Here is a 110,147-nt window from a genome sequence, read left to right as displayed (position 1 = left end):
ATCTTCGGCGGCTTCCTTGTCACGCGGCGCATGCTCGCCATGTTCCAGAAATCGTAAGGGAGAGAGATTATGGACTACGGATTTACCACTGCGGCCTATGTGGTCGCTGCCGTTCTCTTCATTCTCGCGCTCGGCGGTCTCTCGGGACAGGAAAGTGCGAAACGCGCCGTCTGGTACGGCATTGTCGGCATGGCTCTGGCCGTGTTCGCGACCCTGATCGGGCCGGGTGCCGGCCTTTGGGTGCTCTCCGCGATCCTGATCGCGGCGGGGGGCGTCATCGGTTGGTACGTGGCGAAAAAGGTCGAGATGACCGAGATGCCGCAGCTTGTTGCCGCGATGCACTCCCTTGTGGGGCTCGCTGCCGTCTTCGTGGGGTTCAACACCCATATCGAAGCCGCGCGCATCGCCGCGATGACCGCCGATCAAAAGCATCTGCTCGAAGGCTTTGCCGCAGTTGTGGCGCATAAGACGCCGGTGGAGCTGAACATCCTCAAGGTCGAACTGTTCCTTGGCGTGTTCATCGGGGCGGTGACCTTCACCGGCTCCGTGGTGGCCTTTGGCAAGCTTGCGGGCAAGCTGACCTCGAAAGCCACCAAACTGCCGGGAGGTCATGCGCTGAACGCAGGTGCTGCGATCCTCTCCGTCATCCTGCTGCTTCTCTACATGAACGGTGCGGGCGGCTGGACGCTGGTTCTGATGACGCTTCTGGCCTTCTTCATCGGCTACCACCTGATCATGGGCATCGGCGGCGCGGACATGCCGGTCGTGGTCTCCATGCTCAACTCCTACTCGGGCTGGGCCGCGGCGGCGATCGGTTTCTCGCTGGGCAACGATCTTCTGATCGTGGTCGGCGCGCTGGTCGGGTCTTCGGGTGCGATCCTGTCTTACATCATGTGTAAGGCGATGAACCGCAGCTTCATCTCGGTCATTCTGGGCGGCTTCGGCGGCACCACGGGTCCGGCGATGGAGGTCGAGGGCGAACAGGTCGCGATCGACGTCGACGGCGTGGCGGCGGCTCTGAACGAGGCCGACAGCATCATCATCGTGCCGGGCTACGGCATGGCGGTGGCGCAGGCGCAGCAGAACGTGGCCGAACTGACCCGCAAGCTGCGGGCGCAGGGCAAGAACGTCCGCTTCGCCATTCACCCGGTGGCGGGTCGTCTTCCGGGGCACATGAACGTACTTCTGGCCGAGGCGAAAGTGCCCTACGACATCGTGCTTGAGATGGACGAGATCAACGAGGACTTCCCGGACACCGACGTGGTGATCGTGATCGGCTCGAACGACATCGTGAACCCGGCGGCACAGGAAGATCCGAACTCCCCCATCGCGGGAATGCCGGTTCTCGAAGTGTGGAAGGCGAAACAGGTTTTCGTGTCGAAACGCGGTCAGGGCACCGGCTACTCGGGCATCGAGAACCCGCTGTTCTACAAGGACAACACGCGGATGTATTACGGCGATGCGAAACACTCCATCGGCGAGTTGCTTCCGAAGATCGACTGATCGGGACAGACAGAAGACAGAGAGGGCGGCCCAAGGGTCGCCCTTTTTCTTTTGAGTATTTGGGGCACAAAGGAAACGCACAGCGCGGTTGCGGCAATGCGTAGGGGAAAGCGCTTGAGCTGGAGTATGCTCCAGCCCCTAGGCTCTGTTTTGACCTTGAATGCATGAGGGCAAGATGAAGATTTCTGCGGTCTCGAAGGCCACCGGGCTGAGCATTGATACGCTCAGGTTCTATGAGAAGATCGGTCTGATCGACCCGCCGCCGCGCGACGGGGCGGGGCGGCGCGATTACCCGGAGGAGGTGATCGGATGGATCGCCTTTCTCGGCCAACTGAACGCCACCGGCATGCCGCAGGCGGAGCGGGTACGTTACGCCGAACGCAGACGGCAGGGGGCGGCGACCTATACGGCGCGGCGCGAGATGTTGGCGGCGCATCGCGAGGTGGTCCGCGCAAAGCTGGCGCTGATGCAGGACACGCTTGCCCTCATGGATCGCAAGGTCGCGATTTACGAACAGCTTGAAGCAGAGGAAAGCACCGATGTCTGACGCATTGCAAAAGGGCCGCGAGGTCATCAAGACACTGAACCCCGATCTGGAGACCATCCTGTCGGAGCGCTACGACGGGATCGTGCCCGACATGGCGGAAACGCTGATCGAATGGGCTTACGGGCGGCAATATGCCCGCGAAGGGGTGGATTTGAAGACCCGCCAGTTGTGCACGGTGGCCGCCCTGACCGCCTTGGGCGGCGGCACCGCGCCGCAGCTCAAGATCAACATCGAACACGCCATGGCGGCGGGGGCGAGCGAGGTGGAGATCGCGGAAGTGATCTGGCAAATGGCGCTTTATGCCGGGATGCCCGCCGCGATCAACGGGCTGAACGCGGCGCAGGAGGTGTTTGCCGCCTGAGACTAAAAGGGCTTGCGGCGGGGCTTTTCATCCGCGCCGCAAGTTGCCATGCTCGGGCCAAAGGAGCCCCCAGCATGAAACATACGACCCCCGAAGAGATTGCCGCGGATACCGCGTTCATCGAGAAGATGACCGCGATCCGGCGCGATATTCACGCCCATCCGGAGACCTCTTTCGAAGAGGTGCGGACTTCCGCGATTGTGGCGGAGTTTCTCGAAGGGCTGGGGATCGAGGTGCATCGGGGGCTTGGCAAGACCGGCGTCGTGGGGACGCTCAAGGGCAAGCGTCCGGGGCAAAAGGCGATTGCGCTCAGGGCCGATATGGACGCGCTCCATATCACCGAGGACACGGGCGTGCCTCACAGTTCGCAAGTGCCGGGCAAGATGCATGCCTGTGGCCATGACGGGCATACGACCATGCTTTTGGCCGCTGCGGAAAAACTCGCCGCCGACCCGGATTTCGCGGGCACGGTGCGCTTCGTGTTTCAGCCGGCCGAAGAGGGCGGCGGTGGGGCCAATGAGATGATCAAGGACGGCTTGTTCGAGCTGTTTCCGACCGATGCGATCTACGGGGGCCACAACGGGCCGATGGACCCGCTGGGGCGGATGACCACGCGGGTCGGGCCCTACACGTCGGCCTGCGACGATTGGGAGGTGACGTTCGAGGGCACTGGGGGGCATGGCGCTTCGCCGCACAAAGGGACGGACCCGACCGTGGCGGCGGGGCAGTTCATGGCTGCTGTCGGCAATATTGTCTCGCGCAAGGTGGACCTGACGGATTGGGCGGTGATCTCCATCGGTCATGTCGCGGGGGGAGAACGGCAAAGTCCGAATATCATCCCGGCGAAGGTGCTTGTGGCTGGCACGGCGCGGAGCTACCGCCCCGAGGTGCGTGAGGCGCTGATGACGGAACTCACGCGGTTGGCCGAGGGATGTGCCATGGCCAATAATGTGACGGCGAAGGTGGAGATCGACCGGGGCTATCCTCCGCTTGTGAACAGCGCGGACGAGGTGGCGGTGGCCGGGCGTGCCCATACGGCGGGGGCCGGGGTGGCACTGACCGACACCAAAGCCTCCGCGATCGGGGCCAGCGAGGATTTCGCCTATTATCTGGAAAAGATTCCCGGCGCTTACGTGTCGATCGGCAATGGCGACGGACCAGGGGCGGCTTTTGTCCATACGCCGAAATTCGATTTCAACGACGATCTCATTCCCATCGGTGTGGCCTTCTGGATGAATGTCGTGGCCGAGGAACTTGGATGAGATCGGCTGCGGTATACCATCGCATCCATATAAGTGACTGATAAGGAATGAATTTTTAATTTGCCTCGGGTGGGGCGGGCAGGCTATAGGCGAGAGACATAATATTTCTCAGAGACTGCCATGGCCCCTTTGCAAGATCACCCGCGCCGCTATGAACTGGCCAATGAACTGCACGCCCGTCCTTTCCCCGAAGTGACGACCAATGCGCGTGCCGCCTATCTGGCGATCCGGGCTGCGGGCGATGCGGCGCGGCGGGATCGGGATCTCGACCGGGCGCATTTGCTGGCGCTTCTGGATCGCTACGGGGCGGCGCATCCGGCGCCGGGGGCGACGCATTACATCGGGCCGCTGGGCAAATATCGTCTGAAATGGGAAAGCCACACGGAATTCGTGACCTACACGATTTTCGCCGAGGGGGTGGCAGAGCGGGCCTTTGACAAGAACACCTTCGATCTTTTCCCGGAAGACTGGCTCGATGCCGCGCCGGGGCAGCGGATCACCTCGGCGTTGATCCGGGTCGAAACGGTGGAAGAGGATCAGGCCATTGTCGAGCGGGTCAACGCGTGGTTCGAGCGCGAAAGCCTGGCCGTCGCCCGCGTCCTTGACGGGGCGATGGTGGTTGCGGGGGATTTCCGCATCGACGAGGCGGGGCATATGCGCTTTGCCATTTTCCCGGTCGGGGATTGCGGACAACGCCGGATCGGACGGGTGCTGCAGCGGCTTTGCGAGATCGAGACCTACAAGGCGATGTCGATGCTGGGTCTGGTGCAGGCGCGCAAAGTGGTGCGGGAACTGGCGGACATCGAAAAGGAACTTGCGGAGCTGATGGCGACGCTGACCTCCAAGGGCGATGTGCCCGCCGAGGAGATGCTTGAGGATATTCTCGGGCTGTCGACCCGGATCGAGGGCATCGTGACGCGCACCAATTTCCGCTTTGGCGCGACCGGGGCCTATGAGGCGATCGTCAACCAGAGGATCGAAGTGCTGCGCGAGAGCCGCTTCCAAGCGCGTCAATTGTTCAGCGAATTCATGATGCGGCGGTACGATCCGGCGATGCGCACGGTGGCGGCGGCGAAGACGCAGCTTGAGAACCTTGCCGAACGGACGGCGCGGGCGGCGAACCTGCTCAGAACCAAGGTGGATGTGAGCCGTCAGGCGCAGAACCAGAAATTGCTGGCAAGCATGGACAAGCGTGCCGATCTTCAGCTCCGCCTGCAAGAGACGGTGGAGGGGCTGTCGGTGGTGGCGATCAGCTATTATGCGGTGAGCCTTGCGGGCTATCTGATCTATCCGGTGCTCGAACCGCTGGGGCTGTCCAAGGAGCTGGCGCTGGCGCTGCTCACGCCGCTGGTTGTCCTTGCGGTCTGGCTTGGCCTGCGGCGGATAAAGAAGCATCATCTCGGATGAGCCGGGCGGCGAGCGTGCCGCCCAGAGCGATGGACACGAGGGCCAGCGTTGCGGCCAGCGACAGGCTCGGTACACCGGCAAGACCTGCGCCGACGGTGCAACCGCCCGCGAGCACACCGCCCACGCCCATGAGCGCGGCACCTGCCATGTAACGCCCGGTTTGACGGGGGCTCTCGAAACTCTGCCAGCGGAAGCGGTCAGACAACAGCGACGAGGCGAGAGCCCCCAGAATGACACCGCCGATGAGGCCGGTGCCAAACCCTGCGGGAATGGAGGAGGCCGCGACGGACCAGAACAGGGTCTCGGCTGCGGGCGAGGTGAAGGACAGGCTCTCCATCGCGATTGGATCGAAATCGTCGAACAGGACGAAGCCGGTGCCGACCCATGCGGCGGGGACCAGAAGGCCGATCAGCGCGCCGAGGATCAGATCGCGCCCGGAGGCGGCATATTTCCATGCGACAAGGGCGGCGGTGCCGGCGATCAGGGCCGTCCAGAGGAGGGCCGGGCCGGGGAGGGCGGCGTTGCCAAGGGATAGCGTGACGCTGCCGAACGCGGTGCGGAGAGGGGCCAGAACGCCTTTGAGCGTCGCATGCGCCACCACGGCGAAGACCACGAGCACGAGCGCCGCGCGGAGGTTGCCGGAGCCGGAAAGCACGGTAAGGCGGGAGACACAGCCGCGAGTCAGGACCATGCCCGCGCCGAACATCTGACCGCCGGTGAGGACGGCAAGCCAGGGCAGATCGGGGGCGAGGAAGCGGTGATCGGCAAAGGAGATCAGCCCCTTGGCCACGGCGATTTGGGTGCCGATCACGGCGGTCGCGAGGGCGGCGAGCCAGACGCCTGCGGCGGCGCCACGCTCAGAGCGCGGACCGGCGACGGCGCGGCGGAAACAGAAGCGCGAGACCTCGGCCAGCGCGCCGAAGAGCACACCGATTATAAGGCCAAGGATCACCGAGGCCTGACGCGGGGAGAGGTCAATTCCGAGGGACTCATACATGTCGCTTCTTTCTGAGAAGTGGAATTTCGTTCTGAATAGGATGCAGATGAGGCAGAATGCAATCTTTTGAAGGCGGGTAAATAGGCCGTCTGATGGAAGAATATTCTTCGATGGCGGGCGCGCTTGGAACTCTGTCGAGGGAGAGGCGCAGGATGGGCAAACAAAGGAAAACGCGCCGGGGGAGCGGCGCGTTTGTTGTTTTTATTTTGCGGTGTGGCGTATCGGCGTTGATTACCGACCGCGAATGCGCGGGTCCAAGGCGTCGCGTAGCCCGTCGCCGATGTAATTCACGGCGAGAACGGTGAGCGAGATCGCCAGACCCGGCCAGATGACGCGTTCGGGATATTGCTGAATCATGTCCTTGGCATCGAACAGCAGCCGCCCCCAGGTTGGGTAATCCGGCGGGAATCCGAGACCCAGAAAGGAGAGCGCGCTCTCGGTGATGATCGCATTGGCAATGCCCAGAGTGGCGGAAACCATGATCGGGGACATGATGTTCGGTAGGATGTGGCGCAGCACCACGCGGCGCGAGGGCGTGCCGATCGAGCGGGCGGCCAGAACATATTCGCGTTCCTTGAGCGCCAAGACATCGCCGCGCACGATCCGCGCGGTCTGCATCCAGCTTGTGATGCCGATGACGAAGACGATCAGCGCGAAAATCCCGGCCTCAAGCCCAAGTAGCGCCCGCAGCGGATCGCGGAACAGCATGATGATCACCATCAGAAGTGGCAGCAGAGGCAGGGCGAGGAACAGGTCGGTGAGACGCATCAGAAGGCCGTCGAGCCGCTTCCAGTAGCCTGCCAGAACACCGACGAAGGTGCCGAGCACCAGCGACAGGATCATGGCGGTGAGGCCGACGGAGATCGACACCTGTCCGCCCGCCAGCATCCGGGAGAGGATGTCACGCCCGAGCTGGTCGGCGCCGAAAGGATGCGCCAGAGAGGGGCCCTGATTGCGGGCGCGGAAGTCGATATAGGTCGGGTCGACGGTCCACACGAGCGGACCGAGATAGACGGCGGCGACGATGAAGACGAAGAAGATCAGCCCCGCCATGGCGCCCTTGTGGGTCTTGAACTGGTCCCAGACGTCCCACCATTGATTGCGGGGGGCTTTGGGTTTCACGGTGGTGGTCACGGTTGCGTCGGTCATGATCAACCTCCCTTAATCGTAGCGGATGCGCGGATCGAGAATGCCGTAGAGGATGTCCGCGATGAGGTTGAAGAGAACGATGAGCACGGCGAAGATGAAGGTCAGTGTCTGGACCATCGGCGCGTCGGAGGCGTAGATCGCGGTGATCAGCATCTGGCCGAGGCCGTTCACCTGAAACACCTGCTCGGTGATGATCGCGCCGCCGAAGATGGACGGCACGCCGAGCGCGATCACGGTGACCACCGGGATCATCGAATTGCGCAGCACATGCAGCAGGACGACGACTTTCTCTGACATGCCCTTGGCGCGGGCGGTGCGGACGTAATCCTGATTGAGGTTGTCGAGCATGGAGGCGCGCATGAAGCGGCTGACCTGCGCGGCATTATAGAGCGTGAGGACGAAGACCGGCATGGCCATCTGTTTGATCTGGAAGAGGAAAGAGGGCCAGTCGGTGACCTTGTGGGTGGTGTCGTAGATCGAGGGGAACCAGCCCAGCGTGACGGAGAAGATCACGATCAGAAGCACACCGGAGAAGAAGGTGGGGATGGAGAAGCCGATCATCGACACGAAGGTGCCGAGTTGGTCGAACCAGGAATATTGCCGATAGGCGGAGACGATCCCGATCGGCACGGCGATGAGCGTGGCGAAGACATAGGAGAGGCCCACGACCCAAAGCGTCTGCGGCATGCGTTCGGCGACGACACTCATCACAGGCGAGCGGGACTGGAAGGAGATGATGCGCTGTTTGCCCTCGGAAAAATCCGTGCCGAAGATGTGGTCCCAGGCGACCTGCGGCTCGACGATGAAGAACTGGTAGAGCCAGTTCAGGAAGCGGATATGCACCGGTTCGCCAAGCCCCAGCGCCTCGCGCATGCGCTCCTTGACCTCAGGCGGCACGGTGAGGGGGATGGAGGCCATCGGATCGCCGGGGGCGAGATCCAAGAGCAGGAAGATCACCAGAGAGATGAACAGAAGCGTCGGGATGGCGAGAAGTAAACGACGGATCGTGTAGTGGAGCATGGGCGACGCCTCGGTTCAGGTCTTTGTCGTGTCGGAAAGAAGGGCGCCCCGCCACGCGGGGAGGGGAGCCCGAAGAGAGATCACTCTTTGATGCGATACCAGTCGGCGGCATTCCAGAGTTCGGAATCCCATGCGTTGATTTCGACCCCGCCCAACGTATTGGAGGCGGCGGAGACACGACCGCGATAGACCAGCGGGATGACCGCATAGTCCTGCATCAGCATGTCGTTCATGGCTTTCGCCAGCTCGGCACGTTTGGTCAGATCGCCGGTCTTGGCCATTTCGGCCACGAGGGCGTCATATTCCTCGGTGCAATAGCGCGGCATGTTGTTGCCCTGCCATTGGGTTTCCGGGCGCGGCGCCTGTTTGCATTCCCAGTTGGCCATATAGGCTTCCGGGTCGGTGCCGTCGAAGTTGTTGGCGTACATTTCCACGTCCGCAAAGAACTTCTGGAAGGTGTCCGGGGAACCCGCGTCGCCACCGAAGAACACGGAGCTGTCGATGTTGCGCAGTTCGACTTCGACGCCGATCTCGTTCCACCATTGCTTGATGATCGCCTGGAAATCCTGACGCACGGCGTTGGTCGAGCTTTGGAACAGCAGCGACAGTTTCTTGCCGTCCTTCTCGCGGATGCCGTCGGAGCCCATGATCCAGCCATCGGCTTCGAGCAGTGCCTTCGCGCCTTCGATGTCCTGCACCATGCAGGCGTCATTGGCGGTGGAGGCGTAGATCGCGGGGGCCGGCAGCACGTTGCAGGTCACCTTGCCCGCCGCACCGTAGCCGATTTCCACCAGAAGCTCGCGGTCGATCGCCATGGACAGCGCCTGACGCACGGCTTTGTCCGACAGGATCGGGTGCGGATGCGCCGCGGTGGCGCGCTCGTCACCGAGTGCCGGATCGGGATCGGTGTAGTTCACCATGATGCGCTCGACGAGGGTGCCGAAGGCGGAGACGAGCTTGCCCTTGCCCTTGCTTTCCATGTCGGCCAGCACTTCGGGGGAGAGTTGCAGGTTCCAGGCGTAATCGAATTCGCCGGTCTCGAGCACGGAACGCCCCGCCGCCGCCGCATCGCCGCCGCCCTTGACGGTCGCGGTCGCGAAGGCCGGTTTGTTCGGGTCGCGGTAGTTCGGGTTGGCGGACATGGAAACCACGTCGTTGGTCTTGAATTCGTCCACCACGAAGGGGCCGGTGCCGATCGGTGCAAAGTTCTGATCGGTGCAGGACGCCATGGCTTCACCGGTACAGTCGGCGAATTGCGCCTTCTGGATGATCGGGGCCTGGTTGCCGACGAAGGGCCCGTAGGGGAAGGGCTTGGGCACGCTGAAATGCACGATCACGGTCAGATCGTCGACGATTTCCACGTCGGCGACATCATTGTATTTCTCGGACTGGGAACAGCCACCGCCCTCGGAGGTGCAGTATTCCCAGGTAAAGCGCACATCCTCGGAGGTCAGAGGCTTGCCATCGGACCAGAGCAGGCCGGGCTTGAGTTTCCAGGTGACATTCATCAGATCCTCGGAGACACCACCGTTTTCCACGGTCGGCACGGTTTCGGCGAGGAAGGGCACCATATTGCCCTCGGCATCGTAACGCGCCAGCGGTTCGAGCACGAGGGAACCGACTTCGAGCTCCTTGGTGCCGCCCGACAGATAGGGGTTCATGGTCGAGGGCGCTTGCCAGTAGATGATGTTCACATGGCCGTCGGCGCCACGTTCCGCGAACGCGGCCGGGGCCATGGCGAGCCCGGTGACGGCCCCCAGAACGGTGCCCTTCAGGGCAGTCTTGATCTTCATTGTAACCTCTCCTTGTTGGATGCTCTTGGCCTCGAAACCGGCGCCTTAGGCGGCGCTCTCTTCGGTGTCCTTGTACAGGTGGCAGGCCACCTGATGACCGGGGGCGATCTCCTGACCCAGCGGGTCGATCTCGCGGCAGATCTCCATGACCTGCGGGCAGCGGGTGCAGAAATTGCAGCCCTTCGGCGGGTTCGACGGCGAAGGAACGTCGCCCTCAAGCAGAATGCGCTCCACCTTTTCCTCAAGCCAGGGATCGGGCTCGGGCACGGCGGACAGAAGCGCCTGCGTATAGGGATGTTTCGGATCGGCGAACAGCGTCTCGCGGCTGGCCAGTTCGACGATCCGCCCGAGATACATGACGGCCACACGGTCCGCGATATGGCGCACCATCGACAGGTCGTGGGAGATGAACAGGTAGGTCAGGCCGAATTCTTCCTGCAAATCCTCCAGCAGGTTCACCACCTGCGCCTGAATCGACACATCGAGTGCCGCGATCGGTTCGTCGCAGACGATGAATTTCGGATTGAGCGCCAGCGCCCGGGCGATGCCGATCCTCTGGCGCTGACCGCCGGAGAATTCATGCGGATAGCGGTTGGCGAAATCGCGGTTCAGCCCCACGGCATCCATCAGGGACAGCACCTTTTCGCGCTTCTCTGCCTTGCCGAGTTTGGTGTGTTCGTCCAGAGGCTCGCCGATGATCGCCGCCACCGACATGCGCGGATTGAGCGAGGCCTGCGGGTCCTGAAACACCATCTGCATGGTCGGGCGCATCTTGCGCAACTCGGGCTGCGGCGTTGCGCCGATCTCATGGCCGTCGATTTTGATCGACCCTTCGGTGATGTCGTAGAGCCGCAGGATCGCGCGCCCGGCGGTGGATTTGCCACAGCCGCTCTCGCCCACAAGCCCGAGCGTCTCGCCCTCGTAAATGTCGAAGCCGATGCCATCGACGGCCTTGACCTCGCCCACGCGCTTTTTCAACACGCCGGCATGGATCGGGAAATGCATTTTCAGATCCCGGACCTCGACCAGAATCTTGTCTGATTTTGTGTCATCCAGCATGGATCGCTCCCTCGGTGACGGAGGTGGCCTGCACGGAGGCCCGTGGCGCGCCGCTCTCGAAATCGTAGAAGCAGGCGGCGTCATGGCCGGGGCTGATGTCAAAGCGCGGCGGATTTTCCGCAAGACAGCGTTCGAAGGCAAAGGGGCAGCGCGCGGCAAAGGAACAGCTCGACGGTTCCGCGCGCAGGATCGGGGGTTGGCCCTCGATCACCTCAAGCCGCTCCGCTCGCTCGCCGCGCACCGAGGGCACGGTTTTCAGGAGCGCGCGGGTGTAAGGATGGCGCGGATGTTTGAACAGCTCGCGCACGGGGGCGTGTTCGACGATCTGCCCGCCATACATCACCAGAACCCTATCCGCGATCCCGGCGATCACGCCCAGATCGTGGGTGATCCAGATCACCGCCATGCCGAGCTTGGCGCGCAGCTCATGCATCAGCTCAAGAATTTGCGCCTGAATGGTCACGTCGAGCGCCGTGGTCGGTTCGTCCGCGATCAGCACTTCCGGGTCACAGGCCAGCGCGATGGCGATCATCACCCGTTGCCGCATGCCACCGGAAAACTGGTGCGGGTAATCGCTCAGGCGGCGCTCGGCGTCCGGAATGCCGACCAGTTCCAGAAGCTCCTTGGCCCGAACCCGGGCCTGCGCCTTGGACATGTTCATATGTTTGCGCAGCGGTTCCATGATCTGGTAGCCGACCGTGAACACAGGATTGAGCGAGGTCATCGGGTCCTGAAACACAAAGCCGATGCGCGCACCGCGAATGGCGCGCAGCTCGGTCTCGGAGGCTTGCAAAAGGTCGATGCCGCCAAAATCTATGCCTCCCCCTGAGACCTCAGCGGGGGGCGAGGGGATCAGGCCGATCAGCGACATCATGGTCACGGACTTGCCGGAGCCGGATTCGCCGACAACGCCCAATAATTCACCGGGGTTGAGCGAAAAGGAAACGGAATTGACGGCATGAACGGACCCTGACCGCGTTTTGAAAACGGTTTTCAGGTCCCGGACATTGAGTACGGGTGTGGCCCCATCGGCCATGCGGTGACCCCCAAGCTGTTGGTTTTATTTTTTATTATATTTCCGCCCCGGTTTGTCCGAAGTCGGTACGATCAAAACGGTATCACCTCTTTTCGAGGGCGCAAGGGGCAAGGTGCCCGAATGTGCAAGTTTTTTTACCAATGGATAAATTGTAAGGCACATCTGCTTGACCTCTGTGCAAAGCGCGATCACGCTTGGGGCCAGCCCCGCGATATGGGGCGCGATCAGGGGGGTGTGCCAAAACGCACCTTGCCTCGTTTGCGCCCAAGGCGTCGGGTGACGAGAGCCAGAGATCTGGTACTTATGACGACCACCCTCATCCCACTCCGCCGGAGACCGACATGCCGATCAAGAACCGCCTCGCCGAATTGCTGCCCGAAATCACCGCATGGCGACGAGACATCCACGAGAATCCCGAACTGCAATTCGATCTGCCGCGCACCTCGAAGAAAGTGGCGGATCTGCTGCGCGAATTCGGCTGTGACGAGGTGGTCGAAGGCATGGCACAAACCGGCGTCGTGGGCGTGATCAAGGGCAAGACGGACAGCAAAGGCCGAACCGTGGGTCTGCGGGCCGATATGGATGCGCTGCCGATCCTCGAGGAGACCGGGGCCGAATATGCGTCGAAAACCCCGGGTGTGATGCATGCCTGTGGCCATGACGGGCACACGGCGATGCTTTTGGGTGCGGCAAAATACCTTTGCGAAACCCGGAATTTCGACGGTACGGCCGTGGTCATTTTCCAGCCTGCCGAAGAGGGTGGCGGCGGTGGCCGGGTGATGTGCGAAGAGGGGTTGATGGAGCGGTTCGGCATCGACGAGGTTTATGGCATGCACAACTGGCCGAACCTGCCGGCTGGGACCTTCGCGATCCGTCCGGGGCCGTTCTTTGCCGCCGCCGACGAGTTCGAGATCTATGTGAAGGGCAAGGGCGGGCATGCCGCGAAACCGCATGAGACAGTGGACAGCACGGTGACGGCGGCGCATCTGGTGATTGCGCTCCAGACCATCGCCTCGCGCAATGTGGACCCGACGAAACAGGTGGTGGTCTCCGTCTGCACCGTCGAGTCGTCGTCCAAGGCGCATAACGTTCTGCCCGCGCAGGTTATGCTGAAAGGCACGGTGCGGACACTGGACGGTGAAGTGCGCAAGCAGGCGGAGGATCGTCTGAAAGAGATTTGTGCCGGTGTCGGTGCCACTTACGGGGCGGATGTGGTGGTCGATTATCACCTCGGTTATCCGGTCATGGTGAACCACGATCGGGAAACCGAATATGCCATCGAGGCGGCGACCAAGGTGGCGGGCGGCTGTGAGGAATATCCGCTGGTGATGGGCGGTGAGGATTTTGCCTATATGCTCGAGGAACGTCCGGGCGCCTATATCATCGTCGGCAACGGTCCGGGCGCGCCGGTGCACCATCCGAAATACATGTTCAACGACGAGGCGCTGCCTGCGGGTTGTTCGTGGTACGCGGAAATGGTGGAAAGCCGTCTGCCTGCGGCGTGATCTGAGTATTTGGATCAGCAAAGGAAACAGGCGCTCCCGGTTGGGGGCGCCTTTCGTTTCTTTTGTCTGAAAATATCCCGGGGGTGAGCCGCAGGCGAGGGGGCAGAGCCCCTTAAATTCGGCCTGAGAGGGCGCGCCTTACCCGCCCGTGTGCGACATATGTCGCGACACCTGACCGTCGGGCTTTTGTCGCGAATAGTCGAAATCATGGCCTTCGGGTTTGCGGGCAATCGCGGCCTCGATGGCGCGGATCAGCGGCGCGTCGTCTTCGGGATGAGCGCGCATGATGTCGCGCAGCGAGGCGTTGTCTTCCTGCCCTAAACACATGAACAGATCGCCGGTGCAGGTCATCCGCACACGGTTGCAGCTTTCGCAGAAATTATGGGTCAGCGGCGTGATGAAGCCGATCTTCTGTCCGGTCTCGTTGAGCCGCACATAGCGCGCTGGGCCTCCGGTGCGCTCGGCCAGATCGGTGAGCGTGTAGCGGGTCGCCAGATCGGCGCGCAGATCGTCGAGCGACCAATATTGCCCGACGCGGTCCTCATTGCCCAGGTCGCCCATCGGCATGACCTCGATGAAGGTCAGGTCCATATCCTCGCGGGCGCACCACTCCGTCAGGGCGAACAACTCGTCCTCGTTGAAGCCCTTGAGGGCGACCGTGTTGATCTTGACCCGGAGGCCAGCATTGCGCGCGGCGTTGATGCCGCTCAGCACCTGCTCCAGGCGGCCCCAGCGTGTCACGCGTTGGAATTTTGCCGCATCCAGGGTGTCGAGCGAGACATTGATCCGGCGCACGCCGGCGGCATAGAGATCGGAGGCAAAACGGTCGAGTTGCGAGCCGTTGGTGGTGACCGTCAGCTCCTTCAGAGCGCCGCTGTCGAGGTGTCGCGACATGGCGTCAAAGAACGTCATGATCCCGCGCCGCACGAGGGGTTCGCCGCCGGTGATCCGCAGTTTCTCGACGCCGAGTCCGATGAAGGTGGAACACATGCGGTCCAACTCTTCGAGCGTCAGCAATTCCTTTTTCGGCAGAAATGTCATGTGCTCCGCCATGCAATAGACACAGCGGAAATCGCAACGATCCGTCACAGACACCCGAAGATAGGTAATCGCACGGGCAAACGGGTCGATGAGGCGGGGTGCATTGGACATGACGGGTAATCTAGGGCGCATAGGCAGGGCTGCCAAGCGATTCAGTCGCTGGTCGTGCGGGACTGGACGACGCGCCGGACCATGCCCGCACGTTTGCGGTCATGTTTGCCGAGGCTCTTGAGCCAACTGTCGGCCATGCGCGAGACGTCCTTGTCCGGGTCCTGAAGTGCATAGGTCAGCCAATATAGCACATCGTCGATGGCGCCGAGCTCTTCCTCTGTCGGATGCGCCAGCTTCGCGAGGGGCAAGGACAGGCCGAGGGCCGCGCGACGGTCGAGCGCACGCTCTGATTTGGCCAGATCATGGACGGTGCCCATCCGCGTGAGATCGGTGACGATCCGACGCGCGCCGGCCCCCGCAAGCGCATCCAGCTCGGCCCAGCTCTCGGCCTCTGAAATCCAGGCGCAAATCTGATCCCAGATGGCGGCATCTTCGGCAATCCGGGCCTGGGTGAGCAGTTTCGCGGCCATCAGGCGGGCTTCGAAGACCGGTTGGCCCCAAAGTGCGCGCGCCAGTTCGAGCCGCTCGGGGAAGGGCGTGTCCTGCCGCCAGGTCCGGGCCAAATCCTCGAGCGTCTGAGGCGGGACGCCCAAGGCGTCCGACGTGCCGGAACGGCTGTTGAGGACCGATGCCTTGTCGGGGTCGGCGGACAGACGCAGGGTTTCCATGGCCATTTCTGCGGTGATCGACATTTTTTTGCCCTTATGTTGTCGTAACGCTACCTCAGCCAAAATCACAAGTGAGCCACAGGAACAATGAAAAACCTCGTCAAGCTTCTGCTGACCGCCTCCGCTTTCGCCTATGCACTGCCCGTCGTGACCTCCGATTTTACGGGGCTGAACACCGCAGAGGCGCGCAGTGCCAATGCCAATGGTGGAAATTCCGGAAACGGTGGGAACTCCGGCAATTCGGGCAATCGCGGCAACTCCTCGAACGCTGGCAATGCCGGGGGGAATTCGGCCAATGCGGCTGCGGCCGGCACGCGCGGCAATTCCGCCAACGCCGGGAATCCGGGAGGCAAACCGCTTGCTGCGGCGCTTAAGTCGTTGAATTCGCTCGGGCGCAACCCGAATGGTATCATGAATTCTTCCGATCCGAAAATGGCGCCGATCAAGGATTTCCTGGGTGCGGTTGCGGCCTATGACGACGCACAGGGCGCCGCAGAAGCGGCTGGATCGGCCTATGCCGACAGTTATGACGATCTGGCGGCCTCTGCGGCGGCGCTGGGCCTGTCCTCCGATCCGGCTGGTTGGGCGTCGGAAATCGACCAGTTGAGCGCCGATCTGGCGGCGAATCCGGTGGCGGAAGGCGAGCCGGGGTATCAGGACTATCTCGATCAGCTCGCGGCTGTCGAAAAGGCCAAGGCCGAGTTGGATCAGGCGCTGGCGGACAAGGCCGTCCTCGATGCGGCGGTCGACGATCTGGCGGAGGCCGAAGCGGCTGTCTCGGACGATGCTCTGGTCGATGCGATCGTGTCTGCGGCCAATGCCACGGGCAATGCTCCGATCACCGCGGATGACGTCACGCCCGAGATGCTCGACTACGCCAAGGCGAAACTCGGCGTCTGATCGCCGCTCTCAGGCACTTTCTATGGAATCCACGTCGAAACCGCCCCGAACGGGGCGGTTTCTTTATAGGGTCATTCCACCGTCACGGATTTCGCCAGGTTGCGCGGCTGGTCCACATCCGTGCCCTTGGCGACCGCCGTGTGATAGGCGATGAGCTGGGCCGGGACGGCGTAGAGGATCGGGGCGAACAGGTCCGGGACTTCGGGCATCTGCACCGTCTGCCAGACGCCTTCGGAGGCGACGTCCAGCCCTTTGCGGTCGGAGACCAGAAGCACCTTGCCGCCGCGCGCCATGACCTCCTGCATGTTCGATACGGTCTTGTCGAACAGCGCGTCATGCGGCGCGAAGACGATCACCGGCGTGTGGCTGTCGATGAGGGCGATGGGGCCGTGTTTCAACTCGCCGGACGCATAGCCTTCGGCATGTATGTAACTGATTTCCTTGAGTTTCAACGCGCCTTCGAGGGCCAGAGGATACATCGCGCCACGCCCCAGGAACAACACGTCGCGGGCTTCGGAGAGGTCGTTCGAGACGATGTTCAGCGCCTCGTCGAGATCGAGCGCACGGGTGAGAAGCCCGGGCAGGAGGCGCAGAGTTTCCATGTGTTTCGCAAGTTCCGCTTCGCTCATGTGCCCGCGATCACGGGCCGCCTTGAGCGCAAGGGTCGCGAGCACGAGAAGCTGGCAGGTGAAGGCCTTGGTCGAGGCCACGCCGACTTCGACGCCCGCGAGGATCGGCAGGGCAATGTCGCTTTCGCGCGCGATGGAGGAGGTCGGCACGTTCACCACGGCGATGGTTTTCGCCACCTTTTCATCGCAATAGCGCAGGGCGGCCAGTGTGTCGGCGGTCTCGCCGGACTGGCTGACGAAGATCGCGTAGCTGTCAGTCGGCAGCGGCGGTTCGCGGTAACGGAACTCCGAGGCGACGTCGATTTCGACTGGCAGGCGGGCGAGGCTCTCGAACCAGTATTTCGCCACGGAGCAGGCGTAGAAAGCCGTGCCACAGGCCACGAGCGTGAGACGCGAAATGTTCGAAAAGTCCAACTCCGACGGCAGATTCAGCCCGTCTGTGGTAAGATAATGTCGCAAAGCATCAGCAAGAACCACAGGCTGTTCGGCGATTTCCTTGGCCATGAAATGCTTGTAGCCGCCTTTTTCCACCTGAGTAGCGCCGAGGTCGATGCGTTGCTCGTCGCGGTTCGCGCGCCGTCCCTCGGCGTCGAAAATCTCCGCACCTGCGCGGGTGATGAAGGCATAATCGCCTTGTTCCAGATAGGTGATGCGGTCGGTCATTGGCGCCAGCGCAATGGCGTCAGAACCCGCGAACATTTCGCCTTTGCCATGGCCGATCGCGAGCGGCGCACCTTTGCGCGCGGCGATGATCAGATCGTCCTCACCATCGAAGAGCCACAACAGGGCAAAGGCCCCGTCGAGCTTTTTGAGCGTCGCCACGGCGGCTTCGCGGGGGGGGAGCCCCCGATCCATATACATATGCGTCATCAGCGCCACGGTTTCGGAATCGGTCTGGGTGACCGGATGGATGCCCGCCTCGGCCAGTTCGGCGCGCAATTCGCGGTAGTTCTCGATGATGCCGTTGTGCACCACGGCGACGGGGCCGGAGCGATGCGGGTGGGCATTGCCGGTGGTCGCCGCGCCATGGGTCGCCCAGCGGATGTGACCGATCCCGGTCTTGCCGGCCAGCGGTTCATGCACCAGAAGATCGGACAGGTTGACGAGCTTGCCGACCGCACGGCGCCGGTCGAGCTTGCCCTGCACGACCGTGGCGATCCCGGCACTGTCATAACCGCGGTATTCCAGCTTTTTCAGCGACTCGACAAGGATCGGAGCCGCTTCATGATTTCCCAAAATCCCGACAATACCACACATTTTACTGCCCTTTTTGCTTCTTAGCTTTGAGAGACTTTAACTTTTCGAACATCCGCACGGCGAGCATGGGTTTGTTTACCTGTTTCGCGCGACCTATGGCCAAGGCCCCTGCCTCGACATTGGAGGTGATCACCGACCCGCTCGCGGTCATCGCCTCGTCGCCCACGGTCACCGGTGCGACGAGCATGGTGTTCGATCCGATGAAGGCGTTGCGGCCCACCACGGTGCGATGTTTGAACACGCCGTCATAATTGCAGGTGATCGTGCCCGCGCCCACGTTGGTGCCGTCGCCGATGTCTGCATCGCCGATGTAGGTGAGGTGGTTCACCTTGGTGCCTTCGCCGATCAGGGCGTTTTTCACCTCGACGAAATTGCCGATATGGGCGTTATTCGCCAGCTCCGCTCCGGGGCGCAGACGGGCAAACGGGCCGACGGTCGCGCCCATCGAGACGTGACAGCCTTCGAAATGGGAAAACGCCCTGAGACGCGCGCCGGATTCGACGGTGACGCCGGGGCCGAAGATGACGTTGGGCTCCACCACCGTGTCGCGCCCGATATAGGTGTCGAGCGAGAAGAACACGGTTTCAGGGGCCAGCAGCGTGACGCCATTGTCGAGCGCTTCCGCCCGCTTGGCGGATTGAAAAATCGCTTCGGCGCGGGCGAGTTCCGTGCGGGTATTCACACCCAAAGTCTCGGATTCGTCACAGGCCACGGCGGTTGCCGTGCGCCCGGTTTTCCATGCGATTTCAACGATGTCCGGGAGGTAGTATTCTCCGGCGGCATTATCGTTGCCGACCTGATCCAGCAGATCAAAGAGCACGGATGCATCGGCGGCGATAAGACCGGAGTTGCAGAAGGTGATCGCGCGCTGGGCCTCGGTGGCGTCTTTGTATTCGACGATGCGGGTGAGCCGGTCGCCCTCCATCACCAGACGCCCGTAGCGCGCCGGATCGGCGGCTTCGAACCCCAGAACCACCACATCGGCGGATTTGCGGGCCTCGGCCATGCGCAGGATCGTGTCTTCGGAAATGAACGGTGTGTCGCCGTACAACACGATGGCATCGCCTTCGAAGGCCGCAAGCGCGTCTTTCGCCTGTAAAACCGCATGCGCCGTGCCGAGTTGTTCTTCCTGGCGGGCGATGACGATGTTCTCGTCGATCATGGCCGCTTCCGCCGCCACGAGATCGCCGCCATGGCCGACGACGAGCACGGTGCGCTGCGGTTCCAAAGCGCTGCCCGAGGCCAGCGCATGGGCGAACATGGGGGCGTTGCCGATCGGGTGCAGCACCTTGGGCAGGTCGGAATTCATCCGTGTGCCTTGCCCGGCGGCCAAGAGAATGAGGGCTGTTGCCATGGTTTTCGTCCCGATCTGCTCTTTTCTTTGTCTCCTTGCCGTTTTACCCATGACGCGGAGCGCCGCAAGGCCCGGAAGGTCAGGGGGGCTTCACTTATTCTGACGCCAGATTACAGGTTGCAGCGGGAGTTTGCCCAAAACGGACCGCCGCAGCCGCAAAAGGACCGGACATGCGCACAGTGATTTTCGATCTCGACGGCACGCTGGCGGACACTTCCGCCGATCTGATCGCGGCGGCGAATGCCTGTTTCCGGGGGCTAGGCTACGGCGATGTGTTGGACCCCGTGGCCGATGCACATACGGCGTTTCGCGGCGGGCGGGCGATGTTGACGCTCGGGTTTTCTCGGGTAAAGCCGGGGTTCGGAGACGCTGAGGTGATGGAACAATATCCCGTCCTGCTGGACGTTTATGCCGAGCATATCGACACACATACACGGCTCTACGACGGGGCGGCGGAGGCGGTCGAGGCGCTGCGTCGCGATGGCTATGCGGTGGGGGTCTGCACCAACAAGCCCGAGGATCTGGCGGATCGGCTGCTGACGCGTCTGGGCGTGCGCGATCTGTTCGGCTCGATGATCGGGGCCAAGACCGTGGGCGTGTCGAAACCCGATCCGAAGCCTTATGTCGCGGCGGTCGAAGAGGCGGGCGGCGTTCTGGCGCAATCTTTCCTCGTGGGCGATACGGAAACCGACCGCGCCACGGCGAAGGCGGCGGGGGTGCCCTCTGTCCTGGTGACCTTCGGGCCGGATGGGGACGGGGTCAAACGGCTGGAGCCGGAGGCGTTGCTCACCCATTATAATGAGCTCTCGCGGCTGACGAAGGAGCTGATCGGATGACGGGCGAGGTCTTTAAAGGCAATTTCACTCAGCAGGAGCCGATCCCGGAGGAGGCGATCGAGGCCGCCGTGGCGGTGATGCGCTCGGGGCGGTTGCATCGGTATAACACGCTTCCCGGGGAGAAAGGCGAGGTGGCGCTGCTCGAAGAGGAGTTCGCGGCCTACACCGGGGCGAAATATTGTCTGGCGGTGGCCTCAGGCGGCTATGCGCTTGGCTGTGCTCTGCGGGCGCTTGAGGTCAAGCCCGGCGAGTCGGTTCTGACCAACGCGTTTACGCTGGCGCCCGTGCCCGGTGCGATTGCCTCCGTGGGAGCGAAGCCGGTGTTCGTGGGGGTGACCGAGGGGCTCGTGATCGACCTTGATGATCTTCAGGTGAAAATTTCTGAGACGGGTGCAAAGGTTCTGATGCTGTCGCATATGCGCGGGCATCTCGTCGATATGGATGCGCTCATGTATATCTGCAACGGGGCAGGGGTCGCAGTCATTGAGGATTGTGCGCATACCATGGGGGCGCATTGGAACGGGGTGCCATCGGGGCGGCACGGGGTGATTGGCTGCTATTCCACCCAGACCTACAAACATATCAACTCGGGGGAGGGCGGATTCCTCATCACTGATGACGAGGAGAGCGCGGCGCGCGCCATCATGTTGTCGGGATCGTACATGTTATACGGCAAGCATACCGCCGGTCCGACCCCGGATGTGTTTGAAAAGATCAAATATGAGACTCCGAATGTGTCGGGCCGGATGGATCATCTGCGCGCGGCGATCCTGCGGGTGCAACTGCGTAGCCTCGATGTTCAGGTGGAAAACTGGAACGCGCGCTACCGTATGGTTGAAGCGGGGCTGCGGGGCACAAAGGGTCTCATGCTGATCGAGCGGCCCGAGCCGGAGCATTATGTCGGCTCCTCCATTCAGTTCCTGCTGTTGGACTGGCCGGACGCCAAGATCGAGGCGCTGGTGGCGGCCTGTCTCAAGCGCGGCGTGGAGTTGAAATGGTTCGGAGCGCCGGAGCCGGTGGCCTTCACTTCGCGCTATGAAAGCTGGCGCTATGCCGAGGCGCAGAGCCTGCCGGACAGTGACCGGGTGCTGCGTGCGATCATGGACATGCGCTTGCCGCTGACCTTCAGCCTCGAAGACTGCGAAATAGTGTCGCGGATCATTCGGGAGGAGGTTCTGCGGGTGGGATGAGCTGGCAGGTTGCCCGGATCGCTTCGGATAAGGTTCGGGAAATATTCGTCTTTCGATATGCGTTCTGAAATCGGCGAATTGGTGTGCAAATGCATACAATTTTGTAAATTCTGACAAAAACTATAAGGAAAAGCCTCTCGAATCGCGATATTCGATGAAATCCGCCGCAGCGCCGCAAAACGAGATCACGCGTGCAAAAAAACTTGTCATGACCCTTGAAACCTTGGCCTTTCTCGCCGCGCGTTTGGTTGACCATATTGTCGCAGGGGGCTAAACCACAGCAAGCTAGCAAAGCAGCGCGCCCGAGGTTGCTCGACAATTGAGTCTCCCCGAGAGTGCGCAAACCAAGGAGCCGCTCGTGGAAGACTTGCTTCGGGAATATCTCCCCATCGTCATTTTCATCGGCCTCGCCATTGCGCTGGGCCTGGTGTTCATCTTCGCAGCCCTCATCCTCGCCGTTCGCAATCCCGACCCGGAAAAAGTGTCGGCCTATGAATGCGGGTTCAACGCGTTCGACGACGCGCGGATGAAATTCGACGTGCGGTTCTACCTCGTGTCGATCCTGTTCATCATTTTCGATCTCGAAATCGCTTTCCTCTTCCCCTGGGCCGTCGCGTTCAAGGATCTGAGCATGACGGGCTTCTGGTCGATGATGGTGTTCCTCGGCGTGCTGACCGTGGGCTTTGCCTATGAATGGAAGAAAGGGGCGCTGGAATGGGCGTGATGACCTCTGCCAACACCGCCGGGGCCGACAAGGACGTCGCGACTCAGGCTCTGAACAAGGAATTGCAGGACAAAGGCTTCCTGCTGACCTCGACGGAGGACATCATCAACTGGGCGCGCACCGGGTCGCTGCACTGGATGACCTTTGGTCTCGCCTGCTGCGCCGTCGAGATGATGCAGACCTCCATGCCGCGTTACGACCTCGAACGCTACGGCACCGCGCCGCGCGCCTCCCCGCGTCAGTCCGACCTGATGATCGTCGCGGGCACGCTGACCAACAAAATGGCCCCCGCTCTGCGCAAGGTCTATGACCAGATGCCGGAGCCGCGTTATGTGATCTCCATGGGCTCCTGTGCCAATGGCGGCGGCTATTACCACTACAGCTATTCGGTGGTGCGCGGTTGCGACCGCATCGTGCCAGTGGACGTTTATGTCCCCGGCTGCCCGCCGACCGCAGAAGCGCTGATGTACGGGTTGTTGCAATTGCAGCGCAAAATCCGTCGCACCGGCACGATTGCCCGCTAAGGAGAGATCTGATGAGCGAAGAAGCCCTCAAGGAACTCGGTGCGCATATCGAGCTGAAACGTCCGGACGACGTGCTGAAGACGGAAGTGGCCTTTGGCGAGCTGAACGTCACCGTGACCGCCGCCGGGATCGTGGATTTCGTCGATTTCCTGAAAACCGACGGCACCTGCAAATTCTCCTCGCTGGTGGACATCACGGCGGTCGATCACCCGGAGCGCGAACAGCGGTTCGACGTGGTCTATCACTTCCTGTCGATGTACCAGAACCACCGCATCCGTGTGATCGCTGCGCTGCGCGAAGAAGAGACGATCCCCTCGATCATTTCCGTGCACCCGTCCGCTGGCTGGTTCGAACGTGAAACCTTCGACATGTTCGGCATCATCTTCTCCGGCCACCCGGACCTGCGTCGTCTGCTGACCGATTACGGGTTCCGCGGTCACCCGCTGCGCAAGGACTTCCCGGCCACGGGTTACACCGAAGTGCGCTATGACGAAGAGCTGAAACGCGTCGTTTACGAACCGGTGAGCCTCGTTCAGGAATACCGTCAGTTCGACAACCTTTCCCCGTGGGAAGGCGCGAAGTACATCCTTCCCGGCGACGAGAAGGGGGCCTGAGGTTTGAACGGCAATCCGGCCATCATGATCTGCGTCGGCGCGACGAAAGCGGGCACCAGCTCGCTTTATCGCTATTTGCACGATCATCCGGATTGCCACATGCGGTCGATCAAAGAGATCCACTATTTCGATACGGTGGATTTCGACGATTACGAGCACCAGTTCGACGTTTACGCCCGTCTGCGCGCCGATCTGATCGGGCGTCAGAGCACGGCGCGCATGAATTCCAATCTCTGGAAGGTCGACAATCTTCAGCGCCAGATCGACGATGTGGACGAGATCGTGCGCATCCTCAAACTGGGGCGAGAGGGCGTATCAGATTACCTGTTCTATCTGCTGGACGGGATCGGCGACAAGAAGATCGCGGGCGACATCACGCCGGGTTACGGCCTTTTGACCGAAGAACGGCTGCGCGAGATGGCGCATATGGCCCCCGACGTGCGGTTTGTCTTCCTGATGCGCGACCCGGTGGACCGTCTTTGGTCGCATGTGCGGATGCAGGCGACGCGCCAGCGTCAGCCCGGTGAAGAGGTTGCGATCAAGGCCCGGCGGATCATGAACCGCACGATGAAAAAGGGCATGGAAACCCATATCCCCGAACGCGGCGACTATGCCGGGATCGTGGAGAAACTCAAACGGGCGGTGCCCGAGGACAAGCTTTTCGTCGGGTTCACCGAGGATGTGCTTTCGGGCGAGGGGCTTTCGAGCCTGTGCGCTTTCCTCGGGATTTCCGAGAAGCCCGTGGACGAAGAACCGCATGCGCATGAAGGTGTGCATCTGAAACTAACCGACAAGCAGCGGCATGAGGCGGCGCAATTTCTTGCCCCGCAATATGCCTATGTGGAAAAGAGCTTTGGCCCGCTGCCCGCGCGGTGGCAGGCGAATATGGCGAGGATCTGAGAATGGACGTCGATATCCGGCAAAACACCTACGATGACGGTTCGCACGACGCGACCGACACCGAACAGAAGATCCGGAACTTCAACATCAACTTCGGGCCTCAGCACCCTGCGGCCCACGGTGTGTTGCGGATGGTTCTGGAGCTGGACGGTGAGATCGTGGAACGTGCCGACCCGCATATCGGGCTGTTGCACCGCGGCACCGAAAAGCTGATGGAGAACCGGACCTATCTCCAGAACCTGCCCTATCTCGACCGTCTCGATTACGTGGCGCCGATGAACCAGGAGCATGCCTGGTGTCTGGCCATCGAACGTCTGGCGGGTGTCGAGATTCCGCGTCGCGCGTCCCTGATCCGTGTGCTCTATTCCGAGATCGGCCGGGTGCTGAACCACCTGCTGAACACCACCACGGGTGCGATGGACGTCGGCGCGTTGACGCCGCCGCTCTGGGGCTTCGAAGAGCGTGAAAAGCTCATGATCTTCTACGAACGGGCTTGTGGTGCGCGTCTGCACTCCGCCTATTTCCGCCCGGGTGGCGTCCATCAGGACCTGCCGCCGGAGTTGATCGACGATATCGAGGCTTGGGCCGATCATTTCCCGAAAGTGCTCGACGACATTCACTATCTGCTGTCCGACAACCGCATCTTCAAACAGCGGACCGTCGACATCGGCGTGGTCAACGAAGAAGAAGTGCTCGACTGGGGCTTCTCCGGCGTGATGGTGCGCGGTTCCGGCCTCGCCTGGGACCTGCGTCGCAGCCAGCCCTATGAATGCTACAACGAATTCGACTTCCAGATCCCGGTGGGCACCAGCGGCGACTGCTACGACCGCTATATGTGCCGCATGCTGGAAATGGCCGAGTCGACCAAGATCATCAAACAGGCCTGCGCGATGCTGCGGATGCCGGAAAACCAGGGCGATGTGCTGGCCCGTGGCAAGCTCACTCCGCCGAAACGCAGTGATATGAAGACCTCTATGGAGGCTCTCATCCATCACTTCAAACTTTACACCGAAGGGTTCAAACTGCCGCAGGGCGAGGTTTACGCCGCCGTCGAGGCGCCGAAGGGCGAGTTCGGCGTGTTCCTCGTTTCCGACGGGACGAACAAACCCTACCGCGCGAAACTCCGCGCGCCGGGCTACCTTCACTTGCAGGCGATGGATCACATGGCCAAGGGCCACCAGCTCGCGGATGTGTCCGCCATCATCGCCACCATGGACATCGTTTTCGGGGAGGTCGACCGCTAATGCTGCGCCGTCTTTATTCTGAACAACCCGCCTCTTTCGAATACACCCCGGCGAACCTCGCCTGGGCCGAGGGGCAGATCGCCAAATACCCGGAAGGCCGCGCGCAATCCGCGATCATTCCGCTGTTGTGGCGGGCGCAGGAACAGCAGGGCTGGCTCACCAAACCCGCGATCGAATATGTCGCGGATATGCTGGGCATGCCCTATATCCGTGCGCTCGAAGTGGCGACCTTCTACTTCATGTTCCAACTGCAACCGGTTGGTTCCGTGGCCCATATTCAGGTCTGCGGCACCACGACCTGCATGATCTGCGGCTCGGGCGACATCATCGAGGTCTGCAAACGCCGCATCGCCGCGAAGCCGCACACGCTGTCTGCCGACGGCAAGTTCAGCTGGGAAGAGGTCGAATGCCTTGGCGCCTGCGCCAACGCGCCGATGGCCCAGATCGGCAAGGACTATTACGAAGACCTGACCGCCGAGAATTTCGAGAAGCTGCTCGATCAGATGGAAGCGGGCAATGTCCCGCTGCCGGGCTCGCAAGCCGGGCGTTATTCGTCCGAACCCGCCGGTGGTCCGGTGGTTCTGGCCGAGTACAAGGGTACGGGCGCCGCGCATAACGGTTCCGTGCAGCGCGCAGTCGACATCGGCGACACGATCAAGCGCATCGACGGCACCGAAGTGCCGCTTCTGACGCCGTGGATTTCCAAGGGCGCCGGTCACGGTTCCGTGCCGAAAGCCCCGGCTGCGGCCAAATCCGCCGTGCAGCAGGCAGCCGACGCCAAGGAAGCCGAGCCGAAACCGGCAGCCGGTGTGGCGGTCAGCGAGAACGGTGCGACGAAACAGGAGGCGGAGGCGGTTTCGACCGGAACGCCGGATGCTGTGGACGAAAAACAGCCGGAACTGCTCACCGCAGCGCGCGAGGGCGGGGCGGATGACCTGAAGAAACTCAAGGGCGTCGGGCCGAAGCTCGAAGAAACGCTGAACGAGTTGGGTTTCTACCATTACGATCAGGTCGCGAACTGGACTCCGGCGGAGATCGCATGGGTCGACAGCCGACTGAAATTCAAGGGCCGGATCGAACGTGACGGCTGGATCGAACAGGCTAAAATTCTCGCAGAGGGCGGAGAAACCGAATTCTCCAAACGGGCGAAATACTGAGACGAGACGGCCAAAGGGCCACTGACAGGACACGGTAAAGGAAGACAGGAATGAGCGAGGCGACGACCAAAACACCCAGGATCTGGCTGATTTCAGCCATCTCTGGCGTCTTGGCCTTCCTAGCCCTGTTGTGGATCGCAGGTTATGCGACCGTCGACTCGATCATCGTCGGTGTTCTGGTGACCTTTCTTGTGGCGATCCTGTTGTGGATCGGCTGGCACGAAGAAGAGATCACGCCGGTCGAGGGGCATCCCGAGGCCGATGTGAGCACCGCCGGTCTCATGGCGACGGCCTCCATCGGCGATGAGCCGATCTCCGTGGCCGGGGAAATCGCGCCGGAACCGCATGCCGCCGACACGCGGGAAGTGCGTTCCGCTGCGGCTGCAGCGACGCCTGAGGCCGATCCGGTTGCAGAGGAGCCCGAGGAGAAGACGGCGAAGCCGACGCTCCTCAAGGCGCCGCTCGAAGGCGGGGCCGACGATCTGAAACAGATCAAGGGCGTGGGACCGAAACTTGAGGTGCTCCTGCATTCCATGGGGGTCTACCACTTCGGTCAGATCGCCGGATGGTCTGCGGCGGAAGTGGCCTGGATGGATGAGAACCTGCAAGGGTTCAAAGGCCGGGTGACCCGGGACGACTGGGTTGGTCAGGCGAAAGCCCTCTCTGAGGGCGAGGAAACGGAATTCTCGAAACGCGTCAAGGATGGCGACGTGTACTGAGGAGTGAAGACAATGGTTCCCGACAAGGACCGGCATCTGGCGAAAAAGGCGCGAACGGTCGCGCTGGTGATCGCTTTGACGATGTCGATCTGGCTCGGGGCCCAGTGGCTGGGTGGGAAACTCGGAATGCCTGTGCGTTACGTGTTCCTGCTCGACCTCATGGCGCTGGCCGGCTTTGTGTGGGTCTTCGTGGTGATTTATCAGATCTGGCGCGACACGCGTCAGCAGGACTGAAGGGACAAGAGCGATGCTCAAGGATCAGGATCGGATCTTTACCAACCTCTACGGGATGAATGACCGTAGCCTCAAAGGTGCCATGGCGCGCGGCCATTGGGACGGTACGGCGGGCATTCTCGCCAACGGGCGCGACTGGATCATTGATCAGGTCAAGGCCTCTGGCCTGCGTGGCCGCGGCGGTGCGGGTTTCCCAACCGGTCTCAAATGGTCCTTCATGCCGAAGGAAAGCGACGGTCGCCCGTCCTATCTGGTGATCAACGCCGACGAATCCGAGCCCGCGACCTGCAAGGACCGCGAAATCATGCGCCACGATCCGCATACGCTGGTCGAAGGCGCGCTGATTGCCGGGTTCGCCATGGGCGCGGTGGCGGCCTATATCTACATTCGCGGCGAATATATCCGCGAGAAAGAGGCGCTTCAGGCCGCGATCGACGAGGCTTACGACGCTGGTCTGATCGGCAAGAACGCCTGCAAATCCGGCTACAATTTCGACGTCTACCTGCACCACGGGGCAGGGGCCTATATCTGTGGCGAGGAAACCGCCCTCATCGAGTCTCTCGAAGGCAAAAAAGGCATGCCCCGGATGAAACCGCCGTTCCCGGCGGGCGCGGGTCTTTATGGCTGCCCGACCACGGTGAACAACGTCGAATCCATCGCCGTCGTGCCGACGATCCTGCGGCGTGGCGCGGATTGGTTCTCGTCTTTCGGACGTCCGAACAACGCGGGCACGAAACTCATGGCGCTCACCGGCCACGTCAACACGCCCTGCGTGTTCGAGGAAGAAATGTCGATGTCCGTGCGCGAGATCATCGAGAAACACGGCGGCGGCATTCGCGGCGGCTGGGACAATCTCAAAGCGATCATCCCCGGCGGCGCGTCCTGTCCGGTGCTGCCGAAAGAGGCGCTTGAGGATGCGATTTTCGACTTCGACTGGATGCGCGAAAACAAGTCCTCCTTCGGCACCGGCTGTATGATCGTGATGGACAATTCCGTCGATGTGGTGAAAGCCGTTTGGCGCCTGTCGGCGTTTTTCAAACACGAAAGCTGCGGCCAGTGTACGCCGTGCCGCGAAGGCACCGGCTGGATGATGCGTGTGATGGACCGTCTGGTGACCGGCGATGCGGAGATCGAAGAGATCGACATGCTTTTGGATGTGACGAAACAGGTCGAGGGCCACACCATCTGTGCGCTTGGCGATGCGGCGGCCTGGCCGATCCAGGGCCTGATCCGTCACTTCCGTGATGACATCGAAGAGCGCATCAAGATCAAGAAAACCGGCCGCGTCACCGCAGCCTTTGCGGCGGAGTAAGGCGCGCTTATGAAACCCGCCCTCGCCATATTGCCGATCACGCTCTTGTCCGCCTGTCAGGTGGACGAGGCGAATGAGGCTATGCGTGGCATGTCGCTCGATCGCATGACGGTCGCCCGGGCGGCGTTTCGCGATATGGGCAAGGATGAGCTGGCGGGGATGCTGTTGCTGTCGAAGGACATCGCGGAGAGCTGTGACCGGATCGAGATCAGCACACAGGTGCACAATCTCCTGTCGTCGCGTGTCGAACGCTTGCCGTTCTCCGATCCGGCGCTCAACGCGCAGCGGCTTGAAAATGCCCGTTCGGGCTTCGTGGCGCAGCACGGTGCGGCGGATGACAAAGCGTTTTGCGCGGCGGCGCGGGACGAAATGAAACAGATGACGCCTCTGGGCGCAACTTTGGTGGAAGGACCGGCACGCTGATGCAACCTGTCGGCACATATCTCGCGGAGCTGAACATCGGACGCCTTGTCGCGCCGACGGACGATCCGCGCGTGGCCGAGTTCATGGGCGCGCTGGACCGGATCAACGGCATGGGCAAACGCATGCCGGGGTTCGTCTGGATGATGGAAGGCTCGGGTGAGCCGGGCACCGGGAACACCGAGAACAACATCGGCGACGATCCGCAATTCGTCGCCAATCTTACCGTTTGGGAAGACGTGCAAAGCCTTGAGCATTTCGTCTTCAACACGGTGCACAAACAATTTTACGACCGCCGCGCGGAATGGTTCGAGCTGATGGCCGACCAGCATTTCGTGATGTGGTTTGTGGGAGAGGGGCACAAGCCCACGCTGGCAGAGGCGATGGAACGCCTCGCCTACAAGCAAAAACATGGGGACAGCGATCAGGCCTTTGGCTGGTCGTACATCAAAGAGGCCACGCTTTTCCGCGAGAAAAGCTGTCGCCCGATTGCTGCGGAGTAACCCATGACACAGCTCAAACATCTCACCCTTGCTCTTGCCCTTACAGTGGGCGCTGCTGCGGCGGCGGAACTGCCGCCTTTGCGGGAGGTCAAAGAGATCGACCAGAACATGCTCTGGGCCGGTCTGGCCGTCGAGGTGGCGGATGAATGTCCGACGCTCGAAGTCAAGAAAATCAAGGGCCTGTCCTTCCTCTGGGGGCTGAAGAACAAGGCCTCTTCCATGGGCTACTCGGATGACGAGATTCGCGCCTATGTCGAAAGCGACAGCGAAGAGGCCCGTATTCGTCGCCTCGGCGAAGACTATGTACGCCACGCCGGTTTCGATCCGAAAACGCCGCAGGGGCTTTGCGGCTTCGGCGAATCGGAGATCGCCAAGGGCACGCTGATCGGCTCTTTCCTGAGGAGCACGAAATGATCCGGGGGCTGGCATATCCCGCTGTTCTGGCGCTTTGGGCCGTTCCGGCTCTGGCGCAGATGGCAATCACGGAGGACCCGGACATTCGCGGCCCTCTGGTGGACAATATGATTGTCACGGAACTGACGACCATTTGTCCGAAACTGGCCGCGCGCCCCGCGCGGGTGAACGCGCAGGCCAAGACGATGATGGAAACCATCGTCGCCAAGGGCTATGGCGCGGACGACATTCAAACCCTTCAGGACCCGGCCTTTCTGGCGGTTCTGGCGGATGAATCGACAAGCTTCTTTGCCGCTCAGGGCATTGAGAAACGAGACACGGAGGCGATGTGCGCCTTCGGCAAAGCGCAGATTGCAAAGCGGACCCCGCTCGGCAAGCTGATGAAGAACAGGTGATGTGACCATGGCAGATACGCGCAAAATCATCATTGACGGGACCGAGGTCGAAGTTGACCCGGCCATGACGATCCTTCAGGCCTGTGAAGTGGCCGGGATCGAAGTGCCGCGGTTCTGCTATCACGAACGGCTCTCCATTGCGGGCAACTGCCGCATGTGTCTGGTCGAGGTCGTGGGCGGCCCGCCGAAACCGGCGGCGTCTTGCGCCATGCAGGTGCGTGACCTGCGCCCGGGGCCGGAAGGCGCGCCGCCGGTGGTGAAAACCAATTCGCCGATGGTCAAGAAGGCCCGCGAGGGTGTGATGGAATTCCTCCTGATCAACCACCCGCTCGATTGCCCGATCTGCGACCAAGGCGGCGAATGCGATCTTCAGGACCAGGCGATGGCTTACGGCGTGGATTTCTCCCGCTACCGCGAACCGAAGCGCGCCTCCGAGGATCTGAACCTCGGTCCGCTCGTCGCGACCACCATGACGCGCTGCATCTCCTGCACCCGCTGCGTGCGCTTCACGACCGAGGTCGCGGGCATCACTCAGATGGGTCAAACCGGCCGTGGCGAAGACAGCGAGATCACCAGCTATCTCAACGAAACGCTGGCCTCGAACCTTCAGGGCAACATCATTGACCTGTGCCCGGTTGGCGCGCTGACCTCCAAACCCTACGCGTTCACCGCTCGTCCGTGGGAGCTGACCAAGACCGAGACCATCGACGTGATGGACGCGCTTGGTTCGAACATCCGCGTCGACACCAAGGGTCGCGAAGTGATGCGCATTCTGCCGCGCAACCATGACGACGTGAACGAGGAGTGGATTTCCGACAAAACCCGCTTCATCTGGGACGGTCTGAAACGCCAGCGCATCGACACGCCCTACATCCGCAAGAACGGTAAGCTGACCAAGGCCACCTGGGCCGAGGCTCTGTCGGTGGCTGCGGCTGCGATGAAAGGCAAGAAGGTTGCCGCGCTCGTCGGCGATCTGGCGCCGGTCGAGGCGATCTATGCGCTCAAAGGTCTGGTCGAAGGGCTGGGCGGCAACATCGAATGCCGCGTCGATGGCGCGAAGCTGCCGATCGGCAACCGTGGCGTTTACGCCGGGACCGCGACCATCGCCGATATCGACAATGCGAAATACATTCAGTTGATCGGCACCAACCCGCGCGACGAAGCGCCGGTGCTGAACGCGCGTATCCGCAAGGCCTGGGCGAAAGGCGCCAAGGTCGGTCTCGTCGGCCAGCCCGTCGATCTGACCTATGATTACGCCCATGTCGGCACCGACCGTGCGGCGCTCGAAAGCCTTCTGGGGCATGCGTATGGCGACGTGCTCGATCAGCCGTCCCTCGTCATCGTGGGCGCAGGCGCGATCAACGAGGCCGATGGCGAAGCGGTTCTGGCCACGGCGCAGAAACTCTGCGAGGCCACCGGCTCGAAACTCATGGTGCTGCACACCGCCGCTTCCCGCGTGGGCGCGATGGATGTGAACGCCGTGACCGAAGGCGGGTTGGACGCGGCCACCAACGGGGCAGAGGTGATCTACAACCTCGGCGCCGACGAGGTCGAAATTGCTGACGGTCCGTTCGTGATCTATCAGGGCTCGCATGGCGATCTCGGCGCGCACCGCGCCGATGTGATTCTGCCAGGGGCCGCCTATACCGAAGAAAACGGTCTCTTCGTGAACCTCGAAGGCCGTCCGCAGCTTGCGCTGCGCGCCGCTTTCCCGCCGGGTGAGGCGAAAGAGAACTGGGCGATCCTGCGGGCTCTGTCCGCCGAGCTCGGTGCGACGCTGCCCTACGATTCGCTGGCGCAACTGCGCAACGCGCTGATCAAGGACGTGCCGCATCTCGCGATGATCGACACGGTGCCGGAAAACGCGGTTGTCGCCCTGCCGGAGAAATCTCTCGGGAAGGCCACATTCCGCAACGCGGTGAAGGATTTCTACCTCACCAACCCGATCGCACGCGCCTCCGTGCTGATGGCGGAGCTGTCCGCCATGGCCAAAGCGCGTGCCGAGACGCCGGTGGCGGCCGAGTAATGGCGCTTCGCGCCGCACATATGGCCGGTTTCGGGCTGATGCTGCTGGGATTGTCCGCGTGCGACAAGACCTGTTGCGCGGCCCCGGTGCCGGACGTATCGCGCGCGGCGCAAGCGACCGAGTTTCTCGGTGTGGAGACCCGTCTTCTCGACGGCGATCTGGTGAATTTTATCGTCTCCGCACAAGGAGATGGGGCAAAAGACAGCGTGGTGGCCTATGCAGATTGTGCCGCCGCGCAATACGCGTTGATCCGGGGTTTCGGATTTGCGCGTCATGTGCGCACAAATGTCGCACATGAGGGTGGAATTTGGCGGGCAGATGCTGTTTACACCATCTCGCCGGCACTCCCCGACGGTTTGCGCCAGATCGACGCTGAAGTCGTCGTCGCAAACTGCCGGGACAACGGAATACCGATGGTGTGAAAGGCTAGGACGACAATGGTCGAATATTTCACGACAACAAATCTGGGGATCTTCCTGCTCACCCTTGGGCAGATTTTGCTGGTCCTCGTGCCGCTCTTCGTGGCGCTCGCCTTTTTGATGTATGGCGACCGGAAAATCTGGGCGGCTGTCCAGATGCGCAAAGGTCCCAACATCGTGGGCATCTTCGGCCTGTTGCAGTCCTTTGCGGACTTCATCAAATACCTCGTGAAAGAGGTGGTCGTACCGGCAGGGGCGGACAAGTTCGTCTTCTACCTTGCGCCGATGATCACTTTCATCACGGCGGCCATCGCCTGGGCGGTGATCCCGTGGAACGACGGCTGGGTGATCTCCGACATCAACGTCGCGATCCTCTACATCTTCGCGATCTCTTCGCTCGAAGTGTACGGCGTGATCATGGGCGGCTGGGCGTCGAACTCGAAATACCCGTTCTTGGGCTCGCTGCGCTCGGCGGCTCAGATGATCTCCTACGAGGTCTCGATCGGCCTGATCATCATCGGTGTGATCATCTCCACCGGCTCGATGAACTTCGGCGACATCGTCGCGGCTCAGGACGGGGCAGGGATCTTCTCGTGGTACTGGCTGCCGCACTTCCCGATGGTCTTCCTGTTCTTCGTCTCGGCTCTGGCGGAAACCAACCGCCCGCCGTTCGATTTGCCGGAAGCGGAATCGGAACTCGTTGCCGGTTATCAGGTGGAATACTCCTCCACGCCGTTCCTGTTGTTCATGATGGGCGAGTTGATGGCCGTGGTGCTGATGTGCGCGCTGATCTCGCTTCTGTTCTTCGGCGGCTGGAACTCCCCGGTTGAATTCCTGCCGGACGGCATCCTGTGGCTCGTCGGCAAGATGCTGTTCTTCTTCTTCATCTTCTCGATGGTGAAAGCCATCGTGCCGCGCTACCGCTACGACCAGCTGATGCGCATCGGTTGGAAAGTCTTCCTGCCGCTGTCGCTGGGCTGGGTCGTTCTGGTCGCGTTCCTTGCCAAATACGAAGTCTTCGGCGCGTTCTGGGCGCGCTGGACGATTGGAGGCTGATCCATGGCTCTCGATTACACCCGCGCCGCCAAGTATTTCCTGATGATGGACATCTGGGCCGGCTTCAAAATCGGTCTGCGGTATTTCTTCTCGCCCAAGGCGACGATCAACTACCCGCACGAAAAAGGCCCGCTTTCTCCGCGTTTCCGGGGCGAGCACGCGCTGCGCCGCTATCCGAACGGCGAAGAGCGCTGCATCGCCTGTAAGCTTTGCGAAGCGATCTGCCCGGCGCAGGCCATCACGATTGATGCCGAACCGCGTGAAGATGGCTCGCGTCGCACCACGCGCTACGACATCGACATGACGAAATGCATCTACTGCGGCTTCTGCCAAGAGGCCTGCCCGGTGGACGCCATCGTTGAAGGCCCGAACTTCGAATTCTCCACCGAGACGCGTGAGGAACTGTTCTACGACAAGGAAAAACTCCTTGAGAACGGCGCGCGCTGGGAGGCGGAGATCGCCCGCAACCTCGAACTGGACGCGCCCTACCGCTAAGAGCCACCCCGCTAAGGAAGCCACCCGTTGAACGATTTCGCCAAAATGTTCGGAGAGATGATCGCGCAGAGCCAGAAAATGGCTTCTGCGTTCAATCCGGCGCTGGAGAATTTCCAGGTGCCGGCCTTCGACAAGCTGTTCCCGACCATGGGGAAAGAGCAGATGGAAATGCTCTGGGGCAACACGTTCAACAAGGACGGGCTCGACAGCAAGACGCGCCTTCTGGTGATCCTCGCCGGTCTGACCGCGCAGGGGGCACAGGCCGAGGTGCCGTTCAAACTGACCGTCCGCCACGCGCTCGAGGCGGGGGCCACACAAAAAGAGATCGCGGAAGTGATCTATCAAATGTCAATGCTGGGCGGTGTTCCGGCGATGTCAAAAGCACTGGAGTTGGCGCAGGCCGTCTTCTCCGAGACGCAGGAGGACAGTGAATGACTGTCGCGGATTTCGCATTCTATTGTTTCGCCATCCTGATGCTGGTGGCCGGGGCCTTTACCGTGGTCTCGAAAAACCCGGTGCACTCTGTGCTCTGGCTCATTCTCACCTTCCTCTCCGCGGCGGGGCTGTTCGTCCTTCTGGGGGCGGAATTCGTCGCGATGCTGCTGATCATCGTCTATGTCGGCGCGGTGATGGTGCTCTTCCTCTTCGTCGTCATGATGCTCGATGTCGATTTCGCGGCACTCAAGGCGGGGGCGGCGAAATACCTGCCCTTCGGTCTGTTGATCGGTGTGGTGCTGATCCTGCAACTGTTCCTCGCCTTCGGCGAATGGCACAGCGCGCCGGGCGCCGAGGCGCTGCGCCGCACGGTGACGCCGGATGCGGTCGAGATCCACAACACCCAGGCCATCGGCATGGTGATGTACGACCAGTATCTCATGCTGTTCCAGCTCGCGGGTCTTGTGCTTCTGGTCTCGATGATCGGTGCGATCACCCTGACGCTGCGCCACCGCTCGGACGTGAAACGCCAGAACGTGCTGCACCAGATGTATCGCAAACCGGAAGACTCCTTCGAGATGAAGGACGTGAAACCGGGGCAGGGGCTTTAAGCCTCAGATGAATGACCGGGGCGAGTGTTGCCCGCCCCGTACGTAAGGCCGCAAACGGCGGCGAGAGAGAAAGAACTGAGGGACGACATGGTCGGACTTGAACATTACCTGACAGTGGCCGCGGCGCTGTTTGTCATCGGCATCTTCGGGCTCTTTTTGAACCGGAAGAACATCATCATCATCCTGATGTCGATCGAGATGATCCTGCTGTCGGTCAATATCAACCTTGTCGCCTTCTCCTCCTTCATGGGGGATCTGACGGGACAGATTTTCACGATGCTGGTCTTGACCGTGGCCGCCGCCGAGGCCGCCATCGGGCTTGCCATCCTCGTGAGCTTCTTCCGCAACCGCGGCACGATCGACGTCGAAGACGTCAACGTGATGAAAGGATAAGGGACCATGGAATCGATTGTCCTCTTTGCGCCGCTGGTCGGTGCCATCGTCGCCGGCTTCGGCTGGCGCGTGATCGGGGAGAAGGGCGCGCAGTATCTGACGACGGGCCTTCTCTTTCTCGCCGCGATCCTGTCCTGGGTTCTCTTTCTCACCCATGACGGCCAGACCCATCACGTCACGATCCTGCGCTGGATCGACAGCGGTTCGCTTTCGGTCGACTGGGGCATCCGCCTCGACCGTCTGACGACGATCATGCTGATCGTGGTTAACACGGTGTCGGCGCTGGTGCACCTCTACTCGCTGGGCTACATGGCGCATGACGAGAACTTCAACGACGACGAGCCCTACCGGGCGCGCTTCTTCGCCTATCTCTCGTTCTTCACCTTCACCATGCTGATGCTGGTGACTGCCGACAACCTGTTGCAGATGTTCTTCGGCTGGGAAGGCGTGGGCCTTGCCTCCTACCTGCTGATCGGTTTCTACATCAAGAAACCTTCGGCCGGGGCCGCCTCGATGAAAGCCTTCATCGTCAACCGTGTCGGTGACTTCGGTTTCATCCTCGGCATGGCCGGTCTGTTCTTCATGACCGACAGCATCCGTCTCGACGATGTCTTCGCGCAGGGGCCGGCGCTTGCGGGCACCACGCTGCACTTCCTCTGGAATGACTGGAACGCGGCGAACCTTCTGGCCTTCCTTCTGTTCATCGGCGCGATGGGCAAATCGGCGCAGCTCTTCCTGCACACCTGGTTGCCGGATGCGATGGAAGGGCCGACGCCTGTGTCCGCGCTCATTCACGCCGCCACCATGGTGACCGCCGGTGTCTTCCTCGTCACCCGCATGTCGCCGATCTTCGAATATGCGCCGCAAGCCCAGATGTTCATCGTCTACATCGGTGCGACCACGGCCTTCTTCGCGGCCACGGTGGGCCTGGTGCAGAACGACATCAAACGCGTCATCGCCTATTCGACCTGTTCGCAGCTCGGCTACATGTTCGTGGCCGCTGGTGTCGGCGCCTACGGTCCTGCGATGTTCCACCTGCTGACCCATGCCTTCTTCAAGGCGATGCTCTTCCTCTCCGCTGGCTCCGTCATCACGGCGATGCACCACGAGCAGGACATGCGGAACTACGGTGGTCTGCGTAAAAAGATCCCCTTCACCTTCTGGATGATGATCATCGGCACGCTGGCGATCACCGGTGTGGGCATCCCGTTCTCGGGCGAAATGTTCGGTGTGCCGATCGGTTTCGCGGGCTTCCTGTCGAAAGACTCGATCATCGAGAGCGCCTATGCCTCCGGTATCGGCTATGCCTTCTGGATGCTGGTCATCGCGGCGCTGTTCACGTCGTTCTACTCCTGGCGCCTCATCTTCTTGACCTTCTTCGGCAAGGAACGTGGCGATCATCACGCGCATGAGCATGCCCATGAAAGCCCGCTCGTCATGCTGGTGCCGATCGGGGTGCTGTCGCTGGGCGCGATCTTCGGCGGGATGCTGTGGTATAACAGCTTCTTCGGCGATCACACGAAATTCACCGAGTTCTTCGGCCTGCCGCATCACGCGGAAGTCGAGATGGTGGACGGTCATGGTGAGGCGGTCGTCGTCGCCGAGGGCGAAGAGATGCACGCCGAAGCGCATGCCGAAGGCATGGCACCCCAAGGCGCGATCTTCGTCGCCGCGGACAACACCATCCTCGACGATGCGCACCACGCACCGACCTGGGTGAAAGTGTCGCCGTTCATCGCGATGCTCATCGGTCTGGTGATGGCGATGTGGTTCTACATCTGGAGTCCGTCGCTGCCGAAAAAACTGGCCGAGAGCCAGCCGGTGGCCTACCGCTTCCTGCTCAACAAATGGTACTTCGACGAGATCTACGATGCGCTCATCGTGCGTCCCGTGCTCGCCCTCGGTCGCTTCTTCTGGAAACGCGGCGATGAAGGCACCATCGACGGCGCGATCAACGGTCTCGCCATGGGCATCGTGCCCTTCTTCACCCGGCTTGCGGGCCGGGCGCAGACGGGCTTCATCTTCACATATGCATTCAGCATGGTTCTGGGGATTGTACTCTTGATTACCTGGATGACGATTGGCGGGGGGGCACAGTAATGGATAACGTGCTTTCCATCGTCACCTTCCTTCCGGCTCTGGCCGCCCTCATGCTCGCGCTGTTCCTGCGTGGCGAAGATGCGGTGGCGCAGAAAAATGCCAAGGTCGTGGCCCTGTTCGCGACCGTGATCACCTTCGTGATCTCGCTCTTCATCCTGTTCGGCTTCGATCCCGAAGACACCGGTTTCCAGATGGTCGAAGAGGCCGACTGGATCATGGGGCTGAAATACAAGATGGGCGTGGACGGGATTTCTGTTCTGTTCGTCATGCTCACCACCGCGCTCATGCCGCTCGCCATCTGGTCGGCCTGGGACGTGAAGGTGCGCGTGAAGGAATACATGATCGCCTTCCTGCTTCTTGAAACGCTCATGCTCGGCGTGTTCACCGCGCTCGATCTGGTGCTGTTCTACCTGTTTTTCGAAGCGGGCCTCATTCCGATGTTCCTGATCATCGGTATCTGGGGCGGGCCGAACCGGATTTACGCCGCGTTCAAGTTCTTCCTTTACACTTTCCTCGGCTCCGTGCTGATGCTGATCGCGATGATCGCCATGTATGTCGACGCGGGCACCACCGACATCGTCACGCTGCTCGGCCACGAGTTCTCGCATGACACGATCACGGTGCTGGGCTTCCACATCGTTGGCGGGTTCCAGACTCTGGCCTTCCTCGCCTTCTTCGCTTCCTTCGCGGTGAAGATGCCGATGTGGCCGGTGCACACCTGGTTGCCGGACGCCCATGTGCAGGCGCCGACGGCGGGCTCGGTCATCCTGGCCGCGATCTTGCTGAAGATGGGCGGCTACGGCTTCCTGCGCTTCTCGCTGCCGATGTTCCCCTATGCCTCCGAACTTCTGTCGAACTTCGTGCTCTGGCTCTCGGTGATCGCTATCGTCTACGCCTCGCTCGTCGCTCTGGTGCAGGAAGACATGAAGAAACTCATCGCCTACAGCTCGGTCGCCCACATGGGCTACGTGACGGCGGGGATTTTCTCCTTCAACCAACAAGGCCTCGACGGTGCGATCTTCCAGATGATCTCGCACGGGTTCGTCTCCGGCGCGCTCTTCCTCTGCGTCGGCGTGATTTACGACCGGATGCACACCCGTCAGATCGACGCCTTCGGCGGTCTGGTGAAAAACATGCCGGCCTATGCGCTCGTGTTCATGTTCTTCACCATGGCGAACGTCGGCCTGCCGGGCACCTCGGGCTTCGTCGGCGAATTCCTGACCATCATCGGCATGTTCCAGGCCAACACCTGGGTCGCCCTCGTGGCCGCCACCGGTGTGATCTTCTCCGCCTCCTATGCGCTCTGGCTCTACCGCCGGGTCGTGCTGGGCGATCTGATCAAGGAAAGCCTGAAGACCATCAAGGACATGAACGCGCGCGAGAAATGGATTTTCGCTCCGCTCGTGGCGATGACCCTGGTCCTCGGTGTCTACCCGTCGCTGGTGACGGATCTCATCGGGCCGTCGGTTACGGCGCTGCTTGACAACTACCATGCCGCTCTGCCGATGATCGCAGACGCCGCAACGCACTAAGGGACACGGAGATATGACCTCTACAGACTTTTCCATCGTCCTGCCGGAAGTACTTCTTGCCATCTACGGCATGGCGGCGCTCGTCTTCGCCGTCTACACCGGCAAGGACAAACTCTCCGGCCTCGTCACCTGGCTCACCGCGGCGGTCTTCGTGATCGTGGCGCTGTGGATCGGGCTCGGCGGGCAGGGCAGCCGCGCAGCCTTCGGCGGCCTGTTCATCGACGACGCTTTCTCGCGCTTCGGCAAGGTCGGCGTGTTGCTCGCGGGGGCGGCGGTCCTCGTGATGTCGCACGACTTCCTCGAAAAACGCGGTTTCGCGAAGTTCGAATATCCGATCCTCGTGCTGTTCTCCACGATCGGCATGATGGTCATGGTTTCGGCGGGCGATCTCATGTCGCTCTACCTCGGCCTCGAACTGATGTCGCTGTCGCTCTACGTCATCGCGTCCTTCCGCCGCGACAGCGTGAAATCGACCGAAGCGGGCCTCAAATATTTCGTGCTCGGCTCGCTCTCTTCGGGTCTGCTGCTCTATGGCTCCTCGCTGATCTACGGTTTCTCCGGCACCACCTCTTTCGCCGGCATCGTCACCGTGGTGCAGGGCAACGTGCCGCTGGGCGTGCTGTTCGGCCTGATCTTCGTGATGACCGGTCTGGCGTTCAAGGTGTCCGCCGTTCCGTTCCACATGTGGACCCCGGACGTTTATGAAGGCGCGCCGACGCCGACCACCGCTTTCTTCGCCACCGCGCCGAAGCTTGCGGCCATGGGGCTCTTTGCCCGCGTGCTGTTCGATGCGTTCGGCGGCGTGCCGGGTGACTGGCAACAGGTGCTCGCCGTGATCGCCGTCGCCTCCATGTTCTGGGGTGCCTTTGCCGGGATCGGTCAGACCAACATCAAACGTCTGATGGCTTATTCCTCCATCACCCACATGGGCTTTGCGCTCATGGGACTGGCGGCGGCCAATGCCGAGGGTGTGCAATCCGCGATGGTCTATATGGCGATCTATGTCGCGATGAACATCGGTGCCTTCGCCTTCATCATGACGATGGAACGCGACGGCAAGCCGGTCACCGATCTGTCCGCGCTGAACCTCTACTGGCGCGTTTCGCCGACCAAGGCGCTCGCGGTGCTGGTGCTGTTCTTCTCGCTCGCCGGTGTGCCGCCGATGCTCGGCTTCTTCGCCAAGTTCTCCGTGCTCATGGCAGCCTGGAACGCCGGTCTCACCTGGCTAGCGATCTTTGGTGTGATCGCCTCGGTGATTGCGGCCTTCTACTACCTGCGTGTCGTCTACTACATCTATTTCGGTAGCGAAGTGGAGCCGCTCGACAACACGAAGAGCCCGGTGGCCTTTGCGCTTCTGGCCGTCTCCGCGCTGATCATGCTCGTCGGTATCGTGAACATGTTCGGCGTCGACGGTATGGCGGCGATCGCGGCGGATGCGCTTGTCAAGTAATCGCCATACATGGCCCGAGGGGGTGGGGCGCACCGTCCTGCCCTCTGTGGACAGCACCATGTCGGAGGCCGCGCGTGTCGCGGCCTCTTCCGCGTTTCCGCAATGGATCATGGCGCTCTCTCAAACCGGTGCTCATGGCCGACGCGGGCGCCCGTGGTCCATGCCGGAGGGCAATTTCGCCGCCACGTTGCTGATGTTCCCGACCGAACCGCCGGCACTTGTCGCGCTGCGCAGTTTCGTGGCCTCTCTGGCGCTTTACGACGCCTTTGTCGCTGTCACCGGACGCGCCGATCCCTTTGCGCTCAAATGGCCGAATGACGTGCTGCTGAACGGCGGCAAGGTTGCGGGCATCCTGTTGGAGCGTGGGCCTTCGCATCTCGCCATCGGCATTGGCATCAACCTGGTCGAAGCGCCCGGCGCGGATCAGGTTGACGCGGGCGCGACACCGCCCGTGTCGCTCGCGCATGAGACCGGAGCCTTGATTGCGCCAGAGGAATTCCTCGACCATCTGGCCCCGAGTTTCGCCTATTGGGAAAGCCAGTTCACCACCTACGGGTTCGGCCCGGTGCGCGAGGCGTGGCTGGCCCGCGCGGCGCGTCTCGGCACCGAAATCCGCGCCCGCACCATGCGTGAAACGCATCATGGCATTTTCGAGACCGTGGATGCCTTCGGCAATCTCGTGCTCGACACGCACGCGGGCAAACTTACCATCCCAGCCGCAGAGGTCTATTTCTGATGCTTCTCTGTATCGACACCGGCAACACCAACACCGTCTTCTCCATCTGGAACGGTCGCGAGATCGTCGCCACATGGCGCACCTCGACCGAACATCAGCGCACGGCGGATCAGTATTACGTCTGGCTCTCGACGCTGATGAATTTCCAGAAGATCGAGGCGGATATTTCCGAGGTGATCATCTCCTCGACCGTGCCCCGCGTGGTGTTCAACCTGCGAGTGCTGGCGAACCGCTATTTCGATTGTCGGCCTTTGGTGGTCGGCAAGCCAGAATGCCTCCTGCCGCATATGCCGCGGGTGGACGAGGGCACGACCGTTGGGCCCGACCGGCTTGTGAACTCCGCAGGCGCCTTCGATCTTTACGGCGGTGATCTGATCGTGGTGGATTTCGGCACCGCGACCACCTTCGACGTGGTGGCGGAGGACGGCGCCTATGTCGGTGGTGTGATCTCTCCCGGGGTCAACGCCTCGCTCGAAAGCCTTCACCACGCCGCTGCCGCCCTGCCGCATGTCGATGTGACCATGCCGCAAAAGGTCATCGGGACCAACACCGTCGCCTGTATGCAATCCGGTGTGTTCTGGGGCTATATCGGGTTGGTGCGTGAGACCTGCAACCGGATCAAGGACGAATATGGCCGCCCGATGCGCGTGATCGCGACCGGGGGGCTTGCGCCGCTGTTCAATCAGGGCCACAAACTCTTTGACCATTTCGATGAATTCCTGACGATCCACGGCCTTGTCGTGATCCATAATTATAATAAGGACATGGGCAACTGATGAGCGAACGTCTTCTCTATCTTCCCTTGGGCGGCGCCGGCGAGATCGGCATGAACTGTTACGTCTACGGCTACGGGCCGGAGGGCGACGAGCGCTATATCGTGGTCGATCTCGGTGTCACCTTCCCCTCGATGGACGGCACGCCGGGCGTCGATCTGATCTTCGCTGACATCGCCTGGCTCGAGGAGCGCAAGGACCGGATCGAGGCGATCTTCATCACCCATGCGCACGAAGACCACGTCGGTGCGGTCGGTCACCTCTGGCCCCGTCTCGACGCGCCGGTCTATGCCCGCGCCTTCACCGCCCATATTGCGCGGCTCAAATTCGAAGAGCACGGCCATGACGAGTTGCAGATCAAGACCGTCTCCAAATGGCCGGAAACCATCCAATGTGGGCCGTTCACCGTCGGCTTCCTGCCGGTGTCGCACTCGATTCCGGAATCTTCGGCGCTGGTGATCGACACGCCCGCGGGCCGCGTGATCCATACCGGCGATTTCAAACTCGATGAAAATCCGGTGGTGGGCGAGCCCTTCGACCGGGAGCTTTGGGAAAGCGTGGCGTCCTCGGGTGTCAAGGCGCTGGTGTGCGACTCGACCAACGTGTTCTCGCCCAAACCGGGCCGTTCCGAATCCGAGGTGGTCGAACCGATCACCAAGCTCGTCGCCTCGCTCGATGGCATGGTCGCCGCCACCACCTTTGCCTCCAACATCGCACGGGTCAAAACCCTTGCCGAAGCAGGCTCCAAAGCCGGGCGTTCCGTCGTGCTTCTGGGCCGCGCCATGCGCCGCATGATCACCGCTGCGATCGAGACCGGCATCATCGCCGATTTCCCGAAAACCGTTTCGCCGGAAAACGCGGGCGATATTCCGCGCGAAAACCTCATGCTGCTGACCACCGGCTCGCAGGGCGAACATCGCGCCGCCACCGCGCAGCTTTCGCGCGGTAAATACCTCGGCCTCAAGATGACCGAGGGCGACACGGTGATTTTCTCCTCGAAAACCATTCCGGGCAATGAGGTCTCCGTCGGGCGCATCCTCAACAGCTTCTCGGAAATGGGCGTTGAAACCATCTCGGGCCGTGATGAATACCACGTCTCCGGCCATGCCAATGGGCCGGATTTGGCGCTTTTGCACGAAATCGTCAAACCGCAGATCGTGATCCCGATGCACGGCGAACATCGCCACCTGCGCGAACATGCCAAAATGGCCGAGAGCAACGGGTTTCAGGCCATCGTCGCCCCCAATGGCGTCGGCGTCGACCTTTCCGGTAATACGCCGCGTGTGTCTGAATATGTCGAGACTGGGCGCACCTATCTCGACGGCTCCGTCCAGATCGGCGCGCTCGACGGTATCGTCCGCGACCGTATCCGTATCGCGATGAACGGGCTGGTGGTCGCCACCGTGATCGTCGAGGATGATGAGCCGCTGGGCGATTGCTGGTGCGAGCTGCGTGGCCTGCCCGAAGTCGGGCTGTCGCGCGCGCCTCTGGTCGATGTCCTCGAAGAAGATGTGAATCAGTTCCTGATGCGCGCCAAGCCTAAGACGCTGTCGGATGACGACGCGCTGGAAGAGGAAATGCGCCGGATCATCCGCAAAACGACGCTGGAAGAGGTGGGCAAGAAACCTGAGGTTCAGATTGTGATCTCTCGCCTGTCGAGCTGATCGACGGGGGCGCCAGTTTCCTTTGCTGCCCTAAATACTCAAAACAAAACCCGCGCTTTCGGCGCGGGTTTTTTATGTCCGGAAAGGGTAGGGGGCTTAGCCAGCCTGACGTTCCTCAAAGCTGAGCGCGATGAAGGAGGGCAGGTGATCTCCAAGGCCCACGACCTTGTTGTCGTCTTCCTTGCGGCCCCGGCGCGCGCGATTGTCAGAGCGCGGTTCGGACCTCGGAGCCTCTTCGCGCGGGGCGTCTTCGGCCTGTGCTTCGACGGGAGCTTCGGCTTTGGGCGCATCAGTCTTGGGGGCATCCTCGGGTTTGCGTTTGCGCGACCGGGTGCGTTTCGGTTTCTCACCGCGCTGCTCCGTCTCTTCTTCTGCGGGTGCGGCATTCCCGAGCGGATTGTCCATCCGGGGGATTTCCTTGGTCAGAAGCGTCTCGACATCAGCGAAATTCTTTTCGTCGCGCGGCTCGACCAGCGTGATCGCCTTGCCATCGCGGCCCGCGCGACCGGTCCGGCCGATGCGGTGAACGTAATCCTCGGCATGGCCCGGCACGTCGAAGTTGAACACATGGGTTACGGAGGGCACATCGAGACCACGGGCGGCAACGTCGGAGGCTACGAGGATCTTGATCTTGCCGGCCCGGAAGCCGTCGAGCGTGGCGTTGCGCTGGCTCTGGTCCAGATCGCCGTGGATCGGGGCCGCGTCATAGCCGTATTTCTTGAGCGACTTCGAGACGATATCCACATCCGTCTTGCGGTTGCAGAAGATCACCGCGTTCTGAAGCGTCGCACCTTCCTGGTCGATCAGGGCGCGCAGCACGGCGCGTTTCTCGCTTGCGGCACGGTCGCGGCGGGAGCCTTTGAACATCACCGCGTGCTGTTCGATCCGTTCGGAGGCGGTCGCCTGACGCGCCACTTCGATCTTCGCAGGCGCAGAGAGGAAGGTGTTGGTGATGCGTTCGATCTCGGGGGCCATGGTGGCGGAGAAGAACAGTGTCTGGCGGGTGAAGGGCGTCAGACCGAAGATGCGCTCGATGTCCGGGATAAAGCCCATGTCGAGCATCCGATCGGCCTCGTCCACCACCATGACTTTCACATCGGACAGGATCAGCTTGCCGCGCTCGAAATGGTCCAAAAGACGACCGGGCGTGGCGATCAGAACGTCGACGCCCTTGTCGATCAGCGCGTCCTGTTCCTTGAAGCTCACACCGCCGATCAGCAGCGCTTTGGTGAGCTTCATGTATTTCGTGTACTGATCGAAGTTCTCGGCAACCTGCGCGGCCAGTTCCCGCGTCGGGCAGAGGACCAGAGAGCGCGGCATGCGCGCGCGCGCCCGGCCACGGGCCAGCATGGTGATCATCGGCAACACGAAAGACGCGGTTTTACCGGTCCCGGTCTGGGCGATGCCCAGGACGTCACGGCCCTCAAGCGCGGGCGGAATCGCTCCGGCCTGAATCGGCGTGGGTGTCTCGTAGCCGACATCTTCGATGGCTTTGAGAACTTTCGGAGCGAGATTGAGATCGGTGAACTTGGTCAAACTGTGCCTTTCGCGATGGTGCGGCTGTGAAAATGGCCGCAAAACCCCGCGCGGCCCGCCCGGCCATATTGCCGGAACGCTTTGGCGCGTCTTCTACGCTTCAATCACAAAAAGGTCAAGGAAAGGCCGATCTGTCGGGCTCAGCCGCCGACAACCTCTGCATTTTCCAGAATTGCCGCCTGCCATGTCTCCGGGTCGAGCACCGGTTTCATGTTGCCCTTGAGCGTGATCCGCGCGCCTTCCTCGAGCCCCTGGATCGGGGTGTTGAGGCTGACCTGAACCGAAGCGCCATGGTCGGCACTGCCGCAGAACGGGCAAAGCCCCATGTCGGAGACGAGGATCAGATCGGTGACATCCGCGCCGGGCGTCAGCGGAACGGCATAGCCGGTCAGCTCCATTCCTTCGATGCCGTTCTTGAGCCGCTCCGGGAAGCCCTTCTTCACCTCGTAGCTGCTGTCAGTCACGATCTCTTCGATGGTGATCCCCTTGAGCAGGTCCCAGCCGGAGGTCTCGGCAAGGGCTGGCAAGCCCAGCGTCGAGACGGCGGTGGCGGAGAGGCCGGCGGTAAGGGCGAGGCGGCTGACGGACATGAAGGCTCCTGAATGATGAGGGTGTTCTTGGCAGTTTAGCCGATCCGTGCCGGGAGGGAATCCCCTTTTGGCACGGATCGGCAGAATGCCGCGCTCAGCCGTCTGGTCAGATCATCATTTCCTTGGTCGCCGACAGTTTCAGCTCCGGATAATCCCGCTCGATCCGGTCGATGTCCCATTGCAGACGCGTCAGGAACACCGGATCGCCATCGTGATCGTAGGAAATATGCTGTTTGTTCGCGTTGATAAACTTGTCCATTTCCAACTTCGGACCGCTCACCCAGCGCGCAGATGTGAACTGTGATGCGTCAAATCGAACAGGCAGGCCATATTCCAACTCAATGCGCGAGGCCAGCACTTCGAATTGAAGCGCGCCGACAACGCCGACGATAAAGCCAGAGCCAATCGCCGGTTTGAACACCTTCGCCGCGCCTTCCTCGGCGAATTGCATCAACGCTTTCTCGAGGTGCTTGGCCTTCATCGGATCGCCCGCGCGGACGCCTTGCAACAATTCCGGAGCAAAGCTCGGAATGCCGGTCACACGAATGTCCTCGCCCTCGGTCAGCGTGTCGCCGATGCGCAATTGCCCGTGGTTCGGAATGCCGATGATGTCCCCGGCCCAGGCCTCTTCCGCCAATTCGCGGTCGGAGGCCAGAAACAGCACCGGGTTCGAGATCGCCATCGGCTTTTTCGACCGCACATGCATCAGCTTCATGCCACGTTTGAAATGCCCGGAGGCCAGCCGCACAAAAGCCACCCGGTCGCGGTGTTTCGGGTCCATATTGGCCTGAACCTTGAAAACAAAGCCCATGACCTTGTTCTCTTCCGGCCCGATGGCGCGCGGTTCGGCCGATTGCGGCTGCGGCACGGGGCCGTATTTGCCGATCCCGTCCATCAGCTCCTTGACGCCGAAGGAATTGATCGCGGAGCCGAACCAGATCGGTGTCAGGGTGCCATCCAGGAAGGCCTGGCGGTCGAACGGCGGCAACAGCTCGCGCGCCATCTCGAGCTCTTCCTTGAGCTGCTCCAACAGATGCGCGGGAACGTGGTCGGCGAGTTTCGGATCGTCCAGCCCCTCGATCTTGATGCTCTCGGCCACCTTGTTGCGGTCGGCGCGGTCCATCAGTTCGAGACGGTCATTGAGCACGTCATAGCAGCCAAGGAAATCCCGTCCGACGCCAATCGGCCAGGAGGCGGGTGTCACGTCAATCGCAAGGTTTTCCTGGATTTCGTCAATGATCTCAAGCGTGTCCCGGCTTTCGCGGTCCATCTTGTTACAAAAGGTCAGGATCGGCAGATCGCGCAGACGGCAGACCTCGAACAGCTTCTGCGTCTGGCTTTCAACGCCCTTCGCCCCGTCGATCACCATGATCGCGGCATCCACAGCGGTGAGCGTGCGGTAGGTGTCCTCGGAAAAGTCCGAGTGGCCGGGCGTGTCGACAAGGTTGAACCGATAGCCCGAAAAATCGAACGACATCGCCGAGGCCGACACGGAAATCCCGCGGTCCTTTTCCATCTGCATGAAGTCCGAGCGCGTGCGTCGCGCTTCGCCTTTCGCGCGCACCTGACCGGCCATCTGGATCGCGCCGCCGTACAACAGGAACTTCTCCGTCAACGTCGTCTTACCGGCGTCCGGGTGCGAGATGATGGCGAAGGTCCGGCGACGTGCAATCTCCGGCGGCAATTCGGGGGCGTTATGGCTGCGATCCAACATGCGCGTTCATATACGCGCGGGTATGCGCCCCGGCAATGGGCCAGAACACTCTGCACACAACAAAAACGCGCCCTGATGCGCGCTTTTCCGTTTCCTTTGCTGCTCCAAATACTCAGCTTCCGGAGGCCGACCGCAGCACGTCGGCGGCCACCGAAGGCTCCAGCATCCCGTCGCGCAGCTCGAAGGCCCGCGGGGTTTCTGCATGGGCGTGTTCTGAGGCGATCCGCGCCTGCACATCCTCGGGCAGGAACGGTTTCACACGCCCGTCGACGAACATGCTCTCGGCAGCGATACCCTCGGCATAGATGATCTCATGGGTGTCGAACAAAAGCTGGAAATAGTCGACAAACCCGCCCTCGGACTGGATCACATTCTGGCCGTTGACCAGAAGCTTCGCCTTGACCAGAACTTCCGCCCGACCGGCGTGCACCGCATCGCGGCGCTGGTAGATGAAGATCCGGTGGTTTGGCGACACGATCAGGTCATGGGCGTTGTTCAGCGCGCCTTCCTTGATCACAATGGGGGCGAAGGCCCCGGTCGCTCGCACGGTCTGACACCCGATCCAGCGGACCTCCTGCGGGCCGTGGTCGCGGGTTAATACGCGATCCCCGACCGTGAGTTCTTCAATGGGTTTCTGCATGCCGTTGGCCAGAGTGATCCGTGTGCCGCGGGTAAAGGCGACACAGGCGACATCGGAAAGCCGTGTGCGCACGGTGTTCTCGTCCAGTTTCACGAGCACATATTCCACATCCGGCTGCATCGCAGCAAAGGGCAGGAAATAGGTGCCTTCGATCAGGCCGCCCGCGTCGGTTTCGACGAGCAGCAGAACCTCGATGGTATTGCCGGAGCCGGCCATGAAGGTCGCGACGCAGTCGAGGTGCAGATCGTGCCCGGGCGCGCCAAGCTCGGACCCTTCGGCCACGCGCAACTTGTCACCATCGACGTTGACGGTGAGCCGCTCGCGTATGGCCTGTTTGCGCAATTCATAGACATCGGCCAACTCAAGCTCAGCGGCATTCGCAAGCGGTTCGCCCAGGTTCACCCCATTGGTGACCCGCAACGCGCTTGCGCGATAGACTGCAAGGCTCTGCACCGGCAGGCCGGTCTGGCCGTCCATCCGAGCCTGCATGTGATGATCCCTGCTGACTGCCGTCATGCCTTTCCCCAACACTGTCCCAAATCCCCTTTCCCCCGAAAAGGTCCATTGTCAGGAACGGCATTTGGCGGAACCGTTCCGAATGCCGGAGGCGATCCGGCACTCAGGTCCGCACGCAAACCGGAGCGCGATCCTGCCCGTGACAACGGAGGTTCCATTATGCCGGGACTCGGTGTCATTGTACATAGAAGTACATAGAAACGCCTCTTCGCCGGGTGAGCGGGGTATACTTGGTAAAACACTCCCATTGTGATCGGAAACAATGGCGGGATTTGGGCGAGAGTGGTTCTTTCTCCGTCGCAAACCCCGGTTTATCCGCTCCGGGCGAGTCGCACCGGGGTGCGCAGTTGGCGGATGACAAGCCGGGGTGCGGGTTCTACATATCGGACAAGAGTGTATCGGAAGGAGAATGCGATGGATCTCGGGATCAAGGGCAAACGGGCGCTGGTGTGCGCCTCCTCGAAAGGGCTGGGGCTGGGCTGTGCCCGGGCGCTGGCGGAGGCCGGGGTCGATCTGGTGATGAACGCCCGCGGCGCAGAGGCGCTCGAAGCCGCCGCCGCCGAAATCCGTACTGAGTTCGGCGTCACGGTCGACACGGTTGCCGCCGATGTGACCACGGAAGAAGGCCGCAGGGCCGTGTTGGACAAGGCGCAAGGCATCGACATTCTCGTCACCAATGCCGGTGGCCCGCCGCCGGGGATGTGGACGGATTGGGAGCGCGAGGATTTCATCAAGGCGCTCGACGCCAACATGCTGGCTCCCATTGCGCTGATCAAGGCGCTGGTGCCGGGGATGATGGAGCGCGGCTGGGGGCGTGTCGTCAACATCACCTCCGTCTCCGTGAAGGCGCCGATCGGCGTTCTGGGGCTGTCGAATTCGGCGCGTGCGGGGCTTACGGGCTATGTCGCGGGCACCTCGCGCCAGGTCGCGGGCGCGGGCGTGGTGATGAACAACCTTCTGCCCGGTTTCCACGCCACCGACCGCATGGTCGGGATGGACGGGGCACTGGCCGAACAGGGTGGAACCACGCCCGATGCGGTTCGTGCCGAACGGTGCAAGACCATTCCTGCCGGGCGCTACGGCACGCCCGAGGAGTTCGGCGCCACCTGTGCCTTCATGTGCTCGCAATTCGCGGGATTCATGATCGGCCAGAACGTCCTTCTGGACGGTGGTCAGACCAACAGCACGATGTAAGACACAGCATAAAACATAAGGGAGCGCGCCATGAGCCACGCCGAGGTGCAGGACTATTACGGCAAGGTGTTGCAGGGATCGCAGGATCTCAAGACCAACGCCTGCTGTTCGCCGGATGCGATGTCGGACGGGTTGAAACGCGCGCTTTCCAACATTCATGACGAGGTGCTGTCGCGCTACTATGGCTGCGGGCTGATCGCGCCTGCGGCACTGAAGGGCGCGCGGGTGCTCGATCTAGGCTCCGGGTCCGGGCGGGACGTTTACGCGCTATCGCAATTCGTGGGCGAGGACGGCTCTGTCGTCGGTGTCGACATGACCGAGGAACAGCTTGCCGTTGCCCGCCGCCATCAGGACTGGCATGCGGAGCGCTTCGGTTATGCGCAATCCAATGTGGAATTTCATCAGGGCTATATCGAGAAGCTCGACGCGTTGCCACTCGAAGAGGGCAGTTTCGACGTTATCGTCTCGAACTGTGTTCTGAATCTCGCCATGGACAAGCCCGCCGTGCTGCGCGAGGCCTATCGTCTTCTGAAACCCGGCGGGGAGATGTATTTTTCCGATGTCTACGCCGATCGCCGTGTGCCGGAGGCGCTGCGTGCCGATCCGGTGCTCTACGGCGAATGCCTCTCCGGCGCGCTCTATTGGAACGATTTCGAATATATGGCCCGTGCCGCCGGGTTTGCCGATCCGCGTCTTGTGACCCATCGGGCGCTCACGGTCGAAAATCCTGCGCTGGAGGCCAGGGTCGCCCCGATCCGGTTCATCTCCGCCACCTATCGTCTGTTCAAACTCGATCTCGAACCGGAATGCGAGGATTACGGCCAGGCGGTGATCTACAAGGGCACCGTGCCGGAGATGCCGCATGTGTTCGACCTCGATGCCGGGCATCAGATTGAGACGGGCAAGGTCTTTCCGGTCTGTGGCAACACGTTCAAGATGCTCGCCGACACGCGCTTTGCACCGCATTTCGAGTTCATCGGCGATTTCTCCACCCATTACGGCATTTTGGCAGGCTGTGGCGGCACCAGCCCCTTCGACAGTCTCACCGAGACCGGCGCCCCCGCCTCGGGCGGCTGTTGCTAAGGCCGTTGCCGCCTGATAGGGAAGTTGAGACTTTTCGTCAGACAAAGACCGCACCTTTGACCGAGCCCGTGACCGATCCCCGTTTGGAAATCCGCAACATCCGCCGCCGCTTTCAAGGCCGTGAGGTGGTCTCTTACGTATCGCTCAAGGTCATGCCGGGGCAGGTGACCTGCCTGCTTGGGCCGTCGGGCTGTGGCAAATCCACGACGCTGCGCATCATCGCGGGCGTCGATATGCAGGATGAAGGCGAGATCTACGTCGACGGCCAACTGGTCTGCGATACGGTATTTCGCGTGCCGCCGGAACAGCGTTCTATCGGGCTGATGTTTCAGGATTTTGCACTTTTCCCACATTTGTCGGTCTCCGAAAACGTGGGTTTCGGCCTAAAAGGCCACAAATCCGACAAGAAGCCCCGGATCGAAGACCTGCTCGACAAGGTCGGGCTGCTGTCGGCCTATGACAAATATCCGCATGAGCTGTCGGGCGGCGAACAACAACGCATCGCGCTGGCCCGTGCGCTTGCGCCGCGCCCCTCGATCATGTTGATGGACGAACCCTTCTCCGGCCTCGACGAGCGGTTGAAGGACGATATTCGCGACAGCACGCTCGACGTGCTCAAGGCGGAGAACACCGCTGTTCTGCTGGTGACTCACGAGCCGCACGAAGCGATGCGCATGGCCGACGAGATCGCGCTGATGCGGGACGGGCGCATCGTCCAGCAGGGTGCGCCCTATAATATCTATAACGCGCCGACGGATCGCAAGGCGGCGGCCTTTTTCAGCGACATCAACGTGATCCATGGCACGGTTCAGAACCTTGCCGTCACCACGGCCTTCGGGGAATTCTTTGTCCCCGGTCAGCCGGACGGTACGGAGGTGGAAATCGTCATCCGGCCACAGCACTTGCGCATCGACTTCGACCGCGCCGGGCGTGGCCCGAACCCGACGCCGCAGGACGGCACGCCCGCGCGTGGCGTGGTGCAACGGGCGCGGTTCATGGGCCGCGAGAGCCTTGTGGAATTCAAAATGGATTTCGACGGTTCGGTGCTCAAGGCGACGGTTCCCTCGGTCTTCCTGCCGAAACCGGGTACGCCGATGTGGCTGATGATGCGCCGGGACCGGTGTTTCGTCTTCCCTGTGAATACGTAACCGACGCTACCGGGCCTCGAAAACCTTGGACGCTTTCTGAATCGCGAGGAATTCAGCCAGCGTTTTCCCTGGCTCGTCGCGAAACTGCGCGCCGGTGTCGATGGTGCTTTCGATCCGGTCGACGCGAAAGGTGCGAAAATCGTCACGGGTTTCGCACCAGGCGGACATGGTCCAGACCCGGCCCCAGTAATCGAGCTGCAAGGGCCGCACCAGTCGGGTGGTTTTCGTCCCGTCCAACGACAGATAGGCGATGCGCAGGACCTTTTTTTCCCGCACGGCCGTCCGCAAAAGCGGCATGTGGCGAAACCCGGTGCGCGCGTCGGCGAAGGCAAAGGGATGCACCGCCATGCCCCAACCGGCGGCGGGCGGGCCGGTGTTTTCCGGCAAAACCGCGTCGATCTTCGCGGCAAGGCTTTTGGCATTCGTGGCAAGGTCCGGATCGGTCGCCTCGCTCAGGATCGCAACGGCGAGGTGCAGTGCCTCCAGCTCTCCCATCGTGAGGTTCATCGGCGGCAGGGTGATCGGTGCAGTGACCATATAGCCGACGCCGCGCTCGCCCTCGACCGGGACGCCCGAAGCCCGGAGCGTGGCCATATCGCGCCAGATCGTGCGCTCGGACACCTCGACACGTTCCGCCAATTCCCGCGCGGTATGCAATTTGCCATCGCGAAGGATCTGGATGAGATCGAACAGGCGGTCGCTGCGCCGGATGCCGGTTTGCTTGCGACCGCCTGCCATGATCAGATCGTGACCGCTGTCGTGCTGCGGAACAGCGAGACGGGTGCATGCGCCATCTGAACGCTGTCGCGTGCGACCAGGGCCATGAAGGCCTGCGCCTCGGGTGCGGCCATGAAACCTGCATCGGCCGCCTTGGCTGCCGCCTCATTGACCCAGATGTAATCTTCGCGCCAGAGCCCGGTCTCGTCGCGGGACAGCGTGCGGGCACACAGCCCCGCACAGCGGTTGAGATAGTCGTCAAGTGCGCAGGCCACCGCCATGAACTCCGTCTCCGTCACACCATCTTTCAGGCGAAAGGTAACGGTTTCAAGTATTTGAATGTCAGTCATCGTTTTTCTCCGATTCGGTTGCGATGATCTGAGACTGCGCGCCCATAACTGACATAAACCTGTCAGTTGAAGAGTTCCACCTTCATATCTCGCGCCAATGTTGTGCAACAGGGCCGCAGGCGCGATTTTGCGCTTTTCCTTCCCTGTCGAGCCTTCTAATTCTGGGACCCGCGAGATTAGACAGACGGGCCAATGCCCCTCTCAGATGGAGACTGACATGCTCAACAACATCGGCCTTCCGGGCCTCCTGCTCATCGCCGTCGTGGTGCTGGTCCTTTTCGGCCGCGGCAAGATCTCCGGCCTCATGGGCGAGGTCGGCAAAGGCATCACATCCTTCAAGAAGGGCGTGGCCGAGGGCACCAAGGAAATCGAAGACGAAGCCGCTCAGGTGGCGAAAGACGTCACTCCCGAAGACGAGAAAGACAAGGTCTGAGCCTTTTCGGCTTGGACTTTCGGGGCGGGGCGACCCGTTGGCGTGGCTTTTAGACAAGGCGGTGCGGGATGTTTGACATCGGCATGTCGGAACTTCTGATCATCGGGGTCGTGGCGTTGATCGTCGTCGGCCCCAAAGACCTGCCGGGCATGTTCCGCACGCTCGGGCGGTTTACGGCGCGGGCGAAATCCATGGCGCGCGAGTTTTCCCGTGCGATGGAGGCGGCGGCCGATGAAACAGGTGTGAAAGAGGCGGCGGACGCTTTGAAGGGCGCGGCCAATCCGAAGAAATTCGGCCTCGACAAGCTCAATGAAGCCGCCGACAAGTTCGAGAAATGGGACCCGACCAAAGCGGCGGAGGGCAAGGCCGCTGCGAAGACGACGGCGCTGCAGAAAGACGAGCTGAGCCCGGAGCGGGCCGAAGCCGCCCAGAAAATCTCCGATGCGGCGGCGAAGAAGGCGACCGAGCGGCTTCAGGCCGAGTTGGATGCCGAAGAGCAGGCGAAGAAGGACGGCGAAGCATGAGCGACAGCGACATCGACGACAGCAGCGCGCCGCTGATCGAACACCTCGCAGAATTGCGTACGCGGATCATTCGCGCCGCGTTGGCGTTCATCATCGCGATGGTGATCTGTTTCGCCGTGGCGGGGCCGATCCTCGATTTCCTGCTGATCCCGATCGAGAAAACCATGCGGTCTCTGGGCAACCCGAACCCGGTGATGCAATACACCGCGCCGCAGGAATATTTCTTCACGCTGATCCGTATCTCCATGGTGGGCGGTCTGGCGCTGGCCTTCCCCGTGATCGCCTATCAGCTTTGGCGTTTCGTCGCGCCGGGGCTGTATAAGAACGAGAAAAACGCCTTCCTGCCGTTCCTGATTGCCTCCCCGGTGCTCTTCCTGATGGGGGCGGCTTTTGCGCAATTCGTGGTCGTGCCGCTGGCGATGACCTTTTTCCTTGGCTTTGCCGATCTGCCGTCCTTTGTGGGGGCGCTGGTGACCAGTGGCGGCGATGTGGCGACCGCGACCAAGGACACGGGCATCGACATCGTGTTCAACGGTAAGGTCAACGAAAGCCTTGATATCACGTTGAAAATGATCGTGGCCTTCGGGTTGTGTTTCCAGCTTCCAGTGCTCTTGACCCTGATGGGCAAGGCTGGCCTCGCCTCGGCACAGGGGCTGCGCTCGACCCGGAAATATGCCGTTGTCGGCATCCTGACCGTCGCTGCCCTCGTGACGCCGCCGGATGTGACGACCCAGCTCATTCTCTTCACCGTGGTTTACGGCCTTTATGAAATCTCGATCTTCCTCGTCGCCCGCGTCGAAAAGAAACGCACCGCTGAGCTGCGCGCCGCCGGTGTTCTGGACGAAGACGAAGAGCTGTTTTCTGAGTTCGACAAAGAAGATTAAGAATGAAGACTAAAGCACTCAAACGTATCGCCGAAGCGCTGGAACGCATGGCCCCCGCGCCGCTGGCCACGCCAGATTTCGACGTCGCAGATGCCTATGTCTGGCAGACAGAACCGGACGCGCTTCATCCGGTGACCAAAGTGTCGCGCGTGGATATTTCGCTCCTGATTGGGGTGGACCGGTCGCGCGATACGCTTCTGGAAAACACCCGCCAGTTTGCCCGAGGCCTCCCCGCCAACAATGCGCTCCTTTGGGGCGCGCGCGGCATGGGGAAAAGCTCTCTCGTCAAGGCGGTGCATGCGGCGGTGAATGCCGAGGGGACGCCGCTCAAGATCGTCGAGATGCAGCGCGAGGATCTGCCTTCCGTGGCGCGTCTGCTCAATCTGCTGCGTGGCTCCGGGTATCGTTTCGTGCTGTTCTGCGATGACCTGTCGTTCAGCCATGACGACGAGCATTACAAATCGCTCAAGGCGGTGCTCGACGGCGGGATCGAAGGCCGCCCCGACAACGTCCTGTTCTATGCCACCTCGAACCGCCGCCACCTGATGCCGCGCGACATGATCGAGAACGAGCGCAGCTCTGCGATCAACCCCTCCGAGGCCACGGAGGAAAAGGTCTCCCTGTCTGATCGCTTCGGGCTGTGGCTCGGCTTCCATCCCTGTTCGCAGGATGAATATCTGGCGATGATCCGGGGCTATTGCACGGAATACGGCGTCGAGATCGACGATGAGACATTGCGCGCCGAAGCTATCGAATGGCAGGCGACACGCGGCTCGCGGTCGGGCCGTGTGGCATGGCAGTTCTTCACCGATCTGGCTGGACGCAAGGGCATCAAACTCGGCTGAGTATATGAGTCATCAGAAAGCCCCAAAAAACGAAACCCCGATGTGTGAAGCACATCGGGGTTTTTCATGAGGTTTTCTGATGGTCTAAATACTCAATCCCGATCAGTTCAGGTAGGGCGTCGGGTCGACCGTCTGGGTGCCCTTGAAGACCATGAACTGCAAGGCGTTGAATTCGTTGGCCGTCACTTTGGCAATCGTCTGGCCGCGTTTGACGCTGTCGCCCTTGTTCACCGCGATGTCGTCGATGAAGCTATAGGCTGTCTGCAACCCGCCGCCATGGTCGATGACCATGATTTTCACCCCGTCGGCATTGGTCGAGATCAGCTTGACCGTGCCGTCCTTCGCGGCTTTGACCGGGGTTCCGGCCGTGGCGGCGAAGAGGATGAATTTCGATTTCGTCTTGTCGTAATCGCGGATGATCGCGCCGGAGACGGGTTTCGTCATTTCCGAGGTGGTGCTGGTCTGGGTCGCGCCGAGATCGGCCGCCGGTTTGGTCGTCGCGGGCGCGGGCTGGGCCGCGGCCGGATCGGGCAGCGGCTCGGAGGCCGAAGGCGGCGTCGGCGTTGGTGAGCCTTGCCCCGGTTCGGTTTCGGCGGGGGCTGTCGTCACTTCGGAGGCCTTCACCGGGATCAGCAGGTAACGCCCTTCGGTGACGGCGAGATCGGAGCCGAGCCCGTTCCAGTCGGCGAGCGCGCGCACGGAGATGCCGTATTTGCGGGCGATAGAATAGGCGGTCTCGCCGCGTTGCACCTGGTGACGCACGGGTTCCATGCCCTCGATGGGATCGGAGGCGGTCGTCTGTGTCATCGTCGTGCTGGTCGTCGTCGTTTGACCGGTTTGGGCGTTGCTGAGCCCTTCCTCGGCAAGTGCTGTGATGTCGATGCGCTCGCCGGTGGCGATGGTGCCCGCGCGCGTCGTGCCCGACGTGCCATCGACACGGCGGGGCAGGGCGATGACTTCGCCTTCGCGGAGCGTGACGTCTTCGGTGATGCCATTGTAGCGGGCGAGATCGCCAGCGGGCAGACCGGTGCGCGCCGCGACCGAGGCGATGGTGTCGCCGCGTTTGGCGATGGCCACCTGATAATTCGGATAGGAAATGATGCCCTGCGCGTTCGGCGTCGGTTTCGCCACGGTTTTCGCCTCATTCGCGGCGGGCGCGGTGGAGAACGCATCGGTCATGCCCCGAAGATCGAAGTCGATCGGCTTGTCGCAGGCGGTCAGCGCCAGAGCGGCACAGCCGGCAAACATCAGGCGCAGGGTCTGGCGGGAAGGGGAAATCGTCATGGCTCTGTCCTCGGTTCGGACCCCGCCTCTCTCATGGAGGCTTTGTCCTTTTTACATTCGTGACGCTGGTTCTGTGTCACGCTCACTCCTGACCCATCCCCTCGACGAGGGGCACGAAACGCACGGCGCGCAGTTCTTCGTAATCGAAACCCGTTTCCAGCCGCGTCACCTTGATCAGGCTCTGCACGGCATCGGACTGACCCACCGGCAGAACCATGATACCGCCTGTTTTCAACTGCGCCAAGAGGGGGCCGGGAGGGTCTTCGGCGGCGGCGGTCACAAGGATGCGATCAAACGGCGCCTGATCGGGCAGGCCGAAGGAGCCGTCGGTGGGCATCGACGTGATGTTGACGATGCCGAGCCGGTCGAAGATCGCCTGGGCTTCGCGCACCAGTCGGATATAGCGGTCGACCGTATAGACGCGGCGGGCGAGGTGGCTCAGGATCGCGGCCTGATAGCCCGATCCGGTGCCCACTTCCAGGACCTTGTCGCGCGGTTGCACGTTCAAAGCCTGGGTCATCAGGCCGACGACGGAGGGCTGCGAAATGGTCTGGCCGCAGGCGATGGGCAGCGGCATGTCCTCATAGGCGCGGGCGGTGAACAGGCCTTTGACGAAATCGCCCCGGTCTACCTTTTCCATCGCCGAAAGCGTGCGAGCATCCGTCACGCCCTTGGACCGGAGCGTGTAGAGGAATTGCATCTGGGTTTCGGCATCCATTGCCATCAGAGGGCGGCCTCCAGAGCGGCGAGCGCATCATGGGCGGTCAGATCGGCGCGCATCGGTGTGACTGAGATATGGCCCTCGAGATTGGCAGTGACATCGGTGCCCGGGCCGGTGTCGACCGATTGCTCGGACCCGCGCACCCAGAGGAACCGCCGCCCCGTCGGAGACACCTGTCCTTCCATCACGAAGCCCGCGGTCTTGCGCCGACCCTGGCGGGCAACGAGGATGTCTTTCACATCAGAGGCCGGGATCGGAGGGAAATTCACGTTGTAGAACAAACGGTAAGAATCTTCCTCGCCCCAGGGCGCATGGTCCAGAAGATGTTGGATGACGCGTGCGCCATGGACGGCGGCAGCCTCGAACGGGTCCTCTGCTTCGTAATTGCGCGGGCCGAGGAATTGCGACAGGGCGATGGCTTTCACGCCCTGAAGCGCGGCCTCCATGGCACCACCGATGGTGCCGGAATACATGACGTTTTCGCCTGCATTGTTGCCCCGGTTGATCCCGGAAAGCACCAGATCGGGACGGCCCGGCAGGATGTCGTGGAACCCCGCGAGCACGCAATCCGCAGGCGATCCCTCGGCGGCCCAGCGGCGGGGGCCGAGTTCGGAAATCATCGTCGGATTGGCGTAGGAAATGCAATGGCCGACGCCGGATTGTTCGAAGGCCGGTGCGACGGTCCAGACCTCGCCCCCGGGGCCGGCGATCTCGGTCGCGATGGCTGCGAGCGTCCTGAGGCCGGGGGCGTTGATGCCGTCGTCATTGGTGATCAAAATACGCATGGGGCCGCTTTCTGTTGTCTTGCTTTCCTCCTTAAAGCAGGCACGGAATCGCGGCAAGCCACGGCCCTCAAAAGAGCCGCTGAAACCTTGGAAAAGCCGGGTTTTGACCGGTTCAGAGCAGCCCGGCCTGTTTCAGAAGACGCGGGGCCTCGTCGCGCGGGTGTGTGAGGCCGGATTTGTCCTCGCCCGGGAAGAACCGCGCGCGTGTCGCGGTGGGCATCGGTGCGGGCGTCAGCACATGGATGCGCGGGGCTTTCTCGACCTGTGCGGTTTCTGCCTGCCAGCTTTTCGCCATGGCGATCTGCGCGGCTTTCGAGGCCCCATAGGCGCCGAAGAACTTTTCGCCCGCATGCGGATCGTCGAAAAACAGCACATCGCCCGGCGTCGCGGCCATGTTCAGAAGCGGCGAGACCATGGGGATCAGCTTACCGGTGGCGATGACGTTCGTATTCATCGTGCGGTCGAAATCCTTCGGGTCCATATGGTCGGCGGGCGACAAAAGCTGAGTGTAAACAGCGGTATGCGCCCAGAGGTCGAGATGCCCCCAGCGGTCGTAAATGCCGCGACAGAGATGCGCCATGGCGTCCGGGTTGGTGATGTCCATGGGGGCAAGCGTCGCCTGACCACCACGGGCCTTGATCCGGTCGTCGAGCTCTTCGAGCGCGCCGGTAGTCTTGGCGACGGCGACGATGTGATAGGCGGGCGCGAGCGCTTCGGCGAGGAAGAAACCAAGGCCGCGCGAGGCGCCGGTGATGAGGGCGATTTTCGTGTTCTCTGTCATGACAGCGGTGTGGCGTTTGCGGGGGCTTGCGTCAAGTGGGTTTGAGCGCGCTGCGATCCAGTGTCCCGGTGGCCTCGTAGAGATCGAGAAGCTGGTCGAGAGAAATCTCTTTTATTTCAAGTTGTTCTACCTGCGGGCGCGCGGAGCCGTCGCCGAAGGTGAGGGTCACGGCACTGTCCAAAGCGAGCAGAGGCGAGAGATCGTTGGCAAGATGAGCCGTGGTCTCGGCAGGCACGGGGCCGCCGTCCAGCAACTCGAGATAGGCGTAAAACACCTCATGCGGCACCTCAGCCCAAAGCGCCACCATCAGCGCCTCGTCCGAGCCGCGAATGGGCAGGGCGAGCGTGGCACGGAGGTAGCGTTTGTTGCCCAGACGGCAGAGCTCGGAGGCCAGTTGATCCTCGCCTGCCTTGACGAAGGGCTGATCGCCACGGGGCTCATGGAGCCACTCGGACGGGTGATCGAAGCCGATGTCGATCACGCCGCCAAAGGCGCCCTCCGGGTCGGTGAGCGCCCGCCAGCGGGGATCGAGATCGAGCAAATTTGCCATGTCGGCTTTCTGTCGGCTTTCTGTCGGACTTTTGTCGGACCCTTTGCAGGGACCTGCGGGCGGCGATGTTATTCCGCCGCTGTCTTCATCTCGAAGCCTTTGGCGATCATGTCCGAGGGCACGACCGGGTATTCGCCGGAGAAGCAGGCGTCGCAATAGCGCGGCGCTTTCGGATCACGACCCGCAGCCACACCGGCGGCGCGATAGAGCCCGTCGAGCGAGATGAACTGAAGGCTGTCGACGCCGAGATACTCGCGCATCTCCTCGACCGACATCTTGGCGGCCAGAAGCTTGTCCCGATCCGGCGTGTCGACGCCGTAGAAACAGGGCCACATGGTGGGCGGAGAGGCGATGCGGAAATGGACCTCGGCGGCGCCGGCGTCCAGAAGCATGTCCTTGATCTTGCGCGAGGTGGTGCCGCGCACCACCGAGTCGTCCACGAGGATGATGCGTTTGTCGCGAATGAGCGCCCGGTTGACGTTGAGTTTCAGACGCACGCCCATGTTGCGGATCTGTTCGGACGGCTCGATGAAGGTCCGGCCCATGTACTGGTTGCGGATGATGCCCATGCCGTAGGGGATGCCGCTTTCAAAGGCAAAACCGATGGCCGCCGGCGTGCCGCTGTCGGGCACCGGACAGACGAGATCGGCATCCACGGGGGCCTCTTTCGCCAGTTCCACGCCGATCTGACGGCGGGTCTCATAGACCGAGCGGCCTTCGAGGATGCTGTCGGGGCGGGAGAAATAGACATGTTCGAAGATGCAGAAGCGCGACGCCTGCTGTTCGAACGGTTTCGAACTCGTGACTTTGCCATTGTCGGAGATCACCACCATTTCGCCGGGCTCGATCTCGCGGACAAACTCGGCGCCGATGATGTCGAGCGCACAGGTCTCGGACGATAGCACATAGCCTTTGTCGCCGACTTTGCCCAATACGAGCGGGCGCACGCCACGCGGGTCGCGCACACCGATGAGTTTGGTGCGGGTCATGGCGACGACGGAGAAGGCGCCCTCGACCCGGCGCAGCGCGTCTTTCATCCGCTCGGGGATGTTGCGTTGCAGGGAGCGGGCCATCAGGTGAATGATGCATTCGGAATCGGAGCTGGACTGGAAAATCGAGCCGCGCTCGATCAACTCGCGACGCAGCGCCTCGGCATTGGTGATGTTGCCGTTATGGGCAATCGCCGCGCCACCCATGGCGAATTCACCGAAGAAGGGCTGCACGTCGCGGATTGCGGTGGTGCCTTTGGAGCCTGCGGTCGAATAGCGGACATGGCCGATGCCGATGGAGCCGGGCAGGGTTTCCATCACCTTTTGCGAGGTGAAATTGTCGCGGACATAGCCAAAGCGGCGGGCGGAGTGAAATCCGGCCTCGGGGTCGTAGGTGACGATGCCGCCCGCTTCCTGACCGCGGTGTTGCAGGGCGTGAAGGCCGAGCGCGATGAAGGAGGCGGCGTCGGTGACGCCGATTGCGCCGAAGACGCCGCATTCCTCTTTGAGCTTGTCATCGTCGAACGGGTGAGACGGGGGCATGGTGCGCATGAAGCCTGGCTCCGAATCCTGTGGCGGGCGTTTTCGCCCCTCCTTTAAGCCCTCAGGACGCCAGTGTCACGAAAGGATCACATAGCTTTTCGTCACACCCTCTGTGAAAGGGAGGCCATATCGGGCGGGATATGAAAAAGGCGACCCTCGGGCCGCCCTCTTTGTCATTCGGTGCAGGTCGAGACCAGGGCCTCGTAGCGTTGGGTGATCCAGTCCGGCGCGCTGTCCGGCAGGCTCTCGTCGATCTTGTCCTGCGAGCGGGCAAAGACCTTGGCGGTGCGGGAGTTCTCCAGCACGTCGATCGGATCGCCGGTGGAGACGCGATCCACGATCACCAGCGCGATGGCCACGAGCACGATGCCGCGCACCACGCCGAACAGGAAACCGAGCCCCTGGTCGATGCCGCCCAGAGCCGAGCGTTGCACGGCGGAGGAGAACAGCGGCGTGAAGACGGAGACGATGATGAGCGCCAGGGCGAAGACCGCGAAGAAACCGGTGATCACCGACAATTCGCAGGACCCCGCGATGTAATCGCCCAGATAGGGCACTTCCTTGACCAGTGGCACGGCCTTGGGGGCAAAGATGTAGCCGAGAATGGCCGCCACGATCCAGCCAGCGATCGCCATGCCTTCACGCACGAAGCCGCGCGAATAGGCCAGAAGCGCCGAGACGATGATGACCAGCGCCACGATGCCGTCGATGATTGTAAAGCCGTCCATGGGCGCCTCACTTGTTATTTTTCCGGGGACGCGTCAGCCCGCGCCGAAGACCTCTCCGACAAAGCCCACCAGATCGCTCATCTGACGGATCGCCATGCCGCTGTTTTCGCCCGCTTTCGATTGCGACGGGGCGATGGCCGAGGAAAAACCAAGTTTTCGCGCCTCTTTCAACCTGTTTTCGGTTTGACCGACCGGTCTGAGACTGCCGGAGAGAGAAAGTTCCCCGAAAACCACACAATCTTTCGGCAGGGCGGCGTCTTCGCGGGCCGAGAGAAGGGCGGCGGCCACGGCGAGATCGGCGGCGGGTTCGGAGACCTTCATGCCGCCCGCTACGTTCAGGTAGACATCGAGCCCCGCAAACGGAATGCCGCAGCGCGCCTCCAGCACGGCAAGGATCATGGCAAGACGCGAGCCGTCCCAGCCCACCACCGTGCGCCGGGCCTGAGCGTGGGGCGAGGGGGCGACGAGGGCCTGAAACTCCACCAAAACCGGCCTTGTGCCCTCAATTCCCGCGAAAACCACCGATCCGGGGGCGGGTTGGTCGCGTTCGGACAGGAACAGCGCGGAGGGGTTGGTGACCTCGGACAGCCCGTCACCGGTCATCTCGAACACGCCGATTTCATGCGCGGGGCCGAAGCGGTTTTTCACCGCGCGCAAAAGCCGGAACTGATGCCCGCGCTCGCCCTCGAAATAGAGCACCGTGTCGACCATATGCTCGACCACGCGGGGGCCTGCGAGCTGGCCTTCCTTGGTCACATGGCCGACGAGGACGACGGAAACGCCACGGGTTTTGGCAAAGCTCACAAGTTCGTGCGCGGCGGCGCGAACCTGCGACACCGACCCCGGCGCGCTTTCGACATTGTCGGCCCACATGGTCTGGATGGAATCGATGATGACCAGATCGGGCCGCTCTGCCTCAAGCGTCGTGAGAATGTCGCGCAGGTTGGTTTCCGCACCGAGCTGTACCGCAGCCTCTTCGAGCCCAAGCCGCTGCGCCCGCATCCGGACCTGCGCGCTGGCCTCCTCGCCGGAGATGTAGATCACCTTGAGACCGGCGCCTGCAAACCGGGCGGCCGCCTGCAACAGAAGCGTGGATTTGCCGATGCCGGGATCGCCGCCCACCAGAATGGCCGAAGCGGGGACAAGCCCGCCGCCCAGAACCCGGTCGAATTCCTCCAGCCCGCAGGCGGTGCGTGGCGGCGGCGCCTCTTTTGTGGCGAGCGTGGTCAGCGGGATTTCCTTGCCGCGCATGCCGCCCAGCGTTTTCGTGGTCGGCCCGGCGGAGGAGAGCGGTTTCTCCTCGGAGATCGTGTTCCACTCGCCGCAGCCGTCGCAGCGCCCGGACCATTTGTTGGTCACCGCCCCGCAATTGGAGCAAACGAAGTTCTTCTGTGCCTTGGCCATCTGCGGCTCCCGGGTTGTTCTTGCTTCGTTCTAGTCGTTCAAGCCCCGCCGGTTCAAGCGGTCTCTTGTTCCTTTGCTGCAAAAATACTCAATCCAAGGCTGGCCAGCACGCAAAACGTGAACAGATACAATCCCCAACCCACTTCGACCCGCCCGACGCCGATGCCCTTGGCGAGGGTGATGTAGATCGCAACCAGGAACACATCGGCCATCGCCAGACGCCCGAGCCGAAACAGCCACGGTTTCATGCGGGCAGGCAGACGGCCGGAGAGCAGGCCTTCGAGCGCGATGACTTTGGTGATGGGGGCGATCAGGGCGAAGAAGATGACCACGAGGGCTAGCGGAATGTCCTTGTCCCAGAGACTCACGATGCCCGAAAGGACGGAGATTTCCGACAAGCCAAAGAGCGGCAACAATCCCGCGCGCATCAGCGGCGCGACCCATGCGATGGGGAAGAGGAGCAGGAGCGAGAGATTGGCGAGGCGGAGCGGGGTCATGGCCCTACCGCAGCGTCTCGATCGGCCCGTTTGGCGAGCCGGTGATGAACTGGCGCAGATAGGGATCGTCGGCTGTGTCCATCTCGGACACGGGCCCGTGCCAGCGGATTTTGCCCCGGTGCAGCATAGCGACCTTGTCGGCGATGGCGCGCACGGAGGTCATGTCATGGGTGATGGTGACGGCGGTCGCGCCCATTTCGACCACGATCTCGCGGATCAGCTCGTTGATCACACCGGCCATGATCGGGTCGAGCCCGGTGGTCGGTTCGTCGAAAAAGATGATCTCCGGATCGGCGGCAATGGCGCGGGCGAGGCCCACGCGTTTCTGCATCCCACCGGACAGTTCGGCGGGGAAGAGATCGGCCACATCCGGTCCCATGCCGACGCGGCGCAGTTTCTCTATGGCGATTTCCTTGGCCTCGGCGCGCGGACGCTTGAGCGAGCCGCGCAACAGGCGAAAGGCGACGTTTTGCCAGACCGGAAGGCTGTCGAACAGGGCCGCGCCCTGAAACAACATGCCGAAGCGGGCAAGGAAGGCGTCGCGGTCGCCGGTCTTGGTGATGTCTTCGCCATCGACCATGATCGTGCCCTGATCGGGGGTGATCAGCCCGAGAACGCATTTCAGCGCCACGGATTTGCCGGTGCCGGAGCCGCCGATGATGACACAGCTCTCGCCCTTGGCGACATCGAGATCGACGCCGCGCAGGATTTCTTTTGCCCCAAAGGCCTTATGCACGTCGTGAAGGCGGATCATGTCGCGAAAAACGCCTGTGTCAGAAGGAAGTTGGCGGCGAGGATCAAGACGGCTGCGGCCACGACGGAGGATTTCGTCGCCTGGCCCACGCCCTGCGCGCCGCGCCCCGAGTGCATCCCGAAATAACAGCCCATCAGGGTGGCGATCACGCCGAAGGCCGCGCCTTTGACCAGCGAGGAAACGATGTCGTTCGGTTCAAGAAAATCGACCGTGTTCTTGAGGTAAACCGCCGGGTTGAAGCCCAGAGATTGCACGGAGACGAACCAGCCGCCGAACACGCCGATGGCATCGCCCACCGCAACCAGAAGCGGCACGGTGACGAGACCGGCGAAGACGCGCGGCGCGGTGAGGTATTTCATCGGATCGGTGGAGAGCGTCACCAGAGCGTCGATCTGCTCGGTGACCTTCATCGTGGCGATCTCGGCGGCGATCGAGGAGGTGACGCGGGCGGCCATCATCAACCCGACCATCACCGGGCCGAGTTCGCGCACCACGCCAAGCGCCACGATCTGCGGCACGACTTGCTCTGCGGAGAACCGCGCGCCGCCAGCGTAGATCTGAAGCGCCAGCGCGCCGCCGGTGAAGACGGCGGTGAGGCCGACGACGGGTAGCGACAGATAGCCGACGTGCAGCAGGGCATGCAGGAATTCACGGGCGTAAAACGGCGGGGTCAGGATATGGCGAAAGGCGGCGAGCGCGAAAAGCCCGACCCGGCCCACCGTCGCCAGCACAGACAGAACGCCCGCGCCAAGCGCGGCCAGAGGCCGGGCGATCACGCTCATCCGATATAGCGGCGCTGATAGCGCGCGCCGAGCGAGGTCAGGATTTCATAGCCGATGGTCTGGCCGATGGTGGCGAGATCGTCGACGGTCTGATGCGGGCAGAGCAGATCGAGCGAGCGCGGCACCTGATCGAGATGGGTGATGTCCACGGTGATCAGGTCCATCGAGACCTTGCCCACGAGCGGGCAGGGGGTCTCGCCATCGAACAGCACGGCCTTGTTGGAGATCAGCCGGGTGATGCCATCGGCATAACCGGCGGCGATGGTGGCGATGCGCGAGGGCACTTCGGCGGTCCACATGTTGGAATAGCCGACGGTCTCGCCAGGCTGCACATCGCGGGTCTGTATCACCGGGCATTCGAGGCGCACAACGGGTTTGCCGTCCTCATAGGGCAGGCCGCCGTACATGCCGATGCCGGGGCGCACCAGATCGAAATGGTAGTCCGGCCCCAAGAGGATGCCGCCGGTGGCTGCAAGCGCACGACGCACGTTCAGCCCGTCGGTCATCTCGCGGAAATTCTTGAGCTGATAGGCGTTCATCTCGTGCTCGGGCTCATCGGCACAGGCCAGATGGCTCATCACGAGATCGGGTGTCGCCTTCATCACCAGATCCTTCACCGCGTCCCATTCGACGGGCTCAAGGCCGAGACGGTTCATGCCGGTGTCGAGCTGAATGCCGAAGGGACGACCGGGGAGGGCCTCAAAATGGCGGGTGATCTGGTCGAGCGAGTTGAGCATGGGGACGAGGCCCATGTCGCCGATCATGTCGGTGTCGCCGGGCATATGCCCGCCCAGAACGCCGATCCAGGGTTTCGGTCCGACCGCCTCGCGCAGCACGACGCCTTCTTCGGCGGCGGCGACGAAAAAGGATTTCACGCCGGTGCGCATCAGGGCGCGGGCGACCTTGCCAACCCCCAACCCGTAAGCGTCGGCCTTGACCACCGCAGAGGTTTCCACCGTGTCTGCGGAGAGTTTGTCGAGCGCGCGCCAGTTCGCGGCGAGCGCATCGAGATCAATATGAAGAGTAGAGGTGCCCATGGGTGTTTATTGGCCGCCGCCGCCGAGAGTCGCAAGCGCTATTCGGTGCGGGGCTTACTCGTAGTCGAAATTGTTGTGGAGTTCCTTGGCGAGGTTGCCAAAGCGGGTGAACTGCGCCTCGAAGGACAGCTCGACGGTGCCGATAGGCCCGTGACGCTGCTTGCCGAGGATGACTTCGGCCTTGCCGTGCAGGCGCTCCATGTCCTGCATCCATTTTTCCATGGCTTCGAGATTGTCGTCGTCGGGCTTTTCGCGCTCTTTGTAATATTCGCCACGGTAGACAAACATCACCACGTCGGCATCCTGCTCGATGGAGCCGGATTCACGAAGATCGGAGAGCTGCGGGCGTTTGTCGTCGCGGGATTCCACCGTCCGGGAGAGCTGCGACAGCGCAATAACCGGGATGTTGAGTTCCTTGGCGATGGCCTTGAGACCCATGGAAATTTCGCCGATCTCCTGCACCCGGTTGCCCTCGGTCCGCGACGTGCCGCGCACCAGTTGCAGGTAGTCGATGATCAGCAGGTCGAGCCCGTGGGTCCGTTGCAGGCGGCGCGCACGGGCGGCAAGCTGCGAAATCGGGATCGAGGGCGTGTCGTCGATGTAAAGCGGGCAAGATTCGAGGGTCTTGGCGGCGTCAACGAAGCGGCGGAATTCGTCCTCCGTCATGTCACCCTGTCGGATCTTGTGCGACGAAATCTCCGAGGCTTCAGCCAGAATACGCGCGGCGAGCTGTTCGGAACTCATCTCGAGCGAGAAGAAGCCGACAACGCCGCCCTCGACCGCGCCCTGTTTGCCGTCGGGCAGGGTGCCTTTCTTGTAGGCCTTGGCGATGTTGAAGGCGATGTTGGTCGCAAGCGAGGTTTTCCCCATCGAGGGACGCCCGGCGAGGATGATCAGGTCGGAGGGGTGCAGACCCCCCATTTTCTTGTCGAGATCCACAAGTGCGGTGGGAATCCCCGCCATGCCGCCGCCGCGTTCATAGGCGGCGTTGGCGTTCAGCACGGCCTGGGTCACGGCGGAGAGAAACGAGGTAAACCCGGTTTCGCCCTTGCCCTGTTCGGCCAGAGAATAGAGCCGCTGTTCGGCGGCGACGATCTGTTCGCTCGGGTCGCGCGAGTCAGACCCGGAGGCGGCGGAGCCGGAGATTTCATTGCCCAGCTCGATGAGCTGACGGCGCAGGAACAGATCGTAAATCAACTGCGCATAATCGCGCACCGCATAGGTCGAGATCGCCGAGGCCGCGAGCCGCGCCAGATAGGCCGGACCGCCCAGCTCGCGCAGCCCCTCGTGATCCTCCATATAGGCCTTGAGCGTCACCGGCGAGGCCAGCATGTTTTTCGACACGCGCTCGGAAGCTTTCTCGAAAATATCCTTGTGAACCGGATCGAAGAAATGCTCGGGCGAGATGATCGAGGCGATCTTGTCGAACACGTCGTTGTTGGTCAGAAGCGCGCCCAGAAGCTGTTGCTCGGCCTCGATATTGTGCGGCACAGCGCCCGCGTAAGGCGTGATCACGAGCCCCTTCGCGGGAGGCGTGGCCTCACCGTCGTGGTTGCGCACATCCTGAAGATTGGCGATTTCGCTCATGCGTCCGGTTCCTGCTCTCTTCGTCTGATTTTGGCGGCTGCCGAGTCGGGCTGCTGCCTGATCCCGCGAGTCGCGTCCTGCTTGCGGTCCGTCCTGATTACCCGGCTGGGGCACGGGTTTCAAAATGTATAACCTGTGGAAAACTCCGCTGCGCTGTCGCATGGCGGATAACTGCCTGAGGCCAAAGCGAAACGCCGCCCACGGGGGCGGCGCTGAAATTTTTCGCAACAGGCCGGGGGTCAGGCTTTCTTGTGCTTTTCCTGCCAGGCATGCGGCGCGCCGAGGAAGTGCTCGACCTCCGCCAGAGCCGACGCGTCGAAGGTTTTCTGGCGTTTCGCCTCTTCGAGTACGTCCCACCAGGTGCAGAGGCTGATCAGCTTGACGCCGTGATCCGCCAGACGCTTTTCTGTGTCCGGGAAGATGCCGTAGTAGAAGATCACCGCCGTCCAGTTGCAGGTCGCGCCGGTGTCGCGGATCGCGTCGACGAAGGAGAGTTTCGAGCCGCCATCTGTGGTCAGGTCCTCGACCAGCAAGACGCGCTGATCCTCGGACATTTCGCCCTCGATCCGGGCGTTGCGACCGTAGCCTTTGGGCTTTTTGCGCACATAGGTCATCGGCAGGCCGAGACGGTCGGCGACCAGCGCGGCGAAGGGGATGCCCGCGGTTTCGCCGCCCGCGATGTTGTCGAACGCCTCGAAGCCCGCTTCGCGCATGATCGAGATCGCCATGAAATCCATAAGCGTCGAACGGATGCGCGGGAAGGAAATCAGCTTGCGACAGTCGATATAGGTCGGCGAGGGCAGGCCGGAGGCGAGGATATAGGGCTCTTCCGGGCGGAAGTTCACCGCGCCGATTTCAAGAAGCATCCGCGCCGTCAGACGGGCGATTTCGGTTTGATCGGGAAAGGAGGAGGGGATCATGATCGGTCCTTCGTCTTAGGCGTCCACGCTCCAGTGGAGCGGCATCTGCGGGTCGAATACGGTCACCGGGCCATTGGCGCTGTCGATCTTGGCCGGGTAGGTGACGGGCGCGCCCTTGCGGAGCGTGATCGTCGCCTCGTTGAGCGGCAGGCGGTAGAAATTCGGCCCGTTCACCGAGGTGAATTTTTCGAGGTTTTCAAGTTTGCCTTCGCGCTCGAACACCTCGGCGAGGATCGACATGGTGTTGGTCGCGGTGAAGCACCCGGCACAGCCACAGGCACTTTCCTTGTCGTGATCGAGATGCGGCGCGCTGTCGGTGCCGAGGAAGAAATGCGCGTCGCCGGAGGTCGCGGCTGCGACCAGCGCGAGGCGGTGGGTTTCACGTTTCGCCACCGGCAGGCAGTAGTAATGCGGCTTGATGCCCCCGACGAGGATGTGGTTGCGGTTGATCACAAGGTGATGCGTGGTGATCGTGCCGCCCATGTCATCGCCTTGGCTGGCGACGTAATCGACGCCGTCCTTGGTGGTGATGTGTTCCATCACCACGCGCAGACCGGGGGTCTTGCGGCGGATCGGGTCGAGCACGGTGTCGATGAACACGGCCTCACGGTCGAAGATGTCGACTTCGGGGGTGACGACCTCGCCATGGGTGCAGAGCGGCAGGCCGATTTCGGCCATTTTCTCAAGCACCGGGCGGACCTTGTCGAAATCGCGCACGCCGGAGGCGGAGTTGGTCGTCGCGCCCGCCGGGTAGAGTTTCACGGCTTTCACCAGACCGGAGGCATGGGCGGCGGCCACGTCCTCGGGATCGGTTGCCTCGGTGAGATAGAGCGTCATCAGCGGCTCGAAGGTGCCGCGGCCCGGATTGGCCTTGAGAATGCGCTCGCGATACGCCGCAGCCTCCGCGCCGGTGACCACCGGGGGCACGAGGTTCGGCATGACGATGGCGCGGGCGAAATGGCGCGCGGTTTCGGGCAGAACGGCCTCCATCATCGCGCCATCGCGCAGATGCAGATGCCAGTCGTCGGGGCGGCGGAGCGTGAGTGTGTCGGTCATGGCCTTGCCTTAGCGCGATCCGGGACAAAGCGCCAGATGGTGCGGGGCCCCGGTTGCGCTTATTTTTTAAGCCTCTGGTCAGTTTTTCGCCCCGGTGTTTCGCTCCGGGATTGAAGCCCCCCGCTGCGCGCGGCTAGGGTCGAGGCCGACCCGGAGGATTTCATGCTCGACACGCCCCATGCCAGTGATGCCGCCCGCTTGCAGCGCGTGCGCGGGCGTGCCCATGTGATGATGGGGGCGCGGGGGCTGAAGGATTTGTATCAACAGGGCTCCGCCAAGGCGATGTTGCCGAAGGTGCACAGCGCCGTTCCCGAGGTGGTTTTTCTCAATACATCCGGGGGGTTGACCGCCGGAGACCGGCTGGATTACCGGCTTGAGGTCGAAGGAGACGGGGCGCTGATCGGCACGACGCAGACCGCCGAGCGGGCCTATGCCTCTGTCGCGGGTGGGGCGGATGCCGAAGTGTCCGTGAGCCTCCATGCCGGGGCGGGGGCGCGGCTCGACTGGTTGCCGCAGGAGACGATCCTGTTCGAGACCGCGCGGCTGACGCGCCGGACGACGGCCCAGATCGCGGGAGATGCGCGTTTTTTGTTCTCCGAGATGGTGGTTCTGGGACGCGCGGCGATGGGGGAGACCATCGAGACGCTGCACCTGTCGGATCGCCGGGAAATTCATCGGGCCGGGCGGCCGGAGTTCATCGAACCGCTGGAGATCGACGCCGGGCTTTTGGCGCTCCGGGACAATCCGGCGCTTTTGTCGGGGGCGCGGGCGATTGCCACCGTGGGGCTGTTCGCGCCGGGGGCGGAAGCGCTTGCCGATCTGGTGAAACCGATCCAGCATGAGGGTGTGACCGCCGGTGTGTCCGGCTGGAACGGCAAGCTGGTGATCCGGGCGATGGCGCCCGATGGCTATCCTCTGCGCCGCTATGTGGCGCAAGTTTTGAAGACGATCAGACAGACGGATTTGCCGCGTGTCTGGCAAATGTGACAGCGAGGGACGGGAATGAACCTGACACCGAGAGAAAAAGACAAGCTGCTGGTCTCGGTCGCAGCCATGGTGGCGCGCAATCGGTTGGCGCGCGGTGTAAAGCTGAACCACCCGGAGGCGATCGCGCTGATCACCGATTTCGTGGTCGAGGGCGCGCGCGACGGCAAGATGGTGTCGGAACTGATGCAGGCGGCCGCGCATGTGATCACCCGCGAACAATGCATGTCCGGCGTGCCGGAGATGATTCACGAAGTGCAGGTGGAGGCGACCTTCCCGGACGGGACGAAACTCGTCACCGTGCACCACCCGATCCGTTGACTTGAGTATTTGGACCATCAGAAAGCAGGAGGCGCGCCGATGATACCCGGTGAGTATTTCATTCAGGACGGCGAGATCGAGCTGAACGCAGGGGCGGAGGTGACGACGATCACCGTGTCCAACACCGGCGACCGCCCGGTGCAGGTCGGTTCGCATTACCATTTCTATGAGACCAACGCGGGGTTGGCGTTCGACCGTGCGGCGGCGAAGGGCAAGCGCCTCGATATTGCCGCAGGCACGGCCGTGCGGTTCGAACCGGGGCAGACGCGGGAGGTCGATCTTGTGCCTCTGGCGGGTGCGCGCGAAGTGTACGGGTTCAACCAGAAGATCATGGGTAAGCTGTGATCCGGTTTGTACTCATGTCGCTGGCCGTTCTGGGGTCTCCCGTTCTGGCGCAGGAGGCCGAGGTCGATTGTGCAAATGCGATGACCCAGATGGATATGAACATCTGTGCCGGGCGCGATTACAGGGCGGCGGATGAGGATCTGAACCTGGCCTATCAGAACGCCATTGCGGTGGCGAAAGAGTGGGATCTGGGCCTGTCGGAGGACCTGCGCGGTGCCGAGGATACGCTGCGCGAGGCGCAGCGGGCGTGGCTCCCCTATCGCGACAAGGTCTGTGAAGCGACCGGATTTCTGGTGCGCGGCGGTTCGATGGAACCGATGATCGTGGCGCGCTGTCTTGAGACTGTCACACGGCGGCGGACCGAAGACATCCGCGCCGTTTACGAGATGAACTGAGAGGGACAAGATGCCTGCAAAAATCTCCCGCGCCACTTATGCCGACATGTTCGGTCCGACCACCGGCGACAAGGTTCGGCTGGCCGATACCGATCTGATCATCGAGGTTGAGCGTGACCTGACCTCAGAGCTTGCGGGCCGGGGCAGGAATGCTCCGCTTTATGGCGAGGAGGTCAAATTCGGCGGGGGCAAGGTCATTCGCGACGGCATGGGCCAGTCACAGAAAAGCCGCGCCGAGGGCGCGGTCGATACGGTGATCACCAATGCGCTGATCCTCGACGTGACCGGGATTTACAAGGCCGACATCGGGTTGAAGGACGGGCGGATCGCGGGCATCGGCAAGGCCGGGAACCCGGATACCCAGCCGGGTGTCGATATCATCGTCGGGCCGGGCACAGAGGCGATTGCGGGCGAGGGGCGGATCATCACGGCGGGGGGCTTTGACAGCCATATTCACTTCATTTGTCCGCAGCAGATCGAGGATGCGCTGCATTCCGGGCTGACCTGTATGCTGGGCGGCGGCACGGGGCCGGCACATGGCACGCTTGCGACCACCTGTACGCCGGGGCCGTGGCACATCGGGCGGATGTTGCAGGCACTGGACGGTGTGCCGATGAACATCGCGCTCGCGGGCAAGGGCAACGCTTCGCAACCCGGTGCGCTTGTCGAGATGGTCAAGGCGGGGGCGGCGGCGCTTAAGCTGCATGAGGATTGGGGGACGACGCCCGGCGCGATTGATTGCTGCCTCTCGGTGGCCGATGACATGGATGTGCAGGTGATGATCCACACGGATACGCTTAACGAGAGCGGGTTCGTGGAAAACACACTGGCGGCCATCAAGGGCCGGACGATCCACGCCTATCACACCGAAGGCGCGGGTGGCGGCCATGCGCCGGACATCATCAAGGTGGTGGGGCATGAGAACATCCTGCCCTCGTCGACGAACCCGACCCGGCCCTTTACCCAGAACACTCTGGAAGAGCATCTCGACATGCTCATGGTCTGTCACCACCTCGACAAGTCGATCCCTGAAGACGTGGCCTTTGCCGAAAGCCGCATTCGCAAGGAGACGATTGCGGCGGAAGACATTCTGCATGACATGGGGGCGTTTTCGGTGATTTCGTCGGACAGTCAGGCGATGGGCCGTGTGGGCGAGGTGATCATCCGCACATGGCAGACCGCCGATAAGATGAAGAAACAGCGTGGGCGTCTGTCGGATGAGACCGGCGACAATGACAATGTACGGGTCAAGCGCTATGTCGCGAAATACACCATCAACCCGGCGATCGCGCATGGCATGAGCCGTCATATCGGCACGGTCGAGGTCGGCAAACGCGCGGATCTGGTGATCTGGTCGCCGGCGTTCTTTGGCGTGAAGCCGGAGATGGTTCTGCTCGGCGGGATGATCGCCGTGGCGCAGATGGGTGATCCGAACGCCTCGATCCCGACTCCGCAGCCGGTTTACACGCGACCGATGTTCGGGGCGATGGGACGCGCTGTGGAAAACTCTGCCGTGCTCTTCGTGTCCCAGGCGGCACAGACCGATGGCATCGGCAAGCAGCTCGGTCTCGCCAAGCAGACGCTCGCGGTGGAGAACACCCGCAACATCGGCAAATCCTCCATGGTGATGAACAACGCGACGCCCGAGATCGAGGTGAACCCTGAGACCTATGAGGTGCGGGCCAATGGCGAGCTTTTGACCTGTGAACCGGCGACGGAACTGCCGATGGCGCAGAGGTACTTCCTGTTCTGATACGGAAGGCGGCGTAACTGCCCAGAAAACATGCAAGCCCCGTCTTCGATCCGGCGGGTGTTGCATCAAGCTTCGGTCGCGCGCAGGGTTCAATTGTTTGTTCAGATAATTCCCGTAGCCTGAAAAGACAGGGAGGAAACCCGTATCAAAAGAGGTTTCCATGCAGCATGTTGCCAATATCGCAATCCTGACGCCCTGTTTGCGGGCGCGGCTCGATCTGTTTTTCGCCACACTGGGGCAGGGGGTGAACGCCTATGCCGTGCGCCGCAAACGGCTTGGGGAACTGGCCCGGCTCGATGCACTGAGCAATGAGGAATTGCTGGCCATGGGCATCACCCGTGATCGCATCCCGCATTACGTGTTCCGGGATCTGTTTTGCGTCTGACGGACGTGCTGACCGCGACGGTTCCGACGCCGTGTGCGGCGGGTGTGGACGAAGCTTCGTTGCCGTTTGGGCTGCGTTCAGTAAGGCCGGATTTCGGCCCGTGATTGCGGCCTGCGATTTAAGGGCGTGAAAGCAGCGGCATGATCTGAGGTGCGTTGAGCGCGGCGGGCAAGGCGTCGTCCTCACGCTCTTCGATGCGGATCGAAGTGACCTGTTTGGTCGCGTAATAGCGATCGTCGCCGAGCGTGTCGGGCGGCAGTTTCGAAATGTCGAAGACCTGATAGGCGGTGTGGGACACCACGAGGTCACAGGTCAGCCCGTGATACCGACCGGAGGCGCAGGAGGAGATGAAACCGGCTTCGAGCGCGGCCTCGCGAGCGCGCAGTTCCGCGATTTTGCGGCGCAGGCGGACCAGCTCATCAACGGGAGAGAGGGACATATCCATGGTCTTTTCCCTTCTGGAGCAAGGGGTTGGAATAGGGGGATGTCAACCGTCACCTCCGATCGCGAGGCGGCGACTCGAAAAGGCGGCGGGCAGGGTGTCGTCATCTGCGATGCCATCCTGTCCGAAACCGAGATCGGCTTCGGCTTCGAGCGCGCGGGTCAGATCGAGCGCGTCGGGCAGGGTGGCCGGGGGGAGTGGCGCGTCGGCATCCGCCTGCATCCGGGCCAGGATCTCTTCCTGAAGCCCGGCGAGAGGTTGCAAATCGGCATGTCCCGTGGGGCGCAGGTCACGCGGGGTTGCGCCCTCGGTCGCATCTGCCGCCTCAACCGGGGGGAGCTCCGGGCTTGCCGCGCGTGGCGATGCCGATTTCAGTCCGAAGGGATCTTCGGCCTGCACGAAAGGATCGGAAGCGCAGAGCGTTTCGGGGACGAGCGTCGCGCTGATCGCCGGTTCTTCCGAGCTTCCCGGATCGGCGATGAACGCGGCAGGGGAGGTGTCGTCGATGATGTCGTCGACTGCATCCTCCGCAGCCATCTCCGCGCCGGATTCCGAAGTCTCGAGCGTGTGGTTCGATGCGCCGTCTTTCGGGCCGAGGGGGGCGCCGATGGTGCGTATGATGGCAGGGTTTGCGTCCGGTGCTTCCGCAAGATGCCCTGCGACTTCGGCGACCGGACTGTCCGGCTCCGCGAGCCTCGCGACGGTGTCCGACGGGTCCTTGATGACCTCCGCCGCGAGGTCGTGGGACGTGGCGGGCTGGTCGCTCATCGGCTCCGCCACTTCTTGCGCTGTCTGCTCCGTGTCGGTCTCCATGGCCGGGTCGAAGAGGCTTTCTGACCGGGTGATAAACGGGAGGTCGCCGGGGGGCGTGTCAGCGTCCCCGGCGTCGAGGCCAGCGCGGCTCATGTCGTCGGACACAGGCTGTGTCGCCAGGAAGCCCGTGGCGCGCGGCGCCAGAAGGACAACGGTTTCCTCGGATACGCGGAACAGATCCGGGTTCAGCAGCGACTCCTGTGGCAGATATTCGGGCGCGATGCGACGGGGGCGACGGGTTTCGATCACCGCCATGCGCCCGGCGCCAAGCACTTTGTCACAGCCCTGCTCACTGGCAAAGGTCAGAATTTCATCACATAATTCCGCTTCAAGCTCCCGCAGCCGGGCAATTTCGGCGCGCAGCGTGAAAAGTGCGTCGACGGCCTCGAAAGGGGCGTCGGGGGTGCTATGATCGAATGACGAAAGACGCATGGGCAGGATCTCCTTGCCTTACATTTGGGGGCGAGTCGGTTAAGAAAGTCCCAATTCCCGGCAGGAGGATGAGAGATGAGCGGTTTGAAAGCCTATGAACTCAGCGAAGCTGGTGCCGAGGCGGCCACGGATCACGTTGCGCTGACCTACGATCAGCGGCTTCTGCGGCGCAAGAAACTGGTGACCGAGGGCGGTTTGACGGTGTTCGTCGATCTGCCGCAGACGGTGTCGATCGGCGAGGGCGACGGCTTTCTCTGCGAAGACGGCACGGTGATCGGGGTGCGGGCCGCCGAGGAAGAGTTGTATGCGGTGACCGGCGAGACGGTGACGCGCTACGCCTGGCATATCGGCAACCGGCATACGCCTTGTGAAATTGCTGCCGACCGGTTGGTGATCCAACGCGATCCGGTTTTGAAGGCCATGCTGGAACAATTGGGTGCCGAGGTCGCGGAGATCGTGGCGCCGTTCTCGCCGGAGGGCGGGGCCTATGGCCACGGCCGGACGATGGGTCATGATCATGGGGGGCATGATAACGGGCACAGCCATGCCCACGGGCATTCTCATGCGCATTCTCATGGACATGACCATTCCCACGACCACCATCACGAGCATGACCATAAACACCACCATCATCACGATTGAGCGAACATGACGGACCGCGCGCTTCTGACGCTGACGCAATGGCTCTCGCCCGCCTTTCCGCTGGGCGGGTTCGCCTATTCGCATGGGCTGGAACTGGCGATCAGCGGGGGGCAGGTGCGCGATGCGGCCGGGCTTCGGGACTGGCTCGATGCGGTCTTGACCCGTGGCGGCGGGCGGGCGGATGCCTGGCTGTTGTCGATGGTGCTGCAAGGCGCGGATGCCGATGAGATGGCGGCGCTGGCGGAGGCTCTGGCCGGGTCGAAAGAGCGCTGGGCGGAGGCCTATGAGCAGGGCACGGCCTTTGCGCGTACGGTGGCGGAGATGGGCGGGCCCAAGCGCCCGGCGCGGGCGCTGCCGGTGGCGGTGGGCGAGGCGGCGCGGGATCTGGGGCTTGCGCCCAAGACTGTGATCTCGCTTTATCTTCATAGCTTTGCCTCGAATCTTGTGTCCGCAGGCGTGCGCTTTATGCCGCTCGGGCAGGCGGCGGGGCAGAGCGCGCTGTCTGCGCTTCATGAGGGGATCGACAGAGTGGCGGAAGAGGCACTTGGCGCGACGGTCGACGGGCTGTCGACGGGCGCGTTTGCCGCCGATCTCAACGCGGCGCGTCATGAGGACATGGATGTGCGGATTTTCAAGACATAACAGGAGGCAGACATGGCATCACCGAACGGGGCGTTGCGCGTTGGCATTGGCGGGCCGGTGGGCGCGGGGAAAACGACGCTGACCGGGGCGCTGGCGAAGGCGCTGTCGGAGAAGTATTCCATCGCGGTCATCACCAATGACATCTATACGCGCGAGGATGCCGAGGCTCTGATGCGCCAACAAATCCTGCCGATGGAGCGCATTCGCGGCGTGGAAACCGGCGGCTGTCCGCATACGGCGATCCGTGAAGATGCCTCGATCAACCTTGCCGCCGTGGCGGATCTGTCTTCGACATTCCCGGATCTGGACGTGATCCTGATCGAGAGCGGCGGAGATAATTTGGCGGCGACGTTTTCGCCGGAACTGGCCGATCTGACGATCTATGTGATCGACACGGCGGCCGGGCAGGACATTCCGCGCAAACGCGGGCCCGGTGTGACGCGCTCCGATCTTCTGGTCGTCAACAAGGTGGATCTGGCGCCTTATGTGGGGGTCGACCGGGCGTTGTTGGAAGAAGACACCAAGCGGGCGCGGGGCCAAGGCACCTATGTCATGGCGGCGCTGCGCCATGGCGAAGGGGTGGACGAGATCGTGCGGTTCGTCGAGGAGGAAGGTGGCCTCGGTTAAGGCCAACCTCTGAGACAACGGCGGTCTTTTGAGAGACCGCCGGGCTCCGTCAGGCGTTTTCCTGAAACGGCGTTTCCAGCTCGGGCAGGGTGATGTTGCGTTCCTCGAGCACCTCAAGCGCGATGTCATAGGCCTTGCGGAAGCGCGGGGCGTATTTGCGGTTGCGCAGCACATGGCGGCACAGCAGCGCGGTCTGATAGGGCCGGGCTTTGGGAGCGCTTTCGGCCAGAAGCCGGCGCAGATAGCCGAGGTGATTGCGGCGTTTGCGCAGCGCACGGGTGATGGCACGCTGATCGAGTTTGCCATCAATCGCGGCCTCGAGGATCGGGCCGAGGGCGCCCATTTCGAGCATCTCATATTCCGGATCGGTGCCGAACAGGCGGCAGGGAATGCGGTTGACATGCGGCCGGTTGAACAGCGCGGCATGCATCGCATCTTCGCTCACCCGCGGGTCATAGAGCACAAAGGCCTTCTCCGCCCCGTCGACCATGTCGGGGGCGAAACCGTAGCGGCTGGTGAAATCCATCCGGCGGGTTTTCGGGAAACGCCGGTCCCAGCTTGCCAGACGCCCGTCGAGCGTGGCTTGCGGCGCGATGGCGATGACGGTCGCACCGGGGGCGACGACGGAATAGGCCGCCGCGGCATAGCCACAGGCGCCTGCGCCGTAGAACACGACTTGATCGAAATCCTCGAAGAAGCCGTCGTCCACAAGGCGGTCGAAATAGCGATAGATGTTTTTCGAACGGAACCAGCGGTCTTTCGGGTCGAGATCGTTGGCCATGAGCGTCAGCGAGGACCAGCCGTGCCGGGCGGCGAGCATCATGCCCGTGGGATAGCCCTTGTCATTGCGCTCGGTCGCCTGTTCGAACGTGTCGAAACTGACCAGGAGGCGAGGTTTTTCGTCGAGGAAGGCGGCGGCGAAGCGGTCGCCAAGCGGTTCGTAATAACCGTGTTCTTCACAGAATTCCTCAAGCGCCTCGGCCCATTCGTCACGGGGCAGATCGGAAATGTCCTGAACGTCGCGGATGGCGGTCTGTAGCGCGGTCTCGGCTTGGCTCATAAGACGTCTCCTCATGCTCGTGGCCCCGGTCTCTGCGAGGGCTTTGCGCGGTCGTTAAAAGGCCCTCTGTCAGCCCCATGGTGCCGGACCGGTGATCCGGGGCTCTGGGGCAGGAGAAGGCCGAAATGGTTACTGTTGCATTATCCAAACTAGCACTTTCGACGGCGAGGGAAAGGAATTCCTCTGTCTTTCGCGCGACTGTTACCGGTTGCGAAACGATGTGCGATTTTCGGGCAGTTTGGTCGCCTGGCGTCGGAAATTGTGACGAAATTGGACAGGGTGGAACGGGCATCCGTTTGGCGCATGCCGCCCCGGGCGACTCGGCTTTTGGCTGGCTGATTCCTGGCCCCGTTTCCGGAATTCTACAGGGGGCGACAGAATACAGAAATCCCAGAAATGGGCTCAAACCCAACCTGCGCCGTTCGGTAGAAACCGGCTCAGGAAACGGGTTTCAGGACAGATGTCTTGCAGCAGATGGCCTTAGCCGAGAATGATGCCGATGGTCACCGCACCGAGCCCCATGGCGGAGACCAGAAGCGCCACCAGATTAAGGGCCACGACCTTTTGCAGGCGGGCGCGAATGTCCTCGTCGGAGCCGCCGAGTTTCCTGGCTTTCATCGCCGCGACGATGCAATAGACCAAGAGGCCCACGCCGATCAGCGTCAACACCACGCCGCCCCAGATCAATGCGCCCATGTTCATCTCCCATGCTTGTCGGCCATCCTTCGGGACCGCCTAACGCCTCGGGTCGCGTCAGGCAAGCACGGAAGCGCGCAGAGGCGTTTCCGAGACTTGCCTCACCGTCATCGGACGGGTAGGGATCGGGGCAGATAAGAGCATAAAATCCGAGGAAGGTTTCTATCATGATGGACGACGATATCGAATCCGGCCACAGCTCCGGCCCCGACGCCTCCTACCGCGTCACCGCGGACGAGCTGCGCCAGTTTGTCGAGCGTTTCGAGCGGCTTGAGCTTGAGAAAAAGGACATCGCCGATCAGCAGAAAGAGGTGATGGCCGAGGCCAAAGGGCGCGGTTACGACACCAAGGCGATGCGCAAACTCATTGCGCTGCGCAAGAAGACCGCCGACGAGATCGCCGAGGAAGAGGCGATCCTTGAAATGTATCGGGAAGCTCTGGGCATGCGCTGAGGCGCCTGTTCCGAGGTTCCGTCATGGCCTCCCGACTTGGTCAACGTCTCGGTCACCGCATCGCGCTGTCGCTGATCGCGCTGGTGCTGGGCTTTGGCCTCGGGCTTGTGATGCTTGGGCTGTCCCCGGTTGTGGCCGGGGTCTGTCCGGGCTGTTTCGGGTTTAAAAAGATCGCGCCGGAGGTCTATTCCGAACTGACCGGCCCGACCACCTCGGACGAGATGCTGCGCCGTCTCGTCTTTGCCGAAGCGCGCGTCGAAGCCGCCTTTGGGCCGCAGGAGCGGCCGCGCATGCTGATCTGTTACACCGAGACCTGCAACAAGGTCATGGGCGGTATGGAGGTGCGCGCGATGGCCTATGGCAGTCATCTGTTCTACCTCACGCCTAAGGGGCATGACACGGAGATCATCGCCCATGAGCTGACCCATGTGGCGCTGCATCGCCAGATCGGGCTCAAGGCACAGGCGCGGTTTCCGGCTTGGGTCGATGAGGGGATTGCCACCTATGTGTCGCGCGACCCGCGTTTCGATCTGAACCCGGAGAGTTGCGATCCGGGGCAGGGGGCGTTGCCCGAGAAAGCGCATGACTGGCGGCATTCCATGGGCGCGCGCGATGCGAGTTTCTATGCCGAGGCCGGATGCCGCGTGGCGCGCTGGCTCAAGGCGCATCCGGTGAGCGGGATCGAGGGGCTGGTGGGAGCGTATGTTCCGGAGTGAGGCGGACCTCAAGGCGCGATAAAGCGCACGCCCTGCATGGCTTCGATCCGCTCCAAGTCTTCCTCATAGGCCTCGGTCAGCCGCTCGACGAGGGCTTCGTCCCAGCCGGGCACCTCGATCTCTTCTTCCAAAGCGTCTTCGTCGACATATTTGTCGAGAAAGGCCTGAAGGATGCGGCGGCGTTGTTCTTCGGTCTGGGGCTTGTGGGTGTGCAGATAGGTGCGCAGCCGCTTCATGCCTTCGCGCTTCATGATCGTCGCCAGAATGTCGAGCCCGCCCGACATCGGCACCATCGGGCCGACTCCGGTCATGTCGCGCATCACCTGTGCCCAGGTCAGGGGCGTGTCCTCGAAGGCGAAACAGGTCACGGACGTATCCGGGCAGACGGTCCGGATGCGGGTCAGAAGCCCGGACCAGCGCAGCGTGTCGAGATTGATCCCTGACAGGAAGCTTTGGAAACTGGTGTTCGGGCCGCAATAGGAGAACGCCTCCGGGATGAAGGTCGCCGGGTTACGGACGCCGATGAAGAATTCCATCTGATGGTCGGCAAAAGTGTTGCGCAGCCAGGGGAGTTTGAAATCCGCCTTGCTGTAGAACTGCCCCTTCTCGAAGATGAGCGGGTGCATGCAGATCACATCCTCGTAGGACAGCACCATGCGGGTGCAATCGTCCATATCGAGCATCTGATCGAGCAGCATTTCCTGCGTTTCGGGGCTGGCACGGTTGTTTTTGACCTTTTTCATGATCTGCGGCAGCACATCGCGGTAATGCGAGGGCGGCGGCACCGCCACGCCATGCTCGGCCAGCACTGTCTTGTTCTTGAGAAGCCCGCGCATGAGCTGCGCGCCATTGGTGCAATGGGCGCCGATATGCATGGAGATGATCATGGGCTCTGTCGGTCCTGTCTCTGTTCTTATGCCGTGCCTGATTTTGCGGCGGCGCGTTAGCGTTAATATAACCGGTTTTGCCGGTAGGGAAACCGGATTCGCCCTGAGGTCCGCACGGCAAAATAGCCACGATCCCTTGGATTTTGCGGCGAAACTGGGCTTCACGTCCTGTCGGAAAGGCAGTAAGCCGGAAGAATGACCGACCAAATGACTCAGCCTCCGGCCTGCGATGCCCGCCCGAACGCCCGTCACCACGGGCTCGCGCGCGTGGCGCGCCTGTCGCCCTGGTCGGTCGGGGCCTTTGTCATCGCGGCTCTGGTGCTGATGCCGCTGATCTCCGTGGTCTGGATCGCGTTCCACCCGAGCGTGAACATCTGGCCGCATCTTCTGGCCACCACCCTGCCGCGTTACATGCTGACCACGGCGCTTCTGGCCTTTGGGGTCGCGCTTCTGGCCGCCTGTGTTGGCACCGGTGCCGCCTGGCTCGTGACCATGTATCGCTTTCCCTTCTCGCGCGCGTTTGAATGGCTGTTGCTTCTGCCCTTGGCGATCCCGGCCTATGTCGGTGCCTATGCCCTGGTCGATTTTCTCGAATATGCCGGGCCGGTGCAGACCCTGATGCGCGAGCTGTTCGGCTGGCAGACCTCGCGCGATTATTGGTTCCCGGAGGTGCGTTCTCTGGGCTTTTCGATCATCGTTCTGGCCGCCGCTCTTACGCCCTATGTGTTTCTCATGACCCGCGCGGCGTTTCGCGAGCAATCCGGCTCGGTCTATGAAACCGCCCGCGCATTGGGGGCGGGGCCGTTCGAACGCTTCTGGCGCGTCGGCCTGCCGCTTGCGCGCCCGGCGATTGCGGCGGGGACTGCTATCGTGATGATGGAGACCGTGTCGGATTACGGCACGGTGAGCTATTTCTCGGTGCAGACCCTGACCACCGGGATTTTCTCGACCTGGCTCGAAGGCGGTAACGCCGGCGGTGCGGCGCAGATTGCCTCCGTGGTGCTGGTCGTCGTGTTCCTTCTGGTCGCACTGGAGAAATCTTCGCGCGGGCGGGCGCGCTATTCGCAAGGCGCGCGTCAGGCCCGACCGATTTCGCCGATCCGGCTGACGGGCTGGCAGGGGTTGCTGGCACTGGCGCTCTGTGTCGTGCCCTTCGCGGTGGGGTTCATCCTGCCCGTCGGCGTTATCCTGCACCATGCGCTGGGCGAGCTGGAGCAATGGCTGGAGCCCGGGCTTTTGCAGGCTTTGACCAACACGCTGACCGTGGCAGGTTCCGCCGCGATCCTCACGGTTATTGCCGCGCTCTTCATGGTGTACGGCGTGCGGCTCACCGGGCGCAAACTGCCGCGTCTGGTGCTGCCCTTCACCACGCTGGGCTATGCTGCGCCGGGAGCGGTGCTGGGCATCGGCATCCTGTTTCCGCTCGCCGGTCTCGATCACATTCTGGCCGACGGCATCGCGGCGCTGACCGGACGCGATCCGGGTCTTTTGATGACCGGCACGGCCTTTGCCATCGTCTTTGCCTATGTCGTGCGCTTCTTTGCCATTGCCCAAGGCGCGACCGATGCCGCTCTGGGCCGGGTGGCGCCCTCGCTGCCGATGGCGGCACGCTCGCTTGGCCAGACGCTTGGCGGCACCCTGCGCCGGGTCTATGTGCCCCTGATCCGCGGTTCGGTCGGCACGGCGCTTTTGCTGGTCTTCGTCGATTGCGTCAAGGAACTGCCCGCGACGCTGCTGCTGCGGCCGTTTAACTACAACACGCTGGCGACGCGGGTGTTCGAGAAAGCCTCGCTCGAACAGCTCGAAGCGGCCTCTCCCGCAGCCCTTCTGGTGATTTCCGTCGGGCTGGTCGCCGTGCTCCTGCTGGCCCGGTCCGAGAATGCCTCGGACCTGACGTAAGCGGTCATTAAGCAAGTTGTAACCCAATCCTGCTTTGCTCATGCCATGTTCGTGCGGAGTAAGCCGAGGGGGTCGGGCGTGTCAGATCTCTATTGAGCCTTGCGGTTGGTCTGATTTTCCGGGCCGCTGCCCTGACAGTTTCGATCGGCGGAACGTGCCGGGCCCACAGAGGCCTGATCTCCTGTATGGCGACCGCGCACCGGGCATTCGATGCCGCACGCCGTGCCGGCGGAAATCGGGTGGTACTGGAGAGGGCGCTGGCTGAAAGAACGACAAATCGCTTGCGCGTCCCTGGTTGCACGCTTAAATGGGCGCCTGAGTGCCCCTATAGCTCAGCTGGTAGAGCAACTGATTTGTAATCAGTAGGTCCGCGGTTCGAGTCCGTGTGGGGGCACCATTCTTATCAATAAAATCAATATGTTGCGCAATATTGACGCGTTCACGTTTGCTCCGTTTTGAAAAACGGAAGCAATACGGAAGCACGCGGCGGGAAGAATCTCGGCGTGGCGAGAGGGCAACGGTAGTTTTCATACCCGGCCACTTACTGGCTCCATGCGTGTGACCCAACCAAGGCTGAATCAGATGTAGTGGCACACCGCTGGACACAGCATGAAGCACAAAGCTATGCTCCAGAAGTCGCGGGCGTTGGGTTTCGTGCAGTACCATGTGACGGGCCGGGGCCCGCTTTGCAGAACGAAACGATAGCCCTGTTCGACCTGTCGATCCGGCGCTACAAAGCCCTATGAGTATCGCGTTTGCCACCGTCCAACAGTTCCTTGATGCACCGTTCGACACGGTGATCGACGTGCGTGCGCCGTCCGAGTTTGCTGAGGACCATGTGCCCGGCGCGATCAACCTGCCGGTGCTTTCGGATGTCGAACGGGCCGAGGTCGGGACGGTCTACAAACAATCGCCCTTTCTGGCGCGCAAGCTCGGTGCGGCTCTGGTGGCGCGCAACGCCGCCGATCATATCGAGGGGCCGCTGGCCGACAAGGAGGGTGGCTGGCAGCCGCTGGTCTATTGTTGGCGCGGGGGGCAGAGGTCGAATTCCTTTGCCATCATCCTGCGCCAGATCGGCTGGCGGGTGGAGGTGGTGGACGGCGGCTATAAGAGCTGGCGCAAGGCGGTGATCGGTATGTTGCACGACACGCTGCTGCCGCATCGTTTCGTGCTGATCGACGGCAACACGGGCACGGCCAAGACCGATCTGTTGCAGCGGGTGGCGGCGCGGGACGGGCAGGTGCTCGATCTCGAAGGCATTGCCAATCACCGCGGCTCGATCTTTGGCGGCATGGGGGATCAGCCGGCGCAGAAAGGCTTTGAGAGCCGGCTTGCGGCGGCGCTTGCGCGGCTCGACCCCGCGAGGCCGGTGCTGGTGGAGGCGGAAAGCTCGCGGATCGGCGAGCTGTCGGTGCCGCCCGCGCTCTGGGCGGCGATGTGTGCCGCGCCGCGCATCGAGGTGAGCGCGGAACTGGGGGTCCGGGCGCGCTATCTTGCCGAGGCCTACGCGGATCTTGTCGAAGATGCCGAGCTGATGGCGGCGCGGCTCGATCAGCTTGTTCCTTTGCAAGGCCATGCGCGGGTCGATGCCTGGCGGGAGATGGCGGCGCGGGGCGATGTTGTCGAACTGGCGGCGGCGCTCATGGCGCAGCATTACGATCCACGCTACGAGAAAGCCCGCGCCCGCCATGCGCCCGAGGTGCTGGCACATGTCGATCTCGGCGATATGAGCGTAGCCGCGCGCGAAGATGCGGCGGCGGGCATTACACGCTTTATGGAACAGCTTTAAAGCGTCACGCCTTTAATCAGAAAAAGGCAGGGCGCGTGTCAGGCTTATATCTTGTACTGCGGTCCGCCAAAATCTGTGTCTCAGTTTTTTGGCGGACCGCCTTAAGCGTCGATCGTGAGCCGCACGGGGCCTTCGGTGATTTCCCCGATCAGGGCGGCCTCGTAGCCTGCCGCCCGAAGCGCCGTCACGCATTTCTCCGCCCGCATCGGTGACAGACAGGCCAGAAGCCCACCGGCGGTTTGCGGGTCGAACAGGAGATCGGCCAGCGCCCCTTCCGGGCCCTGATATTCTGCGGTATAGGCGCGGTTCGCGGTGTAGATCGTCGAACGCATGCCTGTCATGGATTGCTCCAAAGCACCGGGCAGCAGTGGCACATCGTCGAGCCGGAGCACCGCGCCGACTTCCGAGGCGCGACAGATGCCCAAGAGATGCCCCGCCAGGCCGAAGCCGGTGACATCGGTCATCGCATGGGCATTGCCCAGAATGCGCGCCGCCTCGCCGGAACTTTGAACCATTGAGGCATAGGCGGCCTCCATGTCGCGCCCGCTGGCCTTCATCTCCATCTCTGCGGCGAGCATCACGCCGGTGCCCAGAGGTTTGGTCAGGATGAGCCGATCGCCGGGGCGGGCGCCCTTGAGTGTGATCGGCTGATCCAGCAGGCCGGTGACGGTGAAGCCGACGGAGAACTCGGATCCCATCGCGGTGTGCCCGCCGATGATCTCCGCGCCTTCCTCGGTGAAGACATCGCGCGCGGCCTGCATGATTTCCGCCAGCCAGCCCTCCTGCAACGCCGCGCTCATTTTCGGCAGGGTGACGGTCATGAGGGCTGCCTGAGGCGAGGCCCCCATGGCCCAGACATCGCCGAGCGCATGGATCGCGGTGATCCGCGTCATCAGCACCGGGTCCTCGACAAAGGCGCGCAGGTGATCGACAGAGGCCACCTGCCAGGTGTCGCCATGGGTCAGGAGGGCGGCGTCGTCGCCCGCCAGATGCAGCACGTCGCGCCGCTCTAAAGCGGGCCGCCCCTCACCGGGCTGCTCGCGCAGCACGCGGGTGAGGATGTTGCCGCCCACCTTGGCGCCGCAGGCACCGCACATCGGTTTTTTGCCCTCGACCTCTTCGCGCAGCCCCTCGGCCACCTGGGCGGGCAGGGCGGGGGGCGTCATTGGGGTCAGTTCCTTGAGTTTCTCCATGAATTTTCGGTCGATCCGGTCTTTCCAGCGCCACATCAGCGGGCCGGAGGTGACAAGCCCCGCCTTGTTGGCGAGGGCGGATTGGCCGCCCAGAGAGATCAGCTTGAGATAGTCCTTTTGCGGCTTGTAAGGGCGCAGGCGCCCCCCGGGGCCTTCGCTCAGGCAGGCGCGCAGGTTGTCGAACAGCACGGGTGCCTCGCGCACCGCATAGACGCCCGCCTTGGGGCGCGGATCGAAGGCGAGATGCGCGCAATCTCCGGCGGCGAAAATGCGCGGATCGGAGGATTGCAGCGTCGGGCCGACGGTGACGAAGCCGTCGTGCAGATCGAGACCGGAGTCGGCGAGCCAGTCATAGGGACGCGCGCCTGCCGCGCCGAGGGTGAAGAAGCTGCCGAGCGCACTGCCGTCGGTGAAACTGACCCGATCGGCTTCGATCCGGGCAACCTCGGCTTGCGGGCGCAAGGTGACGCGCAAATCGGCGAGGGTTTTGAGCAGGCGGTGCCGGGTCGGCGCGCGCATCTCGGAAAGGATTTCGCCCCGGTCGATGAGCGTGATCTCCATCTGCGGCAGATCGCCCAGACGATGCGCCATGGCCGCGGCGAGTTCCGCGCCCGCGACCCCGCCCCCGATCACCGCCATATGGGGCAGGACCTCACCCTGACGCGCGGCGGTCTGAAACGCGTCCCACCGGGTCGCAAAGCGCTCGAGCGGTTTGGCTGGCACGCCGTAATCGGCAAACCCGTCCAGATCGGGCATGGCGGAGGTGATGCCGATGTCGATGGAGGCATAATCGTAGCGGATCGGCGGGTGGCCTTCGACATGCACCAGACGGGCGTCGCGGTCGATCCCGGTGGCCCGACCGAGGAGCACCCGCGCACCAGCAAAACGCGCCAGTCGCACCAGATCGAGCTCCAACTCTTCGCGTTGGTAATGTTTGGCCACAAACCCCGGCAACATGCCGGAATAGGCCGCCACCGCGCCCGGGTTGATCACCGTCACGCGCACGCCGGGAAGGGGCTTCATCCCCCAGCGTTTCAGGATCAGCGCATGGCTGTGTCCGCCGCCGATCAGGACCAGTTCTCGGGTGAGGGGAAGCTCATGCATCTCTCGGCTCCGTATCGGGCAATGTCCTGCGAAACCTGCCGCGAAGCGTGCGGCTTGGCAAGGGCGCTGGACGCCGCAGGGTCAACGTGTCAACATCCGGTCATGACAAGCGAACCCTCTCAAATCAATGAACTGCGGGCCCGGGCGCGCGAGATTTTCCTCGAAGGTGTGGCGGCGGCCGATCCCGGTCAGGCCGTCGAGGCGGCCCTTGCCGGGCAGAGCTTCGAGCAGCCGATCATCATCGCGGTGGGCAAGGCGGCGCGGAGCATGGCGGAAGCGGCCATGCGCCAGGTCAGGGCGCGCACGGTCATCGTTGTCACGAATTACGAAAACGCCAGCCCCCTTGCGGGGGCGGAGGTGCTGGCCGCGGGTCATCCGGTGCCGGATGCCGAGGGCGCGCGCGCCGCGCTTCGGGTCGAGGAGGCGCTGTCGCATGCGACGGGCGATGTTCTTGCGCTGATTTCGGGCGGCGGTTCCGCGCTTTTGCCCGCGCCGGTGGCGGGGGTGTCCTTGGAGGACAAGGCGGAGGTCAACCGGCTTTTGCTGGCCTCGGGCGCGGACATTGTGACGATGAACCTCGTGCGGCAACAGTTGTCCCGGCTCAAGGGTGGCGGTTTGCTCAGGGCGGCGGCGCCTGCGAAGGTCACGGCGCTTTTGCTGTCGGATGTGGTGTCGGACGATCTGCGGGCGATTGCGTCCGGGCCGACCGTTTCGCCCATCGGCACGCGGGCCGAAGCGGCAGCGGTGTTGATCGACCTCGGACTTTGGGACAGGCTGCCCGCGTCGGTGACGACCTACCTGTCACAGCCGCAACCCGATCTCGGTCCCTTGCCGGAGAGTTCCTCCACACTCATCGGGTCGAACAAGATTTCGGTCGCGGCCATGGCGCGCGCGGCGGGGGGCGGGGCCAGCCATGGGGTGCATGTCTTCCCGATGCCGCTTGAGGGCGATGTCGCCGAGGCGGCCAGGATTATCGTCGATTGTGCCAAAGGCTCGGGCGAGCGCGGCGTGTTTCTATTCGGTGGCGAGACCACGGTGAAACTGACGGGCGACGGGCTTGGTGGGCGCAATCAGGAGCTTGCTCTGCGGGTGGCGGTGCTGGCCGAAGCGGCGGGGCTTGGGGATTACGTTTTTCTCTCGGGCGGCACCGACGGGCGCGATGGTCCGACCGATGCGGCGGGCGGTCTGGTCGATCCCGGCACGCTCGACCGGATGCGGGAGGCGGGTCTGGACCCGCAGGAGGTGCTTGCGCGCAACGACAGTTACCGTGGGCTCAAAGCCGCCGGAGACCTGTTACAGATCGGCGCCACGGGAACGAATGTCGCCGATCTTCAGGTGCTGATCCTGGGCTGAGCGAGCACTGTTTCCTTTGCTGCCCAAAATACTCAAACTCTAGCGCGCGAAGGAAAACCCGTAGATCAACTGGCGCAGGCCGAGGGCTGCGCCAGCGACGATGGCGGCGATGGTCACCGGGGCGGAATAGGTCAGGAGCGAGAAGGCGGAAAGCCCTTGGCCGACGGTGCAGCCAAAAGCCAGAACGGCCCCCACGCCCATGAAAGACGCGCCCAAAATCTGGCGCTTCAACTCGCGCGGGTCTTCGCAGGCTTCCCAGCGGAAATGTCCCTTGATCAGGGAGCCGATGGCCGCGCCGGCAAGCACGCCGATGACCGAGCCGACGCCAAATCCGGGAGAGAGGGCCGAGGAGCTCATGAGGTAGAAGAGCGTGTCGCCGATCGGGGCGGCGAAGCTGTGCGAGGTGACGGGGGTGGCCTCGAATGTGGCTTCCGACAGCCATGCGGTGCCGGCCCAGCCGGAAACAATCGCCAGCCCGACAGCGCCGCCCCAGAGGATGAGTTTCGGCTTGGCGCGAAAGGCGCGTGAGGAAAGCGCAAGGGCGAGCATTGCGAGACCCGCGACGATCCCGCTGGGGACGACGGGCAGGCCGAGGCTCTGGCCAAGCGCATGTGCGAAACCGGGCAGGGAGCCTTCGGCGGGCATGGGCGGGAAGAGCGTGACCCGCAGATGTGCCAGCGGCCCGTTCAGCGTGACATAGGTGGCAAGCCCCATCACCAGAACGATGACGAAATTGCGCAGATCGCCGCCGCCGAGACGCGCCAGCGCGCCAAACCCGCAATTGCCCGCCAGAGCCATGCCATAACCGAACAGAAGCCCGCCACCGATGGAGGCGAGCGGATACCATCTGAGGCCGAGATAGGCGGTTTGCGACGGATCGAACAGGCCGAACCCGATCAGGGTAAAGGTGCCCAGGAGCGCCACGCCCAGAGCCACGCCCCATTGCCGGGCGCGCAGGTCGGAGCCTTGGTAAAGCGCATCCTCGATGGCGCCCATGGAGCAGAACCGCCCCAGTCTGGCGGCAAGGCCAAGGACCAGCCCGCCGCACATCCCGATGAGGGCCGCAAGCAGCCCCGGATCAACACTGTCGAGCATGTCTCCTCCCTAATGCCCGTCCTATGCCCGTCGTTTATGCGCCCGTCGCTTTGATCCTCCCGATCTGCGCGGGACATGTCGTCAGGCGTCGCTTTTGAGCGCCGCCTTTTTCGGGCCACCATCGACGGAACAGAACATGTCGTAGATCACTTCGAGAATGCGTTTCGGTCGGTCGTCGGTCAAGGAATAGTAGATCGCCTTGCCCTCACGGCGGGGCGTCACCAGGCCTTCGAGACGCAGCCGGGCGAGCTGTTGGCTCACCGCGGCCTGACGTGCCGACAAAAGCTCTTCGAGCTCGGTGACGGATTTCTCGCCGGTCACCAGATGACACAGGATCATCAACCGCCCCTCATGCGACAGGGCTTTCAAAAGCTGCGACGCATCGCAGGCGCTCGACATCATCACATCCATGTCCTCGTCGGACATGTTCTCCGTAATGATTGGCAAAGGCGAATTCACTTTGTCCACCTCATGTGTCCTCGAAGAGTTGTTTGGGTCCTTAAAACGCGATGTCGTCCATGATGGCGTCGATGCCCGCCTGAGCGCAGTCCGCATCAAGGTCGGGGCCTGGGGCGCCGGAAACACCGATGCCGGCCACTATAGAGCCTGACGCTTCAATCACAAGACCGCCTCCGAGGGCGAGAGGTTCGGACAGTTCGCGAATGCCCGCCATCATCTCGCCCGGCGCGGTCAGCTCACCGAGGCTGAGCGTGTCGGTGCGAAAGGAGACGGCGGTCCAGGCCTTGCGCCTTGCGGTCTCGAAGACGTGCAAACCGGCGTAGCGGTCGCGCACATAGGCCTGCGGGATGCCGAAGCGATCGACCACCATGACGCCGACCTGATAGCCGGCCTCGCGACAGCTTTCCATCGCGGCCACGGCGGCGCGTTGGGCGTATTCCGGTTTCAGCACCTGAAAGGTGACAAAAGCGTCGTCTTCCTGGGCAAGCGCGGGCACGGCCATGATGCTGGCGCAGAAACCTGCGTGCAAGGCCATGGTTTTAAATGATTTCATTGTTTCCTCCCTTGGTGTGATCTCAGTTTCCGGCGCGGTCTCCCTCCACGTCGGTTGCGTCTTTGAGGCTCTCGTCCGGCGCTGCGAAATCGGAGTGATCGCGCAGCAGCATGGTGAGCATGGTCCAGAACATTTCGTCGCCCGCATAGCCTTCGATCCGGCCCTGCTCGACGCCCTCGTCGACCAGAATGAAGGTCGGTGTGAAGATCACGGGCCCCTTGAAATCGAGGTCGTCGGGACGGGGCGCACGCAGGTCGACGCGGCGCAGCGGCGCATAATCGCCCTCCGGGGTTTTCGGATAGATCGGGGCGATTTCCGCATTCCAGCGGGCGCAATAAGCACAGCCGTCCTGCTCCACCATCACCAGTTCCATGGCGGCGGCAGGGGAGGCAACGCAGAGAATCACTCCGAGCGAAAGGGCGGCAAAGGCCAAAATTCTTGTCAACATATGTATACCGATTGACGGGTGCGACATATTCAACCTAATTTGAATATGTGAATGGCACAAGTCGCGGATCAACCGCGGTGCGGGGTTGAGGAGCCTCGTCGGGTCAAACCGGCCAGTCGCACTGGGAGGATTATATGCTCGACGTAACGTTTCTATCGGCCCTTCTGGGCGGGTTGGTGGTGTTTTTCTCACCCTGTATCCTGCCCATCGTGCCGTTCTACCTGTCCTACATGGCCGGAACCTCGATGGCGGAGATCAATGCCGAAGGCGAATTGGCGCCGGGCGCGCGCAAGCGGGCAGTGATCTCGTCGGTGATGTTCTCGCTGGGGATCATCACGGTCTTCGTCCTCCTGGGGGCGGCGGCGTTTTCGCTCAGCCAGGCGTTTCGCAGTCATCAGGACATTTTCCGCATCGGCTCCGCCGCTCTGGTGTTCATCCTCGGGTTGCATTTCCTTGGCGTGATCCGCATCGGCTTTCTCAATCGCCAGTTCCAGATGCAAGCGGGCGACACGGCCAATATGAATGTCTGGTCGTCTTATCTTGTGGGGCTGGCCTTTGCCGCCGGGTGGACGCCCTGCGTGGGCGGTGTGCTCGTGGGCGTAGTGATGCTGGCGTCGAATGAGGCCACCGCATTGCGCGGGCTGATGATGATGGTGGTTTTCGGCATCGGCATGACCGCGCCTTTCGTGGTGGCGGCCTTCTTCATCAAGCCCTTCCTGAAATTCGCCGCCAAATTCCGCCGCCACCTGCCGAAGGTGGAAAAGCTGATGGGGGTGTTCCTGATCCTCTTCGCGGTCCTGATCGTGACCAATTCGGTCAATGTGATCGCGGCATGGATGATCGAAACCTTCCCCTCTTTCTCGAAAATCGGATCCAACGGGAGCCTGTAAACCATGTTCAAGATTGCACGACGGACCCTTCTTTCTCTAACGCTGGCCGCCGCCGCTTTCCCCGCTTTGGCGGTGGAAATGGGCGACGACGGGCTGCACAAGACGCCGTGGCAGCGCGACACGTTCAAGGACCTGCGCGAAGATCTGGCCGAGGCCAATGCCGAAGGCAAGCGGCTTGTGGTGATGGTGGAGCAACGCGGCTGCATCTACTGCAAGAAAATGCACGAAGAGGTCTACCCGGACCCGGAGATCACCCAGATGATCGAGGAGAATTTCTTCGTCATCCAGATCAACATGTTCGGCGATGTCGAAGTGACGGATTTCGACGGCGAGACCTTGCCGGAAAAGGACATGGTGCAGAAGTGGGGGGTATTGTTCACACCGACGAATCTGTATTTCCCCGAAGAGGTGCCCGAAGGCGTCTCCGCCAAGGACGCAGCGGTCTCCACCGTGCCCGGCGCCTTCGGCAAGCTGACCACCTACAACATGATGCAATGGGTGCTCGATCACGGCTACGATGGCGATGAGCCGTTCCAGAAATACCATGCGCGTCAAGTGGTTCTGCAGCAGGAGCAGGGCAAGTTAAAGGTGAGTAACTGAAGCATCTTAGGGCGGATTCAGTTCGCCTCAAGGATGCACATGCAGCAAAATTCACTTTTTTGAATTTGTTGCTTGCGTTGCGACAAATTGGCACGCTACGGTATGCAATAAGAACAACGCAGATATGCGGCAAATGAAACAGAGTCTTTGGGAGGAGACATGAAACGCATCGCAAAACGCCTTAAGCCATTCGCCGCGCTCACGCTCGGTGTCCTTGCGTTTCCGGTCGTCGCGGCGGCGGAGATCGCACCCGGTGACGTTCAGTTCGACGATTACGGCGCGGTCGAGACCTCGCTGACCGGCTCTGCCGGCAATGCGGACGAAGGTCGCAAGATCATGACGGAAAAGTCCCTGGGCAATTGCGTTTCCTGCCATGCGGCGGAGGCCTATGCCGACGTGCCGTTCCACGGCGAGGTCGGTCCCTGGCTCGACGGCGCGGGCTCACGCTGGACCGAAGCCGAACTGCGCGGTCTGGTGGTCAATCCGAAGAAGACCTTCGAGGGCACAGTGATGCCGGCCTTCTACAAGGTCGATGGCTTCAACCGCCCGGGCGACGCCTACACCGGCAAGGCCGCGCCTGCCGATCTGCCGCCGATCCTGTCGGCCCAGCAGATCGAGGATGTGGTCGCCTATCTGATGACGCTGAAAGACGAGTGATCGTCGGCCAGCATTCCCCAAATCTCTAACGAGGAGCAAACCATGAATCTCACACGACGTGACGCACTGGCTCTCGGCCTCGGCGCGACGGCAGTGGCCCTGCTGCCCTTCCGTGCCGTGGCGGCAGCCGATGACGCCATCGCCGCTTTCACCGGGGGCGCCGAGACCGGCGAGGGTGGCATCACCCTGACCGCCCCGGAAATCGCCGAGAACGGCAACACCGTTCCGATCACCGTGGACGCTCCGGGCGCGGAAACCATCGCGGTCTTCGCCACCGGCAACCCGACCCCGGAGGTGGCGGCCTTTACCTTCGGCCCGCTCGCCGGTTCGCAAATGGCCTCCACCCGCATCCGTCTTGCTGGCACGCAGGACGTGGTCGCGATCGCGAAGATGGCAGACGGCTCGTTCGTCAAGACCGCCGCGACCGTGAAGGTCACCATCGGCGGCTGCGGCGGCTAAGCGAAGACATTTTTCAGGAGAAAACCCAATGGCATCTGGTGTCAAACCCCGCGTCAAAGTCCCCAAAACCGCCTCTGCCGGTGAGGTCATCGCCATCAAGACGCTGATCTCTCACCCGATGGAATCGGGCCAGCGCAAGGACAGCGACGGCAATGTGATCCCGCGGTCGATCATCAACCGCTTCACCTGCGAGTTCAACGGTCAGTCGGTGATCGACGTGACGCTGGAACCGTCGATCTCGACCAACCCCTATATCGAATTCGAAGCTACCGTGCCCGAGGCCGGTGAGTTCAAGTTCACCTGGTATGACGACGACGGCTCCGTCTACGAGGACGTCAAGGCGATCGACATCGCCTGACCAAGGCTCTTCGCGCGCCCTTGGAGGAGGGGGCGCGCGTAAACCCCAGGGAGGAGAGAAACGCATGAAACTGAAGAACACGCTTCGCACCGTTCGCACCGCGGCGGCTCTGACCGCTCTGGTGCTCGCGGCCCCGGCCTTGGCCGACGAGGAGGCGGAACTGGTGATCAACGGCGAGATCGAGATCGTCACCAAGACGACGGCACCTGCGCATCTGGAGGGCCATCTCGACGAAATCCTGTCCGGTTGGCGCTTCCGCTCCGACGAGACCCAGGCGATGGAGATGGACGATTTCGACAACCCCGGCATGCTGGGCGCCGAAGCCGGGTTCGAGCAATTCGAAACGGTGATGGGCACCGAGGGCAAATCCTGTATGGATTGCCATGAGGGCGTCGACAGCCTCGCCTCCGTGCGTCCGACCTATCCGAAATGGAATGACGACAAGGAAGCGGTCTACACCATCCAGATGCAGATCAACGACTGTCTGACCGAACGGATGGGCGCCGAGAAGCAGAAATACGACAGCGTCACCATGCTGAATTTCGAAGCGGCTCTCGCCTCTGTCGCGCGTGGCACGCCGATGAATGTCGCGATCGACGGTCCGGCCCAGGCCACTTGGGAGCAGGGTAAGGAGATGTACTATACCCGCTTCGGCCAGCTCGATCTGTCCTGCGCCAACTGCCACGAGCAGAACTATGGCAACATGATCCGCGCCGACCACCTGTCGCAGGGCCAGACCAACGGCTTCCCGGTTTACCGGATCAAGGACAACAAGCTGACCGGCACTCATGGCCGGTTCAAAGGCTGTATCCGTGACACCCGCGCAGAGACCTTCTCGCCGGGCTCGCCGGAATTCGTGGCGCTGGAGCTTTACGTGGCGTCCCGTGGCAACGGCCTGTCCGTCGAGGGGCCGTCCGTCCGCAACTGATCTTTGAAGCCCCGCCGACGATGGCTCGCGCGGGGCTTTCTCTCTCCCGATATATTCAAATTCCCGCATAATTCATGGATTTGTGCGGCATCTACGGAGCTACACGCATGATTTCACGTCGTGACTTCCTTCAGGTCTCCATGGCCGCCTCCGCCCTTGTTGGCGCCTCCGGTTTTGGCAACTGGGCGCGGCTTGCGGCCCAGCAAAGCCTGACTCAGGATCAGCTTCTGGAGTTCGACACGTTTGGCAACGTCTCGCTGATCCATGTCACGGACATCCACGCCCAGCTCAAACCGATCTATTTCCGGGAGCCGGAGATCAACATCGGCGTGGGCGGCAACAAGGGCGCGGTGCCGCATATCACGGGGGCGGATTTCCGCAAGCTCTACGGCATCGAAGACAATTCGCCCACGGCCTATGCGCTGAGCTACAACGATTTTGCAGCACTCGGCAAAGCTTACGGCAAGGTCGGGGGCCTCGACCGCGTGGCCACCGTGATCAATTCGATCCGCGCTGCGCGGCCCGATGCGCTTTTGCTCGATGGCGGCGACACATGGCACGGCTCCTACACCTGCTACCACACGGCGGGGCAGGATATGGTCAATGTGATGAACGCGCTGAAACCCGATGCGATGACCTTCCACTGGGAATTCACGCTTGGCTCCGAGCGCGTGCGCGAAGTCGTGGCCGATCTGCCGTTTGCGGCTCTGGGCGCGAATATTTTCGACGCCGAATGGGACGAACCGGCGGAGGATTTCGAGCCTTACAAATTCTTTGAGCGTGGCGGCGTGAAGATCGCCGTCATCGGTCAGGCCTTCCCCTATATGCCCATCGCCAACCCCGGCTGGATGTTCCCGGAATACTCTTTCGGCATTCGCACCGAGCGGATGCAGGAAGTGGTCGACGAGGTGCGCGGCATGGGCGCGGAGCTGGTCGTGCTGCTGTCGCACAACGGCTTCGACGTGGACAAGAAAATGGCGAGCCTCGTCAAGGGCATCGACGTCGTGCTCTCCGGCCACACCCATGATGCGCTGCCGGAGCCGGTTCTGGTCGGCGAGACGATCATCATCGCGTCCGGGTCCAACGGCAAATTCGTCTCTCGCGTCGATCTGGACGTGCGCGACGGTCGCATGATGGGCTTCCGCCATAAACTCATCCCGATCTTCTCCGACGTGATCGAGCCGGACAAAGAGGTGTCCGCCCTGATCAATGAGCAGCGCGCGCCCTATGAAGAGGCGATGTCCGAGGTGATCGGCGAGACCGATAGCGTGCTCTACCGTCGCGGCAATTTCAACGGCACTTGGGACGATCTGATCTGTGACGCGCTTCTGAGTGAGCGCGAGGCGGATATCGCGATGTCGCCGGGTGTGCGTTGGGGGCCGTCGCTGCTTCCGGGAGACAAGATCACCCGCGAAGACATCTGGAACGCCACCTCGATGACCTATGGCAAGGCCTACCGCAGCGAGATGACCGGCGAGTTCATCCATACGATTATGGAAGACGTGGCCGACAACATCTTCAACCCCGACCCCTATTACCAGCAGGGCGGCGACATGGTGCGGATGGGCGGTCTTGGCTACCGCATCGATATCACCAAGCCGCAAGGCGAGCGGATTTCGGAGCTGACGCTGCTCAAGACCGGCGAGCTGCTGGACCCGGCGAAAAACTATGTCGTCGCGGGCTGGGCTTCGGTCAACGAGGGCACCGAGGGGCCGCAGATCTGGGACGTGGTCGAAGATCACATCCGCAAACAGGGCGTGGTTCACGTCGAACCGAACACCTCCGTCAAGGTCATCGGCGCCTGAGCGCCGGGGCCTCGCCACATGAAATCGCACAGAAACGCATAAGAGGGAGACACGAGAGATGAGTGACACCCAGAACGGACAAAGCCGACGCGCCTTCCTGCGCGGGGCGGCGGCCACCGGGGTCGGACTGGCCGCGAGCAAGGCCGCTGCCCAAGACGGTCCCGATCCGCTGATCACCGAGAAACAGGACTGGGCCATGTCCACGGGTGCGGGCGTGGATGAAACGCCCTATGGCCTGCCGATCAAATACGAGGGCGATGTCATTCGCCGCAACGTGCCCTGGCTGACGGCCGATCCGATTTCCTCGATCAACTTTACGCCGATCCATGCGCTCGACGGGACGATCACGCCGCAGGGCTGTGCTTTCGAGCGACACCACTCCGGTGCGATTGAGCTCAAGAAAGAAGATTATCGTTTGATGATCAACGGCTTGGTCGATACGCCTTTGGTCTTTAGCTATGAAGATCTCGAACGCTTCCCGCGGGTGAACAAGACGTTCTTCCTCGAATGCGCGGCCAACACGGGTATGGAATGGGCGGGGGCGCAGTTGAATGGCGCGCAGTTCACCCATGGCATGATCCACAACATGGAATACACCGGCGTCACGCTGCGCACGCTTCTCGAAGAGGCGGGGCTTGGGGCTGCGGGCGATCTCAAGGACAAATGGGTCTATGTCGAGGGCGCGGATGCGTCGTCGAACGGGCGCTCGATCCCGATGGAAAAGGCGCTCGATGATTGCATGATCGCGTTCAAGGCCAATGGTGAAGCGCTGCGCATGGAGCATGGCTATCCGGTGCGTCTGGTCGTGCCCGGTTGGGAAGGCAACATGTGGGTGAAATGGCTGCGCCGCATCGAAGTCACCGCGCAGGCCATTCAGTCGCGTGAGGAAACCTCGAAATACACCGACACGCTCGCGGACGGCACCTCGCGCAAATGGACCTGGGTCATGGATGCGAAATCCGTGGTGACCTCGCCCAGCCCGCAATCGCCGATCAAGCACGGCAAAGGCCCGCTGGTGATCACGGGGCTTGCGTGGTCCGGGCGGGGCGCCATCACCGGCGTTGATGTTTCGATGGACGGCGGCAAGACCTGGCAGAAGGCGCGGCTTGCCAATGAGGGCCAGTCGATGGCGCTCACCCGCTTCTATCTCGACACCACATGGGATGGCGAAGAGATGCTGCTCCAGTCGCGCGCCCATGACGACACGGGCTATGTTCAGCCGACCAAAGCGCAACTGCGCGACGTGCGCGGCGAGAACTCCGTCTATCACAACAACTGTATCCAGACCTGGCATGTCAAAACGAACGGGGAGGCGGAAAATGTCGAAGTTTCTTCCTAAACTGATCCTCACAACCGCCCTCTCCGCCGCGCTGGCGATGCCGGCTTTCGCGGAAAAACTCGGCCTTGGCCGCGCAGCTCTGCCCGAAGAAATCGCGGCGTGGAACCACGATATTTCCCCCAATGGCGAGGGTTTGCCCATCGGCTCCGGCTCGGTCGAAGACGGTGAGATGATTTTTTCCGAGAACTGTGCCGTCTGTCATGGCGAGTTCGCGGAAGGCGTCGACAACTGGCCGAAACTGGCGGGGGGCGACGGCACGCTGGCGGACAAGGACCCGTTGAAGACCATCGGCTCTTACTGGCCGTATCTCTCGACCGTCTACGATTATGTCCGCCGCTCCATGCCCTTCGGCAATGCGCAGACCATGTCCGACGACGACGTCTATGCGATCACCGCCTATCTGCTCTACTCGAACTATATCGTGGACGACGATTTCGTGCTGTCGAACGAGAACTTCCTTGAGGTGGAGATGCCGAACGCCGGGGGCTTTGTCGTCGATGATCGCCCGGAAACGGAATACACCATCTTCACCGAGGCGAATGCCTGTTACGAGAACTGCAAGGACACGGTCGAGATCACCAAACGCGCGACCGTTCTTGACGTGACGCCGGAGGAAGCGGGCGCGGAAACCGTGACCGAAGCCGCCTCCGTCGTCGAGAAGGCTGTCGAGACGCCTGCGGTCGAAGAGGCCACGGCGGAGCCCGCCGCGGAACAGGCGCCCGTTGAGATGGCGACGATGTCCTTCGATCCGGAGCTGGCCGGGAAAGGCGAGAAGGTCTTCAAGAAATGCGCCGCCTGTCACCAGGTCGGTGAGGGGGCCAAGAACAAGACCGGTCCGGTGCTCAATGGTGTGGTCGGGGCCCCGATCACCCATATCGAAGGGTTCAAATATTCCAAGGACTTCACGGATGCCCATGCCGAGGGCTTCATCTGGACCGAGGAGAACCTGACCGCATATCTGCACAAGCCGAAGGCGATGTTCCCGAAGACCAAGATGACCTTCGCCGGGCTGAAAAAGGACGAAGAGATTGCCGCGGTGATCGAATATCTCAAATCCGTGTCGCAGTAAGACATCCTGCGCGAACAGGGGGGCGGCATCCGAACTGGGTGCCGCCCCTTTTCCATGGTATCATCGGAAAAACAGGGAGGATTTCTCATGAACACCAAAGCTTTGGCGGTGCTTTTGGCACTCGCGACCGGCGCAGGTTTCGGCGCGCCGGTTCTGGCGAACGATCAGGCGATCACCTTCGATTATGACGGCACGTTCGAGGACGCGGCTTTTGCCGTCGAGGATGCGATCATCTCGAAGGGCCTGGTGATCGACTACCGTAGCCACACCGGCGAGATGCTGGAGCGGACCCGCGAGGATGTCGGTTCCGACGTCGTGTTGTTCGATGCGGCGGATGTGTTCCTGTTCTGCTCGGCCACCGTGTCGCGGCAGGTGATGGAGGCCGATCCGATGAACATCGTGCATTGCCCCTATTCGATCTTCGTGGCGGATCGGGCGGGCAAGGTCACCATCGGTTTCCGCGATTACCCCGAGGGGCCGATGCAGGCGGTCGAGGATTTGCTGACAGAGATTGTGGAAGAGGCGACAAGCTTTTAAGAAGACCCCTTGAAGCAAAGGGGCACAGGATGGATTGGATCGACCGTTTTTCCGGTCTGGCGGCGTTGGAGCCGAAGGTGCGCGAGCGCCTCGTGAGCCAGTCGCAGATCGTGCACCTGCCGGAAAACACGGTGCTGTTCGGGCCGGGCAAAAGCCCGGAGAACCTTCTCATGCTGCTCGAAGGCACTGTGCGGGTGCAGCAGACCACCGAGGGCGGGCGCGAGATCGTGCTCTATCGGGTGCATGCCGGGGAAAGCTGTGTGCTGACCACCGCCTGCCTTCTGGCCTATGAGGATTACAGCGCCGAGGGCATTGCCGAGACGGAGGTGGAGGCGGTTGCCATTCCGCGCCGGGTGTTCGACGATCTGGTGGCGCGCTCCCGGAGTTTCCGCAATTTCGTGTTTTCCGCCTATTCGCGGCGGATCACCGACCTGTTCCATGTGATTGAGGAAATCGCCTTTCAAAAGGTCGATATTCGTCTGGCGCAAAAACTTCTCGGATTGTCACGGGGCGCGGGGGAGTTGAAGGCGACGCACGCGCAACTGGCGGCGGAACTGGGCACTGCGCGGGAGGTGATTTCCCGTCAGCTTCAGGAATTCCAGCGCCGCGGATGGGTGAAAACCGCCCGCGGCGTGGTCTATCTCACCGATCGCGAAGCGCTCGATGCGCTGGCGCATTCGGGGTGACGATCATTTCTTGCAGGTGTTGATCCCGAAGATCGAATAGAGCGGGCAGGAGGAGATCAGCCCGGTCACCAGCGGGATGATCCCGATCAGGTAGAGCCAGCGCAGCGAAGCTTCGGTGTTCAGGAAGAACCCGAGGATGAGGGCAAGGCCGATCACGATGCGCAGGATGCGGTCAAGGCCGCCGACGTTCTTTTTCAACATGGAACTCTCCAGTGAGTCTTGGTTAACCAAGAACCACGCTACTGCGACGTCAGGCGTCTGTCTGTAACAAACTCACATCCGTCATATATGTTGACGGATGTGCTGCAGGACCGTGAGAGACGAGCGAATATTGAAATAAGACAAGAAAAGGCGAGCTTTCATGTGAAAGCCCGCCTGAATGTTCGATTTATGAAGGTTTGGATCAGTCCATCGCCTTGAAGTTCAGCGCCACACCATCCTTGATACCGGAGAACCAGCGTGAGGTGACCTTTTTGGTCTTGGTGTAGAACTTGAACGCGTCCGGCCCGTATTGGTCGAGATCGCCGAAGGCCGATTTTTTCCAGCCGCCGAAGGAATAATAGGACAGCGGCACCGGGATCGGGAAGTTGACGCCGACCATGCCGACATTCACACGCGCCACGAAGTCGCGCGCGGTGTCACCATCGGCGGTGTAGATCGCCGTGCCGTTGCCGTAATCGTTGTCGATGATGAGCTGAAGCGCCTCTTCATAGGTCTCCATGCGGACTTGGCTCAGGACCGGGCCAAAGATCTCTTCCTTGTAGATGTCCATCTCCGGGGTGACGTCATCGAACAGGGTCGGGCCGACGAAATAGCCGTTCTCATAGCCCTGAATGCTCATGCCACGCCCATCGGTCACAAGCGTCGCACCCTGGTCCACGCCGGAGGTGATCAGGCTTTCGATGCGCGCTTTCGCCTGCGCGGTGATGACGGGGCCGTAATCGGTGTCGTCACCGGCGGTATAGGGCGCGACCTTGAGTTTCTCGATCTTGGGAACGAGTTTCTCGATCAGCTTGTCGGCGGTTTCCTTGCCGACCGGTACCGCCACGGAGACGGCCATGCAGCGTTCGCCAGCGGCGCCGAAACCCGCGCCGACCAGCGCGTCGGCGGCCTTGTCGAGATCGGCGTCCGGCATGATAATCATGTGGTTTTTCGCACCACCGAAACACTGCGCGCGCTTGCCGTTGGTGGCCGCACGGCCGTAGATATATTGCGCGATCGGGGTGGAGCCGACAAAACCCACGGCCTGAATCACCTCATTGTCGAGGATCGCGTCGACCGTTTCCTTGTCACCATGGACGACCTGCAACACGCCCGCGGGCACACCGGCTTCGGTGGCCAGCTCGGCGAGCATCAGAGAGGTCATCGGCGTGCGTTCGGAGGGTTTCAGGATCATGGCGTTGCCGGAGACCAGCGCCGGGCCCATTTTCCACAGCGGGATCATCGCCGGGAAGTTGAATGGCGTGATGCCCGCAACGACGCCAAGCGGCTGGCGGATGGCGTAAAGGTCGATGCCAGGGCCAGCGTCGCCGGTGAATTCGCCCTTGAGCATCGCAGGCGCGCCCATGCAGACCTCGATCACTTCAAGCCCACGCTGAATGTCGCCCTTCGCGTCCGGCAACGTCTTGCCATGCTCGCGGGACAGGCATTCGGCCAGCGCGTCCATGTTGTCCTCGATCAGGCGACCGAATTTCATCATTACGCGCGCACGGCGCTGCGGGTTGACCCTGGCCCATTCGACCTGCGCCACTGCGGCTTTCGCGACGGCATCGTCCAGCTCGGCGGGCGTTGCGAGCGGCACCTTGGCGATGGCTTCACCAGTGGCCGGGTTGCGCACTTCTGAGAAACGGCCGGAGGTGCCAGCGACGTATGCACCGTTGATGTAATGTTTGAGCTCTTGCATGGGGTCCTCCATCTGACTTGTCTTAAAGTTAGTCTTGCGGAAATGGGTTCAAAAGGGCGAAGATTTCAAAAATATTTTGCGTTTTTGCAAAATGAAGGGAGCCAAGATGAACTGGGATGATCTGCGGGTGTTTCTGGCTGTGGCGCGGACCGAAAGCCTCTCGGGGGCGGGACGGCAATTGAAGATCGACCCGGCGACGGTGGGGCGACGGATTTCCCGGCTGGAAGAGGGGCTTGGCGTCACGCTTTTTGCGAAATCGCCGCAGGGCTATGAACTGACCCGTGACGGCGGGCGGCTGCTGGCTCATGCGGAGGCGGCGGAACAGGCCGTGACACTCGGTGCCGAAACTCTTTCGGAAGAGGGCGAGGCGGGTCTCAAGGGCGTGATCCGCATCGGTGCGCCGGATGGCTGCGCCAACTATGTTCTGCCCCGCGTGATTGCGCGAATCGCTCGGGAACACCCGGATCTGGAAATGCAGGTCATCGCCCAGCCCCGGCTTTTCAACCTGTCGAAGCGCGAGGTGGATCTTGTGGTGAGCGTGTCCGCGCCGACGTCGGGGCGGCTGTTGGTGCAGAAGATCACCGATTACCATCTGTCGCTCGCGGGCATGCGCCCCTACCTGCGTCGACATCCGGCAATCGGTGCTCTCGGGGACCTCGGGGCGCACAAGATGGTTGGCTATGTGCCCGATCTGATTTTCGACAAGGAACTCGACTATCTTGAGGAAATCGGCGTGAATCGGGTGGATTACACGTCGAATTCGGTTTCCGTGCAGCTCAACATGATCCGTGCCGAGCTGGGTCTCGGCATCGTGCACGATTTCTGTCTGCCCTATGTTCCACGTATGCGCAGAGTCCTGCCGGAGCTTGTGCGGCTCAAACGTGCCTTCTGGCTGGTGCGACATGCCGACGACCGCAAGGTCGAACGGCTGTCGCGGTTCTGCGAGATTTTCACCCGGCAGATGCGGGAGGTGGTCGAGAAACTCGAAGCCGAGGCTTGACAGATTGTCGCACCCCGGGAGAGGCTGAGGGAAGGGAGACAAGGGAGAGGGCTGCACCTGCGGCAGCCAATTGATAAAAAGGGAGGAACCATGCTCGTTGGACAAATTTTGAAAGCCAAGGCGATTGCGGAAACCGTGACCATTCGGCCGGACATGACGGTGGGGGAGGCGACGGAGCTTTTGTCGTCCCGCCGGATCGGGGCGGTGATCGTCGCCTCCGACCCGAAACGCCCCGAAGGCATCCTGTCGGAGCGTGACATCGTGCGCGAACTGGGTCGGACCGGAGCCGAGGTGCTGACCCACAAGGTGGCGGATTTCATGACGCGCAAGCTGGTGAGCTGCCGCGCGGACGATACCGCGCTTGCTGTGCTGGAGCGGATGAGCGCGGGACGGTTCCGTCACATGCCGGTGATGGATGGCGAGGAGATGATCGGCCTTGTGTCGATTGGCGATGTGGTCCAGGCGCGGCTCGATCAGCTCGCCATGGAGAACACCGCGCTCGAAGGCATGATCATGGGGCATTGAGCCGATCCGTGCCGGGAGAAATGCCGGGCGACAAGGAAATTATCATGGGTGACGGGGCGTTCGCGCCCCAATCCTCTTGATTTCGCACCTGCAATATTGTTGCGTGCGCCAGAGGAAGAGGAGGAAGACCCCATGCGTATCGGCTTGTATCCCGGCACTTTCGACCCGGTGACCCATGGACATGGCGACATCATCCGACGAGCCTGTGCGCTTGTCGACCGGCTCGTCATCGGTGTGGCCATCAACCGCGACAAGGGGCCCTTGTTTACTCTCGACGAGCGTGTCGAGATGCTTCAGGACTACACGGCGGGGTTTTCAGCTGACACCGGATGCGAGATCGTGGTGCACCCGTTCGAGAACCTCCTGATCCAATGCGCCCGAGATGTGAACGCCTCGATCATCATTCGCGGGCTGCGCGCCGTGGCGGATTTCGAATATGAATATCAGATGGTCGGCATGAACCGCGCGCTCGACAACAAGATCGAGACCGTGTTCCTGATGGCCGATGCGCGGCATCAGGCGATCGCGTCGAAACTCGTCAAGGAAATCGCCCGTCTCGATGGCGAGATCTCCAAATTCGTGTCGCCCGAAGTGGAAGCGCGGCTACTGGCCAAGTTTGGTCGCTGAGCCCGCGTCTCGCTGAACAGAGCCAGACATGAAAAAAGCCCCTTCGCGGGGGCCTTCTCATACGCGGGCGCGGGGAAGCGTCAGCCGTAGATCGCGTCATGCGCCAGTTGGCGGGCGCGGGCGGCGTCGATGTCCAGATCGGCCTTGACCTTGTCGGAGAGACCGTCAAGCTCGGCCAGAGTGCGGCGATAGGCGACCCGTTTGCGGGCGGCGGTGGCGAGGGAAGCAAGCGTTTTCATGATGCCGGTCCTTTCAGGGCGTAAGCGTTTCGATAGCCCTGATATGCACCCGTTTTAGCGCTAACACCAATGCCGGTTCGCCAAGCTCGATATGCGGCTTGTGCATGGGTTCTGCGCGAAACGCATTTCTATTTTGCAATATGTCTTGAAGTCGGCGGCGGAGGCCGAAGGCCGGTTCAGAATGCCGGAATGATCCCGATTGCGACAAACCCCTTGAGCACGGCGTCGACGGCGACGGCAGCGAGAACCATGCCCATGACGCGCGAGACGATGGCCGCGCCGGTTTCCCCGATGACACGCAGGATGGGCTGGGCGGCGATCAGGATCAGAAGGGTGATCAGCAGAACGACCACCATGATCGAGGCGGTCATCGCCTGATGCGCCATGGAAAACCGGTCGTTATCGGTCAGCATCACCACCGCCAGCATCGCGCCGGGGGAGGCGATGGAGGGCATGGCCAGGGGGAACACCGCCACACGCCGGGCCTGGGTCTGTTGATCCCTTTGCGGCTTCTCGACCTGCGCGGCTTCATGCGAGGGTTTGCCGTCGCCGAAGATCATCGTCAGCGCAAAGAGGAACAGCACCAGCCCGCCAGCGATCTGAAAGGACGGGAGGCCGAGGCCCAAAGCCTCAAGCACCACCTGTCCCAGAAGGATGAAGGCCAGCAGGATGAAAAACGCGATGATCACGGCACGGGCGGCGGCCATGCGTGCGAGATGCGGCGACAGGCCCGCTGTGCCCGCGATGAAGACGGGCAGGGTGCCGATCGGGTCGATGACGACCCAGAGGGTGATGAATTCGCTGAGGATGGTCGAGAGGCTGGGCATGGAACCTGTGACTGCACGCTGGGAGGAGAGGCTTCGGGATCAGATAACATGCGCTTTGCCGGGAACAAGCCTCTTAAGGTGTGGGGGTACAGAAAAACGCCCCGGAGGGGGCTCCGGGGCGTTCATCCCCCGTTCGCGCGGGATAAACGTTTTTCGCGATGCCTCATTCAGGTTTTGCGAAACGCTTTGATGGCGTTTCATGCGCGAGGCTCTTGCGTGCGGCGGGGCTTTCACCCCGCCGGATCGCTTCAGAGGAATTTCGCCATCGCGACGGCGGTGTCGCCCATACGGTTCGAGAACCCCCATTCGTTGTCGTACCAGGTCAGGATACGGCACATGGTGCCTTCCATGACTTTGGTCTGATCGGTGTGGAAGATCGAGCTGTGCGGATCGTGGTTGAAATCCGAAGACACGAGCTTGCGGTCGGTGTAGCCGAGAATGCCTTTGAGCGGACCGTTTGCGGCGGCGCGGATTTTCTCGTTGATTTCTTCCACGGTGGTTTCGCGGGCTGCCTCGAAGGTCAGGTCGACGACCGAGACGTTCGGGGTCGGCACGCGGATCGCGACACCGTCGAGCTTGCCGGCCAGTTCCGGGAGCACGAGCCCCACGGCCTTGGCGGCCCCGGTCGAGGTCGGGATCATCGAAAGCGCGGCGGCGCGGGCGCGATACAGGTCCTTGTGCATCGTGTCGAGCGTCGGCTGGTCGCCGGTGTAGGAGTGGATCGTGGTCATGAAGCCTTTCACGATACCGATCTCGTCATTGAGCACCTTGGCGACCGGCGAGAGGCAGTTGGTGGTGCAGGAGGCGTTCGAGACGATGATGTCATCGGCGGTCAGCACGTCGTCGTTCACACCGAAGACTACGGTCTTGTCGGCACCTGCGGCGGGGGCGGAGACCAGAACGCGCTTGGAGCCGTTCTTAAGATGCAGGGCGGCCTTTTCCTTGGCAGTGAAAATGCCGGTGCATTCCAGCGCGATGTCGACATCGCCCCAGGGCAGCTCTTCCGGATTGCGGATGGCGGTCACCTTGATCGGGCCGCGACCGGCGTCGATCGTGTCTTCGGTGAATTTCACCTCGGACGGGAACCGGCCATGCACCGAGTCGAATTGCAGCAGGTGCGCGTTGGTTTCCACCGGCCCCAGATCGTTGATCGCCACCACCTCGATATCGGTCCGACCCGATTCGACAATGGCGCGCAGCACATTGCGCCCGATCCGACCAAATCCGTTAATTGCGACTTTCACGGCCATAACAGCACCTCCTTGACGCTTTGGCTGATGGGACCCAGTCCCATCTCAAGTGATCCGCAAGGAGACCCGCCCCTTGCGCAAATATGTATAATGTGACCTCACCGGCCCCATGACAGCGATCAGCGCCAGAATGCGATCCAATGAATCAGCCGGAGCCATTCCCGGGCCAGAAACAAGGATCCTGCGCCCCCGGTCAGCCCGAAATCGAGGCCGAGCGCGATCAAAATCACGATGGCGAGGCCCAGGGCAATCTGATTGGTCATATTCTCGCGCTAACGTCTGTCTTGGGGGCACAATGCGACAGGGGTGTGAAGAAAAAAAGGGGGGTTATCAAAAAAAACAAAATTGAGCCCGTAAGATAGCTTACGGGGCTCATGTCTCTGCCGAAAAAAGTGACAGGACGGGGGCTCCTCTTCCCCCGCCCCGAAGGGCGTCTGGTCTGGCCTCGAAAGGCTTCAGAGCCGGCCCATGGCAGTGGCCACATCGGCCATGCGTGCCGAGAAGCCCCATTCGTTGTCGTACCAGGCGAGAACGCGCACGGTGCGGCCGATCACCTTGGTCTGATCGGGGGCAAAGATCGAGGACTGCACCGTGTGGTTGAAGTCGATCGACACTTTCGGTTCCGGATCATACCCCAGAACGGCGCGCATATGGCCGTCGGCGGCTTCGCGCACGATCTCGTTGACGTCGGCGACGGTCACATCCTTGGAGGCCTGGAAGGTCAGGTCGACGGCGGAGACGTTCGGCGTGGGCACGCGGATCGCGGAGCCGTCGAGCTTGCCCGCCAGTTCTGGCAGCACTTCGGAGATCGCCTTGGCGGCACCGGTGGAGGTCGGGATCATCGCCATGGCGGCGGCGCGGGCGCGGTACAGATCCTTGTGACGACGGTCCAGCGTCGGCTGGTCGCCGGTGTAGCTGTGGATCGTGGTCATGATGCCGCTCTCGATGCCGATGGCGTCATTGAGCACTTTGGCAAGCGGGGCAAGGCAGTTCGTGGTGCAGGAGCCGTTCGAGATCATCCGCTCGTTTTCGCGCAGGTCGCGGTGGTTCACGCCGAACACCACGGTACGGTCGACGTTTTTCGCCGGGGCCGAGATCAGCACCTTGCGCGCACCGCGCTCGAGGTGGGTGTTGGCCTTGTGGCCGTCGTTGAACTTGCCGGTGCATTCGAGCACCACGTCCACACCTTCCCAGTCGAGTTCTTCCGGGTTGTAGGTCGACATCACCTGAATCGGGCCGTTGCCGAGGTCCATGGTGTTGCCTTCGACCGACACCGTGCCGCCGAACCGGCCATGGATGCTGTCGTATTTCAGCAGGTGCGCGTTGGTTTCGATCGGGCCGGTGGCGTTGATCTTGACCACCTCGATCTCGTTCAGCCCGGCCTCTGCGATATGCGCCAGCGTGCAGCGCCCGATGCGGCCAAATCCGTTGATCCCGAGTTTGATGGTCATATTGCGTCTCCGGCTGATGTTCTGTTGAGGAGGGGAGTCGCAGGTCGGTATACGGCGGTGTGCCGTTTTGGAAAAGCATTTAACGCCAACATGTTCGCGCAAACATCGTTAAAAGAGACGGTTTAGCGATAACAGGGTGAAACATCGCGACAGCACTTCGGGGGCCCGGGGGGCCCCCGACCGAAAGCCCGTCGCATTTCAGGTTACATGCCGGGCAGTTTGCAATCGTTCGAATCGAGCGTTTGCACCGGATCGCCGGGCGCGCAGGTTTCGTGAGTGACCGGATATTCCTGCGGGGTGGTCTCGCAGGCAGCAAGCACGCCCATGCTCAAAAGCAGGGCCACGGTCGGGGCCAGCCGAGTGCGCATTCTGGTGGTCTCTGAAGTCATCTTGGTCTCCTTCCCTGTTGGTTTGGCTGTCCGTCGAGGGCAGCACGGCGCAGATT

General features: G+C 62.1%; 120 protein-coding genes and 1 tRNA gene (1 of these 121 cut by a window edge). 72 read left to right on the top strand and 49 right to left on the bottom strand.

From position 1 onward, the window contains the following. From NH195_RS05250 to NH195_RS05225, 6 genes are all read left to right on the top strand, one after another. Window positions 1-57: the 3' end of a Re/Si-specific NAD(P)(+) transhydrogenase subunit alpha gene (locus tag NH195_RS05250; RefSeq protein WP_066704183.1), read on the top strand. The gene continues 1,515 nt to the left of window position 1, outside the view; the window shows 57 of its 1,572 coding nt (coding positions 1,516-1,572); the start codon falls outside the window, past its left edge; the stop codon is at window positions 55-57. 12 nt (window positions 58-69) lie between these two features. Continuing rightward, window positions 70-1,503: an NAD(P)(+) transhydrogenase (Re/Si-specific) subunit beta gene (locus NH195_RS05245; RefSeq protein WP_066704182.1), complete on the top strand. Its 1,434-nt coding sequence runs from the start codon at window positions 70-72 to the stop codon at window positions 1,501-1,503. 175 nt (window positions 1,504-1,678) lie between these two features. After that, window positions 1,679-2,050: a MerR family transcriptional regulator gene (locus NH195_RS05240; protein ID WP_066704179.1), complete on the top strand. Its 372-nt coding sequence runs from the start codon at window positions 1,679-1,681 to the stop codon at window positions 2,048-2,050. After that, a complete protein-coding gene (locus NH195_RS05235) occupies window positions 2,043-2,411 on the top strand; it encodes a carboxymuconolactone decarboxylase family protein (RefSeq protein ID WP_066704177.1) in 369 nt (122 codons plus the stop codon). Before NH195_RS05240 ends, NH195_RS05235 begins: the two co-directional genes overlap by 8 nt. Window positions 2,412-2,485: 74 nt before the next feature. After that, window positions 2,486-3,673 carry an amidohydrolase gene (locus tag NH195_RS05230; RefSeq protein WP_066704172.1) on the top strand — a complete coding sequence of 396 codons (1,188 nt, stop codon included), beginning with the start codon at window positions 2,486-2,488 and terminating at the stop codon, window positions 3,671-3,673. Between the two features lie 120 nt (window positions 3,674-3,793). Beyond that, window positions 3,794-5,080, top strand: coding sequence for a DUF3422 family protein (locus NH195_RS05225; protein WP_066704169.1), 1,287 nt, complete (start codon window positions 3,794-3,796; stop codon window positions 5,078-5,080). Here NH195_RS05225 and NH195_RS05220 read toward each other — a convergent pair. The 6 genes from NH195_RS05220 to NH195_RS05195 form a co-directional block, all read right to left on the bottom strand. Further along, the gene (locus tag NH195_RS05220) at window positions 5,013-6,077 is read right to left on the bottom strand and encodes a YeeE/YedE family protein (protein ID WP_066704168.1); all 1,065 of its coding nucleotides are present in this window, start codon (window positions 6,075-6,077) and stop codon (window positions 5,013-5,015) included. The two genes, NH195_RS05225 and NH195_RS05220, sit on opposite strands and share 68 nt — an antisense overlap. A gap of 231 nt (window positions 6,078-6,308) precedes the next feature. Continuing rightward, window positions 6,309-7,226, bottom strand: coding sequence for an ABC transporter permease (locus tag NH195_RS05215; protein WP_066704167.1), 918 nt, complete (start codon window positions 7,224-7,226; stop codon window positions 6,309-6,311). 12 nt (window positions 7,227-7,238) lie between these two features. After that, complete coding sequence (locus NH195_RS05210) at window positions 7,239-8,246, bottom strand: ABC transporter permease (RefSeq protein ID WP_066704164.1); 1,008 nt, start codon at window positions 8,244-8,246, stop codon at window positions 7,239-7,241. A gap of 80 nt (window positions 8,247-8,326) precedes the next feature. After that, window positions 8,327-10,039, bottom strand: a complete 1,713-nt coding sequence (locus tag NH195_RS05205; RefSeq protein WP_066704161.1) for a peptide ABC transporter substrate-binding protein — start codon at window positions 10,037-10,039, stop codon at window positions 8,327-8,329. A 45-nt stretch (window positions 10,040-10,084) separates the two neighbouring features. After that, entirely contained in the window at window positions 10,085-11,098 is a 1,014-nt protein-coding gene (locus NH195_RS05200) for an ABC transporter ATP-binding protein (protein WP_066704159.1), read from the bottom strand. Next, on the bottom strand, window positions 11,088-12,134 hold the full coding sequence (locus tag NH195_RS05195) for an ABC transporter ATP-binding protein (RefSeq protein WP_066704157.1): 1,047 nt from the start codon (window positions 12,132-12,134) through the stop codon (window positions 11,088-11,090). The genes NH195_RS05200 and NH195_RS05195 overlap by 11 nt, the downstream gene beginning before the upstream one ends. Window positions 12,135-12,475: 341 nt before the next feature. Between NH195_RS05195 and NH195_RS05190 the strand changes: the two genes are divergently transcribed. Beyond that, window positions 12,476-13,639 (top strand): M20 aminoacylase family protein, encoded by a 1,164-nt coding sequence (locus tag NH195_RS05190; RefSeq protein ID WP_066704146.1) that lies wholly within the window; start codon window positions 12,476-12,478, stop codon window positions 13,637-13,639. 138 nt (window positions 13,640-13,777) lie between these two features. Here NH195_RS05190 and moaA read toward each other — a convergent pair whose 3' ends face one another. Further along, the gene (gene moaA / locus NH195_RS05185; protein WP_066704143.1) at window positions 13,778-14,791 is read right to left on the bottom strand and encodes a GTP 3',8-cyclase MoaA; all 1,014 of its coding nucleotides are present in this window, start codon (window positions 14,789-14,791) and stop codon (window positions 13,778-13,780) included. Between the two features lie 41 nt (window positions 14,792-14,832). Continuing rightward, window positions 14,833-15,483, bottom strand: a complete 651-nt coding sequence (locus NH195_RS05180; protein ID WP_066704140.1) for a DNA alkylation repair protein — start codon at window positions 15,481-15,483, stop codon at window positions 14,833-14,835. 63 nt (window positions 15,484-15,546) lie between these two features. On the opposite strand from NH195_RS05180, the gene NH195_RS05175 reads away from it, so the two are divergent. Continuing rightward, window positions 15,547-16,359 carry a hypothetical protein gene (locus NH195_RS05175; RefSeq protein WP_066704138.1) on the top strand — a complete coding sequence of 271 codons (813 nt, stop codon included), beginning with the start codon at window positions 15,547-15,549 and terminating at the stop codon, window positions 16,357-16,359. Window positions 16,360-16,430: 71 nt separating this feature from the next. Here the strand turns inward: NH195_RS05175 and glmS are convergent, their stop codons facing one another. Together glmS and glmU are read right to left on the bottom strand one after the other, a co-directional pair. Then, window positions 16,431-18,245 (bottom strand): glutamine--fructose-6-phosphate transaminase (isomerizing), encoded by a 1,815-nt coding sequence (gene glmS, locus NH195_RS05170; protein WP_066704132.1) that lies wholly within the window; start codon window positions 18,243-18,245, stop codon window positions 16,431-16,433. Window position 18,246: 1 nt separating this feature from the next. Continuing rightward, window positions 18,247-19,599, bottom strand: a complete 1,353-nt coding sequence (gene glmU, locus NH195_RS05165) for a bifunctional UDP-N-acetylglucosamine diphosphorylase/glucosamine-1-phosphate N-acetyltransferase GlmU (RefSeq protein WP_066704129.1) — start codon at window positions 19,597-19,599, stop codon at window positions 18,247-18,249. Window positions 19,600-19,769: 170 nt separating this feature from the next. Here glmU and NH195_RS05160 point away from each other — a divergent pair, with 170 nt between their 5' ends. From NH195_RS05160 to NH195_RS05025, 28 genes are all read left to right on the top strand, one after another. Next, window positions 19,770-20,435, top strand: a complete 666-nt coding sequence (locus NH195_RS05160; RefSeq protein ID WP_066704126.1) for an HAD-IA family hydrolase — start codon at window positions 19,770-19,772, stop codon at window positions 20,433-20,435. Then, a complete protein-coding gene (locus tag NH195_RS05155; RefSeq protein WP_066704123.1) occupies window positions 20,432-21,625 on the top strand; it encodes a DegT/DnrJ/EryC1/StrS family aminotransferase in 1,194 nt (397 codons plus the stop codon). The genes NH195_RS05160 and NH195_RS05155 overlap by 4 nt, the downstream gene beginning before the upstream one ends. Window positions 21,626-21,983: 358 nt before the next feature. Next, entirely contained in the window at window positions 21,984-22,349 is a 366-nt protein-coding gene (locus NH195_RS05150; protein ID WP_043870546.1) for an NADH-quinone oxidoreductase subunit A, read from the top strand. Continuing rightward, the gene (locus tag NH195_RS05145; RefSeq protein ID WP_081423788.1) at window positions 22,340-22,873 is read left to right on the top strand and encodes a NuoB/complex I 20 kDa subunit family protein; all 534 of its coding nucleotides are present in this window, start codon (window positions 22,340-22,342) and stop codon (window positions 22,871-22,873) included. Before NH195_RS05150 ends, NH195_RS05145 begins: the two co-directional genes overlap by 10 nt. A gap of 11 nt (window positions 22,874-22,884) precedes the next feature. Beyond that, a complete protein-coding gene (locus NH195_RS05140; RefSeq protein ID WP_066704121.1) occupies window positions 22,885-23,487 on the top strand; it encodes an NADH-quinone oxidoreductase subunit C in 603 nt (200 codons plus the stop codon). A gap of 3 nt (window positions 23,488-23,490) precedes the next feature. Then, on the top strand, window positions 23,491-24,387 hold the full coding sequence (locus NH195_RS05135) for a sulfotransferase (RefSeq protein ID WP_066704118.1): 897 nt from the start codon (window positions 23,491-23,493) through the stop codon (window positions 24,385-24,387). 2 nt (window positions 24,388-24,389) lie between these two features. Then, on the top strand, window positions 24,390-25,631 hold the full coding sequence (locus NH195_RS05130; RefSeq protein ID WP_066704111.1) for an NADH-quinone oxidoreductase subunit D: 1,242 nt from the start codon (window positions 24,390-24,392) through the stop codon (window positions 25,629-25,631). Further along, window positions 25,631-26,788, top strand: a complete 1,158-nt coding sequence (locus NH195_RS05125) for an NADH-quinone oxidoreductase subunit E (protein WP_066704108.1) — start codon at window positions 25,631-25,633, stop codon at window positions 26,786-26,788. The genes NH195_RS05130 and NH195_RS05125 overlap by 1 nt, the downstream gene beginning before the upstream one ends. 50 nt (window positions 26,789-26,838) lie before the next feature. Next, window positions 26,839-27,507, top strand: coding sequence for a hypothetical protein (locus NH195_RS05120; RefSeq protein ID WP_066704105.1), 669 nt, complete (start codon window positions 26,839-26,841; stop codon window positions 27,505-27,507). A gap of 12 nt (window positions 27,508-27,519) precedes the next feature. Beyond that, on the top strand, window positions 27,520-27,741 hold the full coding sequence (locus NH195_RS05115) for a DUF5337 domain-containing protein (protein WP_066704103.1): 222 nt from the start codon (window positions 27,520-27,522) through the stop codon (window positions 27,739-27,741). A gap of 13 nt (window positions 27,742-27,754) precedes the next feature. After that, entirely contained in the window at window positions 27,755-29,053 is a 1,299-nt protein-coding gene (nuoF, locus tag NH195_RS05110) for an NADH-quinone oxidoreductase subunit NuoF (RefSeq protein ID WP_066704101.1), read from the top strand. A gap of 9 nt (window positions 29,054-29,062) precedes the next feature. After that, window positions 29,063-29,476, top strand: coding sequence for a hypothetical protein (locus NH195_RS05105; protein WP_066704098.1), 414 nt, complete (start codon window positions 29,063-29,065; stop codon window positions 29,474-29,476). Next, window positions 29,476-29,976, top strand: coding sequence for a DUF3291 domain-containing protein (locus tag NH195_RS05100; RefSeq protein ID WP_066704095.1), 501 nt, complete (start codon window positions 29,476-29,478; stop codon window positions 29,974-29,976). Before NH195_RS05105 ends, NH195_RS05100 begins: the two co-directional genes overlap by 1 nt. A 3-nt stretch (window positions 29,977-29,979) precedes the next feature. Next, window positions 29,980-30,390: a DUF5333 domain-containing protein gene (locus tag NH195_RS05095; protein WP_066704092.1), complete on the top strand. Its 411-nt coding sequence runs from the start codon at window positions 29,980-29,982 to the stop codon at window positions 30,388-30,390. After that, the gene (locus NH195_RS05090; protein ID WP_066704089.1) at window positions 30,387-30,785 is read left to right on the top strand and encodes a DUF5333 family protein; all 399 of its coding nucleotides are present in this window, start codon (window positions 30,387-30,389) and stop codon (window positions 30,783-30,785) included. The genes NH195_RS05095 and NH195_RS05090 overlap by 4 nt, the downstream gene beginning before the upstream one ends. A gap of 7 nt (window positions 30,786-30,792) precedes the next feature. Next, window positions 30,793-32,811 carry an NADH-quinone oxidoreductase subunit NuoG gene (gene nuoG / locus NH195_RS05085; RefSeq protein ID WP_066704487.1) on the top strand — a complete coding sequence of 673 codons (2,019 nt, stop codon included), beginning with the start codon at window positions 30,793-30,795 and terminating at the stop codon, window positions 32,809-32,811. Continuing rightward, window positions 32,811-33,233, top strand: coding sequence for a hypothetical protein (locus NH195_RS05080; protein WP_238379699.1), 423 nt, complete (start codon window positions 32,811-32,813; stop codon window positions 33,231-33,233). The genes nuoG and NH195_RS05080 overlap by 1 nt, the downstream gene beginning before the upstream one ends. Before the next feature lie 15 nt (window positions 33,234-33,248). Continuing rightward, window positions 33,249-34,286, top strand: coding sequence for an NADH-quinone oxidoreductase subunit NuoH (gene nuoH / locus NH195_RS05075; protein WP_066704086.1), 1,038 nt, complete (start codon window positions 33,249-33,251; stop codon window positions 34,284-34,286). 3 nt (window positions 34,287-34,289) lie between these two features. Continuing rightward, on the top strand, window positions 34,290-34,781 hold the full coding sequence (gene nuoI, locus NH195_RS05070) for an NADH-quinone oxidoreductase subunit NuoI (protein WP_066704083.1): 492 nt from the start codon (window positions 34,290-34,292) through the stop codon (window positions 34,779-34,781). Between the two features lie 45 nt (window positions 34,782-34,826). Then, a complete protein-coding gene (locus NH195_RS05065; RefSeq protein ID WP_081423799.1) occupies window positions 34,827-35,216 on the top strand; it encodes a carboxymuconolactone decarboxylase family protein in 390 nt (129 codons plus the stop codon). Next, window positions 35,213-35,827 carry an NADH-quinone oxidoreductase subunit J gene (locus NH195_RS05060; RefSeq protein WP_066704077.1) on the top strand — a complete coding sequence of 205 codons (615 nt, stop codon included), beginning with the start codon at window positions 35,213-35,215 and terminating at the stop codon, window positions 35,825-35,827. The genes NH195_RS05065 and NH195_RS05060 overlap by 4 nt, the downstream gene beginning before the upstream one ends. A gap of 87 nt (window positions 35,828-35,914) precedes the next feature. Then, entirely contained in the window at window positions 35,915-36,220 is a 306-nt protein-coding gene (gene nuoK, locus NH195_RS05055) for an NADH-quinone oxidoreductase subunit NuoK (RefSeq protein ID WP_066603543.1), read from the top strand. A 6-nt stretch (window positions 36,221-36,226) separates the two neighbouring features. Continuing rightward, window positions 36,227-38,320 (top strand): NADH-quinone oxidoreductase subunit L, encoded by a 2,094-nt coding sequence (gene nuoL, locus NH195_RS05050; RefSeq protein WP_066704074.1) that lies wholly within the window; start codon window positions 36,227-36,229, stop codon window positions 38,318-38,320. Continuing rightward, window positions 38,320-39,852, top strand: a complete 1,533-nt coding sequence (locus NH195_RS05045) for an NADH-quinone oxidoreductase subunit M (protein ID WP_066704071.1) — start codon at window positions 38,320-38,322, stop codon at window positions 39,850-39,852. The genes nuoL and NH195_RS05045 overlap by 1 nt, the downstream gene beginning before the upstream one ends. Window positions 39,853-39,865: 13 nt before the next feature. Next, on the top strand, window positions 39,866-41,302 hold the full coding sequence (gene nuoN, locus NH195_RS05040) for an NADH-quinone oxidoreductase subunit NuoN (protein ID WP_066704069.1): 1,437 nt from the start codon (window positions 39,866-39,868) through the stop codon (window positions 41,300-41,302). After that, window positions 41,286-42,038: a biotin--[acetyl-CoA-carboxylase] ligase gene (locus NH195_RS05035; protein ID WP_066704067.1), complete on the top strand. Its 753-nt coding sequence runs from the start codon at window positions 41,286-41,288 to the stop codon at window positions 42,036-42,038. Before nuoN ends, NH195_RS05035 begins: the two co-directional genes overlap by 17 nt. Beyond that, window positions 42,038-42,814, top strand: coding sequence for a type III pantothenate kinase (locus NH195_RS05030; RefSeq protein ID WP_066704065.1), 777 nt, complete (start codon window positions 42,038-42,040; stop codon window positions 42,812-42,814). The genes NH195_RS05035 and NH195_RS05030 overlap by 1 nt, the downstream gene beginning before the upstream one ends. Further along, the gene (locus NH195_RS05025) at window positions 42,811-44,475 is read left to right on the top strand and encodes a ribonuclease J (RefSeq protein WP_066704064.1); all 1,665 of its coding nucleotides are present in this window, start codon (window positions 42,811-42,813) and stop codon (window positions 44,473-44,475) included. The genes NH195_RS05030 and NH195_RS05025 overlap by 4 nt, the downstream gene beginning before the upstream one ends. Before the next feature lie 96 nt (window positions 44,476-44,571). Here NH195_RS05025 and NH195_RS05020 read toward each other — a convergent pair whose 3' ends face one another. From NH195_RS05020 to NH195_RS05005, 4 genes are all read right to left on the bottom strand, one after another. After that, window positions 44,572-46,011 (bottom strand): DEAD/DEAH box helicase, encoded by a 1,440-nt coding sequence (locus tag NH195_RS05020; protein WP_066704058.1) that lies wholly within the window; start codon window positions 46,009-46,011, stop codon window positions 44,572-44,574. A 140-nt stretch (window positions 46,012-46,151) separates the two neighbouring features. Next, window positions 46,152-46,601 (bottom strand): hypothetical protein, encoded by a 450-nt coding sequence (locus tag NH195_RS05015; protein WP_066704056.1) that lies wholly within the window; start codon window positions 46,599-46,601, stop codon window positions 46,152-46,154. Between the two features lie 106 nt (window positions 46,602-46,707). Further along, window positions 46,708-48,315, bottom strand: a complete 1,608-nt coding sequence (locus NH195_RS05010) for a peptide chain release factor 3 (RefSeq protein ID WP_066704053.1) — start codon at window positions 48,313-48,315, stop codon at window positions 46,708-46,710. A gap of 112 nt (window positions 48,316-48,427) precedes the next feature. Further along, window positions 48,428-49,471 carry a Hint domain-containing protein gene (locus tag NH195_RS05005; RefSeq protein WP_238379698.1) on the bottom strand — a complete coding sequence of 348 codons (1,044 nt, stop codon included), beginning with the start codon at window positions 49,469-49,471 and terminating at the stop codon, window positions 48,428-48,430. Between the two features lie 414 nt (window positions 49,472-49,885). Between NH195_RS05005 and NH195_RS05000 the strand changes: the two genes are divergently transcribed. The 3 genes from NH195_RS05000 to NH195_RS04990 all read left to right on the top strand — a co-directional run bounded on the left by NH195_RS05000 (window position 49,886) and on the right by NH195_RS04990 (window position 52,896). Next, window positions 49,886-50,665 carry an SDR family oxidoreductase gene (locus NH195_RS05000; RefSeq protein ID WP_066704050.1) on the top strand — a complete coding sequence of 260 codons (780 nt, stop codon included), beginning with the start codon at window positions 49,886-49,888 and terminating at the stop codon, window positions 50,663-50,665. Window positions 50,666-50,695: 30 nt separating this feature from the next. Beyond that, on the top strand, window positions 50,696-51,748 hold the full coding sequence (locus tag NH195_RS04995) for a methyltransferase domain-containing protein (RefSeq protein WP_066704046.1): 1,053 nt from the start codon (window positions 50,696-50,698) through the stop codon (window positions 51,746-51,748). A gap of 68 nt (window positions 51,749-51,816) precedes the next feature. Beyond that, window positions 51,817-52,896, top strand: a complete 1,080-nt coding sequence (locus tag NH195_RS04990) for an ABC transporter ATP-binding protein (RefSeq protein WP_066704481.1) — start codon at window positions 51,817-51,819, stop codon at window positions 52,894-52,896. Between the two features lie 6 nt (window positions 52,897-52,902). On the opposite strand, the gene NH195_RS04985 is transcribed toward NH195_RS04990, so the two are convergent. Together NH195_RS04985 and NH195_RS04980 are read right to left on the bottom strand one after the other, a co-directional pair. Further along, a complete protein-coding gene (locus tag NH195_RS04985) occupies window positions 52,903-53,634 on the bottom strand; it encodes a helix-turn-helix transcriptional regulator (protein WP_081423786.1) in 732 nt (243 codons plus the stop codon). A 2-nt stretch (window positions 53,635-53,636) separates the two neighbouring features. Then, window positions 53,637-53,963, bottom strand: a complete 327-nt coding sequence (locus tag NH195_RS04980) for a hypothetical protein (protein WP_066704044.1) — start codon at window positions 53,961-53,963, stop codon at window positions 53,637-53,639. Window positions 53,964-54,180: 217 nt separating this feature from the next. On the opposite strand from NH195_RS04980, the gene NH195_RS04975 reads away from it, so the two are divergent. The 4 genes from NH195_RS04975 (at window position 54,181) to NH195_RS04960 (ending at window position 56,649) form a co-directional block, all read left to right on the top strand. After that, window positions 54,181-54,396, top strand: a complete 216-nt coding sequence (locus NH195_RS04975) for a twin-arginine translocase TatA/TatE family subunit (RefSeq protein ID WP_066704041.1) — start codon at window positions 54,181-54,183, stop codon at window positions 54,394-54,396. Window positions 54,397-54,464: 68 nt separating this feature from the next. Beyond that, window positions 54,465-54,920 carry a Sec-independent protein translocase protein TatB gene (gene tatB, locus NH195_RS04970; RefSeq protein ID WP_066704033.1) on the top strand — a complete coding sequence of 152 codons (456 nt, stop codon included), beginning with the start codon at window positions 54,465-54,467 and terminating at the stop codon, window positions 54,918-54,920. Beyond that, window positions 54,917-55,804 (top strand): twin-arginine translocase subunit TatC, encoded by an 888-nt coding sequence (gene tatC, locus NH195_RS04965; protein ID WP_066704030.1) that lies wholly within the window; start codon window positions 54,917-54,919, stop codon window positions 55,802-55,804. Before tatB ends, tatC begins: the two co-directional genes overlap by 4 nt. A 2-nt stretch (window positions 55,805-55,806) precedes the next feature. Next, window positions 55,807-56,649, top strand: a complete 843-nt coding sequence (locus tag NH195_RS04960; protein WP_066704027.1) for an ATP-binding protein — start codon at window positions 55,807-55,809, stop codon at window positions 56,647-56,649. A 102-nt stretch (window positions 56,650-56,751) separates the two neighbouring features. On the opposite strand, the gene NH195_RS04955 is transcribed toward NH195_RS04960, so the two are convergent. The 15 genes from NH195_RS04955 to pyrC all read right to left on the bottom strand — a co-directional run bounded on the left by NH195_RS04955 (window position 56,752) and on the right by pyrC (window position 71,067). Further along, window positions 56,752-57,933 carry a LysM peptidoglycan-binding domain-containing protein gene (locus NH195_RS04955; RefSeq protein WP_066704025.1) on the bottom strand — a complete coding sequence of 394 codons (1,182 nt, stop codon included), beginning with the start codon at window positions 57,931-57,933 and terminating at the stop codon, window positions 56,752-56,754. Between the two features lie 82 nt (window positions 57,934-58,015). Continuing rightward, window positions 58,016-58,657 carry a protein-L-isoaspartate(D-aspartate) O-methyltransferase gene (locus tag NH195_RS04950; protein WP_066704022.1) on the bottom strand — a complete coding sequence of 214 codons (642 nt, stop codon included), beginning with the start codon at window positions 58,655-58,657 and terminating at the stop codon, window positions 58,016-58,018. Next, window positions 58,657-59,439 carry a 5'/3'-nucleotidase SurE gene (gene surE / locus NH195_RS04945; RefSeq protein WP_066704019.1) on the bottom strand — a complete coding sequence of 261 codons (783 nt, stop codon included), beginning with the start codon at window positions 59,437-59,439 and terminating at the stop codon, window positions 58,657-58,659. Before surE ends, NH195_RS04950 begins: the two co-directional genes overlap by 1 nt. Before the next feature lie 112 nt (window positions 59,440-59,551). Continuing rightward, on the bottom strand, window positions 59,552-60,220 hold the full coding sequence (locus NH195_RS04940) for an SDR family NAD(P)-dependent oxidoreductase (protein WP_066704016.1): 669 nt from the start codon (window positions 60,218-60,220) through the stop codon (window positions 59,552-59,554). Between the two features lie 31 nt (window positions 60,221-60,251). Then, entirely contained in the window at window positions 60,252-60,770 is a 519-nt protein-coding gene (locus tag NH195_RS04935) for a DUF2199 domain-containing protein (RefSeq protein WP_066704013.1), read from the bottom strand. Between the two features lie 68 nt (window positions 60,771-60,838). Further along, window positions 60,839-62,311: an amidophosphoribosyltransferase gene (gene purF, locus NH195_RS04930; protein WP_066704010.1), complete on the bottom strand. Its 1,473-nt coding sequence runs from the start codon at window positions 62,309-62,311 to the stop codon at window positions 60,839-60,841. Window positions 62,312-62,475: 164 nt separating this feature from the next. After that, entirely contained in the window at window positions 62,476-63,030 is a 555-nt protein-coding gene (locus NH195_RS04925; RefSeq protein ID WP_066704007.1) for a CvpA family protein, read from the bottom strand. Between the two features lie 33 nt (window positions 63,031-63,063). After that, window positions 63,064-64,434 carry a DNA repair protein RadA gene (gene radA / locus NH195_RS04920; protein WP_066704004.1) on the bottom strand — a complete coding sequence of 457 codons (1,371 nt, stop codon included), beginning with the start codon at window positions 64,432-64,434 and terminating at the stop codon, window positions 63,064-63,066. 53 nt (window positions 64,435-64,487) lie between these two features. Further along, on the bottom strand, window positions 64,488-64,931 hold the full coding sequence (locus tag NH195_RS04915) for a paraquat-inducible protein A (protein ID WP_066704001.1): 444 nt from the start codon (window positions 64,929-64,931) through the stop codon (window positions 64,488-64,490). A 4-nt stretch (window positions 64,932-64,935) separates the two neighbouring features. Next, window positions 64,936-65,685, bottom strand: coding sequence for an ABC transporter ATP-binding protein (locus NH195_RS04910; RefSeq protein ID WP_066703998.1), 750 nt, complete (start codon window positions 65,683-65,685; stop codon window positions 64,936-64,938). Next, window positions 65,682-66,467, bottom strand: coding sequence for an MlaE family ABC transporter permease (locus tag NH195_RS04905; RefSeq protein WP_066703997.1), 786 nt, complete (start codon window positions 66,465-66,467; stop codon window positions 65,682-65,684). The genes NH195_RS04910 and NH195_RS04905 overlap by 4 nt, the downstream gene beginning before the upstream one ends. Further along, window positions 66,464-67,504 carry an alanine racemase gene (gene alr / locus NH195_RS04900; RefSeq protein ID WP_066703994.1) on the bottom strand — a complete coding sequence of 347 codons (1,041 nt, stop codon included), beginning with the start codon at window positions 67,502-67,504 and terminating at the stop codon, window positions 66,464-66,466. The genes NH195_RS04905 and alr overlap by 4 nt, the downstream gene beginning before the upstream one ends. A gap of 54 nt (window positions 67,505-67,558) precedes the next feature. Then, a complete protein-coding gene (locus tag NH195_RS04895; RefSeq protein ID WP_081423785.1) occupies window positions 67,559-69,091 on the bottom strand; it encodes a replicative DNA helicase in 1,533 nt (510 codons plus the stop codon). 239 nt (window positions 69,092-69,330) lie between these two features. Next, complete coding sequence (locus NH195_RS04890; protein WP_066703992.1) at window positions 69,331-70,011, bottom strand: orotate phosphoribosyltransferase; 681 nt, start codon at window positions 70,009-70,011, stop codon at window positions 69,331-69,333. Window positions 70,012-70,026: 15 nt separating this feature from the next. Beyond that, window positions 70,027-71,067: a dihydroorotase gene (gene pyrC / locus NH195_RS04885; RefSeq protein ID WP_066703989.1), complete on the bottom strand. Its 1,041-nt coding sequence runs from the start codon at window positions 71,065-71,067 to the stop codon at window positions 70,027-70,029. 162 nt (window positions 71,068-71,229) lie between these two features. On the opposite strand from pyrC, the gene NH195_RS04880 reads away from it, so the two are divergent. The 6 genes from NH195_RS04880 to NH195_RS04855 all read left to right on the top strand — a co-directional run bounded on the left by NH195_RS04880 (window position 71,230) and on the right by NH195_RS04855 (window position 75,250). Continuing rightward, on the top strand, window positions 71,230-72,054 hold the full coding sequence (locus NH195_RS04880) for an urease accessory protein UreD (RefSeq protein ID WP_066703983.1): 825 nt from the start codon (window positions 71,230-71,232) through the stop codon (window positions 72,052-72,054). 15 nt (window positions 72,055-72,069) lie between these two features. Next, window positions 72,070-72,372: an urease subunit gamma gene (locus NH195_RS04875; protein WP_066703978.1), complete on the top strand. Its 303-nt coding sequence runs from the start codon at window positions 72,070-72,072 to the stop codon at window positions 72,370-72,372. 39 nt (window positions 72,373-72,411) lie between these two features. Next, window positions 72,412-72,717: an urease subunit beta gene (locus tag NH195_RS04870; RefSeq protein ID WP_066703976.1), complete on the top strand. Its 306-nt coding sequence runs from the start codon at window positions 72,412-72,414 to the stop codon at window positions 72,715-72,717. Next, window positions 72,714-73,112, top strand: coding sequence for a lysozyme inhibitor LprI family protein (locus NH195_RS04865; RefSeq protein ID WP_238379697.1), 399 nt, complete (start codon window positions 72,714-72,716; stop codon window positions 73,110-73,112). The genes NH195_RS04870 and NH195_RS04865 overlap by 4 nt, the downstream gene beginning before the upstream one ends. A 10-nt stretch (window positions 73,113-73,122) precedes the next feature. Then, window positions 73,123-74,865, top strand: coding sequence for an urease subunit alpha (gene ureC, locus NH195_RS04860; RefSeq protein ID WP_066703965.1), 1,743 nt, complete (start codon window positions 73,123-73,125; stop codon window positions 74,863-74,865). A gap of 160 nt (window positions 74,866-75,025) precedes the next feature. Beyond that, a complete protein-coding gene (locus NH195_RS04855; RefSeq protein ID WP_066703962.1) occupies window positions 75,026-75,250 on the top strand; it encodes a hypothetical protein in 225 nt (74 codons plus the stop codon). Between the two features lie 118 nt (window positions 75,251-75,368). Here the strand turns inward: NH195_RS04855 and NH195_RS04850 are convergent, their stop codons facing one another. Together NH195_RS04850 and NH195_RS04845 are read right to left on the bottom strand one after the other, a co-directional pair. Beyond that, window positions 75,369-75,695 carry a hypothetical protein gene (locus NH195_RS04850; RefSeq protein ID WP_155846078.1) on the bottom strand — a complete coding sequence of 109 codons (327 nt, stop codon included), beginning with the start codon at window positions 75,693-75,695 and terminating at the stop codon, window positions 75,369-75,371. 42 nt (window positions 75,696-75,737) lie between these two features. Then, window positions 75,738-76,937 (bottom strand): hypothetical protein, encoded by a 1,200-nt coding sequence (locus NH195_RS04845; RefSeq protein WP_066703957.1) that lies wholly within the window; start codon window positions 76,935-76,937, stop codon window positions 75,738-75,740. Between the two features lie 75 nt (window positions 76,938-77,012). On the opposite strand from NH195_RS04845, the gene NH195_RS04840 reads away from it, so the two are divergent. Genes NH195_RS04840 through ureG form a run of 3 tightly spaced genes read left to right on the top strand, consistent with a single transcriptional unit; the run spans window position 77,013 to window position 78,848 of the window. Next, a complete protein-coding gene (locus NH195_RS04840; RefSeq protein WP_066703955.1) occupies window positions 77,013-77,579 on the top strand; it encodes an urease accessory protein UreE in 567 nt (188 codons plus the stop codon). Window positions 77,580-77,585: 6 nt separating this feature from the next. Further along, a complete protein-coding gene (locus NH195_RS04835) occupies window positions 77,586-78,221 on the top strand; it encodes an urease accessory protein UreF (RefSeq protein ID WP_066703953.1) in 636 nt (211 codons plus the stop codon). 12 nt (window positions 78,222-78,233) lie between these two features. Beyond that, on the top strand, window positions 78,234-78,848 hold the full coding sequence (ureG, locus tag NH195_RS04830) for an urease accessory protein UreG (RefSeq protein WP_066703944.1): 615 nt from the start codon (window positions 78,234-78,236) through the stop codon (window positions 78,846-78,848). Window positions 78,849-78,897: 49 nt separating this feature from the next. On the opposite strand, the gene NH195_RS04825 is transcribed toward ureG, so the two are convergent. Next, complete coding sequence (locus NH195_RS04825) at window positions 78,898-79,908, bottom strand: hypothetical protein (protein ID WP_066703941.1); 1,011 nt, start codon at window positions 79,906-79,908, stop codon at window positions 78,898-78,900. A 480-nt stretch (window positions 79,909-80,388) separates the two neighbouring features. After that, a complete protein-coding gene (locus tag NH195_RS04820) occupies window positions 80,389-80,604 on the bottom strand; it encodes a hypothetical protein (protein WP_066704475.1) in 216 nt (71 codons plus the stop codon). 170 nt (window positions 80,605-80,774) lie between these two features. On the opposite strand from NH195_RS04820, the gene NH195_RS04815 reads away from it, so the two are divergent. Both NH195_RS04815 and NH195_RS04810 read left to right on the top strand, forming a co-directional pair. Beyond that, a complete protein-coding gene (locus NH195_RS04815) occupies window positions 80,775-81,056 on the top strand; it encodes a DUF2312 domain-containing protein (RefSeq protein WP_066704474.1) in 282 nt (93 codons plus the stop codon). A 23-nt stretch (window positions 81,057-81,079) separates the two neighbouring features. Then, window positions 81,080-81,772, top strand: a complete 693-nt coding sequence (locus NH195_RS04810; protein ID WP_066703939.1) for a hypothetical protein — start codon at window positions 81,080-81,082, stop codon at window positions 81,770-81,772. A gap of 8 nt (window positions 81,773-81,780) precedes the next feature. Here the strand turns inward: NH195_RS04810 and NH195_RS04805 are convergent, their stop codons facing one another. Next, window positions 81,781-82,659 (bottom strand): hypothetical protein, encoded by an 879-nt coding sequence (locus NH195_RS04805; protein ID WP_066703935.1) that lies wholly within the window; start codon window positions 82,657-82,659, stop codon window positions 81,781-81,783. Between the two features lie 195 nt (window positions 82,660-82,854). On the opposite strand from NH195_RS04805, the gene NH195_RS04800 reads away from it, so the two are divergent. The 3 genes from NH195_RS04800 to mnmH all read left to right on the top strand — a co-directional run bounded on the left by NH195_RS04800 (window position 82,855) and on the right by mnmH (window position 86,347). Beyond that, window positions 82,855-84,558: an ABC transporter permease gene (locus tag NH195_RS04800; RefSeq protein WP_238379696.1), complete on the top strand. Its 1,704-nt coding sequence runs from the start codon at window positions 82,855-82,857 to the stop codon at window positions 84,556-84,558. 321 nt (window positions 84,559-84,879) lie between these two features. Then, window positions 84,880-84,955: transfer RNA gene (locus NH195_RS04795), tRNA-Thr, on the top strand. Window positions 84,956-85,300: 345 nt separating this feature from the next. Further along, window positions 85,301-86,347, top strand: coding sequence for a tRNA 2-selenouridine(34) synthase MnmH (gene mnmH / locus NH195_RS04790; protein WP_066703934.1), 1,047 nt, complete (start codon window positions 85,301-85,303; stop codon window positions 86,345-86,347). A gap of 101 nt (window positions 86,348-86,448) precedes the next feature. Here the strand turns inward: mnmH and selD are convergent, their stop codons facing one another. Then, entirely contained in the window at window positions 86,449-88,644 is a 2,196-nt protein-coding gene (selD, locus tag NH195_RS04785) for a selenide, water dikinase SelD (RefSeq protein WP_066703932.1), read from the bottom strand. Between the two features lie 102 nt (window positions 88,645-88,746). Here selD and NH195_RS04780 point away from each other — a divergent pair, with 102 nt between their 5' ends. Beyond that, complete coding sequence (locus NH195_RS04780; RefSeq protein WP_066703929.1) at window positions 88,747-89,997, top strand: glycerate kinase type-2 family protein; 1,251 nt, start codon at window positions 88,747-88,749, stop codon at window positions 89,995-89,997. Between the two features lie 39 nt (window positions 89,998-90,036). Here the strand turns inward: NH195_RS04780 and NH195_RS04775 are convergent, their stop codons facing one another. The 4 genes from NH195_RS04775 to NH195_RS04760 form a co-directional block, all read right to left on the bottom strand. Further along, window positions 90,037-91,092 carry a YeeE/YedE family protein gene (locus NH195_RS04775; RefSeq protein WP_066703926.1) on the bottom strand — a complete coding sequence of 352 codons (1,056 nt, stop codon included), beginning with the start codon at window positions 91,090-91,092 and terminating at the stop codon, window positions 90,037-90,039. A gap of 81 nt (window positions 91,093-91,173) precedes the next feature. Further along, on the bottom strand, window positions 91,174-91,518 hold the full coding sequence (locus NH195_RS04770) for an ArsR/SmtB family transcription factor (protein ID WP_066704472.1): 345 nt from the start codon (window positions 91,516-91,518) through the stop codon (window positions 91,174-91,176). A 73-nt stretch (window positions 91,519-91,591) separates the two neighbouring features. Then, the gene (locus tag NH195_RS04765) at window positions 91,592-92,104 is read right to left on the bottom strand and encodes a GlcG/HbpS family heme-binding protein (protein WP_066703923.1); all 513 of its coding nucleotides are present in this window, start codon (window positions 92,102-92,104) and stop codon (window positions 91,592-91,594) included. 22 nt (window positions 92,105-92,126) lie between these two features. After that, window positions 92,127-92,537 (bottom strand): hypothetical protein, encoded by a 411-nt coding sequence (locus tag NH195_RS04760; protein WP_338012177.1) that lies wholly within the window; start codon window positions 92,535-92,537, stop codon window positions 92,127-92,129. A 149-nt stretch (window positions 92,538-92,686) separates the two neighbouring features. Between NH195_RS04760 and NH195_RS04755 the strand changes: the two genes are divergently transcribed. From NH195_RS04755 to NH195_RS04705, 11 genes are all read left to right on the top strand, one after another. Continuing rightward, complete coding sequence (locus NH195_RS04755) at window positions 92,687-93,442, top strand: cytochrome c biogenesis CcdA family protein (protein WP_066703917.1); 756 nt, start codon at window positions 92,687-92,689, stop codon at window positions 93,440-93,442. A 3-nt stretch (window positions 93,443-93,445) separates the two neighbouring features. Continuing rightward, window positions 93,446-94,042, top strand: coding sequence for a thioredoxin family protein (locus NH195_RS04750; RefSeq protein ID WP_066703914.1), 597 nt, complete (start codon window positions 93,446-93,448; stop codon window positions 94,040-94,042). A 159-nt stretch (window positions 94,043-94,201) separates the two neighbouring features. Next, the gene (soxX, locus tag NH195_RS04745) at window positions 94,202-94,699 is read left to right on the top strand and encodes a sulfur oxidation c-type cytochrome SoxX (RefSeq protein ID WP_066703911.1); all 498 of its coding nucleotides are present in this window, start codon (window positions 94,202-94,204) and stop codon (window positions 94,697-94,699) included. A 42-nt stretch (window positions 94,700-94,741) separates the two neighbouring features. Beyond that, entirely contained in the window at window positions 94,742-95,158 is a 417-nt protein-coding gene (gene soxY / locus NH195_RS04740) for a thiosulfate oxidation carrier protein SoxY (protein ID WP_066703904.1), read from the top strand. A 28-nt stretch (window positions 95,159-95,186) separates the two neighbouring features. Further along, window positions 95,187-95,516: a thiosulfate oxidation carrier complex protein SoxZ gene (soxZ, locus tag NH195_RS04735; protein ID WP_066703901.1), complete on the top strand. Its 330-nt coding sequence runs from the start codon at window positions 95,187-95,189 to the stop codon at window positions 95,514-95,516. Window positions 95,517-95,580: 64 nt separating this feature from the next. Continuing rightward, complete coding sequence (soxA, locus tag NH195_RS04730) at window positions 95,581-96,444, top strand: sulfur oxidation c-type cytochrome SoxA (protein WP_096805424.1); 864 nt, start codon at window positions 95,581-95,583, stop codon at window positions 96,442-96,444. Window positions 96,445-96,551: 107 nt separating this feature from the next. Continuing rightward, window positions 96,552-98,249, top strand: a complete 1,698-nt coding sequence (gene soxB, locus NH195_RS04725; RefSeq protein WP_066703899.1) for a thiosulfohydrolase SoxB — start codon at window positions 96,552-96,554, stop codon at window positions 98,247-98,249. 58 nt (window positions 98,250-98,307) lie between these two features. Next, window positions 98,308-99,588, top strand: a complete 1,281-nt coding sequence (gene soxC, locus NH195_RS04720; RefSeq protein WP_066703895.1) for a sulfite dehydrogenase — start codon at window positions 98,308-98,310, stop codon at window positions 99,586-99,588. Next, a complete protein-coding gene (locus tag NH195_RS04715; RefSeq protein WP_066703892.1) occupies window positions 99,569-100,657 on the top strand; it encodes a c-type cytochrome in 1,089 nt (362 codons plus the stop codon). The genes soxC and NH195_RS04715 overlap by 20 nt, the downstream gene beginning before the upstream one ends. Window positions 100,658-100,744: 87 nt before the next feature. Then, the gene (locus NH195_RS04710) at window positions 100,745-101,194 is read left to right on the top strand and encodes a DUF302 domain-containing protein (RefSeq protein WP_066703889.1); all 450 of its coding nucleotides are present in this window, start codon (window positions 100,745-100,747) and stop codon (window positions 101,192-101,194) included. Between the two features lie 29 nt (window positions 101,195-101,223). After that, entirely contained in the window at window positions 101,224-101,880 is a 657-nt protein-coding gene (locus tag NH195_RS04705) for a Crp/Fnr family transcriptional regulator (protein ID WP_066703887.1), read from the top strand. 3 nt (window positions 101,881-101,883) lie between these two features. Here the strand turns inward: NH195_RS04705 and NH195_RS04700 are convergent, their stop codons facing one another. Then, complete coding sequence (locus NH195_RS04700) at window positions 101,884-102,081, bottom strand: YgaP family membrane protein (RefSeq protein ID WP_066703884.1); 198 nt, start codon at window positions 102,079-102,081, stop codon at window positions 101,884-101,886. 202 nt (window positions 102,082-102,283) lie between these two features. Continuing rightward, a complete protein-coding gene (locus NH195_RS04695; RefSeq protein WP_066703882.1) occupies window positions 102,284-103,783 on the bottom strand; it encodes a CoA-acylating methylmalonate-semialdehyde dehydrogenase in 1,500 nt (499 codons plus the stop codon). 106 nt (window positions 103,784-103,889) lie between these two features. Here NH195_RS04695 and NH195_RS04690 point away from each other — a divergent pair, with 106 nt between their 5' ends. The 3 genes from NH195_RS04690 to coaD all read left to right on the top strand — a co-directional run bounded on the left by NH195_RS04690 (window position 103,890) and on the right by coaD (window position 105,935). Beyond that, window positions 103,890-104,783, top strand: a complete 894-nt coding sequence (locus tag NH195_RS04690; RefSeq protein ID WP_066704468.1) for a LysR family transcriptional regulator — start codon at window positions 103,890-103,892, stop codon at window positions 104,781-104,783. Window positions 104,784-104,873: 90 nt separating this feature from the next. After that, complete coding sequence (locus NH195_RS04685; protein ID WP_066703878.1) at window positions 104,874-105,308, top strand: CBS domain-containing protein; 435 nt, start codon at window positions 104,874-104,876, stop codon at window positions 105,306-105,308. Between the two features lie 132 nt (window positions 105,309-105,440). Next, complete coding sequence (gene coaD, locus NH195_RS04680) at window positions 105,441-105,935, top strand: pantetheine-phosphate adenylyltransferase (protein WP_066703875.1); 495 nt, start codon at window positions 105,441-105,443, stop codon at window positions 105,933-105,935. An 80-nt stretch (window positions 105,936-106,015) separates the two neighbouring features. On the opposite strand, the gene NH195_RS21090 is transcribed toward coaD, so the two are convergent. The 6 genes from NH195_RS21090 to NH195_RS21085 form a co-directional block, all read right to left on the bottom strand. Continuing rightward, window positions 106,016-106,174 carry a hypothetical protein gene (locus tag NH195_RS21090; protein ID WP_155846076.1) on the bottom strand — a complete coding sequence of 53 codons (159 nt, stop codon included), beginning with the start codon at window positions 106,172-106,174 and terminating at the stop codon, window positions 106,016-106,018. Between the two features lie 176 nt (window positions 106,175-106,350). Continuing rightward, window positions 106,351-107,001: a MarC family protein gene (locus NH195_RS04675; RefSeq protein WP_066703872.1), complete on the bottom strand. Its 651-nt coding sequence runs from the start codon at window positions 106,999-107,001 to the stop codon at window positions 106,351-106,353. Window positions 107,002-107,249: 248 nt separating this feature from the next. Continuing rightward, on the bottom strand, window positions 107,250-108,251 hold the full coding sequence (gap, locus tag NH195_RS04670; RefSeq protein WP_066703869.1) for a type I glyceraldehyde-3-phosphate dehydrogenase: 1,002 nt from the start codon (window positions 108,249-108,251) through the stop codon (window positions 107,250-107,252). 119 nt (window positions 108,252-108,370) lie between these two features. After that, on the bottom strand, window positions 108,371-108,514 hold the full coding sequence (locus NH195_RS21520) for a hypothetical protein (RefSeq protein ID WP_096805418.1): 144 nt from the start codon (window positions 108,512-108,514) through the stop codon (window positions 108,371-108,373). A gap of 192 nt (window positions 108,515-108,706) precedes the next feature. Further along, entirely contained in the window at window positions 108,707-109,702 is a 996-nt protein-coding gene (gap, locus tag NH195_RS04665; protein WP_066703866.1) for a type I glyceraldehyde-3-phosphate dehydrogenase, read from the bottom strand. Between the two features lie 203 nt (window positions 109,703-109,905). After that, window positions 109,906-110,091: a hypothetical protein gene (locus NH195_RS21085; protein WP_155846075.1), complete on the bottom strand. Its 186-nt coding sequence runs from the start codon at window positions 110,089-110,091 to the stop codon at window positions 109,906-109,908. Between the last annotated feature and the right edge of the window lie 56 nt (window positions 110,092-110,147).

The organism is Celeribacter ethanolicus (assembly GCF_001550095.1).
GTDB classification, from domain to species: Bacteria; Pseudomonadota; Alphaproteobacteria; order Rhodobacterales; family Rhodobacteraceae; genus Celeribacter; species Celeribacter ethanolicus.
Note: the sequence above shows the minus strand (reverse complement) of the source record. Positions and strands in the feature narration are given on the sequence as shown.

Excerpts from the sequence above, each read along its gene's own strand:
- NH195_RS05045 (WP_066704071.1), top strand. The coding sequence starts at position 38,320 with ATGGATAACGTGCTTTCCATCGTCACCTTCCTTCCGGCTCTGGCCGCC.
- NH195_RS04975 (WP_066704041.1), top strand. The coding sequence starts at position 54,181 with ATGCTCAACAACATCGGCCTTCCGGGCCTCCTGCTCATCGCCGTCGTG.
- NH195_RS04880 (WP_066703983.1), top strand. The coding sequence starts at position 71,230 with ATGCTCGACACGCCCCATGCCAGTGATGCCGCCCGCTTGCAGCGCGTG.
- NH195_RS04815 (WP_066704474.1), top strand. The coding sequence starts at position 80,775 with ATGGACGACGATATCGAATCCGGCCACAGCTCCGGCCCCGACGCCTCC.
- gap (WP_066703869.1), bottom strand. The coding sequence starts at position 108,251 with ATGGCCGTGAAAGTCGCAATTAACGGATTTGGTCGGATCGGGCGCAAT.
- NH195_RS05095 (WP_066704092.1), top strand. The coding sequence starts at position 29,980 with ATGACACAGCTCAAACATCTCACCCTTGCTCTTGCCCTTACAGTGGGC.
- NH195_RS04870 (WP_066703976.1), top strand. The coding sequence starts at position 72,412 with ATGATACCCGGTGAGTATTTCATTCAGGACGGCGAGATCGAGCTGAAC.
- NH195_RS05180 (WP_066704140.1), bottom strand. The coding sequence starts at position 15,483 with ATGTCGATCACCGCAGAAATGGCCATGGAAACCCTGCGTCTGTCCGCC.
- pyrC (WP_066703989.1), bottom strand. The coding sequence starts at position 71,067 with ATGACCGACACACTCACGCTCCGCCGCCCCGACGACTGGCATCTGCAT.
- NH195_RS04940 (WP_066704016.1), bottom strand. The coding sequence starts at position 60,220 with ATGACAGAGAACACGAAAATCGCCCTCATCACCGGCGCCTCGCGCGGC.
- NH195_RS05005 (WP_238379698.1), bottom strand. The coding sequence starts at position 49,471 with ATGACGGCAGTCAGCAGGGATCATCACATGCAGGCTCGGATGGACGGC.
- NH195_RS04950 (WP_066704022.1), bottom strand. The coding sequence starts at position 58,657 with ATGGCAATGGATGCCGAAACCCAGATGCAATTCCTCTACACGCTCCGG.
- NH195_RS04695 (WP_066703882.1), bottom strand. The coding sequence starts at position 103,783 with ATGCAAGAGCTCAAACATTACATCAACGGTGCATACGTCGCTGGCACC.
- NH195_RS05225 (WP_066704169.1), top strand. The coding sequence starts at position 3,794 with ATGGCCCCTTTGCAAGATCACCCGCGCCGCTATGAACTGGCCAATGAA.
- NH195_RS04875 (WP_066703978.1), top strand. The coding sequence starts at position 72,070 with ATGAACCTGACACCGAGAGAAAAAGACAAGCTGCTGGTCTCGGTCGCA.
- NH195_RS05010 (WP_066704053.1), bottom strand. The coding sequence starts at position 48,315 with ATGTTGGATCGCAGCCATAACGCCCCCGAATTGCCGCCGGAGATTGCA.
- soxY (WP_066703904.1), top strand. The coding sequence starts at position 94,742 with ATGAATCTCACACGACGTGACGCACTGGCTCTCGGCCTCGGCGCGACG.
- NH195_RS05210 (WP_066704164.1), bottom strand. The coding sequence starts at position 8,246 with ATGCTCCACTACACGATCCGTCGTTTACTTCTCGCCATCCCGACGCTT.
- NH195_RS04705 (WP_066703887.1), top strand. The coding sequence starts at position 101,224 with ATGGATTGGATCGACCGTTTTTCCGGTCTGGCGGCGTTGGAGCCGAAG.
- NH195_RS04805 (WP_066703935.1), bottom strand. The coding sequence starts at position 82,659 with ATGATCATCTCCATGCATATCGGCGCCCATTGCACCAATGGCGCGCAG.
- NH195_RS05190 (WP_066704146.1), top strand. The coding sequence starts at position 12,476 with ATGCCGATCAAGAACCGCCTCGCCGAATTGCTGCCCGAAATCACCGCA.
- NH195_RS04775 (WP_066703926.1), bottom strand. The coding sequence starts at position 91,092 with ATGCTCGACAGTGTTGATCCGGGGCTGCTTGCGGCCCTCATCGGGATG.
- NH195_RS04700 (WP_066703884.1), bottom strand. The coding sequence starts at position 102,081 with ATGTTGAAAAAGAACGTCGGCGGCCTTGACCGCATCCTGCGCATCGTG.
- soxA (WP_096805424.1), top strand. The coding sequence starts at position 95,581 with ATGAAACTGAAGAACACGCTTCGCACCGTTCGCACCGCGGCGGCTCTG.
- NH195_RS04765 (WP_066703923.1), bottom strand. The coding sequence starts at position 92,104 with ATGAAATCATTTAAAACCATGGCCTTGCACGCAGGTTTCTGCGCCAGC.
- NH195_RS21090 (WP_155846076.1), bottom strand. The coding sequence starts at position 106,174 with ATGAAAACGCTTGCTTCCCTCGCCACCGCCGCCCGCAAACGGGTCGCC.
- NH195_RS05105 (WP_066704098.1), top strand. The coding sequence starts at position 29,063 with ATGAAACCCGCCCTCGCCATATTGCCGATCACGCTCTTGTCCGCCTGT.
- ureC (WP_066703965.1), top strand. The coding sequence starts at position 73,123 with ATGCCTGCAAAAATCTCCCGCGCCACTTATGCCGACATGTTCGGTCCG.
- NH195_RS04850 (WP_155846078.1), bottom strand. The coding sequence starts at position 75,695 with ATGGATATGTCCCTCTCTCCCGTTGATGAGCTGGTCCGCCTGCGCCGC.
- NH195_RS04910 (WP_066703998.1), bottom strand. The coding sequence starts at position 65,685 with ATGATCCGCCTTCACGACGTGCATAAGGCCTTTGGGGCAAAAGAAATC.
- NH195_RS04915 (WP_066704001.1), bottom strand. The coding sequence starts at position 64,931 with ATGACCCCGCTCCGCCTCGCCAATCTCTCGCTCCTGCTCCTCTTCCCC.
- nuoL (WP_066704074.1), top strand. The coding sequence starts at position 36,227 with ATGGAATCGATTGTCCTCTTTGCGCCGCTGGTCGGTGCCATCGTCGCC.
- NH195_RS04690 (WP_066704468.1), top strand. The coding sequence starts at position 103,890 with ATGAACTGGGATGATCTGCGGGTGTTTCTGGCTGTGGCGCGGACCGAA.
- NH195_RS05130 (WP_066704111.1), top strand. The coding sequence starts at position 24,390 with ATGGACGTCGATATCCGGCAAAACACCTACGATGACGGTTCGCACGAC.
- alr (WP_066703994.1), bottom strand. The coding sequence starts at position 67,504 with ATGGGCACCTCTACTCTTCATATTGATCTCGATGCGCTCGCCGCGAAC.
- NH195_RS04960 (WP_066704027.1), top strand. The coding sequence starts at position 55,807 with ATGAAGACTAAAGCACTCAAACGTATCGCCGAAGCGCTGGAACGCATG.
- NH195_RS21085 (WP_155846075.1), bottom strand. The coding sequence starts at position 110,091 with ATGACTTCAGAGACCACCAGAATGCGCACTCGGCTGGCCCCGACCGTG.
- NH195_RS05200 (WP_066704159.1), bottom strand. The coding sequence starts at position 11,098 with ATGCTGGATGACACAAAATCAGACAAGATTCTGGTCGAGGTCCGGGAT.
- purF (WP_066704010.1), bottom strand. The coding sequence starts at position 62,311 with ATGCGCACCATGCCCCCGTCTCACCCGTTCGACGATGACAAGCTCAAA.
- NH195_RS05060 (WP_066704077.1), top strand. The coding sequence starts at position 35,213 with ATGACTGTCGCGGATTTCGCATTCTATTGTTTCGCCATCCTGATGCTG.
- soxX (WP_066703911.1), top strand. The coding sequence starts at position 94,202 with ATGAAACGCATCGCAAAACGCCTTAAGCCATTCGCCGCGCTCACGCTC.
- NH195_RS05090 (WP_066704089.1), top strand. The coding sequence starts at position 30,387 with ATGATCCGGGGGCTGGCATATCCCGCTGTTCTGGCGCTTTGGGCCGTT.
- NH195_RS04890 (WP_066703992.1), bottom strand. The coding sequence starts at position 70,011 with ATGATCCCCTCCTCCTTTCCCGATCAAACCGAAATCGCCCGTCTGACG.
- NH195_RS04755 (WP_066703917.1), top strand. The coding sequence starts at position 92,687 with ATGCTCGACGTAACGTTTCTATCGGCCCTTCTGGGCGGGTTGGTGGTG.
- NH195_RS04825 (WP_066703941.1), bottom strand. The coding sequence starts at position 79,908 with ATGAGCCAAGCCGAGACCGCGCTACAGACCGCCATCCGCGACGTTCAG.
- NH195_RS05120 (WP_066704105.1), top strand. The coding sequence starts at position 26,839 with ATGAGCGAGGCGACGACCAAAACACCCAGGATCTGGCTGATTTCAGCC.
- NH195_RS05205 (WP_066704161.1), bottom strand. The coding sequence starts at position 10,039 with ATGAAGATCAAGACTGCCCTGAAGGGCACCGTTCTGGGGGCCGTCACC.
- nuoK (WP_066603543.1), top strand. The coding sequence starts at position 35,915 with ATGGTCGGACTTGAACATTACCTGACAGTGGCCGCGGCGCTGTTTGTC.
- NH195_RS05245 (WP_066704182.1), top strand. The coding sequence starts at position 70 with ATGGACTACGGATTTACCACTGCGGCCTATGTGGTCGCTGCCGTTCTC.
- NH195_RS04800 (WP_238379696.1), top strand. The coding sequence starts at position 82,855 with ATGACCGACCAAATGACTCAGCCTCCGGCCTGCGATGCCCGCCCGAAC.
- soxB (WP_066703899.1), top strand. The coding sequence starts at position 96,552 with ATGATTTCACGTCGTGACTTCCTTCAGGTCTCCATGGCCGCCTCCGCC.
- tatB (WP_066704033.1), top strand. The coding sequence starts at position 54,465 with ATGTTTGACATCGGCATGTCGGAACTTCTGATCATCGGGGTCGTGGCG.
- NH195_RS04895 (WP_081423785.1), bottom strand. The coding sequence starts at position 69,091 with ATGAGCGAAATCGCCAATCTTCAGGATGTGCGCAACCACGACGGTGAG.
- gap (WP_066703866.1), bottom strand. The coding sequence starts at position 109,702 with ATGACCATCAAACTCGGGATCAACGGATTTGGCCGCATCGGGCGCTGC.
- NH195_RS04750 (WP_066703914.1), top strand. The coding sequence starts at position 93,446 with ATGTTCAAGATTGCACGACGGACCCTTCTTTCTCTAACGCTGGCCGCC.
- NH195_RS05220 (WP_066704168.1), bottom strand. The coding sequence starts at position 6,077 with ATGTATGAGTCCCTCGGAATTGACCTCTCCCCGCGTCAGGCCTCGGTG.
- NH195_RS04770 (WP_066704472.1), bottom strand. The coding sequence starts at position 91,518 with ATGTCCGACGAGGACATGGATGTGATGATGTCGAGCGCCTGCGATGCG.
- NH195_RS05065 (WP_081423799.1), top strand. The coding sequence starts at position 34,827 with ATGTTCGGAGAGATGATCGCGCAGAGCCAGAAAATGGCTTCTGCGTTC.
- NH195_RS05035 (WP_066704067.1), top strand. The coding sequence starts at position 41,286 with ATGCGCTTGTCAAGTAATCGCCATACATGGCCCGAGGGGGTGGGGCGC.
- NH195_RS04845 (WP_066703957.1), bottom strand. The coding sequence starts at position 76,937 with ATGCGTCTTTCGTCATTCGATCATAGCACCCCCGACGCCCCTTTCGAG.
- NH195_RS05125 (WP_066704108.1), top strand. The coding sequence starts at position 25,631 with ATGCTGCGCCGTCTTTATTCTGAACAACCCGCCTCTTTCGAATACACC.
- radA (WP_066704004.1), bottom strand. The coding sequence starts at position 64,434 with ATGGCCAAGGCACAGAAGAACTTCGTTTGCTCCAATTGCGGGGCGGTG.
- NH195_RS04675 (WP_066703872.1), bottom strand. The coding sequence starts at position 107,001 with ATGCCCAGCCTCTCGACCATCCTCAGCGAATTCATCACCCTCTGGGTC.
- nuoH (WP_066704086.1), top strand. The coding sequence starts at position 33,249 with ATGGTCGAATATTTCACGACAACAAATCTGGGGATCTTCCTGCTCACC.
- NH195_RS21520 (WP_096805418.1), bottom strand. The coding sequence starts at position 108,514 with ATGACCAATCAGATTGCCCTGGGCCTCGCCATCGTGATTTTGATCGCG.
- NH195_RS05080 (WP_238379699.1), top strand. The coding sequence starts at position 32,811 with ATGGCGCTTCGCGCCGCACATATGGCCGGTTTCGGGCTGATGCTGCTG.
- nuoI (WP_066704083.1), top strand. The coding sequence starts at position 34,290 with ATGGCTCTCGATTACACCCGCGCCGCCAAGTATTTCCTGATGATGGAC.
- tatC (WP_066704030.1), top strand. The coding sequence starts at position 54,917 with ATGAGCGACAGCGACATCGACGACAGCAGCGCGCCGCTGATCGAACAC.
- NH195_RS04925 (WP_066704007.1), bottom strand. The coding sequence starts at position 63,030 with ATGGACGGCTTTACAATCATCGACGGCATCGTGGCGCTGGTCATCATC.
- ureG (WP_066703944.1), top strand. The coding sequence starts at position 78,234 with ATGGCATCACCGAACGGGGCGTTGCGCGTTGGCATTGGCGGGCCGGTG.
- NH195_RS04820 (WP_066704475.1), bottom strand. The coding sequence starts at position 80,604 with ATGGGCGCATTGATCTGGGGCGGCGTGGTGTTGACGCTGATCGGCGTG.
- NH195_RS05215 (WP_066704167.1), bottom strand. The coding sequence starts at position 7,226 with ATGACCGACGCAACCGTGACCACCACCGTGAAACCCAAAGCCCCCCGC.
- surE (WP_066704019.1), bottom strand. The coding sequence starts at position 59,439 with ATGCGTATTTTGATCACCAATGACGACGGCATCAACGCCCCCGGCCTC.
- soxC (WP_066703895.1), top strand. The coding sequence starts at position 98,308 with ATGAGTGACACCCAGAACGGACAAAGCCGACGCGCCTTCCTGCGCGGG.
- coaD (WP_066703875.1), top strand. The coding sequence starts at position 105,441 with ATGCGTATCGGCTTGTATCCCGGCACTTTCGACCCGGTGACCCATGGA.
- nuoN (WP_066704069.1), top strand. The coding sequence starts at position 39,866 with ATGACCTCTACAGACTTTTCCATCGTCCTGCCGGAAGTACTTCTTGCC.
- NH195_RS05115 (WP_066704103.1), top strand. The coding sequence starts at position 27,520 with ATGGTTCCCGACAAGGACCGGCATCTGGCGAAAAAGGCGCGAACGGTC.
- NH195_RS05175 (WP_066704138.1), top strand. The coding sequence starts at position 15,547 with ATGAAAAACCTCGTCAAGCTTCTGCTGACCGCCTCCGCTTTCGCCTAT.
- NH195_RS05100 (WP_066704095.1), top strand. The coding sequence starts at position 29,476 with ATGCAACCTGTCGGCACATATCTCGCGGAGCTGAACATCGGACGCCTT.
- NH195_RS05195 (WP_066704157.1), bottom strand. The coding sequence starts at position 12,134 with ATGGCCGATGGGGCCACACCCGTACTCAATGTCCGGGACCTGAAAACC.
- mnmH (WP_066703934.1), top strand. The coding sequence starts at position 85,301 with ATGAGTATCGCGTTTGCCACCGTCCAACAGTTCCTTGATGCACCGTTC.
- nuoG (WP_066704487.1), top strand. The coding sequence starts at position 30,793 with ATGGCAGATACGCGCAAAATCATCATTGACGGGACCGAGGTCGAAGTT.
- NH195_RS05155 (WP_066704123.1), top strand. The coding sequence starts at position 20,432 with ATGACGGGCGAGGTCTTTAAAGGCAATTTCACTCAGCAGGAGCCGATC.
- soxZ (WP_066703901.1), top strand. The coding sequence starts at position 95,187 with ATGGCATCTGGTGTCAAACCCCGCGTCAAAGTCCCCAAAACCGCCTCT.
- NH195_RS04980 (WP_066704044.1), bottom strand. The coding sequence starts at position 53,963 with ATGACTGACATTCAAATACTTGAAACCGTTACCTTTCGCCTGAAAGAT.
- NH195_RS05230 (WP_066704172.1), top strand. The coding sequence starts at position 2,486 with ATGAAACATACGACCCCCGAAGAGATTGCCGCGGATACCGCGTTCATC.
- NH195_RS04810 (WP_066703939.1), top strand. The coding sequence starts at position 81,080 with ATGGCCTCCCGACTTGGTCAACGTCTCGGTCACCGCATCGCGCTGTCG.
- glmS (WP_066704132.1), bottom strand. The coding sequence starts at position 18,245 with ATGTGTGGTATTGTCGGGATTTTGGGAAATCATGAAGCGGCTCCGATC.
- NH195_RS04715 (WP_066703892.1), top strand. The coding sequence starts at position 99,569 with ATGTCGAAGTTTCTTCCTAAACTGATCCTCACAACCGCCCTCTCCGCC.
- NH195_RS04955 (WP_066704025.1), bottom strand. The coding sequence starts at position 57,933 with ATGACGATTTCCCCTTCCCGCCAGACCCTGCGCCTGATGTTTGCCGGC.
- NH195_RS04840 (WP_066703955.1), top strand. The coding sequence starts at position 77,013 with ATGAGCGGTTTGAAAGCCTATGAACTCAGCGAAGCTGGTGCCGAGGCG.
- NH195_RS04905 (WP_066703997.1), bottom strand. The coding sequence starts at position 66,467 with ATGAGCGTGATCGCCCGGCCTCTGGCCGCGCTTGGCGCGGGCGTTCTG.
- NH195_RS04855 (WP_066703962.1), top strand. The coding sequence starts at position 75,026 with ATGCAGCATGTTGCCAATATCGCAATCCTGACGCCCTGTTTGCGGGCG.
- NH195_RS05160 (WP_066704126.1), top strand. The coding sequence starts at position 19,770 with ATGCGCACAGTGATTTTCGATCTCGACGGCACGCTGGCGGACACTTCC.
- NH195_RS04685 (WP_066703878.1), top strand. The coding sequence starts at position 104,874 with ATGCTCGTTGGACAAATTTTGAAAGCCAAGGCGATTGCGGAAACCGTG.
- NH195_RS05240 (WP_066704179.1), top strand. The coding sequence starts at position 1,679 with ATGAAGATTTCTGCGGTCTCGAAGGCCACCGGGCTGAGCATTGATACG.
- glmU (WP_066704129.1), bottom strand. The coding sequence starts at position 19,599 with ATGGCAACAGCCCTCATTCTCTTGGCCGCCGGGCAAGGCACACGGATG.
- NH195_RS05145 (WP_081423788.1), top strand. The coding sequence starts at position 22,340 with ATGGGCGTGATGACCTCTGCCAACACCGCCGGGGCCGACAAGGACGTC.
- NH195_RS05030 (WP_066704065.1), top strand. The coding sequence starts at position 42,038 with ATGCTTCTCTGTATCGACACCGGCAACACCAACACCGTCTTCTCCATC.
- moaA (WP_066704143.1), bottom strand. The coding sequence starts at position 14,791 with ATGTCCAATGCACCCCGCCTCATCGACCCGTTTGCCCGTGCGATTACC.
- NH195_RS05235 (WP_066704177.1), top strand. The coding sequence starts at position 2,043 with ATGTCTGACGCATTGCAAAAGGGCCGCGAGGTCATCAAGACACTGAAC.
- NH195_RS04985 (WP_081423786.1), bottom strand. The coding sequence starts at position 53,634 with ATGGCAGGCGGTCGCAAGCAAACCGGCATCCGGCGCAGCGACCGCCTG.
- NH195_RS04710 (WP_066703889.1), top strand. The coding sequence starts at position 100,745 with ATGAACACCAAAGCTTTGGCGGTGCTTTTGGCACTCGCGACCGGCGCA.
- selD (WP_066703932.1), bottom strand. The coding sequence starts at position 88,644 with ATGCATGAGCTTCCCCTCACCCGAGAACTGGTCCTGATCGGCGGCGGA.
- NH195_RS05015 (WP_066704056.1), bottom strand. The coding sequence starts at position 46,601 with ATGTCCGTCAGCCGCCTCGCCCTTACCGCCGGCCTCTCCGCCACCGCC.
- NH195_RS04780 (WP_066703929.1), top strand. The coding sequence starts at position 88,747 with ATGACAAGCGAACCCTCTCAAATCAATGAACTGCGGGCCCGGGCGCGC.
- NH195_RS05000 (WP_066704050.1), top strand. The coding sequence starts at position 49,886 with ATGGATCTCGGGATCAAGGGCAAACGGGCGCTGGTGTGCGCCTCCTCG.
- NH195_RS04935 (WP_066704013.1), bottom strand. The coding sequence starts at position 60,770 with ATGGCAAATTTGCTCGATCTCGATCCCCGCTGGCGGGCGCTCACCGAC.
- nuoF (WP_066704101.1), top strand. The coding sequence starts at position 27,755 with ATGCTCAAGGATCAGGATCGGATCTTTACCAACCTCTACGGGATGAAT.
- NH195_RS04995 (WP_066704046.1), top strand. The coding sequence starts at position 50,696 with ATGAGCCACGCCGAGGTGCAGGACTATTACGGCAAGGTGTTGCAGGGA.
- NH195_RS04835 (WP_066703953.1), top strand. The coding sequence starts at position 77,586 with ATGACGGACCGCGCGCTTCTGACGCTGACGCAATGGCTCTCGCCCGCC.
- NH195_RS05140 (WP_066704121.1), top strand. The coding sequence starts at position 22,885 with ATGAGCGAAGAAGCCCTCAAGGAACTCGGTGCGCATATCGAGCTGAAA.